The following is a 115,343-nucleotide window of genomic DNA, read 5'->3' as shown; positions in this document are numbered from 1 at the left end:
ACTGCTATAGGCCATGAATCGGTACGTGGAGAAACACCAAGAAATTTTGCTTTATCGCCTGATAATAAATTCTTATTAGTAGCTAATCAGAATTCTAATACGATTATTAGTTTTAAACGTAATACAGAAACGGGTCTACTAACTTTTGTGTCTGAAATAGCTGCTCCAAAACCTGTATGTATTTTATTTGAGTAATACTTTTTACACTATGGTTTATCAATACAAAAGCCATCATATTATGATGGCTTTTGTATTGATACTTAAAAGAAACTTCTTATTCTTTTTCGGAAGAAGCTTCTTCTTTTTCTTGACTTTTTGTAGCATCTTCTTCCGGTTCAGAAAAATCTACTTCATTATTTTCAACTAGTATATTATACCATTGAATTACTTTTTTAATATCACTAGCATAAACCCTATCTTCATCATAATTAGGTAAAACTTCAAAGAAATATTCTTCTAATTTTAATTTGTCATCTTTATGACTGATAGCGGTTTTTTTACCTTCTTCTTTTTCTTGGATCTTTAAAAAAACTTCTCTTAACGGTACTTCCTCTTCTAGAGTATATATAGCTATTTCAGAAAGCACACTAACATTACTTCTAAAATTAACTGTTATTTTTTTTCCATCAGCAAGTGCTTCAGCTACAAAACCTCCACGAGTTTGGGTTACTAAACGATATAAACCTGGTTTCCCTCCAATGGATAAAATTTTATCTAAACTCATCTTTTTCCTATTTTTTGGCAAATATTACACTTTTCTATTAATAAAAAAATCTATTTAACGCCCTTTTTTTACATCTGGAAAACGCATTCTATAATCAACTCGTATCTTTCCTTTAGAAATATTCCCTAATCTGCCTTTTAACAGTCGTTTTTTTAGAGAAGATAATTTATCTGTAAAAAGAATTCCTTCAATATGATCGTATTCATGCTGAATTACTCTAGCCAGAAGTCCGCCATAAGTCTCTGTTTGCTTTTTAAATTTTTCATCTAAATAGGAGATTTTTATCGTTTCTTTTCTAGAAACATCTTCACGTACATCAGGAATACTGAGGCAACCTTCATTAAAAGTCCATTCGTTTCCTGTTTCTTCTTCTATAATTGGGTTGATAAAAACCTTTTTAAAACCATCTAAAGCTTTTTGTTCTTCTTTAGTTAAACTGTCATCATCAGCAAATGGTGTGGTGTCAACTAAAAATAAACGAATTGGTAAGCCGATCTGTGGAGCAGCTAACCCTACACCGCTAGCATTATACATGGTTTCCCACATATTAACAACCAATGCATCTATTTTTGGGTAATTTTCATCGATATCATTGCATTTTTTTCTAAGAACTGGATCTCCGTATGCTGTAATTGGTAATATCATAAATTATTTAATTCTATTTAAATAAGACTGTAAAATTAATGTTGCACTAATTTCATCTACTAATGCTTTATTTTGTCTTTGCTTCTTTTTTAAACCTCCATCAATCATGCTTTGAAAAGCCATTTTAGAGGTGAAACGTTCATCTTCCCTTTCAATAGGAATAGCCGGGAAAGTTTTAGAAAGCTTAACTAAAAATGGAGTTATAAGGACCTCAGATTCTGATGCATTATAATTCATTTGTTTTGGCTCACCAACTACAATACGTTCTACAGACTCTGATTGCACATAATCTTTTAAAAAATGTAAAAGCTCTTTAGTGGCTATAGTAGTAAGCCCAGACGCAATGATTTGCAACTCGTCTGTTACTGCTATTCCAGTACGAACTTTACCATAATCTAACGCAATAACTCTAGCCATTTAAAGACATTTTTTGCAAAAATAAAGCATATTATGTTATAAGTATAAATTAGAACAATTAATTAACGTATACCTCTTATCTTTGTCAAAATTTTTTATTAAAATGACTGAGTTAAGAGAACAAATAGAAAAAGCTTGGGATAACCGAGATTTATTAAAAGAAGAAGAAACACAAACAGCCATACGTACTGTTATTGGTCTTATTGACGACGGAAAATTACGTTGTGCTGAGCCAAATGGTGACGATTGGCAAATAAATGAATGGGTAAAAAAAGCGGTAGTATTGTATTTCCCTATTCAAAAAATGGAAACTTTAGAAGCTGGTATTTTTGAGTATCATGATAAAATGCCTTTAAAAAGAGGATACAAAGAAAAGGGGATTCGTGTAGTGCCAAATGCTGTTGCAAGACATGGCGCTTATATCTCTCCTGGTACTATTTTAATGCCTAGTTATGTAAATATTGGTGCCTATGTAGATGAAGGCACTATGGTAGATACTTGGGCTACTGTGGGGAGTTGTGCACAAATAGGAAAAAATGTTCACCTTAGTGGTGGTGTAGGTATTGGTGGGGTTTTAGAACCCTTACAGGCATCTCCTGTAATTATAGAAGATGGTGCTTTTATAGGCTCTAGATGTATTGTAGTGGAAGGTGTTAGAGTTGGTAAAGAAGCAGTTTTAGGTGCTAATGTAGTCCTTACTATGAGTACTAAAATTATAGATGTTACTGGTGATACTCCTGTTGAACGTAAAGGTTATGTTCCACCACGTTCTGTAGTAATTCCAGGAAGCTATACTAAAAAATTTGCTGCAGGAGAATATAGCGTACCCTGCGCATTAATTATTGGAGTGCGTAAAGAAAGTACCAATAAGAAAACCTCATTAAATGATGCACTTAGAGAATATGATGTAGCGGTATAAATTTTCAAGAAAGAAAATACAAATACAAATACTTTATTTAAAAACAGTAATTTTGAAATTGAATTAAGTTTTTGTAAAGCACAAATGAAAATAGGTTTTGAGGCTAAAAGAGTTTACCATAACACTACCGGATTGGGAAATTATGGACGAGATCTAATCCGATCTCTAAGCTCCTTTTATCCTCAAAACTTTTATTTTTTATACCATCCTAAAAAACGTACCCCTGCCCTATTTACTTCTGATCAAGAAAATATTATAGAAAAATTACCCTCCACTAATTACTATAAAAAATTTAAAAATTATTGGCGACAAAAGGCTATCGTTAAAGATTTAGTTAAAGACAATATTAGCCTATACCATGGTTTATCTGGAGAGCTACCTTCTGGTCTAAAAAAACAACATATAAAAAGTGTTGTCACCATCCACGATCTCATATTTATGAGATACCCAAAACTATACTCCTTTTTTGATCGGAAAATACATTTTTTAAAGTTTAAAAAAGCAGCTCAAAATGCCGATGTTATTGTTGCCATAAGTGAACAGACCAAAACAGATATCATTCAGTTTTTAAATATTGAAGAAGGTAAAATAAAAGTAGTCTATCAAACATGTCATAGTGCTTTTAAAAAAAAATACACCTCAGAGGAAAAAAATGAAGTTAAAAACAAGTATAACTTACCTCATACTTTCCTCTTAAATGTAGGCACCCTAGAAGAAAGAAAAAATGCATTATCAATAGTAAAAGCTATAAAGGATATCGACACTACGCTTGTTTTAATAGGAAAAGAAACAGCATATAGCAAAACCATTAGAGCCTATATTAACAATCATCACTTAAACGAAAAAGTATTATTTTTAAATAATGTTTCCATCAAAGATTTAGCAATTGTATATCAATTAGCACATCTTTTTGTATATCCTTCTATTTTTGAAGGCTTTGGAATTCCTATTATTGAAGCTTTGTACTCTAAAACACCTGTTATTACTAGTAATAGTGGTGTGTTCCCTGAAGCTGGAGGTCCAGATTCTTTATATATTGACCCACATAATAGCCAAGAATTGAAAGAAAAAATTGAATTGCTTTTAGATGATACTAAATTATGTGCTAAAATGGCAAACAAAGGCGCTCTTTATGCCGAAAAATTCTCTGAACAACAACAGGCAGATGACATCATTAATATCTATAAATCGTTATTATAATGGCTACAATCTGTTTTTTTAATAGCATAAAATTTTGGGGTGGTGGTGAAAAATTACAATTAGAAAATGCTATTGAATTCAAAAGAAATAAACATGATACTATTATAGCATGTGACCGAAATTCTCCATTACAAGAAAAATCTGAAAAAGAAAACATACCTACTTTTCATATTTCTGCTGGAAATTTATCCTTTCTAAACCCCGTAAAAATATACAAACTCTATAAATTCTACACATCTCAAAAAATAGACACTGTAGTTTTTACTGCATCTCAAGATCTAAAATTAGGAAGCATCTCCGCAAAATTAGCCAAGGTAAAAAATATAGTGTATCAAAGAGGTCTCGCTGTACCTATAAAAGCAAGTCTAATTAATAAGTTCATTTTTAAATCTTGTTTAACACATATTATTGCCAATTCACAAGAAACAAAACGCAGTATTTTAAGGCATTTAAAGGCGACTATAAATGCCGATAAAATTAAAATTATATATCATGGGATTGATTTTAAAAATATAAATAACTCGCAGTCAACTTTAAATGAAATTAAGTCAAAAGGACATGGTATTATTTTAGGAAATGCTGGTAGGCTAACAGCACAGAAAGGGCAAAAATATTTAATTGATATTGCTTCAAAATTAAAAAAAGAAGGAATAGACTTTACATTATTTATTGCTGGAGATGGTGAAAAAAAGGAAGAATTAGAACAACTCATAAAAAATCATAAATTAGAAAACGATGTTATTTTGTTGGGTTTTGTAGCAAATGTTACCGCTTTTATGAACTCCATAGATATTTTCCTTCTCAGTTCTGTTTGGGAAGGTTTTGGATTTGTTATTGTGGAAGCGATGGCCAGTAAGAAACCAGTCATAGCATTCGATATTTCTAGTAATCCTGAAATCATAGAAGCTGGAAAAACTGGGTTTTTGGTAAATTATCCAGATACTGACATGTTTGTGGCTAAAACAAAGCAATTGATTCTTGACAGTGCATTACGGAATAAAATGGGCGAACAAGGTGCTAAAAGTGCATTAGAAAAATTTGAAATTAAAGATAGAATTTCCGAGTTTGAAAATTACCTTTTTAAAAAATAAGCATTTAATTACTTTTTAATGCATATAATTCATTTGTTTTTATACACTTTGTATAAGTATAAAATGCTGATAAATACGACCAGTGAAAACCAGCTTTTCCATTTAAAAAATTACCTTCTAAAATATACCGCTTAAAAAACTCAAATGTAGTTTTTAAAAGTATTTCAACAATGCTATAACGTTTATTTTTTAGTGCTTTACCTTCTGCATATAATTGTGTGTACTGATTAAATTTAGAAATATAGTTTTCCAAAGAATCATAACTATAATGAAGAAAATAATTCTTTAAATGATGTACAGTGCCTTTTACAACAACTCTTTCGTGTACTTTACTGGTATCAAAACCTCCTCTTTCTCTATTGAATAAACGTAAAATAGAATACCTACTTTCTTTTCCGTAATTGAAAATTTTATCTAAAAAAACATGCTTACGTTTTATAAAATAGCCATCGGCCGAAGGACTTTGTAAAACTGTTTTTATTTCTTCAATTAAAGCATCAGACAATATTTCGTCTGCATCTAAAGACAACACCCAATTATGAGAGGTTTGTTTTACTGCGTACTGTTTTTGTTCACCAAATCCGTCAAAATCTTTATGAAATATTTTAGCATTATTATACTTCTTACAGATTTCTAAAGTACGATCTGTACTACCAGAATCTACAATAACTATTTCATCTGCCCACGAAATTTTATGCAAGCATTTTGCTATAATTTTCTCTTCGTTAAAGGTGATGATAAAAACAGATAATTTTTCACTCATAATTGATTACAAGACATAGGATACTATTTAGAGGCAAATTACGGGATAATTCTATTCATTTATATATAATTTAAAGCACTTTGTAGCAAATAGCTGTAATAGAAGCATAAAAATGACTTAATTAAGCTATAGATTTTAAAAAATTGAAAAACTGGTTGAAAGAAAACCCATATTTTTGCAAACTGAATAATTAGACTTAAAAAGCATGCAAGAGGAAATTAAAAAATGTATTGAAATTCTTTCTAATGGCGGGCTTATTCTATATCCAACAGATACCGTTTGGGGTATTGGCTGCGATGCTACAAATGAGGAAGCTGTTAAAAAGGTGTATGCTTTAAAAAAAAGGGAGGATAGCAAAGCATTAATATGTATGGTTGCAAATGATTTTATGTTAGAAAAACATATCGAAAACGTTCCGGAAGTTGCTTTTGATATTATAGATTTAGCCACAAAACCAACTACAATAGTTTATGACAAACCTATTGGAGTTGCTAAAAACTTAATTGCTAATGATAACACTTTAGCCATACGTATTGCATCAGATAAATTTTGTCAATATCTAATTTCTAATTACAAAAAACCCATTGTTTCTACTTCAGCAAATATTGCGGGCCAACCAACTCCACAATCTTTTAAAGAAATTAGTGAAGCAATTTTAACAGGTGTTGACTATGTGGTAAATTTGAATCGTGAAAAACAAGGGGGTACACCTTCATCTATCATTAAACTTGGAAATGATGGAATTGTAAAAATTATCAGAACCTAGTATGACGCAACAGAACCATAAAAAAGCGCTATCAAATCCAATTTTTTCTAGTATTACAGAAGCATCTGAAATATTAAATATAGAATGTTATGTTATTGGTGGTTTTGTACGCGACTATTTATTACAACGGGGTGATGCAAAAGATATAGATATTGTAGCTGTTGGAAGTGGTATTGCTTTAGCTAAAAAAGTAGCCGAGTTACTTTCTGGAAAACCTGAGGTTTCCGTTTTTAAAAATTTTGGTACCGCAATGCTGAAGCATCATGGTATTGAAATAGAATTTGTTGGTGCAAGAAAAGAAAGCTACCATAGAAATAGCAGAAAACCTGTTGTTGAAGATGGTACATTAGATGATGACCAAAAGCGAAGAGATTTTACTATAAATGCGCTCGCTATTTCTTTAAACAAATCTAATTATGGAGACTTACTAGATCCTTTTAATGGCCTTAAAGATCTAGAAAACAGAATTATAAAAACACCTTTAGCGCCTGGTATTACGTATTCTGACGATCCATTACGAATGATGCGAGCTATCCGTTTTGCTACACAACTAAATTTTATCATACAAAAAGAATCTTTAGAAGCCATTACGCATCATAAGGATAGAATTAAAATAATTTCTAAAGAACGTATTGTAGATGAATTGCATAAAATATTAGCCAGTAAAAAACCTTCTTTAGGCTTTTCTTTATTACATAAAACACAGCTTTTAAATTATATACTTCCAGAGCTCACTGCCTTGCAAGGAATAGAAGAAAAAGAAGGTCAGAAACATAAAGATAACTTTTGGCACACTCTAGAAGTTGTAGACAATATCTCAGAACATACTGATAACGTTTGGCTACGATGGGCAGCATTATTGCACGATATTGGGAAAGCACCTACGAAACGTTTTGATAAAAAAATAGGTTGGACGTTTCATGCTCATGAATTTGTAGGCTCTAAAATGGTATATAAACTTTTTAAACGTTTGCGTATGCCATTAAATGATAAAATGAAATACGTGCAGAAAATGGTTTTGATGAGTTCTAGACCGCAGGTCTTGTCCGAGGAGTTTGCAACAGATTCAGCAGTAAGAAGACTTGTTTTTGACGCTGGTGAACATGTAGATGATTTAATGACTTTATGTGAAGCAGATATTACTACAAAAAATAACAGTAAACGGAAACGTTATATCAACAACTTCAAAAATGTTCGGCGAAAAATTGTAGAAGTAGAAGAAAGAGATCATGTCCGTAATTTTCAACCACCAGTTACAGGAGAAGAAATCATGGAAACTTTTAATCTAAAACCTTCTAGAGAAATTGGAATGATCAAAGATGCTATTAAAGAAGCTATTCTAGATGGTAAAATACCTAACGAATACGAAGCTGCTAAAAATTTTATGTTAGAGAAAGGCGCTTCTTTAGGGTTAAAAACAAACTAAATAATATCCAAAATTCTGACATTTAAACACACCAACTCAACTTTAAATCATTCTTTTTAGTGATAGAATAAAAAAACTATTATTTATAGATTCTTTATTAGCATTACAAATTAAGTTTCAGTGCCTAATACACTTACTTTTTCATAAAAGAATAGTAATTTTGTAAGGCAAAGAACCTCAGGACACGTCTACGAGGTATTTGTAAGGAAATAAAAAATATAGGGGTAAATCTCGATTATCGAGTAAAAAGACCACATGCAAAAACGCTTTAGGAGAGTAGCAAAAATAGCTTTATTTATTGTATATCTGGTTGTTATTGCTGGTGCAATAGTTCGGATGACTGGCAGTGGAATGGGCTGCCCGGACTGGCCTAAATGTTTTGGATATTATGTACCTCCTACAAACATAGATGCTTTGCTTTGGAAGCCGAATAAAGACTTTAAAAAAGGGCAAATTATTATTGTTAATGAAGCTTTAAAGGTAGCTACAGAAAATTTCACAACGGCGGATAAATTCAATCCTAAAAATTGGAAAGATTATACCAAACATGATTACGCGTTATTTAATCCAATTAGAACATGGATTGAATATATTAACCGGCTAGTAACAGTTATTTTAGGAATCCCTATTTTAATAATGCTTATCCTATCTTTTTTCTTAAGAAAAGAAAATAAAAAAATAACCATATTTTCTTGCCTCACGCTATTTGTAATTCTAATTCAGGCCGTTTTAGGGAAACTTGTGGTAGATACAAATTTAAAACCTGTAATGATCACTATTCATATGATGATCACTTTTATTATTATTGGGTTGTTGTTATACTTAATATTCATTTCTGCAGATAAAAAACAAAAAATAACTTTTGATAGCATTACAAAAAATGTACTTCTTATAGGGATAACATTAACATTTATTCAAGTTTTTATTGGAACTCAAGTACGCCAATTTGTAGACCTACAAGTAATAGCTCTGGGAGAAAATGCACATCATTTATGGTTAAAAGACCCCACAATACAATTCTATATTCATCGTTCATTTTCGATTTTAGTAGTCCTTTTAAATACATATTTAGCATTTCGCATTTATAAACTCAATTTGGGTTTAAAAAAAATAAATTGGGTTTTACTGCTTATTGCTGTTGAAATACTTTCTGGTATTGCTATGTATTATATTGATTTTCCATTTGGCACACAACCTTTACACTTAGTAATTGCCTCTCTCCTATTTGGCGCACAATTCTATTTGGTTTTAGAAGTATTAAAAGCTGCTAAAAATCACAAAACTTTGTAACTTTGCTTTCCCATAAAATCTAAATATTATGATTTATAAAATTAGAATCATCTTAGATGCAGAAGAAGATATCTTTAGAGATATAGAAATTGAGGCGGGTAATACTCTTGAAGACTTTCATAATGCAATAACACAAGCTTTTGGTTTTTTAGGCAATGAAATGGCTTCTTTTTATACTTGTGATGAAGAATGGAATCAGGATCAAGAGATAGCTTTATATGATATGAGTGAAAATGGTGCAGATATTCGTCTTATGAACGAAACTTTTTTAGAAGATACGCTCACAAAAAACAACCCTAAACTTATTTACGTTTACGATTTTTTAAGCATGTGGACTTTTTTTGTAGAACTTGCTGATATTGTTGAAAAAGAGGATGGAAGAGCCTACCCTAATATTTTGTTTAGTTTTGGAGAATTACCAGATGCGCCACCAGAGAAAAAATTTGAAGCAGAGCAAAACGCTCTAGATTTAGATGATTCTTTTGAAAGTTATGAAGATTTAGATTTTGATGAAAATTGGAATTAAAATTTATACGATATAAAAGCTTTTTTACCCATTAAAATAAACTATGATCAACCTATACGCTACCCAAATTGAGACTATTTCTATACATAGAGTTGGAAATAAAAATAAAGGCGAAGCCATTTTCTTATCAGAAGGTTCACATGCATTAAATGATGAAACAACTGGATTATTAAAAGAGTATTTCTTTAAACCATTTAGAGAAAAAGAAGAAAATTATTTTCGTTTTTCTAATGAAGTAGATGTTGAATTTAATGAACTATATAAAATAGCAACAGCTATTTTTTCAGATGCTGATAGTTTACATGCAAATTCTAAAAAAATAGCATCTCATTTATATGAACAATCAAATCATCCTCACATAAAAAGTGGAGAAGTTTATATTGCCTACTTAAGCAATGTATTGTTAGATAATAACAAAGTAAATGCTATTGGGATATTTAAGAGTGAGCTAAAGCACGATTTTATTCAGTTTGAAGAAAATGGAAGTAATTTAGATATTGTAATTCAACAAGGAATTAATATTAATAAACTAGACAAAGGTTGTATTATTTTTAATAGTGACAAAGAGGAAGGTTATAAAATATTATCGGTAGATAGCAACCGTTATGATACCAAATACTGGTTAGAAAACTTTTTAGATGTAAGCGTTTTATCTGATGATAATTTTAAAACGAAAAGTTACTTAAAGTTTTGTCAGGAATTTGCTAAAGATGTTGTTTTACCTGCTGAAGATAAACAACAAGAAGTATTATTTATGAACCGGGCCGTAAATCATTTTGCAAAGAATGATGCTTTTGAAGAAACCAACTTCTTAAACGAAGTAATGGAAAACCCAGAATTAATCCCAGAATTTAAGCATTATAAAGTAGAAAAAGGACCTAAATATAGTGTTGAGGATGTTTCTAATTTTGATATCGCAAACAAAGCTGTTTCTGAAGCAAGAAAAAAGATTAAGAATGTCATTAATCTAGATACAAACATCCAAATTAAAATGGATTTTATAAATCCTGAGTCTGCTGAAAAATTTGTAGAAAAAGGTTGGGATGAAGAAAAACAGATGTACTACTATCTGGTTTATTTTAATAAAGAGCAAAAGTCTTAGTTAGTTGTTAGTTGTTAGTTGTTAGTTGTTAGTTGTTAGTTGTTAGTTGTTAGTTGAAATTTATTTTTTCTAAACTATTAAACAACTAAACTTATAAACCAGCGCAGCGTATAAACTTATAAACTCTTACAGCAAATAAACTTTTTTCGTAAACATAGTAACACAATATCAGTATCTTATTCTGTGTAGATAAGACCAGTTCCTACATGATCATAATTACGCATCACAAAATCTAACGCTAAATTTAAAACTTCTCCCATAGTTTTCGATTTTTTGAATTTAGGGTCTAATGTTAATTCATAAATTTGATTCGCTAATAATGAGATGTTTTCTGGTGTTGAAATAGTATCTGTTAAAGAAACTTTTAATAATTTTTTAATTCTATTTCCCGAGCTTTTAATGCGCTTAGCAACAATAGAGCGTTCTTCTAACTTATACTGATCTACTGATTTTTTTTGCAATTTAGAGCGTACCAATTCTACCATTTGATAGTTTTCTTTAAAAAACTGCGGCCGATACACTTTTAATTTTCCTTCAAAACATTGCTGATCAAAATCTATAGGCCTTATTTTGTAAACAACATGATCAAAATCATGTGTTGGTACAATAACATAATTATAAGAACGCATATCGCCTAAAAGACGAATCATACATCGCTCATTAAACTTTACAAACTCTTTTGATAATTGCGCTTTTTCTGCTTCTGGGCACTTAGGCAATATTTCTTTAATAAATACATCTCCGGGGATACCGGCAATATGCTCCTCTATCAATGTATTTTTATACACCAAAAAGTTAAGATTATATGGAGAGAGCATATGTTCTAATTCTAAACCATAAATTCTAGAAGCATCTGTTTTTTTAACATAGAAATAGGTAAAATTATCATTTAGTATATTTCTAACTTTTATTCTAAAAGGCTTAGAGTTTCCAAAAGTGCAATAATCAACTGCATCAACACTCAAATACTGAAAAATATCACTACCACCATCAGAATGCAAAATAGAATATACTTTTTTAAGGCTAAAATCGATTTCTTTACGGTCATATTCTGAATAATATACTCTTACCCATAAACTATCCTCATCATTAGAATCATATACCACTACAGAACCAGAAAAACGCAATAAATCTTCATAAAAGATAGGAATTTCAATTAACCTATTATAATCTCTTAAGTAAGCATCTAACTGCTTATTTACGGGGTAAGCAGGTTTTTTTTTAGACATTAAGCGTTCCTCAGACATGAAATCTATAATTTACAGTTTTAAAGGTACAAATTCATTCTTGAGAATCTAAAGAAGAATTGAAGAGAAATTCAGGATTACTAAAAGTAATACTATATTTTGTAACAAAAGTAGTTCTGAATCGTCATACAAGAATACAACAATTTAAAAACCAATTCAATTTTGCAAACAATACTCACAGTAAACAATCTTACCAAAAAGTATGGCCCACTTGTAGCAGTAAGCGATCTGTCTTTTACTATAGAAAAAGGGAATGTATACGGCATTTTAGGACCTAATGGAAGCGGGAAATCTACAACGCTTGGCATTGTATTAAACGTAGTAAATAAAACGCTAGGAAACTTTAATTGGTTTGATGGTACTTCGTCAACTCATGAGGCATTAAAAAAAGTGGGCGCAATTATAGAGCGACCAAATTTTTACCCTTACATGACTGCAATACAAAATCTAAAATTAGTCTGTAAAATAAAAGAAGTTAGCGAAGCTAAAGTTGAGGAAAAATTAGAATTAGTAGGACTTTTAGATCGTAAACATAGTAAGTTTAGAACCTATTCCTTAGGGATGAAACAGCGTTTAGCCATAGCTTCTGCACTACTTAACGATCCTGAAATATTAATCTTAGATGAGCCTACTAATGGTTTAGACCCACAGGGAATTCATCAAATTCGAGAAATTATAAAAAAAATTGCAAGTCAAGGTACAACTATATTGTTAGCATCACATTTATTAGATGAAGTAGAAAAAGTATGTAGTCATGTGGTAATTCTTAGAAAAGGTAAAAAACTATACTCAGGTAGAGTAGATAACATGCTTGCTAGTCATGGTTTTTTTGAGCTTCGTGCAAAAAATGAAGACGCATTGGTGAATTATCTTAAAACGAATACAAGTTTTGGTGCAATTGAACAACAGGATGGTTTAGTAACAGCCTATTTAAAAGAAGATTTAAATGCTGAAGAACTCAATACAATCCTTTTTGAAAAAGGAATTGTATTATCACAACTTGTTAAAAGAAAAGAAAGTTTAGAAGAACAGTTCTTAACCTTAACCAAAAACGCTCAATAAAAAGCAATCAACAACCAAAAACATTAGTATGATACGTTTACTACATATAGAATTCATAAAACTTTGGAACAATAGAGCAAGTAAAGTTTTAATTATTGCCTACTTTGTGCTATTAACATTAATTGCTTTAATTGCTGCCATTAAGTTTGATATTGGTCCTATAAAATTTCATTTAGCAGAAATGGGCATTTTTAATTTCCCATATATCTGGCATTTTAACACCTTCATTTCTGCATTCTTTAAGTTATTCTTAGCCATTGTGATTGTTTCTATGATGGCTAATGAATACAGTAATAAAACCATAAAACAAAATTTAATAGATGGCTTATCTAAAAAAGAATTTATTTTATCTAAATTCTTAACAGTTGTATCTTTTGCCTTTATCTCTACATTATTTGTCTTTATAGTTTCGTTGATTTTAGGACTTGCATATTCTGATTATACTGATATTTCTATCATATTTTCTGATCTCGAATTTGTACTTGCTTTCTTTTTAAAATTAATAGGCTTTTTTGCTTTTTGTATGTTTTTAGGTATTTTAGTAAAACGCTCGGCATTTGCTTTAGGGTTTTTGATCTTATGGCAAGGTTTTGAAGGATTTATTAGAGGTATGATTAGGTGGAAGTTATTTGATGGTGAAACAACAGATGCTATTATGGGTTTCTTTCCTTTAAATTCTATGTGGAATCTTATTAAAGAGCCTTTTTCTAGACTAGGAGCAGTACAATCTGTTGCGAAACAAGTTGGAGAAAAAATAGCCTTAAACTACCATGTAAATTGGTATGAGCCTCTTATAGTATTATCTTGGACAGCTATTTTTGTCTATTTATCTTATGCATTATTAAAAAAGCGAGATTTGTAGTATATTGTAGCGTCTGAGAAACGCTATGAAAAAAATCAGTCTACTCATATTTTGTATAGGATTACTAACTCCTACCCTTATTTTTGGGCAAGGAGAAACCTCTAATTGGTATTTTGGGGAAAATGCGGGAATAAAATTTAATGATGATGGTACTGTTACCACATTAGATGATGGTAGAATTAGGACCGATGAAGGTTGTGCTACTATTTCTAATAGTATGGGAGATTTAATCTTGTACACAGATGGTAAAACCGTTTATGATCGTAACCATAATGTTATGGAAAACGGCACTGGCTTGTTTGGTGATTCTTCTAGTACACAATCTGCTATTATCATCCCAAAACCAGAAGATCCAAATATATTTTACATCTTTACTGTAGACACTTCCTATTTAGGTGATCCTGATAATGGATTTAATTATTCTGTAGTAGACATTTCCAAAAATAATGGTAATGGAGCCGTAATAGAAAAGAATAGTCCACTTTTAGAAAATTCAACAGAGAAAATAACGGCGGTAATTAAAGATTGTACCAATAAATCTGTATGGCTTATTACCTTTGCTGCTGAAGATGGTATCGCCGAAATTTATGATACCTTTTATGCCTATGAAATCAATGAAACAGGTTTAGTGAAAACTCCTGTTAAAAGTACTTTCTCAAATTCACCCATAGTAGATCAAAGAGGGTATTTAAAACTATCACCTGATGGCACTAAAATGGCATGTGCAAATTATACAAATGGTCTGTACTTATATGATTTTAGTACAGAAACTGGTAGGGTTACTAATGAACAAAGAATTGTAATCCAAAATGAAAATAAAGATGCTTATGGAATAGAATTTTCTCCTAACAATCAGTTTTTATATGTTCACGCAGCTAGTGAAACTACCATTGCTGAACAAGTTGATTTTTCTTCTTCTTTATTACAATATGATCTAACGAGTACTATTATTCAAGATTCGGAAGTAGTCATAGATACCCGCGATACTTACAGGGGTGCATTACAACTAGCCAGTAATGGAAAAATATATAAAACTACTTCTAAAAATTATCAGGAAGGGCTGCCATTTTTAGATGTTATTCATAATCCTAATGAGAAAGGTCTAGCGGCTACTTATGAAAATAATGCTATTTCACTTAATGGCAGAAACGCCAGACAAGGATTACCCCCGTTTATTCAATCTTTTTTCAATGTATTACCAATTATAAAGGATGATAAAGGAAATGAAAAACTTAGTGCTATAAGTATTTGTGAAGGAGATAAATTTGTATTAGAAGCAGAGTTTTTTTCAAATGCAGAATATGAATGGGAAAAAGATGGCAATCTAATAATTGGTCTTACTACTAATTATTTAACTGTAGATAATTCTAAATTAATTGATGCAGGTAGGTATACTGTTACTATAACACTTCCCGATGCTAAAGAATGTCCTATTATTGGAGAAGCTTCTATTGAAATTAATGAAATACCGCCAGCTCCTGAATTGTTCTTAACACAGTGTGATATTGATAGAAACAGTATGGATGGCTTAACAAAAATAAATCTTGAACAAAGTATTACAAATACAAATTTCACCTATACTTTTTATAAAAGTATGTACGATTTAGATAATAATATAGCAATAGTGAATCCTAGTAGTTTTACCAATACCCAACCTACAAATCAGACGATACTATATAGGGTAACAAATACTTTTGGCTGTGGAAGTACAGGAAAATTGAATTTAGATATCATCCCTATTGATCTTAGTGCAAATGCTAAAGAATATTTTTATACCTGTAATGAAAATACAGATAATACCATACTAAGTGGTACTTTTGATTTACAGCATATTGCTACAACACGTTTTCTTGGATCAGATGTGCATTATTACAGTGCTCTAGAAGATACTGGCTTAGAACAAAACGCTTTACCAGATATTTACAACATCACTACGGCATCAAAACTTATTTATGCAAGATTAGAAAATCAAAATCAGTGTGCCGATGTATTTAAAATAGAACTAAATGTAAATCCACTTCCAGAAGTATCATTAAAAGACAATTATATTGTTTGTACTGATAATCCTAATTTACAGATCATAGCCCCAGATGGTTTTGATTCGTATACTTGGTTCAAAAATGAAGGAAATACAATTCGAGAAGCTGGCATAGGTAAAGATATATCTATTCTAAGCGATGGCGACTACATTTTAAAAGTTGGTAAGATAAATAATCAAAATGGTATCCAAAGTATTTGTGAAAACGAAGTAGCCTTTAAAGTATTACCTTCTAACAAAGCTATTATACTATCGCCTACTATTAAAGATCTTTCAGATAACAATACAGTAACTGTAAATGTGTCTGGTGATGGTGATTACTTGTATGCGTTGGATAATTCTGAAGCACTTCAAGCTAGTAATTTTTTTGATAATGTTGCCCCTGGTTTTCATACGATATATGTAATAGATAAAAATGGTTGCGATCCAGCTTCAATGGAAATTTCTGTGATCGGGTACCCAAAATTCTTTACCCCTAATGGAGACGGAATACATGACACATGGCAAATTATAGGGGTAAATGATCAATTTCAACCCAACTCATTTATTACATTATTCAACCGTTTCGGTCAATTTGTTGCACAAATTACTCCAGAAGAAAAAGGCTGGGATGGTAATTATAACAATCAAGAACTTCCATCAGATGACTATTGGTTTAAACTTAATTTAGAGGATGGAAGGGAGTTTAAAGGTCATTTTTCTTTAAAGAGATAAGACTTTACCTCTTATCTGAAACTTCCTCATATACAAAACAATAGTCTTTTAAAATTAGCGTTTAATAGAATACCAAATCTATTAACCTAGTGAAGTATCTACCCATTATACTACTACTCTTTGTAGTAACATCTGAAATCTCAGGTGCTACTATAATTAAAGATACTTTTAGCATTATTCATCAACAAAAAACTGATAAGCAAACAAAAAAGCGAAACTTAAATGCGCAACAAGCGTTTATTAGCACTTGGAAAACAGATAATTTTGGAACATCAAATGATAACCAAATTACCATACCTACACATGGCGATGGCTATAACTATTCGGTAGATTGGGGTGATGGCTCTACAACTACTAACGAACAAGGTAATGCAACGCATAACTATGCTATACCAGGAACTTATCGTATTAGCATTACGGGAGAATTTCCAAGAATTGTATGCTATAATAGCGGAGAAGAAGAAAAAATTATTGCTATAGACCAATGGGGTGATATTGCTTGGAAAAGCATGGAAAATGCGTTTACTGGCTGTAAAAACCTTATCGGTAATTTCCATGATAGTCCAGATTTAAGCAAGGTAAAAAAACTCTCCAATATGTTTGCGGGTGCAGTAGATTTTAATCAAGATATAAGCAATTGGAATGTAAGCACTATTACAGATATGAATGCAATGTTTTTAAATGCATCAGATTTTAATCAAGACATAGGGAATTGGGATACTAGCAATGTGGAAGATATGGGGAGTATGTTTGCTGGTGCTACTTCATTTAATCAAGATATTAGCCGTTGGAATGTTGCCAAGGTTAAAAATATGTCTGCATTATTCTTAAGAGCTACAAAATTTAATACAAATATTAATAAATGGGATGTTAACAAAGTTGAAAATATGTCACAAATGTTCATGTTTGCTACAGCATTTAATCAAAATATTGACAATTGGGATGTTGGTCAAGTAAGCGATATGTCTATCATGTTTTCTGGGGCAACAACTTTTAATCAAAATATTAGTACTTGGAATGTAAGCCGTGTAAAAACCATGAATGGGATGTTTAGTAGGGCTTTTGCTTTTAATCAAGATATTAGTAACTGGCAGGTAGGAAATGTAACTGATATGAGAGGAATGTTTAGTGATGCTAAATCTTTTGATCAAAATTTAGGGCGTTGGGATGTGCGAAATGTAACTAATATGTCGTCCATGTTCAAAAATATTAAATTGTCGCTTAGTAATTATGATATGCTATTAATTGGCTGGAATGATCAGATTTTAAAGTTAAAAGTCCCTTTTGATGGTGGTTTAAGTGAGTATTGTGCAGGTAGTAGTGCCAGAGAAAATATGATTAAAAATGATACTTGGGTGATTAAAGATGGTGGCGCTTTAACAATGAAAATTGATACCATTACAAATCAAGAAACATATAACAGCTATAAACTACCAGAAATAACGGGTATACATTTAACGGGTAACGAAAAATACTATACCGAACCCAATGGTAGCGGAAAAGCATTTGAAGTTGGAGAAATTATTGAGTATTCGGATTTTAGTTCTTACCCAATCACATTATATGCGTATGATGCTACTGCAAATACTCCTAGTTGTTCTGTAGAACAACGCTTTAGCTTACATTTAATAAACCGCAACATAAATTTAAGCATAACAGCAACTGCTGATACCTTGTGTAGTAATCAACTAAGTGACATAAATATAACAGCGATGCCAAATCCTGCAAACGGAATAGGGAACTATTCGTATTCTTGGAATATTAGCGGTAATACTACTGTGATTGCCACTTCAAAATCCATTTCTGTTTCACCCACTGAAACTACTGTATATGAAGTTACTATTACAGATTCTGGATTACCAACAGGACAAAACATAAAAAAAGAAATAAAAACAATAACTGTAAGTCCTTCACCCATCATTAAATCTCAAAGTGATGTAAATGAATGTGCATTTTATATATTACCAGAAATTCAAGGAAGCAATTTATCTGGAGATCAATTTTATTATACCAATATAAATGGTGATGGCAAGTTTTATGCCCCTGGAGATGTTCTCAAAGCAGATGATTTTAAATCCTACCCAGTTACCATATACATCTATGATGAAACACAAACGACACCTATTTGTTCAGATGAAAAAAGTTTTCAATTAGTTTTAAATCCATCTTCCTGTAAAGCAGTAAATACACGCATACAATTTCCAAAATTCTTTACACCAAATGCCGACGGGATCAATGATACCTGGCAAGCCATCGTTATCGATGCTAGTGGATTAGCAGCAAATAGTAGTATTTCAATTTTTAACCGCTACGGTAAATTAATAACACAAATCCCCACTACAGACCGTATCGGGTGGGATGGCACCTATAATGGCAAACAACTCCATGCATCTGATTATTGGTATAAATTTAGCAATAATGAAGAACGTATCACAGGGCATTTTACTTTAAAACGTTAGCTTTTCACGGAAAACAGGGTTACAACACAAATACTATTCAATATAAATTTGCGTTAGTGTTAATACCTAAATCAATAATAATGGTAAAAAACCTACTTACCCTACTCACTATTCTCTGTATTCAAAGTTTATTTTCTTTTTCTAATTCTGTTGATGAAAAAAATGAAAAACTAGCAATGGGCACCATACCATTTATCACTAAATGGAAAACAGACAATCCTGGAACTGACGATAATAGAACTATAACCATAGAAACTTCATTCTTTGTTTCTGCTTATAATTATACTGTAAATTGGGGAGACGGCAGTACAAATACAAATGTTACAGGTAATATATCTCATACCTACGCAACGCCAAATACATACACAGTACGTATTACAGGCACATTCCCAGCCATTGAAAATACAATAAATCCTGAAAAACTGGTAAGCATAGACCAATGGGGTAATAACCAATGGGAAGACATGTCTGCTGCATTTTCTGGTTGTGTAAATCTAATAGGGAATTTTACAGACAGTCCAGATTTATCTAATGTAACAAGAATGAGCTTTATGTTTGAGAATTGTGCTCTCTTTAACAGCCCTATAAATAACTGGGATGTAAGCAATGTAACAAGAATGAACAATTTATTTAGTGGAGCAAGTTCATTTAATCAAGATATAGGAAATTGGAATACCTCTAGGGTAACTACCATGGTAAATATGTTTCAAGGAGCAACTCTTTTTAACAAAGATATTGGGAATTGGAATACTTCTAGTCTTATCACTATGGATAGAATGTTCTCTGGAACTGATAATTTTAATCAAAATATTAATTATAAACCTGGTGCAGGAATTCCGAATGGTGATGCATGGAATACTTCTAATGTGACTAGTATGCAAGGTGTTTTTTGGAATGCAGCAGCATTTGATGAACCTATTGGAAACTGGAACACAAGTATGGTTGAAAACATGTCTAGCATGTTTAATAATTCTCCAGTGTTTAATCAAGATATCAGTGGTTGGGATATGACAAGTGTACGTTATGCACATCAAATGTTTGCTGGTGCTAGCAAATTTAATCAAGATATTAGTGGTTGGATTATGAACGATGTTGAAACTATTTCCGTAATGTTCGCTGGCGCTACCGCTTTTAATCAAGATATAAGTGGTTGGACTATTGGTCCAAATGTTACTAGCATGAGTCAAATGTTTGCTAATGCTACAAGTTTTAACCAAGATATTAGTGGCTGGGATGTAAGTAATATTACTAATATGAGTTTTATGTTTTCCAATGCTACTTCATTTGATCAAGACTTAGGAGTTTGGAATGTGGCAATGCTTACAAATGCTATGGATATGTTCGATAGAATTACACTATCCACAGCCAATTATGATGCATTGTTAATAGGTTGGAATGCTCAAACTTTACAACCTAATCTAAACTTTGATGGTGGTAATAGTAAGTATTGTCTTGGGGCAGCTGCTTGGGCTAATATGACAGCTGCTACGGGAGATAATTGGACGATTACTGACGGCGGTACAGCAGGGCCAAATATTACTAATTTACCTCCTCAAAATGATGTAGCCACCTATACATTACCAGCAATTACTGGTACTGACCTTTCCGGAGCAGAAGCTTATTTTACTGGAATGAACGGGACGGGAACACGATATGATGTGGGGGATATGATCAGTTTTGCTGATTTTACTATGTATCCAGTTACCCTTTATATTTATGATGATGGTGGTGGTATGTGTCCAGATGAAAAAAGTTTTGAACTTACCATAACGACACCCCCACTTATTCCTGGTGCTTTTGTTACTACTTGGCAAACAGATAATCCTGGAGTTTCTGGACCAAACCAAATTACTGTTCCTGTTATAGGAACTAATTATACTATAGATTGGGGAGATAATACTACAGATAATAATACGCAAACACATACCTATGCAACTCCAGGAACGTATAGAGTTAGTATCACTGGCGATTTCTCAAGAATTCTTTTTCAAGGCGGTGGCGATAAAGATAAAATCTTAACCATAGAGCAATGGGGAAATAATATCTGGACTTCTATGGCTCAGGCTTTTGAGGGCTGTTCCAATTTACAAGGAACATTTATAGATAGCCCAAATTTATCTATGGTAACCAATATGAGCTCAATGTTTCAGGAGTGTTCTCTCTTTAATAGCCCTATGAATAACTGGGATGTAAGCAACGTTACAGACATGAATAGTTTGTTTAACGGGGCAACAACATTTAATCAAGATATTGGTAATTGGAATACCTCTAGCCTCGTCACAATGGATAGAATGTTTTTTGGGGCAAATAGTTTTAATCAAAATATAAATTATAAACCTGGTGCAGGAAATCCGAATGGTGATGCTTGGGATACCTCAAATGTAACTAGTATGCAGGGTGTTTTTTGGAATGCAACTCTATTTAACGAACCAATTGGGGAATGGAACACTGGTAATGTAATAAACATGACTAGTATGTTTCAACTAGCATTAGCCTTTAATCAGGACATAAGCGAATGGGATGTAAGCAAAGTACAATTTTTTAGTAATATGTTTACAATTGCACCTTCTTTTAACCAAGATATTAGTAGATGGATTACTAGTAGTGGTACTACTATGAGCCAAATGTTTAATGGTGCAGGAAATTTTAATCAAGATATAGGAGATTGGGATGTTAGTAATGTTACAGACATGTTTAATATGTTCTTAAGTGCTGTTTCTTTTGACCAGAATTTAGGAAGTTGGAATGTTGAAAAAGTAACAAATTTCATTTCTATGTTTAGTGGAGTTACACTATCTACAGCCAATTACGATGCATTACTCATAGGTTGGGATGCGCAAGATTTAATAGCTAATTTAGACTTTCATGGTGGTAATAGTCTTTATTGTGCAGGTGAAGCGGCTAGAAATAATATGATTGATGCTATGGGTGATAATTGGATGATTACTGATGGAGGCCGTGCAAATTCTCCTGTAATTGACAATTTAATAGTCCAAAATGGAGTAGGCTCTTATACTTTTCCACCAATTACAGGAACCAACCTTACAGGAGCAGAAGCTTATTATACAGCACCTAACGGAATGGGAACACAGTATAATGCAAATGATGTAATCAATTTTATAGATTTTGCTGCTTACCCAGTTACCCTTTATATCTATGATGGTGGTGGCACGTGTACAAATCAACAAAATTTTGACCTCACCATAACACAACCCCCACTCATTCCTGGTGCTTTTGTTACTACTTGGCAAACAGATAACCCCGGAGTTTCTGGGCCAAACCAAATTACAGTTCCTGTTTTAGGAACTAATTATACTATAGATTGGGGAGATGGTAGCACAACTACTAACATACAAACCCATACATATGCAAATCCAGGAACGTATAGAGTTAGTATCACTGGTGATTTCTCAAGAATTCTTTTTCAAGGTGGAGGTGATAAAGATAAAATCTTAACCATAGAGCAATGGGGAGATAATATGTGGACTTCAATGCTTCAAGCTTTTCAGGGATGTACCAATCTACAAGGTAATTTTACAGATCGTCCAAATTTATCTATGGTAACTAGTATGCGTGCTATGTTTAGTGATGCTACCAGCTTTAACTACCCCATAGGAGATTGGGTGGTCACTAGCGTTTTAGATATGCATAGCGTTTTTAGTAACGCTACTAATTTTAACCAAGACATTAGCATGTGGGATGTTAGTAACGTAGAAACTATGAACTCTATGTTTTTTAGAGCTACTGCATTTAACCAAGATATTGGTATTTGGGAAGTTGGTGCTGTTACTGATATGTCATTAATGTTCTTTGGTGCCGAATCGTTTAATCGAGATATTGGGAATTGGGATGTAAGTGGTGTTACAAATATGTCATCAATGTTTAGCAATGCTACTATGTTTAATGGAGATATTGAAAACTGGACTATCACTAGTGCTACAGATATTACTTTTATGTTTAGTGGTGCCACCGATTTTAATCAAGATATTAGTGCTTGGGATGTGAGCCGTATAACAGATATGACTGCTCTTTTTCGAGATGCTACTAGTTTTAATCAAGATATTAGCATGTGGGAGGTTGGTGCTGTAACTAATATGGCTTTTATGTTCAGTGGAGCTATAAGCTTTGATCAAAACTTAGGTGCTTGGGATGTAGAAGCACTCACTGATGCATCAGGAATGTTCAATAATGTAACTTTATCTACAGCTAATTATGATGCATTACTCATAGGTTGGAATGCACAAAACCTAAAACCTAACGTAACTTTTAGCGGTGGGAATAGTCAATACTGTGCAGGAGAAGCAGCCAAAAATAATATGTTAGCTTCAGATAACTGGTTCATTGATGACGATGGCCTTGCAAATTCTCCTATACTAGATGATTTAGTAGACCAAGATGAAATTGGCTCTTTTACATTACCCGCAATTACTGGAACTAACCTTACAGGAGCAGAAGCTTATTACACAGCACGTGACGGAATGGGAACACAGTATAATGCAAATGATGTAATCAATTTTGTAGATTTTGCTGTTTATCCAGTTACACTTTATATCTATGACGGTGGTGGTATGTGTACAAATCAACAAGATTTTGAGTTAACAATAATTGAACCTTTAATACCTGGTGCTTTTGTTACTACTTGGACAACTACAACAGCTAATGAAACCATTACCATCCCTACAAGTGCTGGGGAAACATATAATTATACCATTAATTGGGGAGATACTACTACAGACACTAATGTAACAGGTAATGCCTCGCACATGTACGCAACCCCGGGTACTTATAGAGTTAGTATAAGTGGCAATTTCCCTGCAGTGTATTTTAATATTACAGATACTAGTACTCCTGCGGAAATCCAAAATGCTGAAAAAATAAAATTTATTGAGCAATGGGGAACTATTCAGTGGACCTCAATGGAATCTTCATTTCGTGGTTGTACCAACTTACAGGGTAATTTTATGGATGCCCCAGATTTATCTAGAGTTGTAAGTATGGCTCAAATGTTTTTTGAAGCAACTAATTTTGATTACCCAATAGGGGATTGGGATGTAAGTAATGTTGAAAATATGTCTTTTATGTTTTTAAACGCACGTATGTTTAACCAAGAGATTAGAAATTGGGATGTATCTAATGTAACAAACATGTCATTTATGTTTTCAGATGCAATATTATTTAATAAAGATATTAGAAATTGGAATGTCAGCAAAGTTACCAATATGCGTAAAATGTTTTCTAATGCAGAATTGTTTAATCAAGATATAGGAAGTTGGAACGTAAGCAAGGTTACTAATATGGATGGTATGTTTGCTTTCACAAATTCTTTTAATCAAAATATAGGAAATTGGGATGTATCTAGTGTTACAAATATGGGTGGTATGTTTACTGCCGCAAAAATGTTTGACGGAAAGATAGGTAATTGGGATGTGAGTAAGGTAGAGACAATGCGTCTTATGTTTTCTGGTGCAACTGTATTTAATCAAGATATTGGTAACTGGAATGTATCTAATGTTACTGATATAGGGGCAATGTTTAGTAATGCTATAGCATTTAACCAAAATATCGGAAATTGGGATGTAGCTAATGTTACAAATATGCGAGGTGTATTCGCCCGGGCTAATTTATTTAACCAAAATATCGGAAATTGGGATGTATCTAATGTTACTGATATGAGTAATATGTTTCTGGAAGCCAGTAATTTTAATCAAGATATTAGTACCTGGAATGTTAGTAAGGTTACTAGCCTAAACAGTACTTTTGAAAGAACAGTTTTATTTGATCAAAATATAGGAAATTGGAATGTAGAAAAGCTAACAGATGCTGAAGAAATGTTTGAAGGGGTAACATTATCTATTGAAAATTATGATGCTTTACTCATAGGCTGGGATATGCAAAACCTACAAGCAAATGTTCTTTTTAGTGGAGGTAATAGTCAATATTGTGCAGGAGAGTTAGCAAAAACTAATATGATGAATATGGATAAATGGATTATTACAGATAGAGGTTTAGCCTCCCCTTCAGCAGATACCAGTGCAAACGTAAATGAATGTACTCGTTATATTTTACCCCAATTAAGTGCCGATAATTTTTATTACACAGAAGCTAATGCAGGTGGTTTATTATTAAGTGCAGGCGATGAAATTACAACCACGCAAACTGTATTCATTTTTACAGGAACCACATCTTGTTTTGATGAAACAATGTTTACCATTACCATAGAAAATTGTGAAGAACCAGAAATAGCAATAGGTTTACCCAAATTTTTCACTCCAAATGGAGATGGTATTAATGACACTTGGGATACTACAATATTAACAGCTCAAAATGTAGAATCTGTTTTTGTATTTGATCGATTTGGTAAAGTACTCACACAGATAGATGTTCGTCAGAGTTTAGGATGGGATGGTACAGTAAAAGGAAGAGTTTTACCTCCATCAGATTATTGGTATAAGTATATTGATGCTAACGGAAAATCAATTACCGGACATTTTAGCTTAAAACGCTAATTTTTTTATGTTCTAAACGAGAAAAAAATACCCCAAAAACAGGGATAAAAGTGAGATATTCTAAGAGTTATATTTGTTTTAAATTATAAAACAATAAACTTTTTATTAAAACTAAAAATCCTTAAAATGAAAAACACATTAACTATACTTGTATGCTTATCTTTTGTTATTAGTACACAAGCACAATTTGGAAAATTAGCAAAAAAAGGAAATCTAAATGCAGCTAAAAAAGTAGTAAAAGCAGCAACACTCTCAGATGAAGATATGGCTGTACTCTCCATACAATCCGTTCAGTGGATGGATGAAAATAACCCTATAGCTGAAGCTGGTGATCCTTATGCAGATAGGTTACAAAAATTAGTAGCTGGTTTTGAAAATGAAGACGGATTAAAACTTAATTTTAAAGTATATAAGGTATTGGATGTCAATGCATTTGCAACTCCAGACGGTAGCGTTCGTGTAATGGCTGGCTTAATGGACTTAATGACAGATGATGAGATACTAAGTGTGATAGGCCATGAAATTGGACATGTAAAACTGGGGCATTCTAAAAAGAGATACCAATCTGCTTACACCGTTTCTGCAGCAAAAGATGTAGCAGTTGCAAATACAGGAGCAGGAAAAGTATTAGCGGATGGAGAAATTGGAAATTTTGTAGAAAATGTTGCCAATGCTCAATTTTCACAGTCAAACGAATCTGCCTCAGATGAATATGGCTTTAAATTCTTAGTGAAAAAAGGTTTAAATTATCATGCGATGTCTGGCGCTTTTCAAAAATTAGCAAGTTTAAGTAGCGATGGCGGAAAAGGATCCCTTACCTCTTCACATCCTGGTGCTGCAAAAAGAGCAGAAAGAGCAAAGAAATGGGCAGAAAAACAAGATATTAAAAAGTAAACAACTACTTTAAAGTAGCTATTTAAAAAGTCTTTATATGCTAATCTAAATGTAAAGACTTTTATTTCTTTAATTCAAAAAATTACTGCTATGTAACAATTCTAAAACCTCTTAGTTTTGTAACTTTAGTGCATGAAATTTAAGGTAGTATCAGAATTTAAACCCACAGGAGATCAACCCAATGCTATAAAGCAATTGGTAAACGGACTCAACACAGGAGAAAGGTTCCAAACACTATTAGGTGTTACAGGTTCTGGGAAAACGTTTACGGTAGCGAATGTGATAGAAGAGGTACAAAAACCCACATTAGTTCTGGCACATAACAAGACTTTAGCTGCCCAATTGTATTCAGAATTTAAACAGTTTTTTCCTGAAAATGCTGTAGAATACTTCGTTTCTTATTATGATTATTATCAACCAGAAGCCTATATTCCTACCTCTGGTTTGTACATAGAAAAAGATCTTTCTATTAATGAAGATATTGAAAAGTTACGATTGAGTACTACTTCTTCCCTACTCTCAGGCAGAAGAGATGTTATTGTAGTTGCATCCGTTTCTTGCCTTTACGGGATTGGGAATCCTGTAGAATTCCAAAAAAATGTAATCTCTATTGAAAAAGGACAAATTATTTCAAGAACAAAATTTTTACATCAATTAGTACAAAGTTTATACTCTAGAACTACTGCAGATTTTACAAATGGAAATTTTAGGGTTAAAGGAGATGTTGTTGATGTATTTCCAAGTTATGCTGATCATGCTTTTAGATTTCATTTTTTTGGTGATGAGATTGAAGAAATAGAAGTTTTTGATCCATTAAAAAACAAATTAATAGAAAACTATGAAAGCATAAACATATACCCTGCTAATATGTTTGTGACTTCTCCTGATATTTTACAAAATGCCATACGCCATATTCAGGATGATTTGGTAAAACAAATAGATTATTTTAAAGAAATTGGAAAGCATTTAGAAGCAAAACGCTTGGAAGAACGTACCAATTTTGATTTAGAAATGATTCGAGAGTTGGGATATTGTTCTGGGATAGAAAACTATTCCAGGTATTTAGATGGTAGAGAAGCTGGTACTAGACCTTTCTGCTTATTAGACTATTTCCCTGATGATTATTTAATGGTTATTGATGAGAGTCATGTCACCATTTCTCAAGTACATGCCATGTACGGAGGCGACCGTTCTAGAAAAGAAAATTTAGTAGAATATGGCTTTAGACTCCCAGCGGCAATGGACAATAGGCCTTTAAAATTTGAAGAATTTGAAATGCTACAAAATCAAGCACTATTTGTAAGTGCAACACCTGCTGATTATGAGTTACAACTTTCTGATGGGGTATTTGTAGAACAAATTATACGCCCTACTGGACTTTTAGATCCTATTATAGAAGTGCGGCCTAGTTTAAATCAAATCGATGACTTGGTAGAAGAGATTCAACAGCGTACTGAAAAAGATGAGCGTACATTGGTAACGACCTTAACAAAAAGAATGGCAGAAGAATTAGCAAAATACCTAACACGGATTCAAGTAAGGTGCCGTTATATACACAGTGATGTAGATACACTAGAGCGTGTAGAGATCATGCAAGACCTTAGAAAAGGTATTTTTGATGTACTTATTGGAGTTAACTTACTTCGTGAAGGTCTAGATTTACCAGAAGTATCTTTAGTCGCTATTTTAGATGCTGATAAAGAAGGTTTTTTAAGAAGTAATAGATCACTAACGCAAACAGTAGGTAGAGCTGCAAGAAATTTAAATGGAAAAGCAATAATGTATGCTGATAAAATTACCAGAAGCATGCAAGAAACCATAGATGCAACTACATATCGTAGAGAAAAACAAATTGCTTATAATACAGAACATAACCTAGTTCCTAAGGCATTAAATAAAAGTTTAGATAGTGTACTTGCCAAAAATTCTGTTTCTACGTATCATTTTGAAAAAGAAGAAATGCGTGCAGCTGAGCCAGATTTAGAATACCTAACTAAGGAACAAATAGAAAAACTGATCCGAGAGAAAAGAAAGTCGATGGAAAAAGCAGCAAAAGATTTAGATTTTATGCAAGCTGCTAAATTACGTGATGAAATTAAAATATTACAAGAGCAAAAATAGATAAACGCTATTTTAAAAAACAAAAAATCCTGATTATACCAGGATTTTTTTTATTATTAAACTTAAAACTATTATGAATTCTGCGCCGTTATTCTAACAGGCATTGTATAAATTTTACCTTCAATTTTGTTCTGGAACGCCACATTTTTATAATTTAATTTATTCTTTACAAAATTAATCAATGATTGGTTCTGAGCTGCTACTGATAAAATTACAATTTCTCCAGCCTGATTGAATGTAAATCTTACATTTCCTATTAAATCTGTTGAAGAAGTAATATCATTATCTTGTAAAAGCGCAGTAATTTGTTTAGATAAAGCTATTTTATCTTTTACCGGAGTTACTGGGGTATTTGCCAATACATTAGTTACTGCCACAAGTGCAAACATTACGAATATTACATTTAATCTTTTCATTATTTTTTGTTTTTAAATTGTTTTGTTTTTAATCTAATTAATGTTCAAATTATTTGACACAAAGTAAGTACGCACTATTGGAATTTAATAACATGGAGAATTACATTTTTAACAGCAGTTTATGATGTTCATTTTTTTAAACATAATTCATTTTTAAGTTAAAAAATTTAAAAAAACTACACAATAATTATAATTAATGATTAATAATTGAGATATTATCAAATATCAAAAGAATACCATTAAAGATTTAATTGTTTATGAATAATTAAATTTGTTAAAAAATTATGAATTTTAATTAAAAAAGAATCGCAATAAATTTTTCTGATATTGAAAAATTAAACATTTAAAAAAGAATTTTTCTAAATTATATTTAATAAAGGAAAGTATACTAAAAAATTAAAGAAGCATATATCTAAAGTAGTTTTTGTAAAATAAAAAAGACCTCATAAAGAGGTCTTTTTTTGGTTGTAATACCTGTTATAAATTAAGCTAGTTTAGCTTTTCTCTCTTTAGTATAAAATGATAATTCTTTCTTAACTCTAGAATTCTTGTACATGTATAAACGCGCTACTTCTGTTTTAGTAGTCGTTTTTAAAACAACTGAAGTCTTTACTGTATCTACTTTCTTTACTTCTTTTTTAGCTTGTCCTTGCGCTGATAAAGAAATAAAAAGGATAAAGATAAATGTGATAATTGTTTTCATGACTGTTTCTTTGTTACACTACAAAGATACTAGCAACAACAAGTTTAAATAGATAAAAGTCGCTCAAAACACCCTGTTTTTCGGTATCTGTGCAATTCTCAGATAAAGCGTTTGGTTTAATCGATAAGGGTAGTTCATCGATCTTTCGCTCATCGAAACTATGTGCATTTCATAGATATTTTAGAAAAGGTGTATTAATTGTAAAGAAAAAAATGCAATTAGTTTAGCTTTTTATAGAAGTAGTAGATCATCTATTGGATACGTAAACAAGTTTTGATTCAGTACAAAAGTATAAAACATAAAAAAGACCTCATATAGAGGTCTTTCATGCAAGTGTAACATGCATTTTAATCAAGCAAATTTAGATTTATTCTTTTTTAAACCAAATAATAACTCTTTCCAAATCCTACATTTTTTATTTTTATATAAGCGGGTTACGCTATGTATACTATCAATTGATGCGTTCTTTATGACTACTGTTTTTTGAATGAGCTTTACTTTACTTTCTACTTTTTTATTTTGTGCTTGTATGGATACAGAAATAAATAGAATAATACTAAATGTGATTATTGTTTTCATAATTAATTTGCTTGTTACACTCCAAAGGTAGTCCTACATCCTAACTTTTTTAGGCAACAATCGGTCAATCCAAATTATCTTTCGGTGAAGCTAATTAAAACTTAGATAAAGCATAACATTTTATGAAATGAAATTTTACTAGAGATGTTAAAATAAAAAAGACCTCATATAGAGGCCTTTTTTGGTTGTAATCCTTATTAATAAATTAAGCTAGTTTAGCTTTTCTCTCTTTAGTATAAAATGATAATTCTTTCTTAACTCTAGAATTCTTGTACATGTATAAACGCGCTACTTCTATTTTTGTAGTCGTTTTTAAAACAACTGATGTCTTTACTGTATCTACTTTCTTTACTTCTTTTTTAGCTTGTGCTTGCGCTGATAAAGAAATAAAAAGGATAAAGATAAATGTGATAATTGTTTTCATGACTGTTTCTTTGTTACACTACAAAGATACTAGTAACAACAAGCTTAAATAGATAAAAGTCGCTCAAAACACCCTGTTTTTCGGTATCTGCGCAATTCTCAGATAAAGCGTTTGGTTTAATCGATAACGGTAATTCATCGATCTTTCACTTACCGAAACTATGTGCATTTCGTCTATCCTTTAAAAATTTAGGCTAGACTAAACAGTAAAAATATCATTCTAAAAAAACGTCTCATATATAAAACATGAGACGTTTTTAACCAACTAACTAAACCAATCAATATGAAAATCGTTTGTAAACGATCAACATAATACGATAATACATTACTTTAAAGAGATGACTCTTTTAGGTTTTGGTAATGCTTCTTCTTTTTTAGGAAGATTAAAACTTAAAATTCCATCTTCATAATTAGCTTTTATTTCTTCTATATGTACCGTTTCTGGTAAAGTAAAGACTCTTTTAAAAGCTTCAAAAGAAAATTCTTTTCTAGTATAATTCTCTTTTGTTTCTTCTGTTTCAGTTTTTGTTTCTGTAGAAATGGTTAACACATCATTATCTACTTCAATTTTAAAATCTTCTTTTTTTCTCCCAGGTACGATTAACTCTAAACTAAAATCTGTTTCACTTTCTCTGATATTAACAGCAGGTGTTTTTTTATTCAATACTTCTGATCCTCCAAACCAATCTGGCTTAAAAATTTCGTTCATTAATGCTGGAATTGATACTACATTTCTATTTACTGTGCTCATAATTATATTTTTAAAATTATTATTTGATTTCTGATATGTAATAGTCAAATCTTATACCAACAGCAATAAACTGTCCTTTTGTCACATTTTACAAATTTAAAGTGACAAAAAGACAGTTATTAATTAAAATCATCACATATTTGTCATTTTTAGCAAAACAACTAACACCTATCTTCTCAAAAATCTTAAAAAAAGAAATCATTGAAATATGCTACCTTGCACCCCAAAATATATTTTGAATGACGAATAATGACATTTTTAAAAAGTTACGGGTAGCTTTACAACTTAGAGATGATGAAATAGTGGAGATTTTAAAACTGGTAGATTTTAAAATTTCTAAAGCAGAAATAGGTGCATTTTTCAGAAAAGATGACCACCCAAAATATATGGAGTGTGGTGATCAAATTCTACGTAATTTCTTAAATGGTTTAGTCATTCATTTTAGAGGCACAAAAGAAACACCCAAAGACCCAAAACTAACCTTAGCACATCTTAAAAAGGCTAAAAAACCAAAAAATAGCTATAGTCCCGATTTTAAAGCTAAACAGGAAAAGAAAGTAGATAAGAATATTATCCACGGAAAATATAAGAATAAGAAGAAATAGTTCTTAATCTAATATCACAAAAAGAATATCAAGCAAATTCTAAAAATAGAAAAGGCGATGTTTTTAACATCGCCTTTTTATAATATAAATCGAAGTTAATTTCTTAACTTAATACTTCTTTTACTTTATCTGCAGCTTCTTGGAACTGTACTGCTGAATGTACGGCTAATCCAGAATTATCTATAATTTCTTTTGCAATTTCTGCATTGGTACCTTGTAAACGAACAATAATAGGAACTTTAATAGCATCTCCCATATTTTTATAGGCTTCTACAATACCATTCGCTACACGATCACAACGAACAATACCACCAAATATATTTACTAAAATTGCTTTAACACCATCATCTTTTAAAATAATGCGGAATGCTTCTTCTACTCTTTTTGCATCTGCTGTACCTCCAACATCTAAGAAGTTAGCAGGCTCACCACCCGCCATTTTAATTAAATCCATGGTTGCCATAGCAAGACCAGCTCCATTTACCATGCAACCAACATTACCATCTAAATCTACATAATTAAGACCAAGAGCGCCTGCTTCTACTTCAATAGCATTTTCTTCTCTTAAATCTCTCATTTCTGCATATTGCTTTCTTCTGTATAATGCATTATCATCAATAGATACTTTAGCATCTACAGCCATTATTTTATCATCAGAAGTTTTTAACACAGGGTTAATTTCAAACATACTAGAATCACTCTCCACATAGGCTTTATATAAAGAAGCAACAAACTTTGTCATCTCTTTAAATGCAGCACCAGACAAACCTAAATTAAAAGCTATTTTACGTGCTTGAAAAGGTAATAAACCAGTTGCTGGATCAATTTCTTCAGTATATATTAAATGTGGCGTTTTATCAGCTACTTCTTCTATATCCATTCCACCTTCCGTAGAATACATAATCATATTTCTTCCCGTTGCTCTATTCAATAACACAGACATGTAAAACTCACTTGTTTCACTATCGCCAGGATAATATACATCCTCAGCTATTAAAACTTGATGCACTTTTTTTCCTTCAGCAGAAGTTTGAGGCGTAATTAGGTTCATACCAATAATATTACCAGCTATTTCTTCTACTTCTTGTAAATTTTTTGCTAACTTAACTCCTCCACCTTTTCCACGACCACCTGCGTGAACTTGTGCTTTAATAACATGCCATCCTGTGCCAGTTTCAGCTGTTAATTGTTTTGCAGCATCTACTGCTTCTTTAGGATTGTGTGCAACAATTCCACGTTGGATGCGTACACCAAAACTTGCCAAAATTTCTTTTCCTTGATATTCGTGAAGATTCATAAGTAAATCGTGTCTTTATTATATTGATGACAAAAATAACAAACCCAATGTAATTACCCTAATGAAATAGTGATGCGATTTTAAATTTTAAAATCTTCGAAATCTAAAGGGTCAAAATTTTTAAAATGACCATTTAGTTTTATAACTTCTTTTGCTCTATCTACTTCTCTTAATACAGAAATAGTGACTTTTAAATGTTTATTGATAAATAGCAACCGATCACTTTCACTAACAATTTGTAATAATTCGTATTCTTGTATTTTAGATAAGCCTATTTTGTGTGCCAAAGTAAAGCTTAAATAATCAGCAACAGCAATATGTTGCAATGGCATCTGCATTAAAGCATACAACTCATTTATATTTTTAAGTACTTTCTTTTTTAAAGATAATACACCATCATCAATATTATTTAAAAAAGAAACTTCTCCGGCAGCATATAATTTACCAGTCATTAACTTTTGAAAGCTTTTCATTTTAAAAACCCTCTTGGCACTACAGATCACATCCATTTCTCCACCTGGATGCAACTTCACGATTTCTTCTAAGTTTACCTCTACCCCATAAGGCATCAGTTTCTCTAAATACACAGGAATTCCAAAAGAGATCGCTTCATCCCTACAATCTTCAATAAGTTGACAATATCTTTCTTCAAAAATATGAAGTGGTATTTTTTCTCCTGGAAAAAAAACAGATTGTAATGGAAACAGCGGTAGTAACATTTATTTTTTTCTAAAATTACAATTCATGTCAATTGAAAACAAACAATATAAGAAAACAATTAATGTTATATTTATAACAATTTGTTTTATTTATATATTATTGAGTGTTTTTAGTTGTAGACCTGAGATGAGTATAGTAAATTTGACAAAAATTAAGCTCATAATGAACACTACGGATTTACTGAATGTTGCAAAAAAATACGGAAACCCTGTTTATGTATATGATTCAGAAAAAATAATAGCACAATTTAATAGACTAACTAATGCTTTTAAAGGTGTTAAAAATTTAAAATTAAATTACGCCTGTAAAGCACTTTCTAATATTACTATTTTACGATTAATGAATAGTTTAGGGAGTGGCTTAGATACTGTTTCTATCCAAGAGGTAAAACTAGGAATTTTAGCAGGTTTTAAACCAAGTGACATTATATACACTCCAAATGGAGTTTCTTTAGAAGAAATTGAAGAAGCTACTGCATTAGGAGTACGTATTAATATTGATAACCTTTCTGTTTTAGAACAGTTTGGAAGTAAATATCCTACTGTTCCAGTTTGCATACGTATTAATCCGCATGTAATGGCTGGTGGCAATTCTAATATTTCTGTAGGGCATATTGATTCTAAATTTGGAATTAGTATTCACCAAATACCACATTTATTACGTATTGTAGAGCTTACTCAAATGAATATTAATGGTATTCATATGCATACAGGTAGTGATATTTTAGATATTGATGTTTTTCTTTATGCATCTGAAATTCTTTTTGAAACCGCTAAAAATTTCAAAAATTTAGATTTTATAGACTTTGGAAGTGGTTTTAAAGTACCTTATAAAGAAGGTGATATTGAAACAAATATTGAAGAATTAGGAAAAAAACTAAGCAAAAAGTTTAATGCTTTTTGTAAAGAATATGGTAAGGAATTAACATTAGCTTTTGAACCAGGTAAATTTTTGGTGAGTGAAGCTGGTCATTTTTTGGCTAAAGTAAATGTGGTAAAGCAAACTACTTCTACTGTTTTTGCTAGTATAGATTCTGGTTTTAATCATTTAATTAGACCCATGCTCTATGGATCATACCATAAAATAACAAACATCTCTAACCCAAGAGGTAAAGAACGTTATTATTCTGTAGTAGGTTATATATGTGAAACCGATACATTTGCTAGTAACCGTAGAATTAATGAAATTTCTGAAGGTGATATTATTAGTTTTTCTAATGCTGGTGCTTACTGTTTTACGATGGCAAGTAACTACAATAGTAGATTTAGACCGCCAGAAGTTTTATGGCATAATGGTAAGGCTATTTTAATTAGAGAACGAGAATCTTTTGAAGATTTGGTAAAAAATCAAGTAGATATCAAAACCTTATTTGTAAAAGAACCTGAAAAAGTTACTGCAGAATAAGTAAAAGTAAAAGCCACAATATAAAATATTGTGGCTTTCTTCTTATAGTTATTAATTTTCTATAAATTATCTTCTAAAGTCTTTTGCAATGCTTTTATTCTATCGTCTATTTGGTTTAAGTTGGTAGTTGGTTTATGATCTAAAGTCAAGGTTTTGTCTGCAAAACTCACCCATTTATGTGCGCTAGATATATCTGCTTCATTTTTAATAACCACTTTCTGTAATTCATCTGCAATTGCCTCTTTACCCATCTCATCAGCGCAAATAGCTTTTAATGCAGCTGTTAAAGGCTCAAAATACACTTGCGGCCAAGCTTTCTGATATAAATGACTCATACCATCTAAAGAAAGAGAATTCCAATCGACTTCTACGGTTACATCTTTACCAACTATTTCTTTAATTTCTGTTAAAACATTTGCAAATTCATTTTCTTGAAAATCTTTTGCGATTCTTCTTTCTGCTAATCCCATAATTTAGTTTTAAATATTAATTGTTTTTATAAATTTGATTCAATTTGTTCTTTTAATTTTATTTTAAAATCTTCGTCTATTTTGTGATTAGGATTGATTTGGATTGATAGTTTGTTGGACATTTTTTTGACAGATAGCTTATCCGCTGTCTTATCTAACATAATATTTGATAGGCCTTTTAAGCTTTCTTTACCTAAAGCATCCATTGCTATTTCTTGGATCACTTTTTCAAGAATTTCGAATACTTTTTTTAATTGATGTTTTTCTTTATCACCTATAGCTTTATGATCTAATAGTTGCGTTTCTATTAAAAAATCATACGATTCCATAAACTTCTCGGCGAGTATTTTTAATTCTCTATTTAATTCTAAACGAGAAGGAGCTTTTGTATTTGGTATTTCAAAATATGCATCAGTAGTCAAAATATCCGTTACATTAGTACTAAAGGGTATTTCTATATGTGCAATAATTCTATTTTCAATATAGCTAATAGTATTTTTGCTTAAACTATAAATAATACTTACTTCTGCTCCATATTTTATAGGAAAACCTTCTGTGACATGTCCAGCATTGGTGATGATATTTGCTAAGATTTTACTAGCATTTGGTACTCCTGTATTAGCATCACATAACCGTTTAAGAAGCTCTACAGGTTTTTTTATTTCTAAGAAGGGTGAAACTTCATTAATTTCCATAATCTAATTATATCTTTTATGCTATATAGAATCATGGCAAAATTAATAGCGGTTCCTAAATTTTAAATCCCTGAATTCAGGGATTTATAGATTATTAATGAAAAGTGTTTCTTAATATGAAATAAAATAGCTGAAAAATCGTTAGTTTTAAACAATAATTAGACTAATTTGATAAAAAAATTACGATGCTATTTACAAGATTAAATATGTTAAAATCAACATTTATAATTTTCTTAGGTTTAATGAGCTTAACAAGTTCTGCTCAAGAAGTTACTTGGCTAAGTTGGGATGAAGCTGCTACACTTGCAAAAACAGATAAAACCCCCAAGAAAATTTTCATAGATATTTATACCGATTGGTGCGGTTGGTGTAAAAAAATGGATAAAGACACTTTTCAAAATGCAGAAGTAGCTGCCTACATGGAAAAGAATTATTATATGGTGAAATTAGATGGAGAAGGAAAAGAGGATATCGAATATAAAGGAAAGACTTTTAAATTTGTCCCTTCTGGCAGAAATGGCTATCATGAATTTGCTGCCGCTTTGATGCAAGGAAAAATGAGTTATCCGACTACAATTTTTTTAGATGAAGAAATGAATATGCTTTCTCCAGTACCTGGTTATCAAAAGCCAGATGCATTTTTAAAAATAGCTAAATATTTTGGTGAGAATATCCATAAAGAGAAGAATTGGCAAGAATACTCAAAATCTAGCAAATAACCTTGATTAAGTTCCACGAGACATAAAAAGGAAAAATTTATATTAATTTCAACGCAAGCGTGGGAGTATTTTAAATCTCAATTATCGAGTAAATAAAAAACTACGCTTTATTCTTTACTTAAAAAAGAATATCCATTCTTTATTTAAATAGCTGTTTTTTGTAGTTACACCTCAGGAATGGTAACTTTACAAAATGGAAAAAGAAATACCCGGAAAAAAAACAGCCATTATTGCATATTTTACAATGGTCGGTGCACTTATTGCAACTAGTATGAATAATGAACCTAAACATGATTTTGCTCGTTTCCATACAAGGCAGGCCTTTGGAATACATTTACTTTTTATTGGTTGTGGTTTATTTTTAAGTCAGGCTTATAGTCCCTATGCTTGGTATGGTTTATACCTATTTTATGTAGTATTGTGGGGTTATGGATTTTCTGGCGCTATTACTGGAAAAAAACAAGAAATGCCATTAGTTGGTGCCTATTTTCAAAAATGGTTTACTTTTATTAAATAGGTTAATCCCTTCGACTCCGCTCAGGGCAAGGGTTGATCGTTGAAAGTAATTTTTAAATTAAAAAAGCAATTCCTATTTACTGAATACTTTTTTATAAACTAGCGCAGCGAATAAACTACTAAACAATTAAATTAAAACGCATAAACTCTTAAATTTATAAACCAGCAAAGCGAATAAACTACTAAAACGATTTAACAAATAAGCAATTTTCACAAACATATAAGCTTGCAAAGCGCAAAAACCCAGATTTATGCAAACTACACTTCCTCTATCTTTACATCATATTATAAGACCATCAACCATTACAGCTAGAAAACCTCCTGTACTTTTTATGTTTCATGGATATGGTAGTAATGAAGAAGATTTATATTCTTTTGCTACTGAATTATCAGAAGATTTTACCATCATTTCTGTAAGAGCACCTTATAATTTACAACCCTATGGCCATGCTTGGTACGCTATTAATTTTGACGCAGAACAAGGAAAATGGAGTGATGAAGAACAAGCTAAAACATCAAGAGATCAAATAGCAGGTTTTATAGACGAAGCATGTGAAGCATATGGCTTAGACAGTACTAATGTTAGCCTCTTAGGCTTTAGTCAAGGTACTATTCTAAGCTACGCAGTTGCATTATCATATCCAGAAAAAGTGAAAAATATAATTGCTTTAAGCGGTTATATTAATGAGAATATTTTAAAAGAAAATTATGCAGATCATAATTTCAATCATTTAGACATCTATACCTCACATGGTACTGTTGATCAAGTGATTCCCTTATCATGGGCAGCCAAAGCGCCAGCATTTTTAGATCATTTAGGGATTAAAAATACTTATGAAGAATACCCGGCAGGTCATGGAGTTGATCCTAGAAATTTTTATGCTTTTAAAAAATGGCTAGAAAGTAAGTATTAATTACTTCTTGTATAAAGTAAATTATCAGTAAGTGTAAAATCTACTCCTAAATCATCTTTAAGTTCATACTTAATAAGTAATTCTCCCCAGTATTGTCCATCAGAGAAATCTGCAACAATCCATTTATGATTTAGAATTTTAATTTTATTAATTTTAAAATCTCCTTCCATACCTTCATAAGGAATCAAAGGGTTATCACCTTTACTTTCATTTGTTTCTAATAATTTATCTATAATATAGTTTGAAGGGGAGTCTAAATTTAAATGCTCATAATACGCCAATGCATCATCATTATTCTCTAAAGAGAAGTATTGCATCTCTAATATCTTTAATTGCAAGTTTTGTATCGAATCTTGTTGTGCCTTTTTTTCTTTTTGATAAATATCAAATTTATCATTGGTAACATTAATCATTTTATTAGCACTAACAAATTGCCATAATGCTATTAAAGCAGTAAAAATAAATAAGTATAAAAATATGTTCTTTTTCATATTAAAGTTATAAGTCTATTGCTAAATTATCATACGCCAAAAATACATTTTCTGGCAATTGTTTTTCTACTTCGTCATGAAAACCTAAAAGAGCACTAATATGGGTAAAATATGCTTTCTCTGGTTTTACTTTAGCTACAAAAGCTAAAGCTTCTTCTAAATTAAAATGAGAATGATGTAATTCAGTCCTAAGCGCATTCACCACTAAAACTTTTACTCCAACAAGCTTCTCCAATTCAGTATCTTCTATTGTTTTAACATCTGTTAAATATGCAAAATCAAAAATTCGATATCCAAAAACTTGTATTCGATTATGCTGAGCATTAATAGGAACTGCTTTAGTATTCCCTACAGTAAAAGATTTATTATTCTCTACTAGATGGATGTCTACAGCTGGGGCGCCAGGATATTTATTTTCTTCCGTAAAAATATAATCAAATCGTCTTTGTAAAGACTCCACTACTCTCTTGTGCGCATAAATATTGATATCACCTTGTCTAAAGAAAAAAGGACGTATATCATCTATACCAGCAGTATGATCTGAGTGCTCGTGTGTAAATAAAATACCGTCTAATTTAGGAATAGGGTTGGTAAGCATTTGTTGTCTAAAATCTGGACCACAATCAATTACAAAGTTATAAGTTTCCCAAGAAATTAATACCGAAACACGTAAACGTTTATCTTTTGGATTTTCGCTTAGGCATACAGGATGATTACTACCAATCACTGGGATTCCTTGAGATGTACCTGTGCCCAAAAACGTTACCTTCAACTGTTTAACTATTTAATTCAAATTTATAACTTATTTGTTAAATAGATACCGCATTACTTATTAACTTTGTGATAAATAAATGAATATCATGGCTTCTGTTTTAAAGAAAAATACTGCATTTGAAAATATTCCTTCAATTAAATCTAAAACATTACGAATAAATTTAAATCCAGATATATACGGTACTTTTTCTGAGATTGGTGCGGGTCAAGAAACTTCTGCTCATTTTTTTAAATCCGGAGGAGCTTCGGGTACTATCGCAAAAGCAATGAGTGCCTATGACAAAGATTTTAGTGATGCTATTTATGGCATAGAAGAAGATGGCAGGTATGTAACGCAATCTCGTCTTAAAAAGATGTTAGATTATGAGGTTAAAAATATGGAAACACGTATTAATACGGAAAACCATCCAGAACGCCTTTTCTTTTCTTATGCTAATACAGTTGCTACTATAGATTTTTCTAAACGTTATAAAGGTCATGGTTGGGTAGGCATTAAATATCAGTTAGAGCCAGATCAAAAAGACTATAACGAAATTATTTTACATGTACGATTTAAGCAAAATGAAGCTCGTTTACAACAAGAAACTTTAGGAATTATTGGCGTAAATTTAATTTATGGTGCATTTTATAAATATGATAGACCTCGTAAAATTTTAAAATACTTATACGATCATATTGATAAAGATACCTTAGAGATTGATATGGTAAACTTTTCGGGTCCCAACTTTAAAGATGTAGATAATAGATTAATGAGTCTGCAACTGATCCGTAACGACATGACGGATGCCGTTATGTTTGGACCAGATGGGAATAACTTACTACCTGCAGCAATCTTATATAAGAAAAACATATTAGCTCTAAGAGGTAGTTTTAGACCTGTTACCAAGGTAAATATGGATATGTTTCAGAAATCGTATGACATTTTTATAAGAGAGCCAAGAGTTATTGAAGATAAGTCTATTGTAATTTTTGAAATTACGCTTTCTAATTTAAAAGCATCTGGAGAAATAGATGAACGAGATTTCTTAGATAGAGCAGAGTTACTATGTTCGTTAGGCCATACCGTGATGATCTCTAAATTTCAAGAATATTATAAATTGGTAGAATACTTTAATAATTATACCAAAGCAAAAATTGGATTAACTATGGGGGTTAATAACCTCGTAGACATTTTTGATGAGCAATATTATAGAGAACTCAGTGGTGGTATTCTAGAAGCCTTTGGTAAATTATTCTTTAAAGATTTAAAAGTGTATTTGTACCCAATGAAAAACGAGCAGACGGGTCAAATAATGACCAGTAATAACGTTAAAGTACATCCGCGAATGAAAGAATTGTATAAATTCTTTAAATACAATAGTAAAGTAATGGATATTATAGATTACGATCCTGAAATTTTACATGTATTTTCTAGAGATGTATTGAAAAAAATACAAAATGGAACCGAAGGCTGGGAAGATGTATTACCAGAAGGTATTGCAGAAATGATAAAAGACAAAAAGTTATTTACTAGAAAAGAAATTACAAACTTAAAAACGAGTAGTAGTTCATAAAATTAAAAAGCACTTTAGTAGTACTAAAGTGCTTTTTAATTTTTCACAAAACGAGTTTGATCCAAGTCTAGTTAGGTATAAATGCCTTATTCTAATAACTGTGCTGCGTGGTCTTTGGTCTTTACCTTATCAATAACTTTTTCTACTACGCCGCTGCCATCAACAATAAAGGTTTTTCTGTGAATCCCATCATATTCTTTTCCCATAAATTTTTTAAGTCCCCAAACACCAAAAGCATTAATTACCGTATGGTCTTCATCTGCTAATAACGGAAAAGGGAATTCGTATTTATTTTTAAAATTTGCTTGTCTTTTTTCAGAATCGGCGCTTACACCAAGCAATTCATAACCTGCAGCTTGTAATTCTTTATAGTTATCTCTTAGATTACATGCCTCAGCAGTACAACCTGGTGTACTTGCTTTAGGATAAAAAAACACCACTAGTTTTTTTCCTGCATAATCAGACAAATGAATTGTATTTCCATCTTGATCTTTTGCAGAAAATGATGGTACCTTATCCCCTATTTTTAATGTATTCATAGCTGTTTTTTAATTAAATTCGTTCTCGTTTATTTTTTACAAAAAATCGAGGCAAGCATTGCAGCGTTTAAATCTCGATTATCGAGTAAAAATACAACAGAACTCATTAGATATACAAGTCATTTAAAACAATTAGCATGACGAAAGCTGAAAAAATTAATTTCGCTATAGAAAAATTACAAGAATTATATCCAACAATTCCTGTTCCGCTAGAACATAAAGACCCCTATACCTTATTAGTTGCGGTATTATTATCAGCACAATGCACTGATGTAAGAGTAAATCAGATTACACCTTTGTTATTTGCAAAAGCAGATAATCCGTTTGATATGGTAAAAATGTCTGTAGAAGAAATTAAAGCAATTATTAGACCTTGCGGGCTTTCACCAATGAAATCTAAAGGAATTCATGGGCTTTCGCATATTTTAATTGATAAATATAATGGTGAAGTGCCTCAAAAAATTGAACTTTTAGAAGAACTGCCTGCAGTAGGACATAAAACAGCAAGTGTTGTTGTTTCTCAGGCATTTGGAATTCCTGCTTTTCCTGTAGATACCCATATACATAGATTGTTATATCGATGGGGGTTTACAAACGGAAAAAATGTAACACAAACAGAAAAAGATGCCAAACGTATTTTCCCTAAAGAATTGTGGAATGATTTACACTTACAAATTATTTGGTACGGAAGAGATTATTCACCGGCAAGAGGTTGGGATCTAGAAAAAGATATTATTACAAAAACCATAGGGAGAAAAACAGTGCTGAATGACTATTATAAAACTAAAAAGAGCCGCTAATTGCGACTCTTTTTTTGTGTTGTTTAATTCAGATTAGACTCAAACTGTAAGCCTTTGTGTTCTACAATATGTAGCGACTTTGAAAAATTCATCAGAAACGAAACTGTTTCTGGGCAAGCTTTAGCTAATCTGCATTTGTTTGGATTCTCAGAGTAAATTTTTTCCATAAGTATAATATTGTTATGTTAAGATAACGCCATTAAAATGGAAATATTGCCCTGTTCGTTCTACGACCTATTAATTCGTTAAAACGATATTATTCTTTTCTATTACTTTTCTAAGATTAATTAATGCATAACGCATTCTTCCTAAGGCTGTATTGATGCTAACACCTGTGTTTTCAGATATTTCTTTAAAACTCATATCCTTATAGATACGCATCATAAGTACTTCTTTCTGATCATCTGGTAATTCTTGAATCAATAAATTTAAATCAGAATCTATTTGATCTTTTATAATTTGCTTTTCAGCATTTAACTTATCATCACCAATTACAGAGAAGATATTAAAATCATCACTACCCTCAAACATTGGCATTCTTTTATTTTTTCTAAAATGATCTATAATCAAGTTGTGTGCTATACGCATCACCCAAGGTAAAAACTTACCTTCTTCACTATAAGATCCTTTACGTAAAGTTTTAATAACTTTAATAAAAGTGTCTTGAAAAATGTCTTCTGTAATGTCTCTATCCATTACTTTAGAATAGATAAAACTAGAAATACGTTGGTTGTGTCTGTTAATCAAAGTTTCAAGAGCACTCTCTTGTCCGTTGATATAATTTTTTACTAATACTGAATCATCAATCTGCAAATCCATACAAATTACTTTTTATGTGGTTAAAATTAGGGGTGCCCCATGTTATTTAAACATGAAAGGACTTTGATGTGTTATAATTTTAAAAAGTAATTTTGTTCCGTATAGGCTTTTTTTGTTTTTGATTACATTCCAAATATAGATAAAATAAAGGCTTATTAAAAAAACATTGTTGTGATTTGCTGTTTTTTAGATGTTAAACTGCTAATTCTAGTTATTAAAAAGAGCATATTGTATCTTTACCTTATTAATTACGAACATGAATAACATTTTAGACGTAAATCCTAAAAAAAATATCATCATAAAAGGTGCCAAACTGCACAATCTTAAGAATATTGATGTAATTATCCCTAGAAATAAGCTTGTAGTGATCACTGGACTCTCTGGATCTGGTAAGTCTAGCTTGGCTTTTGATACCCTATATGCAGAAGGGCAACGTAGGTATGTAGAAAGTTTATCTTCTTATGCTAGGCAATTTTTAGGAAAATTAGATAAACCTAAAGTAGATTATATAAAAGGTATAGCACCAGCAATAGCTATAGAGCAAAAAGTAAATTCTACCAATCCACGTTCTACTGTTGGCACTACTACAGAAATTTATGATTATCTTAAATTATTATATGCCAGAATTGGAAAAACGATTTCTCCTATTTCTGGTAAAGAAGTAAAAAAACATACCGTAACAGATGTTATTGACTATGTTTCTACTTATAAAGAAGGTACAAAGCTTCTTTTATTGGCACCTATAGTCATACCAAAAGATAGAGATGCGCTAAAATCATTACAAATATTTTCGCAACAAGGTTATGCCCGTATCAAATACAAAGGAGAAATACTTCGTATAGATGATAGTATTACGGAAATTGATAAAGAATTTAGCTTAGTAGTAGATCGTATTATTACAAAAGACGACGAGGATTTTAAAAACAGACTGGCAAATGCAATTGATACGGCATTCTTTGAAGGTAAGGGAGAATGTATTATAGAAGAATTAGAAACCAAAAAACAAATACCGTTCAGTAATAAGTTTGAACTGGATAACATGAAGTTCTTAGAACCTAATGTACATCTATTTAGTTTTAATAACCCATATGGGGCTTGCCCCAACTGTGAAGGTTATGGAGATGTAATTGGTATAGATGAAGATTTAGTGATTCCAAATACAGCATTATCGGTATATGAAAATGCTATTTTTCCTTGGAGAGGCGATAGTATGGGCTGGTATAGAGATCAACTTGTGAATAGTGCTTACAAATATGACTTTCCCATACATAAACCTTGGTTTGAACTTACTGAAGACCAAAAACAATTGGTTTGGGACGGAAATGCGCACTTTATAGGAATTCATAAGTTTTTTGAAACCTTAGAAGAAAAAAGTTATAAAATTCAGAACCGCGTAATGCTATCGCGTTACAGAGGAAAAACAAAATGTGTTAGTTGTAAAGGGAAACGCTTAAGAAAAGAAACGGATTATGTAAAAGTAGGCGGAAAATCAATTTCAGATTTAGTAGAACTCTCTATAGAAAACTTAATCACTTTTTTTGATGAAATGAAACTGAATGAGAATGATACTCAAATAGCTTCTCGCCTACTCATTGAAATTAAGAGTAGGTTAGGTTTCCTTAATAAGGTAGGTTTAACCTATTTAAATTTAAATAGAAAATCTAATACCCTATCAGGAGGAGAAAGTCAGCGTATCAATTTAGCCACCTCTTTAGGAAGTAGCTTAGTAGGTTCTATGTATATTTTAGATGAACCAAGCATAGGCTTACATCCAAAAGATACTGAAAACTTAATTGAAGTATTACTTTCCTTACGAGATTTAGGGAATACAGTAATTGTTGTAGAACATGATGAGGATATTATGAAAGCAGCAGATGAAGTTATAGATATAGGTCCTGAGGCAGGAACTTTAGGAGGTAATGTTGTGGCGCATGGTACTTTAACTGAAGTATTAAAATCTACATCCTTAACGGCAAGTTACCTAAATGGTGCACTAGAAATTAAAACTCCCAAGAAACGTAGAGCCTATCAAAATTATATAGATATAAAAGGAGCAAGAGAAAATAACTTAAAGAATATTGATATTACCTTTCCTTTAAATGTGCTAACAGTTGTTACTGGAGTTTCAGGTAGTGGAAAAAGTACTTTGGTTAAAAAACTACTCTATCCTATTATATTAAAAGAAGTTGGTGGTTATGGCGAAAAAGTAGGGCAATTTACAGCAGTATCAGGAAAATATGCTGATGTAAAACATATAGAATATGTAGATCAAAACCCTATTGGACGTTCATCGCGCTCTAATCCCGTTACCTATATTAAAGCCTATGATGACATTCGCAATCTATTTGCATCACAAAAACTAAGTAAACTAAGAGGCTATAAAGCCAAACATTTTTCATTTAATGTAGATGGTGGAAGATGTGAAAAATGCAAAGGAGAAGGTGAGATTACTGTAGAAATGCAATTTATGGCTGATGTTCATTTAGAATGTGATACTTGTAAAGGCAAACGTTTTAAAAAAGAAGTATTAGAGGTAAAGTTTCAAGATATTAATATTGATGACTTGCTTACTATGACCATTGATGAAGCCTTAGGCTTTTTTAAAGAACACAAGCAGCTAAAAATAAGTAACAAACTACAACCCTTACAAGATGTAGGTTTGGGCTATGTAACCTTAGGGCAATCTTCTTCTACCCTATCAGGTGGTGAAGCACAACGAATAAAACTGGCTTCATTTTTAATAAAAGGAGCCACAAAAGACAAAGCCTTATTCATTTTTGATGAACCCACTACTGGTTTACATTTTCATGATATTCAAAAATTATTAAAATCTTTTAATGCATTAATAGAAAAAGGACACTCTATAGTTGTCATAGAACATAATATAGATCTTATTAAATGTGCTGATTATATCATAGATTTAGGACTAGAAGGAGGAGATAAAGGTGGACAGTTAATAGCACAAGGCACACCGGAAGAAATTATAAAAAATAAGAAATCGCATACCGCAAAATATTTAAAAGAGAAACTCGTATAGTTTCGTTATTTTTTGATGTTCTAAATAGTCAGCATGTATTAGGAAAGCATATCTAAGCTACTGCTTTTTATACCTTAAATATCTTATTAAGTTTGATATGTGCTATTTTGTTTAACAATTTTGTATTTTTGTTAAACAATGAAGAAAAAGCAGCTTCCTCAAAAAATTTGTCGTACTTGTAATTTGCCCTTTTCTTGGAGAAAGAAATGGGCAAAGGTTTGGGATGAAGTAAAATATTGCAGTGAACGTTGTAGAAGGAATAAAATATCAAAGAAAATTATTTAACCTTAATCTATAAACTAGCAAAAGTTATATGAATGGACTTATTTGGTTTAGAAATGACTTACGTATACTAGACAATGAAGCTGTAGCCCAAGCCACAAAAAATTGTAGTACTGTAATAGGAGTGTATTGTTTTGATCCTAAACATTATGCACTAAATGAATATGGTTTTAAAAAAACAGAACAGTTTAGAGCAAAGTTTTTAATTGAGAGTATACAAGAACTCCGTGAGAATTTATCCAAATATGATATTCCTCTTTTTGTATATATAGATACTTCAGAAAATAGGATTCCGCATTTAATATCTACCTATAATATCACTCATCTCTTTAGCCAAAAAGAGTGGACTAGTGAAGAGCTAAATACCCAAAATAGTGTCCAGAAATTACTTTCAGCTGATATTATTTGGGAAACACATTACGATCAATTTTTATATCATCCAGAAGATATTCCTATTAAAATTGAAAGCATTCCACCAGTATTTACTGGATTTCGGAAAAAAGTAGAAAAATATGCTTCCGTCAGGCCTTTAGCAACCATAAACAAGCAATTTTATCAAGAAGCAATAGAAAACAAAACTAAAATTCCTTCTTTACAAGACTTAGGCTTTAAAGATTTTGAACAACCCACACATACTGCTTTCCCCTATAAAGGAGGTGAAAATTCAGGATTAAAAAGAGTACAGCAATACATTTGGGAGTCTCAAAAAATAGCTTTTTATAAAAAAACACGTAACGGACTTTTAGGAACCGACTACAGTTCTAAATTTTCTGCATGGCTAGCTAATGGTAGTATTTCTGCTAAAACTATTTATAATGAAATTAAAAAGTTTGAAAGAGAAATCACAAAAAACGATTCTACCTACTGGCTTATTTTTGAATTGATTTGGAGAGATTTTTTCAAATACATCTCCTTAAAACATCATAATGCCATTTTTAAAATTGACGGGATCTTAAATACTGATTACCAATGGTCTACTAATACAGATGACATAAACAAATGGATCAATGGGGAAACTGGAAAAGCTTTTGTAGATTCCAATATGATTGAATTACAGCAGACTGGTTGGATGAGTAATAGAGGAAGGCAAAATGTAGCTTCTTATTTTGCTAAAGAATTAGAAATAGATTGGCGCATTGGTGCGTCTTATTTTGAAGCTATGCTTATCGATTATGATGTACATAGTAATTATGGCAATTGGATGTATGTTTCTGGTGTTGGCAATGATCCTAGAAATCGGAAATTTAATGTGGATTTACAGGCAGAACGCTATGACCCACAGGGAAAATACCAACGCTTATGGCTACAGCCAAAATTGCTTTAATCAAATATTTAGTGTAAAGCTTAAATTAAAAACTACTGACAAATGAAATTACGATTAATTCTTGGTGATCAATTAAACCATAAACACTCTTGGTATACTGAAATAGAACCCAATACCATTTACTTTATGGCAGAAATGCGTCAGGAAACAGATTATGTAGTACATCATGTTCAAAAAGTAATTGCTTTTTTCTCAGCTATGAGAAGTTTTTCAGAAACTCTACAAGAAAAAGGACATCTAGTAATTTATTACACCTTAGATGATCCGCAAAACACACAATCTTTAACTGATAATCTTAACAAATTAATCGAAAAAAATCATATAACAACTTTTGAATATCAGTTACCAGATGAATACCGCTTAGACCAGCAATTAAAAGAATTTTGTACAACCATATCAATTAAACATCGGGTATTTGATACTGAACATTTTTTAACAAACAGAACTGATCTAAAGAAATTTTTTGAGGGTAAAAAGCAATACACCATGGAGTATTTTTATCGTTATATGCGGAAACGCTATGATATCATGATGGAAAATGATAAAAACCCAGAAGGAGGAAAATGGAATTTTGATCATAACAATAGAAACAAATGGAAAGGAGAACACCTTATTCCCTTAAAAAAAGATAGTATTAAAAATGTTGAAGAACTACTAAGCTTAATTAAAAATAAAGGTGTAAAAACAATAGGTACTATAGATCCGAAAAATTTTGACTGGCCTACTACAAGAACAGAATGCTTATCTGTATTAGCACACTTCTGTGAGCATTTACTCATCCATTTTGGCACCTACCAAGATGCCATGCATTCTAATGAATACTTTTTATTTCATAGTAACCTTTCTTTTGCAATGAACTCTAAATTACTTCATCCCTTAGAAGTGGTACAAGCTGTAATTTTACATTGGCGAGAAAATAAAAATGAAATAGATATTAGCCAAGTAGAAGGATTTGTAAGGCAAATTATTGGCTGGCGCGAATATATGCGTGGAATGTACTGGGCAAAAATGCCAAATTATAAAACTCTAAATACCCTAGAAAACACCAATCTTCTCCCCGACTTTTATTGGACAGGTAAAACAAAAATGAATTGTTTGCAGAAATGTATCACGCAAAGTTTAGAGACTGCTTATGCACACCATATTCAACGTTTAATGGTTACTGGTAATTATGCTTTGCTAACTCAAACTCATCCAGACCAAGTAGACCAATGGTATTTAGGCATTTATACAGACGCTTTAGAATGGGTACAACTCACTAATACCCGAGGTATGAGCCAATATGCGGATGGTGGCTTGGTAGCTACCAAACCCTATGTTTCTAGTGGTAGTTATATCAATAAAATGAGTGATTACTGTAAAGGTTGTCATTACAAAGTAGCAAAAAAATCAACAGAAGATGCATGCCCCTTTAATTCTTTATACTGGAATTTTTTAGATGATAAGCGTAAAATGCTACAAGGAAATCAGCGTATGAGTATGATGTATAGAATGCTAGACAAAATGGATAATGAACAACTTGTAGCACATAAAATAAGAGCCAAACATATTATAGAAAACCCAGATGCGTACTAAACCACCTATAAATATAGTATGGTTAAAACGCGATTTAAGGTTGTTAGACCATGAACCCTTATCTAAAGCTGTAGCAAATGGTTTACCAATACTCTTTTTATACTGTTTTGAACCTTCTTTACTAGCCGATCCGCATTATAGCAAACGTCATTGGGATTTTGTAAAAGAATCCATTCAAAATATAAATGAAGAGTTGGCAACAATCCAAACTAGAGTCTTTGCCATTAATGATGAAGTTATTTCTACACTAAGTCGTTTACAACAATACTATACCATTAAAAAGCTATACTCACATCAAGAAACGGGTATTAGAATCACCTATGATAGAGATAAAGCCGTATCGCAATTTTGTGCAAAAAATAATATAATATGGGATGAAAGTATAAATAATGGAATTGAGCGAGGTTTAAAAAATAGAAAAGATTGGAGTGAAAAATGGCTTCAATTTATGTATCAACCAAAATTTGATATCGATTTAAAAGCAACATATTTTATTTCGCTTTCTAAATTAGAAGAAATTTCACATCATTTTAAAATAAGTGATTTAAATACCTCAAAAGAAAGCTTATTCCAAAAAGGAGGTACAGATACGGGGATTCGATATTTACATTCATTCTTAAAAAATGGTAGATTCAAAAATTATAATGCACACATTTCTAAACCTTTATTAGCACGAAAAAGCTGTAGCAGACTATCTCCCTACATAGCATGGGGTTGTTTATCCGTGAGGCAGGTATGGCAACATACTAAAGGCTTTAGAATACATGCTTCTCATAAAAGATGTATCGATAGTTTTACATCTCGGTTGCGATGGCAAGCCCATTTTATTCAAAAGTTTGAAATGGAAGACCGCATGGAATTTGAAAGTATTAACAGAGGATTTCACAAACTACAAAAAAGTATTTCAGAAGAATATCACAATGCATGGGTACAAGGAAAAACAGGAGTTCCCATAGTAGACGCATGTATGCGTTGTTTACATGCTACTGGTTATTTAAATTTTAGAATGCGTGCTTTAGTCGTTTCATTTTATACACATAATTTATGGCAACCTTGGCAAAATGCGTCTCAGCATCTGGCACAACAATTCTTAGATTTTGAACCCGGTATTCATTTTCCACAATTACAAATGCAAGCAGGAGAAACAGGTATTAATTTATTACGAATCTATAATCCAATTAAAAATAGTAAAGAACATGACCCTGAGGGCGAATTTATAAAAAAATGGATTCCAGAATTAAAAAATATACCAAGTAGTTATATTCATCAACCACATGTAATGCCAGTTTTAGAACAACAATTTTTAGGGTTTCATCTAAACGAGAATTATCCAATACCAATAGTTGATGTAAACTTTACTCGTAAAAGGGCCAGTGATCTAATGTGGGGCTTTAAAGATGATCCAGAAGTTAATAATGAAGCTTGGAAAATAGTAAAAAAACACACCTTATCTGATAGAAATAATTTTGACTAAAACGAGTTATTACACAATTACACTAGTATTAATAATGACTCATAAATGTTTAAATTGTTGAAATTCAGTTATTTAATAATTTTATTAAATTCTTGGCACGCTGTTTGGTGTATACTAATCGAATGTAAATAGTTGCATTCGGAAATTCTTTAAAACCTTATATTATGAAGAATATTATACTACTTTTTACAGCAATACTTTTTAGTACATCAAGTATGTTAGCTGCTACGACAGAAGATAAGGTTGCAACACGCAATGCTTATAATTATGGAGACTCATTTATTTTTAATGAGAATGGCATTACGTTTTCAGTTTATCCGGATGGTGAGTTCGATTTTTATATTGACAATAGAGTTGGTGTAAATGCAAATGTAAATATTGGACGTACAAATATTACATTTAATTCTGGATACAATTACGATGCTTATGTACAGTATGATGATTATGGAGCAGTAATACAAGTAGAAAACGTTCCAGTATACTATGATAATTATGGTAGAGTTAACCATATTGGAGGTGTAGAAGTATATTACACAGGAAATAGAGTTTGTAGAGTTGGTGGTTTATATGTATACTATAATAATAGAGGGATATATAGTCATCACAGAGGATACATCAACAGATATAACAGACGTTTTGTATACAGACCTTATTATTCTTATTTCTCTAGACCAGCTTCAAATTTCTGTCTAGTTTATAACAGACCATACAGAAGATATTATAACCCTGTACGATATACCTTTTATAACCCATACAGATATAATACGAGAAGAACTTATGCTAGAATAGGGAGAGATCACAGATATAATAATGTACGTAATGATAGAAGAAATATCTATAGAAATGATAAAAGAGTAACCAGAAGAAATGATGGATATAGAAGTAATAGAAATACCTATAGATCTAATACCAATTACAGAGGTAATAGAAATACGTCAAGAGCAAATAATGGATACAGATATAATAATGATAGAATAGCCTCTAGAAGTAATACCAATAGATCTGCAAATATAAACAGAGGACAAAGAGGTAATGCTACCAGATCTAATGCAAACAGAGCTACATCTAGAAGTACTACGAATAGATCTGCAAATGTAAACAGAGGGCAAAGAGGTAATGCTACCAGATCTAATGCAAACAGAACTACATCTAGAAGTACTACGAATAGATCTGCAAATGTAAACAGAGGGCAAAGAGGTAATGCTACCAGATCTAATGCAAACAGAGTTACATCTAGAAGTACTGCTCCTAGAAATAATGCAAATAGAAGTAGTAGAAGTACTTCTTCTAATAGAAGAGCGGTAGCTAGTACAAACAGAAGCTCTAATAGAAGTAGCGCACAGACAAGAAGTAGAAGCAACAGAAGTTCATCTTCTAGAGCTACAACTTCAAGAAATACAAGAAGTTCATCTTCTACATACAGAAGTGGACGTAGAAGTAATTAAGATAGTTTTTAGATTAGTAAATTAGTTGTTGAACTCCGTAGTATATTTGTATACTGCGGAGTTTTTTACTCGATAATCGAGATTAAAAATGCTCCAACGCTTGCATCGAAATTAAAGTGATTTTTTTCTCTTAATACCTCTTGGGCTGCCCCGAGTTTATTTACTTTAACCATATTATTCTTGGGTTTTATTTTTTCTTAAACACCTTAGAAATTATATTAGAAACATCTTCAGAAATTTTAAAACGATACAAGCCCCATATATATAGAATTGTTAAAAAAATGCTTTTTATTATAATATTTACAATTGGATGAAAAGGCGTTTTTAAAATATAAAAAGCAATTCCTAATAGTAAAAGCAAAGCGAGAACTTGCAAAATCTCACTAGTAAAAGGTAAGATTCCAAATCGGATTTTCACGAATATAATTTTTATGGTATTGTATAAACTAATCGCTAAAAATGAAGCATATGCTGCGCCTTCTAAACCATATTTAGGAATCAACCAAATATTAAACAAAATAGTACAAACAGCTAAAATAACCCCCATGACTAACAACGCCTTATAATAGTCAGAATTGTATAAAATGGCATTACTATTCCCTAAAAGTGCATCGTAAACTTTTACCAAACCAATACAAAAAACAACAGTAAAGCCGTAACTATATTTTTCTGGTAGTAATACATACAAATCACTTAAATTTAAAATAATAAGTATATAAATAAGTCCTGACACTATAAATAGCGTTAATGCACTTTTTTGGTATAGTGCTTTCAACCCATTAATATCATTCTTATTCAATAATTCTGCAGTTAAGGGATAGGTAATTTGGTGCATCGCTCTAGAAGGAACAGATACCACAGTTGCAATAAATATAGCCACACTATAATAGGCAACATTATTAATTTTAATAAACTGATTGAGCATCACTTTATCTATTTCTAACAATACTGTAGCTATAGAACCACCTATAATAATTAATACACTATAATTTAGAATAGATTTTATATTTTTTGGAAAGTTAAACTGAAGTTTAGGTAATCTTAATGTATATGCATAAATTTTCATAATTAGAGTTCTTAAAAGATACACCCCAACCAATAATTTTAAAAAAAGCGCAACATCTATGATTTCTAAATAAATTAAAATTAAAAGGATCAATACACCTACCCTACTAAATACTTCTTTCATGAAATTCCCAAAAACAGATTTCATATGCACTTTAGACCAAGCATAGAATACCTCAAAATAGGCCATTGCCATTCCAATTAAAAAGATATACCAAACATAATCTTTTACCAAAGCATTTTCTTGAGCTAAAAAATTACCAATAAGATCATACGAAAAATAGGATAATAAAGCTATAGGCAGTATTAATAGTAAGGGTAATAACAACATCAGTGAAAAAAAACCATCAGCATCTTTACTCTTTTTAAAAGTAGCATAGTATTTAATAAGCGTATTAGGTACTCCAAAAGCTAAAATTGGCATTAATACAGCTGCTGCAGATAATATAACCCCAACTAAACCATAGTATTGGTCTGTTAAAAAACGTGTATATAAAAACAACGTATTTATAGCCCCAAATCCAAAACCGATATAGGTAATAATTGTATTGGCTAAAGATTGTTTTAATACAATGCCCATTAGAGTTCAGCTGCTAATTTTCTAGTAAGTTCTCTTCTACTATATTGTTCAATATGTTCAGAAGCTACCTTTAATTGTTGCTCTTGATATTGTTCAAACCAATTTAAAAGTACGTTTTTTAACTGGAAATGATTGGAATAATCAAATATAGCTCCAGTTTTTGTAGCAGCAACCATATCTGCAACCTCCCAACCTTCTGGACCTATGCCAATAATAGGACGTTTTGCTGCCATATATTCAAATAGTTTCCCGGGTATAATTCCTTTGGTTTCTTCAGCATCAATCTCCGCTAAAAGTAAAATCTGTGATTTTTGCTGATACTTAATAGCATCATTATGAGATACATAACCTAATAAATGAATATAGTCTTTTAAGCCACTTTCTTCTATCGATTGTAATACATCATCACTTAAAACACCAATAAATTGCATGGCTAAACTATTTTTAAAAGCAGTATTTTCGGCTATAAGCTCTGCTAAAACCTTCCATAAATTCTTTGGGTTTCTACCCGTTAACATAGACCCAATATGCGATATAGTAAACTTAGTATCTAAAGTATTATTTTCAGATAAAGCGGTATCATAACCATTCGTTATTACGGTTATGGGTTGTTTTGTAAGCTGTTTAAACTCGTTTTTAGTAGTTTGGCTTGTTACAATAACTTTATCAGCAGCATTTAATACCATATGCTCTAATTCTTTATGCTTATCTTTTGAAAGCGCTGTAAGTTTTAATTTTTTATGATAGCCAATTGAAGTCCATGGATCACGAAAATCAGCTATCCATTTTACATTTTTAAATTCTTTTAAGTAATAGCCAATAAGATGTACACTATGTGGAGGACCAGTAGTGATAATAGTAGTAATAGCTTCCTTTTCTAATATATCATATAAAAATTTAATAGAAGGTTTTACCCAATATTTACGTGCATCTGGAATAAAAAAATTACCTCTAACCCAAAGCATTGTTTTCTCTAAAAAAGATTGGTTTTTAGATGGGATGATTCCTGAACTAATCTGTTTGGTTTTTTTCCGAGATAAGACACTTGCTAAACGGTATGGCTCAAAAATACGGTGCTTATAGATCGTAATATCATCAGGAATTTCACTCACAAAAGTATCGTCAACTAAAGGGTACTGAGGGTTCTCTGGAATATAAACTACGGGTTCAATACCAAAATCGCTAAGGTATTTTACAAACTTAAGCCATCTTTGTACGCCTGGACCACCAGCTGGAGGCCAATAATACGTAATGATAAGCACTTTTTGCATTAGGCAATGTCCTTTTTCTTATCCTTTTTTCGTGAGCTCCAAAATTGGAAACCTAATCCTCCAAAAACTAAAAGAACTAAGCTAAGAGAACTAGCGATACTAATTTTACTCCCTTTTTCGATCACTTCTGGTTCAAACTTAAATTCTATTTGATGTTCCCCTTTTGGAATTTCTAAAGCGCGTAGAGCATAATTCACATTAAAATGTGCAGTTTCTTTACCATCAATATAAGCATTCCAGCCATTGGCATAATACATTTCGGAAAAAACAGCTAGTCCCGTTTTTTCAGTTGAAGAAGCATAGCTAATGTAATTTGGTAAATATTTAGTGACTGCTATAGTTGCTGTTGAATCTTTAGGATACACAAACCGTTCTATGTCAGTAAATTTATTGGTATTAACAATGGCGGTTTTTTTTGTATCTAAATCTACTAAGGCCTGTATTTCTTCATTCGCAGAAGAAACTTTATTTAATTTTTCTATAAACCAAGCATTCCCATTAGCATCTGGGTTTACAGCTATTGCCTTTTTACCTTCTTGATCTTGTTGTAATACATATTTAATATTTAACATATTAAATACCGAAAGATTATTGTTATACACATGAAACTCAAAAAGATCTTGAAGTTTTGCAGGCTTGGCGGCATGATAGCCTCCAACAGATTTATGGAAATAAGATGTTCTGGCCCCATTTAAACCCTCTGCGGTATCAAAAACTCTATAAATAGAAGTATCTTCTTTTAGTTGTTTATCATACGCCATTTCTTGAAAAGGTTGCAACATTTGGCGTTTGCGTACAAAATCTTCTTTTGTTACATATCTTAAATCTATGCCTACTAGATCTATGAGCAATAAAATTGCCATTGCTAAGGCAAAAATATTCTTATTAATTTTTTCTTTGATAAAGAACCATAAAGCAGCTGCGGCTAACAATACAAATAATAGCGATCGTAACGTATCACTAGTATACACAGCTTCTCTATCTAATTTAATTAGGGTTAATAATTCTTTACCATAGTATTTTTCTAAGGTTGCATCATTACCTCCCTCAAAATAAAACATCCCTTTTACTAACAATAAAAGAATACCTAAACCTGCAGTAATAAAAAAGCTATACTTTAAGGCGTTTAATTTTTGTACTTTAGAAATTTCATTCTTAAACAATACAGACAAGCCTAAAATAGCCAGAATTGGTGCACAGAGTTCTAAAATAACTTGAATGGAAGATACTGCCCTAAATTTATTATACATGGGGAAATAATCGATCATAAAATTAGTGAGCCCCTCAAAATTCTTACCCCAGGACAAAAGAAGCGACAAGATTACTCCTCCTAAAAGCCACCATTTTGCTTTTCCTTTCACCAGGAATAATCCTAAAATAAACAAGAAAAAGATTATCGCTCCTATATATGCTGGTGCTGCAACTCCTGGCTGATCTCCCCAATACAATTGCATACCACTACTAAATTCTAAAGCTTTAGATCTTGGAAGTCCTTTCTCTATTAAAAAATCATAAGTTTTAGAATTTTTCCCTAAATCTTCGCTATTCGATCCTCCAAAAAGTCTAGGAACAAATAAATTTAAAGACTCTGTAATTCCATAGCTATAATGCGTAATATATGCTTTATCCAGACCATTTGTACTTTCTTTTGGAGAACCATCTGGCTTTATGGTAAGTTCACTTTTACCTCTTGTACTCCAATCTGCATACTCTTTTGTGGCCAATAAGCTAGTAGCATTAGTTGCAACCCCTATAATTACTGCTACCAATAAAATGAGTATCGAGATAAAAAAGTGTTTTAATTGCTTTTTAAGTATCGCATCTACTAAATAAACAATTCCCAAAATTAGAACCAATAGCATAAAATAATAGGTCATTTGGTAATGGTTTGCTGCCACTTCTAGACCCATCGCAATTGCGGTTAAGAAAAAACCACCTAAATATTTTTTCCGAAATACAAGTACAATACCACCAAGTAGCATTGGTAAATAAGCTAAAGCATGCGCTTTTGCATTGTGTCCTACTCCCAAAATAATAATAAGATAAGTTGAAAATCCAAAAGCAAATGCGCCCAAAACGGCAAGTCTATAATCTACTTTAAGGCAGCATAATAAAATATAAAAACCCAAGAGGTATAAAAATAAATAATCGGCTGGTCTAGGTAAAAACCGAATTGCTAAATCTAACTGTTTAATGTAATTATGTGGATAACGTGCACCTAATTGATAGGTTGGCATACCTGCAAAAGCACTATTCGTCCAATAAGGTTCCTCTCCTGTTTTTTTCTTAAAATCGGCCTGTTCTTTAGACATACCTCTATATTGAGCAATATCTGATTGAAAGATAACTTTACCTTCTAATACAGGACTGAAATAAATTACAGCAGTTAAAACAAAAAGAGAAAGAACAAAAAAGTGTGTAAAAAAAGCTTTAGCAGTACTTTTCATTGTACGTATTTAGTAGTTTTTAAATGGTTGTCATCTAATAAAAGCCTAAGTTAATCTATTTCTTCAAAATCTATATACTCCCCTACTTTTTTAGAAGGATTACTTTTCTTAGTTGTATTTTTATAGATGGTACTACTCCCCTCTTTATGTGTCTGTTGCGATTGCGTTTGACCTGTAAAACCCTCAAATTTTTCTCTGAAATGCTTTTCTGCTTTTCTACCAGCATAATTTAGCAATTTTGGCATAAACAGTTTAATCAGTATTTTAAATAAATAATATACTAATATGATAAATAAAATCGTTTTAAGAAAAGTCATGGTTTAACTATTTAAATATCAAAAATACAATTATAAGCGTTTATCTATAAGGTAAAAATCTTAAAATTATAATAAAACCAGTGGTTTTATAGTATTTTTGGCAAATTTCTTATATGAAAAACGTTCTTAACATTGTACTACTGTTTTCCACAATTTATGTACATGCACAATATACAGATGTAATTAATTCTAATAGACCTGGATTAGCTGTAAGTGCTTTTGCTGTTGGTACAAATGTATTACAGGGAGAATTTGGGATTAGTTATGAGCAGCAAAAACACAATTTATTAAATACCGATGCCCAGCTATGGAATACAGATATTGTTTTACGGTATGGATTAGTTTTTGAAGAGTTAGAGCTTATTTATGAGGGCTCTTACCAAAAAGAAGAAATCACTTTTACTACTTCTGAAAATATGATCAACTTAAACGGTTTTTCTAGAAATAGAATAGGCGCAAAATACCTCATATTTGATCCATTTAAAAATCAGGAAAATAACGAGCCCAATGTTCGCAGTTGGAAAGCAAATCATTCATTTAAGTGGGAAGATTTAATTCCAGCTGTTTCGGTTTATGCTGGTGCTAATTTTAATTTAGGAAACAATCCTTTTTATCCAGAAGACCCAACTTTTTCGCCTAGAGTGATGCTTGCAACTCAAAGTAAAGTAACGCCTAGATCAGTATTTATTACCAATATTGCATATGATAGAGCGGGTACCGAAGATCCAGAGTTAAGTTATATAATATCTTATTCACAAGCATTAAAAAATCCTAAATGGAGTATTTTTATAGAGCATCAGGGTATACAAAGCGATCGGTATTCAGATATTCTTTTCAGAACAGGTATTGCGCATTTATTCACTAAAAAACTACAGGTAGATCTTAATTTTGGAGGGAGCACCAAAAATACACCTACGCGATTATTTGTTAGCTCTGGAATCTCCTATAGAATAGACCAACATCAGGTAGAATAATTTTCAAATTTCAAAAGTTAAAAACCTAAGAATAAATTAACCAAGTTAATTTTTCTACTTTCAAGAAACCTTATCTACAACGATTAGTTTTCTTTAAGTGGGTGATAACTTCAATTCAAACATAGGTTAGCTTCAGTTATCAACTTAAAATTAGCACATAAAATAGTAACTCGCTTTAGTCACTGTAACGAGCACTTTTTCTTTTAAAAATTATAAATAAAAAACAAGCTAAAACACTGTTTGTTAATTTATTAATCTGCTTTATTATACAACGAATTGCATAAAAATATGGGATGGTATTTAATACTATTTTTCCGCTTCAAAGCCAAATACTACAAATAATGTACGTTTTCGCCTTTATTTTAAGAAAATAGTATACTAAGAGCATGCATAAAATCGTTTAAAGTAAAGCCAAATTATATCAGTATCAAAAATAGAATTACAAGATTATAATCAATAGTGCAAAATCTAAAAATTATAATGAAATCTAGATTTCATTATTCCATTTGAAAATAATTAAATGAAAAATGTATTTTGTATTATTGTTTTATTGTGCACATGCCTAATGTCTGCACAATATACCGATGTTATAAACTCTAACAGACCCGGAGCGTCTGCTGGAGCATATGCTGTTGGTAAAAACGTTATACAAGGAGAATTTGCATTTGGTTATGAACAACAAGAGCATTCTTTATTATCTACAGCATCTAATATTTGGAATACGCAATTAGCATTACGTTATGGTTTTTTGTTCGAAGAATTAGAACTTATCTACGAAGCCTCTTACAAAACAGAAAATAGAGATTTTACACTTACACAAGAAAACATCAAATTAAAGAATTTCTCTAGAAATAGAATTGGAGCAAAATATTTAGTTTACGATCCATTTAAAAAAGAAGAAAATAATAAGCCAGATTTATATAGTTGGCGCGCCAATCACAGGTTTCATTTAAGAAACCTTCTTCCGGCGGTATCTGTTTACGCAGGTGCAAATTTTAATTTGGGTGATAACCCTTTCTTAGCAGGTGATCCAATTGTTTCTCCAAGAGTTATGGTAGCTACACAAAGTAAAATGTCTCCAAGAGTAGTTTTTATTTCTAATATTGCTTATGATAAAATTGGCACAGACAACCCAGAGTTAAGCTATATTATTTCCTTAACACATGCATTTAGAAATCCAAGATGGAGTGTATTTATAGAGCAGCAAAGTATAAAAAGTGACCGGTATTCAGATATACTTTATCGATCTGGTATCGCATATTTATTTACAAAAAAACTTCAGGTTGATGTTAATTTTGGCGGTAGTTTTAAAGATACCCCTTCTCGCTTATACGCAAACACAGGAATATCTTATCGAATAGATAAGCATAAAGATCAACTTATCGCTGTTGATAGCTTAGACGGTGGAAAAGTGAAGAAGGGAACAATGAAAAAGAAAGCTAAGGAAAATAGAAAAAAGAGAAAGAAGAATAAAAAATTAAAAGAAAATGAAGAAGAAGAAGAAGAAGAAGAAGAAGAAGAAGAAGAAGTTATCCAAAATGAATATGATTATGATCTAGAAGATACTTTAAAGAATGAGAAAGACAATGAGAATGATTTAGAAAACGAAACTAAAAATACTGATAAGAAGGCCACAGATAAAAAGAAAGAAAAAAATCTTAAAAAAGAGCTTAAAAAACAGCTCAGAAATAATAAACCGCAACGTAAAGTAGCTCGGAATATAAATGGTAAAAAGAAAAAAACAAAGAAAAACATACCTCAGAAAAACAGAAAAATAAATGCCAAATTGCTTAAGGCGAAAGAAAAGAATGCTAAAAAGAGAGAAACGAATAAGCAAAAAGCAGAAAAAAGAATCGTAAAGAAAAAAGCCACTAAGCTGAAAAAAGCTGAAAAAGTTAATACAAAAAATAGAAAGGCAGCACTTAAGGTTGATAAAAGAAAACAATCTAATAAAGCTAAAGCTGAGAAGAAAACACAAAAGAAACTAAAAGCTGCTCAGAAAAAAGTAGATCAAAAGAATAAGAGAAAAACAAAAATTCAAAAACGAAAAGAGAAAAGCGCAACAGCCAGTCAAAAGAAGTTTGTTAAAAAACAAAAGCAGCTAGAAAAAAATAAAAATAAGATAGCTAAAAGAAAAAATAAGTCAGCTTTACAAGTTGAAAAACGGATTGCTAAAAAGAAAAAGGCAACACAAAAAGCTGCTAATAAAATTGCTAAGAAAAAAGAAAAAGCAGCAAATCAAACAGAAAAAAGAAATGCAGCAAGAAATAGAAAAATAGAAAAAGTTAAAGCAAAGAAGCAAAAAAATAGTGATCGTTTAAACAAGAAAAAAGAAGTTAGGAAACAAAAAGCACGGAAAAAGAAAATAAAATTTGGCGAAAATAAAAACAAAAAAATAGCTAAAGCTAAACAGAAAAAGCAAAAAGCTGCAGAAAAAAAGATTAAAAAAGGAAATACATTAAAACAAAAGAATGAAAAAAGAAAAGTAAAGAATAGTACAGCAAAAAAGAGAAAAGCAGAAAAAAGAATTGCTAAAAGTAAAAATGCAAAGGAAAAGTTAGCTAAAAAGAAAGCTAACCGTAAAAACAAAAATCAAAATAAAAAGCTTAAAAGTATTGAGTCTAGTAAAAGAAAGGCCGAGAAAAATAGTGCTAAAAAGAAGCAACTTAAAAATAAGCTAAAAAACAAAAAAGAAAAGCAGGTACAAAAAAATAAAACTAAAAAAGAAAAAGAAAGCGCTACTAAAAAGAAGAAAAAGGAAAAAACAAAAGCGCAGAAAGCGAAAACAGTTGCTAAAAAAATCCAAAAGAAAACAACAGAAAAGCAAAAAAGGTTTGATAAAAAGAAAAAAGCAATTGAAAAAAGAATTCAAAAAAATGAAACACAAAAACAAAAGGATGATAACAGGAAAATAAAAAATAAAGAAGCTAAAAACCGTAAGAAAGAAAAAAGAATTGCTAAAAATAAGGCTACTAGAGAAAAGTTAGATAGAAAGAAAGCTGAACGTAAAAGAAAGAACGAAAATAAAAAGCTTAAGAATATTGAAGCTAGTAAGAGAAAATTAGCTAAAAACACAGCACGCAAAGTAAATACTAAAAACAAAACAGCTAAGAAAAAAGAAAGTCAAATTCAGAAAAATAAAAACAAAAAAGAAAAGGAAAAAAATGCGAAGCAAAAAAGAAAAGAAAAATTAAGAGATCAGAAAAAGAAAACTACTGATAAAAAACTTAAAAAGAAAGCAGCAGATAGCGAGAAGAAATATAATAGAATTCAAAAAAGTAAAGAAGCAAAACAGAAAAAAGCAGAAAAAATAAGAGCTCAAAAGAGAAAAGCTGCGGAAAAAAGAACACAAGAAAAAATAAAACAGAAAAAGAAAATTGCTGATAGAAAGCTAAAAAATTATAATGAAAGACAACGAAAAGCGAAAAAGAAAAAAAATTGATGGAAAAGTTTAATTGCTTCGCTAGTTCATGAGTTTATGAAAAAGTTTAATCGCTTCGCTAGTTTATGAGTTTATCAATTTATTTTAAGTATTGTCCCCTTGAGGGGACTTTAGGGGTGTAAAGGCTTAGTTCATTAGTTCATGCGACCAGCTGTTTATAATTTTATGGATAAAGCAAAATAAGTTATGAGTTTATCAATTTATTTTAGGTATTGTCCCCTTGGGGGGACTTTAGGGGTGTAAACGCTAAGCTTATTAGTTTATGCCACCAGCTGTTTATAATTTTATGGATAAAGCAAAATAAGTTATGAGTTTATCAGTTTATTTATAAGTATTGTCCCCTTGAGGGGACTTTAGGGGTGTAAACGCTAAGCTTATTAGTTTATGCCACCAGCTGTTTATGATTTTATGGATAAAGCAAAATAAGTTTACGAGTTTATCCGCTATGCGTTAGTTTAAACCTTTATTTAAACGTATTCTCCTCTTGATTGGACTTTAGAGGATAATACAAAATAAAAGTTTGTAGGCTCTCGTTACTCTATGGTTATAGGATTTCATGTAATAAAGGTAGTATCCAATAAACCATATAAACTTTTAAACCTATAAACTCATAAACTAGCGGAGCAGCTAAACTTATAAACCCTATAAACTTCTAAAAACAGTATCCAATAAACTTTTAAACTTTTGTTTTTATGTTTTGAATTAATATTACTACTATTGTTTAACAAAAACGCAATAGATGATTACGGTTAAAGAAGTTACTACTTCATCAGATTTTAAAAAATTCGTAAAATTTCCATTTTCACTGTATAAAGATTCTCCATATTGGGTTCCTCCTATCATAAATGATGAATTAGAAACTTTTAATAAAGATAAAAACCCCGCTTTTAAAAGTGCAAGTGCTTGGTTTTTTCTGGCTTATAAAAATAATACACTAGTGGGTAGGGTTGCTGCAATTGTAAATCATATTGAAGTAACACAGCAACAAGTTTCTAAAATGCGTTTTGGATGGTTTGATTTTATTGATGATGATGAAGTTTCTAAAGCTTTATTAGAAAAAGTTAAGGAAATTGGAGCAAAGCATGAGTTGAGCTATATGGAAGGACCTGTCGGGTTTTCTAATTTAGATAAAGTTGGAGTACTTATAGAAGGTTTTGATCATATCGGGACTATGATTACTTGGTACAACCACCCCTATTATGCAAATCATTATGAAAAGCATGGTTTTATAAAGGAGAAAGAATATATGGAGAATAAATTTCCATTTTCAAATGCGAAAACGGAGCATTTTGAAAGAATAAATGAATTGATCAAAAAAAGATACCAATTAAGGCCTTTAAATTTTACAAAAACTAAAGATGTAATGCCTTGGGTAGATCAAATGTTTGCTCTTTTTAATGCTTCCTATGCAAGTCTATCTTCTTTTGTTCCAATTACTGCTATTCAACAGGAATATTTTAAAAAGAAATACATTAGCTTTATAAACCCAGAATACATCAAATTTGTGGTAGATAAAGATGATAATTTAGTTGCTTTTTCTATTGTAATGCCATCCTTTTCTAAAGCTTTACAAAAAGCAAAAGGAAAATTATTACCCTTTGGTGCTTTCCATTTATTAAAAGCCAAAAAAAATAGTAAAGATGTGATTTTCTACCTCATAGGTGTTCATCCAGATTATCAAAACAAAGGAGTTACTGCTATTATTTTTAACGAATGTTACAAAACTTTTAAAGCTAAAGAAATAGAAACTTGTATTAGAACACCAGAATTAGAAGACAATATCGCTATAAAACAAATTTGGAAGCATTTTGGTCCTATTGTTCATAAAAGAAGGAGAACTTATAAGAAAAACATTTAAGAACTCTAGTATTCAAATAAAAAGTATTAAACCCAAATTTCTTTAAAAAGAAGAATGAGCTCAACTTATATTTTTGAGTACATGGTACAGACTGATCAACTTAAATTAGCATCAATTTCTACACCCCTAAAGTCCCCTCAAGGGGACATTACTTTTAAAAAAAGGTATAAACTTAATGACAAGTTCTGGATCCAATAAAAATTATCAGCCTAAGAATTTTTCCTTCAAGATCCCACCAAAAAAGTGAGATGAGTTCAACTAACTTTATACATGCTCTTTAATAATACTCGCCATCTTATCTGCTCTTTCTTGTACTTCTTCAACTGTCCAACTTAATTTAATTAAGCAAGATATCGTTCTAGACATAATAGCATCAGAAGCCGAAAAATTAGTGGTTTTATAGGTGCTTAATTGCTTTTGTATTGCTTCAGAATAAGGCGTTAAGCTTTTAGCTTCTTTTAAATGGTCCCATTTGCTATGGTAATGCCAATCGTTATCAAACCAATAAAAAGAAGCATCTACTCCATTTGCTAAAAAATCTGCGTGCACTTTTTTAGTGATTTCTTTAGTAGGTAAAAAGAAATTTAAAAAAGCATAACTCTGCTCCCCTCCTTCAGGTATTTTCCTGAAAATAACTTCAGGTATTTGTTGTAAAGCAGTTTCTAAAACAATATAGTGTTTCTTTTGTATCTCAAGGAAATGGTCTAAACGTTTTATCTGTGCTAGTCCAACCGCTGCATGCAATTCTGAAATTCTATAATTATATCCTAAAAAAGGATGCTTATCTGCACCTCTATTTGCACCTCCAGAATGGTCGTGCCCATGATCTGAATAATGGTCTGCATTTTTATAAAACTGAGGGTTATTGGTAATTAAACCACCGCCTTCACCACAGGTAATTGTTTTTACATAATCAAAAGAAAAACAACCGATAGCGCCTATACTACCCAATGGTTTTCCATGGTAAGTGCCCCCAATAGCTTGGCAGGCGTCTTCTACAATAAGAATATGATGTTTTACAGCAATACGATTTAAAGCATCTAAATCTGCCATAGCACCACACATATGCACGGGCATAATCACTTTTGTTTTAGGGGTAATCGCTTTTTCAACCGCATTTGGATCTAAGGCAAGTGTTTCGTCTATATCTACTAATACCGGGATCGCTCCAAGGGCTAAAATAGACTCAAAAGTAGCTACAAATGTAAAGGTTGGCATAATCACTTCATCACCAGCACCAACGCCAACACTAGCCAAAGCTACCGTTAAAGCTGCTGTACCACTACTTACCAATTGGGCGTGTTTTACCTGCATTCGTTCGGCCAATGCCTTTTCAAGTTCTACGGCTTTCCAATCGGTACGTGCCCCATCAAAACCATAGCGCATTAATACGCCTGAGTCTAAGACTTCATTTACTTCTTTTCTTTCTTGATCCCCAAACAATTCAAAACCAGGCATAAACCAATCGTATTTATTTTTACGTGAAATTAATTAAAAAACCACAATTTTAGCGCCATTAGGCCAACCATTACTATTAAAAATATTTTAATGTAGGCATCTCCTTTTTTTACGGCTATTCTACTGGAAAACCAGGCTCCAGATGCATTGCCGATAGCTAAGATGAGTCCTATTTTCCAATTTACTTTATCATTATAAACAAAAACAGCTAAGGCAGAAAGCATGTAAGCAAAAACTACAGCTACTTTAGTCACATTAGCTCTTAAAAAAGTCATATGATTAAAAAAGTGAAGGAATAATATCATAATAAAACCAAGACCCGCATTAATAAATCCGCCATAAATTCCAAAGAAGAAAAAAGCTAGCATTCCTATCCATAAATGCTTTCCTGTGGTTCTTTCTTTGATATAGGTTATTGTAGTTTTTGGCTGGAATAAAATGATTAGAATCACTGCTACCATTATTATAGCAAGGATTTTATTAAATACCGCTCCGTCTATATCCACAGCAATTCTGGCACCTAAAATAGCACCTAACAAAGCAGAAATTCCTAAGTAAAGACTAAATGGATAGGTAGAAACACCTTTACTTTTAAAACCCGCTATTGCCGTAGCCGTCTGGAATACAATAGCCACTCTATTGGTTCCATTGGCTACGCTGGGTGGCAGCCCTAAAAAGATGAGTATAGGCAATGATAGTAAGGAACCGCCACCAGCAATGGTATTGATAAAACCAACAGCAAAGCCTACACCTATTAAAAGTAGGTAATGATACCATTCTTCCATAGGGGCAAAAATAAGCCCAAAAAAGAATAAATAAATTAAGATTCTTTTAGAGAATATAAAAAAAGCTTATTATATTTGCACCCGCATTCAGGGAATACCTGATGAGGCACTCAGGAGAAATGGCAGTCCCGATAGCTATCGGGAGGTCAAAGCGGTAAAAACCGCACTCCACATTTTAAGGAGAAATGGCAGAGTGGTCGAATGCGGCAGTCTTGAAAACTGTTGAGGGTCACACCTCCGGGGGTTCGAATCCCTCTTTCTCCGCAAAAGAAACCCATAACGGAAACGTTATGGGTTTTGTGTTTTCAGTAGCGTCGAAAGTATACTTTCGTAAGTGACTGGAAATACAAAACCGACAAAGCATCGCTTTATTTGGGTTTTATGCTTGCCAAGGATTCCTCCTTTGGGATCATTACAAATAATCCCTCTTCTCCGCTTAGAGCAAAGCTCGATTTCTGAATAGAAATCGGGCTTTTTCTTTTTACGCACGTTACAAGCTCGCTTGTATAAGTATGTGAAAAGAAAAAGCAATGAGAATGGGATAGCAGACTCGGGCTTTATTGTAAGGTGTGGAGATGGTAGGGATCAACATAGTTCATCCCTCTTTCTCCGCGAAAAAAAAACCTTAACTATCTAATAATGATATTATTAAGTTTTTTTCTTTTTAAATACTGTACGATTACTGTACGATAAATAAATTTTATTTCTGTTATTTAAAATCTTGCTGCCTGTGTTATTTTAAAAATAACCTCAGGAACTTCATAATCTTTACACTTTATAGTTATTATACCATAATCCTTTAATAAATCTTTTTCTTGTCTTTCGTCAATATGCAGAGTCTTCCCGTGAAGCTCAGTTAATTGAATAGAAAAACCAAAAGGAGTGTCTCTCAAAAACTCATCTGGGGTATTATCTAGATACCATTTAGTTTTTAATTCTTCAATTTCAGGAGATAAATCTTTAACTAAAGTTTCATAAGAAGCTCCTACCGATAAAAAAGTTGACCTTGTTAGTAATGATTTTAACTTTTGCATTCTAATACCATCTCTTTCCCTTATATTTCCATTGAACTCTTTTTCAGTAAAAACAATAGTACTACTCTTTTTACCCATATTAGATTTAGGATGAGGAAGGTATCCGTGAATATGAAAGATTGAACAATCTTCATTCATATCCATTGCACTTTTATTAAATTCAGTATTGACGTTTAATCCTAATACATTTAAATACCAATTTAATAAATTATCAAAATTATAAGTTATTACTTGCTTTACACGCCCTTTATAATTTCCAATAAATAAAGAAGTTAAAGCTGTCATCATTGGGTGATGAACAGTTTCTAAATTTAAATCTAGTTTTGAATATAATTCACGTGCTACCTCCTCTAGATACTTGTTATTATCTAAACTAGATTTAAATCTTTCTGATATATATTTTAAATCAAGTTCATCCGCTTCTTTAACTAAATCATTAATCTCAGATTTGTTAGATGCTTTACACAAACCTGTAACCAAAGAATACCACGAAGGAAGTCCAAGAGCCATAGATACACCCGCTCCTGTAATTAAAGATAGTTTACCTTGTTTTAATAATTCCCCAGCAGCAGCTATACAAGAAGTTGTATTGTTCTTTAGATAACTGTAGTCATTTTTAAATATATTCGACATTCTCTAATACTTTAGACACTGACCTATTTTTAATTGTCAATGTGCTTATATTCTTTAAATAAAGAAACATTTCGTTTATTAAAGCAACTGATTTTTCATAATCAGTTTTTTGTAAATAATAGCGAAAATTTCCTTTTTGGTCAAAAGCCACTGTAAATTGCCCTTTATTTTTAGAATCTAATATTTCTAACCTTCCAGCCAAATGTTCTATTTCAAATAAATTAGTTTGAACTAAATGGTTATAAACATCAGAATCTAAAGGGTCAGTACCTTTTAGGTAAACATGAGAAGCTTTAGATATAGATTTTTCATCTTTCATACCTGTATCCCCAATATTTTTAAAAATCAATGCAGTATATTTTACTATATTTACTAAGAGGTCTGATTGAATATTTGCCTTACTATTATTATTTCTAATTCTCATATAATCAACGATTTTATGAAAGTCAATACCAATAGATGTTACATCTTCATTTCGTTGTAAATCACTTGTTAAGTACTGTAAAATTTTATAAGGATAACTTATGCTTAGTATATCTCTATCTTTAACTTTTATTATAGTTATAAAAAGAGAATAAGAGTAATAGCTTTTTCCTTTATGGTAAAACTCTTTCATTGCTGATTGTTCTCCAAATTTATTCTTTAATGATATTGGTAACAGGTAATTATAAGAATAATTATTTTTATGAGATATTTTTTTACAAAATTCTGGCTTAAACCAATCAAAAATTTCTGGTAAACTTTCAATGCCTTTAAGACGAATATCCTCATAATATTCCAAGTAGTAGTGGTGATTTAAAAATATATCCATTATATAGAACTTATGATTAATAACAGTCTCGAAGATAAATATTGCATATTATTTACCTTATCATAATTTAAAATTGCTTTATGAGTATTTTCCAAAATATAATAAAATTTTGAATCTATTTCTCCAAAAGGCCAATCGTTAATATCGGTATCATAGACAAATGGTGCCTCCTTATCATGAAAATTACCTATCTCATCCAAAACATTACCATCTCCATTTTTAATACCTTCAGTGTTTGGATATGTCAAAAATTGAAATGAATAATCCGATAAACAAAGACAATTACAAAAACGAAAATAAAATTGGTCTTCATTTTCTAAAATAGCTAAATCCTTTATGATTTGACTAAATATTGAAGACCTACTCTCCAATTCTTTAAATATCTTATTTAGCTCAAAAAATGCTTGAACCATCCTCTCATGAGGAGTTCCTCTTTTAGTTAATGAGATTATCAAAAGGCTTCTTAATATATACTGGCTTGAATCTTTTTTTACAACAGGTTGAGTTATCCAAGAAAGCCATATACTTCTTATATATAGATTAAAATTTGACTTATAAATATAAAAGAAGTCTAAAGAATGAACAAAAATTTCATTAATCTCCCAATATTGTAAATTTAAATGGCTATTCATTTCATAAGAAGAATATGAATTATACCCTTCATCCAACTCCGAAGTTAATTCAATTACTGATTGTCTACCTAAAGATCCTAATCGGTTTGTGGAATCAAGATAGTTAGTTATAGCTATTTGACCTAACTCTTTAACATTATAATTTTTTTTACCCAGCTCGTAAATATCTTCTTGAAGATTCATCCATTCGCTATGAACTTTGGCAAGGTCTATATTTTGAACAATGTGTTGTATTAAATATTTAACATGACCATGTATGATTTCATGGGTATAATTTACTAAACTCCATTCATTAGATGCAGCTGAGATAAGAACTTGTAGAGCGGAAGTCGCAAAATATCTATATTCTTTAAAACCTAATCTTGCGCTATAATAACCAATTCTAGTAAAAGCAGTTTCTTTATCTTCAATATTTCGAATCTCCATTTGATAATCTTCGAAATTTGCATCTTTTCTCCATTCATCTGGGTCATGATTGGAAGAATTAGAAAAAGATAAAGTGTTTTTACCATTAAACTTAATGGAAAGCAACGAAGGTGCATCAAGAGTTTCTAATCTAGTAGAAGTCAGAAAAATTTCAAGTTTATCCAACATAACAAATAAACTTCTTGTGGCACAACCTACACCTAAAAGTTTATATTCTGAAATTTGACTAGGATTTTTGAGAATAGGAGGGACACCACTAAAATATTGGCTTTTAATATAAACTAAAGAGGAGTTTATTTGAACAAGTAAGGCTATAGTATCAGATTTCACTTCATTCTTCTTTAAAACAAACTCATGTTTATTATACCCTTTCTTCTTATGTCTTTGATAAAGTGGCGAATCAGGATATAAATTATCATCATCCAAGATATAGTATAAGTCTTCTAAAACCTCTAAAGTAAAATGACTAGTTAATTTTGAAATTTTATCATGCGCATATGGAGAAAATTTTTCAGATGTTTCTAATAAATCATTTGATATATTTTGAAATTCTCGTATTAAAAATTTTATATCTTCTGGTATTGATTCAGGAATGGGTTTAAAAGTTAACAAAGACTCTACCCTCTCTTTAATATTTAGAAAGGAAAAATCCTCAATCTCTTGTTTTTTGTTTATGTACCATTGTTCTTTTACATAAACAAAATATTTTTCCAAAAAATCTTCTAGATTAAAGTCTTTATCACATAGCAATATTATTGAACTCAAGCCAATAGTAAAATATGAAGTGAGGGATTTATTGTTTTTTGATTTTAAATATTGAACAAGTTTTAAAGGATTGTCGGGAAAACAAAATGATAATAACTTATCTTCTAAATTATTGTCGTTTGTACCTGTTATTTTAAATAATGGTGAAGACAACAAAGATTGTCCTTGTTCCTTTTTTTCTTGCTCTTTGGTTATTAATACTGAGCAACCCCTGTAAATATCATTTTGATTAATTGGAGTAATTGCATTTAGATAGCAATTAATAGGAAAATTATAGTTGATTTTATTCTTCGACAATTTCTTTTCGTATTTCTTTGGTTGTCTCATCAAAGATAATACGATATTTTGAGTTGCCTGAACGCTTGTTATCAACACCCATACTACTAATTTTCCTATCTGAATGTTGTGGAGAGGTTAAACCGTAGCCCTCATGCGTCTCGTCATAAACAGGTCTAGGCGTACCAACGCCTCCGAATCTCTTGAGTTCGAATAGTCTAGACTGTAATATGTATTTAAATTGTGGCATTTTTAACGGGGTGCAAATATATACATTTATTTTAAAATAAACTAATATTAATAAAAACAAAAATAAACAGTTGTAAACATAAATGACTATTTAAAAATAGTCAATTTCTGAGGTAAAACGTCATTTTTCTTCGAAAAATTGTTTTTAGTATCATATATCTTACACTATTATATAATCTATAACTTACTCACAGTATTTTTCTCCTAATAATATCCCATAAAGATTATCCCTATTAGAGGATTACGATGAATTAACTTTCATAATCTTAACCCAGCTAGAAGTTGTTTTATAATATCTTAAAATTTGACACAAGTATCCTGCATAACCGTCTCTACGTGTACCATCATCAACTACGGTTACATATAATACATTGGCATCTGTAATAATCGCATCCTTAATCTTTGGCTCTTGTTTAATCTCTTCTAAAGCTTTTACATTGTTTATGTTATCAAGTGGCTTTTGTGTTTCTCCACAACTAGTTAATAAAACAATAAAAAAAGAAGTAAATATTATTTTAACTTGTTTCATATTGGTTATTTTATTGTTAGACCTATTTAATAAACTTTAGCACAAGCTTCTTTTAAAGAGTGTCAAACTATTAAGAATTAGCTAGAAGTTTCTTGTATTATTTTTTCAATCTTTTTAGCTATACTTAGTGATTGAACACTTCGTAAAGCAAAAATTGCTAAAGCAAATGGAATAAAGCTTAGAATTAATAAGGGAACAAACTCTTCTATATTATCCTTAAAAAGGATAGTTATTAAAAAAAGAGATACAAGCCATATAATAAATAGTATTAGGCTTATCTTACTAAAGATACTTTCAAATATTCTTTGAGCTTTGGTTAGTTTTACATTTAGTGTAGCTCCTTTTTTATCTAGATGAGGTCTTATTGTATTGATTTGATGCCAGTTGTAGTCCAAACCTAATTTGTTTTTTAAATCGATATACTTATTTATAGTTTTTACATTTGTTTTAATACCTGTTTGCACATAAAAATATGTCTCAGTTATATCAGGTAAGATAAAATCATCTTTAAACTCTGCTTTTTTATATTTATCAAAAAGTTCTAAAGCCTCCGAAGCATAAACTAATTTTCTGGTTTTTCTTAATTTGTAATATTTTATTAATTCAGTTAGAGGCTCTTTTAATAAAGCACCTAATACAAGTGTAACGATTGGGATGTAAATTTTTAAGTTTTCCATTATTAATATATTTAAAGTTATTTACGATAAAAGTAGTCTTATAACTTAAAATATATCTTGTTAAATAATTTATATATCACTACTCAAAACCAATCTTAGTCTCCTCCATTGTTAGCTCATTTTTATTCTCAGTCTTTTCAAAAAGACCAGATTTCATTACTATTATAACTTGATTAAAAAATACCAACGCAAGCACTATCGTATTGGTGTTGATAAATCTCCTATCGTGCATAGGGTACTAGAGTATTCAGAATAAATCTCATCCCTATACTCATACTATTTACCATTATTTTATTCTCTTGATTTCTTTTTGAATTGCTTTGATGATATGCTCATCGATCTCTAATTCCCTAGCGACCTCTTTCCATCTTGGAATCAAAGCCTGCACCTCTGCTACAATCCCTTTGGGGTTTTTAATAGCAAACTCTTCTGCAATAGCCAATACATTTTTTATTGTAATCGCTGTACGTTTTCCGTTTATAGACAAAGCTCTAGAAGTGGTTTTAAAGGTAAATAATGGATTAAGTGCATAGGTTAAATCGTATGCAGGGGCTAAATTCCATTTGTTTTCTTCTTTGTTATAGATAAAACTATGGTTTTTTAAATGGTCATCTACGTTTCTAAATACAACATTGAATACCATACGCTTAAAAAGCTGTTGCAAATCTTTATGTGGTACTTCTAGTCCTAATGCTACCTTGAAAACATTTTCATACGATGAATTTTCTGGTTGGCTTTTAAAATCCCAACCCGTTAAACCGGTTACGGTTAATACATGCTGTTTTTCTCCATGTTGTCTATCATAGCGAAGCGTAGCAAAATGCTTATTTTCAATCAGTTTAGAAGGCATCATGTCAATACCTGCCTCTTTCGCTAACAAATAATAAGCATATTCTACTTTTTCTTTGTTGTAGCCATCGTTATCATCAAGGTGTAGCTTGACTAGATAGTGGTTGTATTCGTTGCTAGTCTCTCTGTCTCCTGCTATAATTGCTCCTGTTTCCTTATGCTCTGAGATTAAAATTTTTGGCCTAGCGCCACCAGCTGAAGTTCCTATTTTAAAAACGTTCAGTAAAGACAATTCATCAAGAGTTGCTCCAGAGGTATTCTCTTTTAGCTTTAACACTTTTTCTAAGATCGTAATGACTTCATCGATATTAATAGCTGCTGTATTGGGTAGTTCTTTAATTGGTTTAAATTCCAAGGCTCCCATACCACGATCTGCTACATAGGCCAATTGTTCTAATGGTGTCACTTTTTGGATCCCTCTAGCTGTTAACCATTCTTGAAAAATAATATTCCCAAAAGTATCTGGCAGGGAATCGGCTATCATAGGTGGTAAACCTTGAAAGGTATCTTGTTGGTATTCTGTAAATACCTGTGCAGATTTGTTACGTTTAAAAATAAAGGGAAAGAACTTTGAATATTTTTCCGAGTCTAAGAATTCAGGATGGTATTGAAAAAAAGATTTACTCTGGTCTATATCATAACCTAATTTTCCAATTTCTTGGCCAAAAGCAAAAATCGCTATGATATTATCTTTAGCCATAAATTAATACAGTGAAATGTTGTTTTGATTACTAATGCCCTTATCTATTTCTTTGGTTATATCTGCCAATAATCCAAAATGATTGGCTACTTTTAAAACAGTATCGAGTGTAGCATTTTTTCCATTCTCTATATTTTGAATAGTGGTGCTTGAGACATCAAGCACCTCTGCAAGTTCATCTCTAGATAGCTTATTTGATTTACGAAGTGTTTTACACACTTCTCCAATTTTGATCTTTACCTCTTTTATTGTGGTTACCTCCAACATAAAATACCATTATAATGGTTAAATATATACATTTTAATTCATATTTACCATTATAATACTAAATATATTGTTTTATAGTAGCAGTATTCTGAGCAGTATACTTTGAAAATAAAGGGATTCAATTTTAGTAAATTTTCCAAAAAGCATCAATATTTAATACTTTTCTCGAAAGTTTACTATAATCTGCTCTTAAAATTTAATTTAGACTCATTTATATGAATTTGTACACTCAGCTTGGATGAACCACTTAAAAATACTTAAACTTTTGTCAAAAAAGAGGCAAATTCGGTGTCATTAAATTTTAAGAGTTATTTTAAGTCCTGTAAATACTGTAAAATTAAGAATTTAGATAATCCCTCTTTCTCCGCTCAGCGCAAAGCCAAATTTTTATTAAGAAATCGAGCTTTTTCTTTTGCTCAAATCTGTATCTTTATCAATATAAAACTACTACTATATTATGACAAAAGCCCTTTATGTTGCCACCTTAGAATCTCATAGTGGCAAGTCTTTAGTTGTGCTAGGTTTAATGCAACTTTTACTTGGTAAAATGGCAAAAGTAGGCTATTTCAGACCTGTGATAGATGATATTAAAGCTGGTGGAATAGACAATCATATCAATACTGTCATCTCACATTTTGGCTTAGACATCCCCGTAGATGATGCATATGCTTTAACCCAAAGTCAGGTGGTAGATATGTTTAACGATGGAAGACAGGGAGACATTCTAGATACTATTATTAGCAAGTACAAACAGCTAGAAGCGCAGTTTGATTTTATTCTAGTAGAAGGAAGCGACTTCTCTAGTGATGGAAGTATCATTGAATTTGATTTGAATATAGATATTGCTAAGAATCTTGGTATTCCTGTTATTTTAATAGACAATGGAAAAGGCAAAACTTTAGAGGAATTTTGTGGTAACCTGGAATCGGCTGTCAATACTTATCTTCAAAAAGATATCGAAATTATTGGTGTTGTAGCTAATAAAGTTCGTCCTGAAAATGTAGACCTAGTCAACAAAAGACTTGAAATAGAATTAAAAGATAAAACTGTTGCTTTTACGGTACCTAGAGTTAAGAATTTATCACATCCTACGCTCCATGAAATTTTAGAAACTCTTGATGGAAAAGTGCTTTTTGGTGAAGAAAACCTAGACAATCAGACCGGAAGCTTTGGTGTGGGTGCTATGCAATTGCATAATTATATAACTCATCTGCGTGAAAATAGTTTGGTGATAACTCCAGGAGATCGGTCCGATATTATTCTTGGTGCTTTACAGGCGAATCTTTCGGATAACTATCCAACAATTTCAGGTATTGTACTCACTGGAGGAATTCTCCCTGAGCCATCCATTTTAAAATTATTGGAAGGTTTTGAAACACATGTTCCTATCATTTCTGTACAACAAGGTACTTTTGATGCCACCAATGCTGTAGGTAATATTAAATCTAAGATTTATGCCAAGAGTAAGCAAAAGATTGCTACTTCTATAACACTTTTTAATGCTCATATTAATGGTGAATTGTTGTTAGAACGATTAAAAACTTATGATCCTAAGGGGATTACCCCCAGAATGTTTCAGTATAATCTATTGCAACGCGCTAAAGAAAGTAAAAAACATATCGTCTTACCAGAAGGGAAAGATCCCAGAATTATAGAAGCAGCAAGTGAGCTAAGTGCTTTAGGTATTGTTGATATTACACTGTTAGGAAATCAAGAACAGGTAGAAAAGAAAGCAATGCAGTTAGGTTTTGATATTTCTCACTTAAATATCATTAATCCTGCAACTGCTAAAAATTTTGAAAGTTATGCAAGCACTTTTTGTGAGTTAAGAAAGCATAAAGGCGTAAATATGGATGTCGCTAGAGATACCATGCTAGACGTTTCTTATTTTGGTACAATGATGGTCTATAAAGGTGATGCAGATGGAATGGTTTCTGGAGCAATACACACTACCCAACATACGATACGCCCTGCACTACAGTTTGTAAAAACCAAACCTGGTATAAGAGTAGTATCCTCTGTATTTTTTATGTGCTTAGAAAATAGAGTTTCTGTTTTTGGAGATTGTGCTATAAATCCTAACCCAACGGCTGAGCAGTTAGCAGAAATTGCTATCTCATCTGCAGTTTCTGCAGAAGGCTTTGGGATAAAAGCTAAAATTGCGATGCTCTCATATTCTTCTGGAAGTTCTGGAAAAGGGGAAGATGTAGATAAAGTGAGAAAAGCAACTGAAATTGTAAAAAATACACATCCTCATTTACAAATTGAAGGCCCAATACAATATGACGCGGCAGTTGACCCCTTAGTAGGCAAAAGTAAACTTCCCGATTCGGAAGTTGCTGGGCAGGCCTCTGTTTTGATATTTCCAGATCTTAACACTGGTAATAATACCTATAAGGCTGTACAAAGAGAAACGGGTGCGTTAGCTATAGGTCCAATGCTACAAGGACTCAACAAACCAGTAAACGATTTAAGTAGAGGCTGTACAGTTGAGGATGTTTTTAATACGGTAATCGTGACTGCTATACAAGCACAAGAAAGTTAAATCATTATGCAAATTCTTATTATTAATTCAGGAAGTTCTTCTATAAAATTTCAAGTGATTAAAATGCCTTCCGAAGAAGTTATTTGTAAAGGTTTAGTAGAACGCATAGGACTCAAAAACGCAGAAATACATTATGAATCTAAAGGAAAATCTCATTCGGAGGTACAATCATTATCCAATCATCAAGAAGGATTAGAGGCGATTACTGATGTATTGATGCACAATGAAATGGGCGTTTTAAAACACACAGATGAAATTGCTATTGTAGCCCATAGAGTTGTACATGGCGGAAACCGCTTTGACCAACCTACTAAAATAGATGAAACCGTTTTAGCAGAGATAGAACGTTTGACTTCTTTAGCGCCACTGCATAACCCTGCAAATGCAGCAGGAATAAAAGTAGCCACCAGTATTTTTAAAAATGCAAATCAAGTTGCTATTTTTGATACCGCCTTTCATCAAACACTTCCTGAAAAAGCGTATCGGTATGCCATGCCAAAAACGCTTGCAGATAAACATCATATTCGTGTATATGGCTTTCATGGTACAAGCCATAAATATGTTTCTGAACAAGCTACTGCATATCTAAAAAAACCATCAAGTAAAATCATTAGCATTCATTTAGGAAATGGTTGCAGCATTACGGCTGTAAAAGATGGTAAGAGCATAGATCATTCGCTTGGCTTTGGACCTTCAAACGGACTTATAATGGGCACTCGAAGCGGAGATATCGATCAGTCAGTAGTTTTTTATCTTATGGATAACTTAGGACTTTCTTCCCAAGAGGTAAATCAGTTATTACAAAAACAAAGTGGACTTTTGGGACTTACTGGGTATTCCGATCTACGTGAAATACAAAATGAAGCGGAAAAAGGAAATATAGATTGTCAACTAGCACTTTCTATGACTGCTTATCGTATCAAAAAATTTATAGGGAGTTATATTGCAGCTCTTAATGGTGTAGATACCATACTATTTACTGCTGGTATTGGCGAAAATTCAAGTATACTTCGTGCTATGGTTTGTGAAAATATGGAGGCATTAGGTATTCAAATTGATGTTAAAAAAAATATCCAAAAATCGTCTCATATTTTAGAGATTCAGCAAGAGGATTCCGAAATAAAAATCCTAGTCATCCCAACCAATGAAGAATTGGAAATCGCAAAACAAAGCTATAAATTAATGAAATAATAGCATCTATAAACTGGAGTCGTTTTCTTAGGGTAGCACTTAAAAAACAAGGATTTTCACATCAGATATTTTATATAGATTTCCACTTTTGTAACTATTCCAAATTAATATTTTTCATCCATAACTGTCACAAATACTATAAAAATGAGAATTTGGATGGTTACTCTTTTTTATTTTAGAAGTGTAGAGAATTATATTCACCCTTCAATTTTCCAATCCCCAACTTTTATTAGGTTCTGGGCCCATTTCAAAAACAAGCTCCCCTCCTGCCATTAGCGTATCATGATGAAGAGTACTAGAATTGTAGGGTTTTCCATTTAGTGTGGCAGATTGGATATAGCTGTTTTCTCTAGAATTATGATTTGCTATTATAGTAAACACTTTTCCGCCACCAACGTCTATAGCAGCTTTATCTAAAACAGGGCTACAAATCTGATAGGTGGGACTTCCGGGAAGCGCTGGATAAAAGCCCATAGCTCCAAAAACATACCAGGAAGAGACTTGTCCGCAGTCATCATTACCCGGTAAACCACCTACATCATCAAAATAATATTTAAATAAGATGTCTCTAACTACTTTTTGTGTTTTCCATGGCGCACCTATACTGTTATACATAAACGGAGCATGCATCGAAAATTCGTCTCCTACGTAGTACATATCTTTTTCAAAAAACTCATCTAAATAGGCTTCTAATTGAGTATTACCACCCATAAAACCTGCTAAACCAGGAATATCATGCGGTACTAAAAGGGTATGGTTTTTATAGTATAACTCGGTATCTAAATCTGTTCCTCTTGCCCAAACGCTAATGGTTTTATCATAAGGTGCTAGCCATTCTCCATTTAGTTTTTTACCTCTTACCAATCCAGTTTCTTTATCTAGCACATTGCTATAACGCTTGGAGCGTTGCATAAACTCGTCATATGTATCATTTTTACCTAAAGCTTTTGCCATTTGCGCAATACAGTAATCATCATATGAAAATTCTAATGTTCTAGCTACGGGTTCTCCATAAAAGCCATAAACATCTGCTGGGACATAGCCAATGCTATTAAACTCTTCTATACCAACACGACCAGAAAACCCACGATTTCCTTTTTCTGATGCATTTTTAAGCATGGCTTTAAAAGCCAAATCGGTATCAAAGCCTCTAATCCCTTTTATATACGCATCTGCAATTACGGCATCTGCATGCGTACCCATCATAATACTTCTATAATGCGGGTTAGGCCATTTAGGAAGCCAACCACCTTGTTGGTAGGCATTCAGCATTCCATTAATTACATTAGTCGTTTCTTCTGGTTTTATAATCACCCAAAGTGGATGTAAGGACCTAAAGGTATCCCAAATAGATAAATCGGTATACATCGCCGTTCCTTGGTGCACTTTATAATCAAATGGACTAAAATACCTACCATTTTCATTTAAGTTTCTTGGGTTTACAAAACATTTGGTTAAAGCCGTGTAAAAAATAGCTTTATCTGTTTCTGTGCCTTCTACTTGAATTTTATTTAGCTCATTCTCCCATATAGTAGCTCCTTTGGCTACTGCCCTGTCAAAATCAAAATAAGGAAACTCTTCTTCCATATTGGCTCTAGCTTGTGCGATATCTATCAAAGAAGTGCTTACTTTCATCTTTACTTTTTCTCCTGCGGTAGTAGGGAAAGTTACATAAACGGCATTTCCGTCAACTCCTTTAAGTGCCATTTGTTGGCCTAGTTTAGGATCTACCGCCACTGGTTCTGTGCATCTAAGATGCATCTCTGTAGTTGCCGAACCATCATAATATTCAATACGCAAATTGTAAGTTTCGCCTTTTGTAAGATGCGTGGTATATTTATTTGTACCTGTTGCCCTATACATCCATTTATCAATCACCATTTTATCATTAATGTACATTCTGGTGCCATCTTTGGTGGTTAATTCAAAGGTATGTTCACCAGTATGTCTTGGCACAACCGTAGCACGATACTCCACCGAAAAGAAATCTGCTTTAACACCTTCTGCTGGTTCTTTTAACCAATCGTAATTTAGTGCTTTATAGTTGACCAATACAGCTGGTTTTCCCTGTAGTTTATCATTATTATAGTATTTTGCTTTAAATCCATTAGGCACTAAATCTTCATCCATTACTTTGGGAAGCATATCTACATTATAAACTTCAAACTTTTTCTCAAATTTAGCGACAAAATGATTTTTAAAATGCCCTGCAATAACCGTATAGCCTTCAATCTCATTACGTTCTGGGATCACTTTATAATTTCCCGGTACAAAAACGCCATCAAAAACAACAGAAGATGCGTCTGACTCAGGGTAGGTAAATTGAAAAAAAGCAGTTTTAGCCGCGGCAGTAAATTCTGCTTTTATATTATAATCATCTAAATGAACGGCATAATAATGGGGTTTAGCAATTTCACTAGCATGCTTAAATTTGGAAGCACGTTTTTCTGCATCAATAACGACATCCCCAGTTAAAGGCATTACAGACATCGGACCCCAATCGCCAACTACAGCTCCGTTTGGGTATCTGGTGCCCCTAAAGCCTTGTATTTTTTCTTGGTCGTACCAATAGGGTACAGGAACTGTAATAACTCTATCCGTATATGTTGCCGTTTGCGGTGTCCAATGCGTTAATGCAGAAGGGTTCCCAACAATTGGTGACACATAACCTCTGGGTTCTTCTGCTTCAGTTACCGTTACATCTGCAATACTTGGTGAGGTCCCTACACGGGTATCTACATAACTCAAATATTCTTTTTGATCTGTATCACCTTTATCCTTACTACCTTCTTTACAGCCAATAAGTACTGCTAAAAATAAAATTATGCTACTGTATTTTAAGACAACGTTTATCATATTAGTTACTTTTTTCAATACTGATAATATTATCTGATTCAAATTTTTTAATTTCTTCGTTAGTATATCCTATCTCTGCAAGGATATCTGCACCATGCTGACCAATTAAAGGCGAAGGCATTCTAATTTTACCTGGAGTCTCACTCATGGTAAAAGGAATATTAGTCATTTTTAACTTGCCCGCTTTAGGATGTTCTACCTCAACAAAAGTATTGTTATGCTTTACTTGCGGATCATGCTCTACTTCTTCCTGATTGTTTACTTTTGCAACCCATAGGTCTAATGCCAGCATAATCTCTAGCCACTCCTCTGTTGTTTTTGTTAGCGTGATTTTTTCTATAATCCCATGGATTTTATCGCGTTCATCAAAAAGGACTTGGGGATCAGCATATTGCATTAGCGATTCATCTCCAAGTGCTTGTATCAATTTAGGCCAAGGGCTCATGGCAATAGTTAGGTATCCATCGCTTGTTTGATACATGCCAAAAGGCGCACCGTTTCCAGGATGACCAATTTTAGATTCTGGTCTTTCAAAACTAGTCCCTAAATTCTGAATGGTAAAATAATCTTGCATTTGAAATGCAATAGCTGAAGACAACAAGTTTGTCTTTATTTCCTGTCCCTTTCCTGTTTTCTCCCTGTAGTACAAGGCTGCTAAAATTGCATAAACTGAATTTAAGCCATTGACTTGATCACACAATGCAGTACCAATAGCTACAGGTCCATCAGATTTTTTACCGCTGGTCATTATTGCTCCGCTAACGCTTTGCACAAGTAAATCTTGCCCCGGCCTTGTTAAATATGGACCATCTTCTCCCCAGCCACTTGCAGAACAATAAATAATCCCAGGATTTATTTTTTTAATTTCATTATATCCGTAGCCTAGCCGTTCCATTACACCTGGGCGAAAATTTTCTACTAGAATATCTGCTTCTTTAGCTAGTTTGTAAATGATCTCTTTCCCTTTTTCGGACTTCATATCAATGGCCAATGAACGCTTATTTCTATTCCATGCCATAAAACAAGGTGACTCATCTCCCGCTATCCATTCATTAAAAAAAGTCATCCCACGGTAGATATCTCCACTTCCGTTTCGTTCTATTTTAATAACATCTGCTCCTAAATCACCTAGCATTTGAGTAGCAAAAGGTCCTTGTAACAGTTGCGAAAAATCTAATACTTTTACACCATCTAAAGCTTGATCCATAATTTCTATTTTATAAATATCTTGGTAGTGTACTAAGCCCACCATCTACTTTAATATCTTCTCCTGTTATAAATGTTGATTCGTCTGAGGCTAAAAAAACTGCCGTCATAGCTACTTCTTTAGATGTTCCCATACGACGCATCGCTGACTGATTTTCGCTCTTTCTTAAAAATACTAGCCCTTCCTCTTTAATTCTCCTTTCATTTAAAGGGGTAAGAATAGCTCCCGGAGAAATACTATTGCACCTAATATTATCTACCCCAAACTGACCCGCTACTTGAGTTGTCATAGAAAGCATTGCCCCTTTGGCACTAGCATAAGCAGTCCAATCATCCCAACTGCGATGTGCTTGTACTGAAGAAATATTTATAATACTCCCCGTTTGTTTTTGTTGCATATGCGGTATTGCATATTTTATGCCTATAAAAACGCTTTTTAAATTGGTCTGCATTACTGTATCCCAATCTTCCTCTGGCATTTTTGCGATGTTGCCACTAATAGCAACAGCCGCATTATTAACTAAAATATCTATTTTACTACATACTTTTATGGTGTAATCAATGGCACTTTTTATGTCTTTTGAAATGCTAACATCGCACTTATAACCATATACCGTAGCACCGCTTTCTTTAAGCTTATGTGCTTCTTCATTGCATTTATCAATATCAATATCACACATCACCACCATAGCACCTTCTCTAACAAAAGCCTCACTTGTTGCTAAGCCTATACCATTTGCTGCCCCAGTAATGATAGCTACTTTACCTTTTAATCTATTCATTTCTATTTTTTTTATTCGATAATCGAGAATTAAAATGCTTAGACGCTTGCGTCAAAATTCAATGTTAACTTTCCTTTTAATGCCTTGTGGCTTTCCACAGTTTATTTACTTAGCCAATAATTTTCTATTTCTTCTAATGTCTTTCCTTTGGTTTCTGGGAGAAATTTTCTTGCAATATAAAAGGTTGGCAAACAGAAAATAGCAAACAACCAAAAAACACCAGATTCCTTAATATTGGTTTGCAACCAAGGAAATACTTGAGCAACAACTGTATTAGCAATCCATAAAGCTAATACTGCAATAGACATTGCCCGTCCTCTAATTTTTGTAGGATATAATTCTGATAATAATACCCAAATTACGGGTCCGTAAGAGAATGCAAAACCAGCTACAAAAGTTAGAATAAAAAGCATTTTTAACTCCATCATTGCATCTATATAAAACATCAATCCAACTAAAAATAATGATATGATAAGGACTGTAACTCCAGAGTACAATAACTTTTTTCGCCCAATTTTATCGATGGTAAAAATGGCGATAAAAGTAAATAGCACATTGATGATACCTATTAATACTTGTCCTTTAAAGGCTAAATCTGCATTAGCACCTCCAGATTGTAAAATACTATTCCCATAGTACATAATGGCATTAATACCACTAGTTTGTGTTAAAATTGCCAGCGCCGCTCCAGCTATAATGGCGATACGAATTCCTTTATTTTTAAAGTAATTCTTTGCTTCACTATTTGGTGTGTCTGTATCTGTACTACCATCTGTTTTAATTCCGTACTGACTCATAATTTTATGCGCTTTATCTTCTTTCCCTTTAGATAGTAGCCACCGAGGCGATTGCGGAATAAAAAATAGTAATAATAGAAATATCAGTGCCGGAATGGTTTCTGCACCTAACATTCCACGCCATTGTTCCCCTATAAAAATTTTATTATACAGACCTATTTCAACTTCATTTGTATTGGCAAAATCTTGAATAAAAGCATTAGATAAAAAAGCCATAAGAATACCCATCGTAATAGCCAACTGATATAAAGAGGTAAGCATTCCTCGTTTTTCTTGTGGAGCAATTTCTGAAATATACATAGGCGATAACATTGATGCCACACCTACTCCAACCCCACCAAGCAAACGGGAGATTATCAATACCGTAAAATCACTTGCTATAGCACAGCCAATGGCAGATAAGCTAAATAGAATGGCACTTAAAATTAATGCACGTTTTCTCCCAAAGGTATCACTTATAAACCCAGCTGCAATTACTCCAAAAACACAACCTACTAAACCAGAACTTACATACCAACCTTGTAGCACATCGTCTAATCCGTATTGTACTTTTACTAGGTCTGTTGTACCAGAAATTACTGCAGTATCAAAACCAAATAGAAATCCTCCTAGAGCAGCTACAAAAGCTAAAAATGCAATATTGTTTTTCATGATTTCTTGGATTAATGCTTCTTTTTATTAAATTGAAATAGTGTCATTTTCATAGCTTCAACTTGTTTGAGTATAATTTAAAAAGGAAACACAAACGGGCGATAAAATTTCTTTTGTTCGGTACTGTTCCTCTAATGTTCCATCTTCCCGAATGGTATATACAACAATATCATGTGAATTTTGGTGACATGCAATTAACCATTCGCCATCTGGACTAATATTAAATTCTCTTATTTCTTTTCCTTTGGTGTATTCATAAGTGATTAATTCTAAACCATCTCCATCAATCTTAAAAATACTGATCAGGTCTGCTCCTCTATGTGCAGCATATAAAAACTGTCCGTTTGGGTGTATTCGTATGGCAGAAGCACTTGGTATTCCTTTATAATCTTGGGGTAAAGAAGCTATAGTTTGCAACTCTTTAAATACAGTATCTTCTTTCTTTAAGATGGAAATATTTCCCGATAATTCATTTAAAACGTACCCAACGTATCCTTCTACATTAAAAACCAAATGACGTGGCCCACCTCCTTTTGTTACTTTAATATCTTTTATTTGATTTGGGGTGAGTTCACCATTTTTAAATTGATAAGCTTTTATCATATCTATCCCTAAATCACATACATATATATCTTTTTGATTAGGGTGAATGACTATCTGATGTGCATGTGGTCCTTCTTGTCTCTCTGCATTGATACTCGTTCCTGTATGCTGATAATTTTTAAAAGCAGCTGTTAAATTTCCATCAGAATTTACTGGGTACTGTATTACATTACCTGATCCATAACAGGCTACTAAAACACTATTTTTATAGCTGTTGATATGACAGGGCAATCCTCCAGGTATCCCTTGCTGATTACAGAATTCTAATGAAAAGTCAGCTTTTATTTTATAACTTTTTACCTGTGGCGTTTTAGTTTCGTCTAGTTCTGTATGAGCATATAAAAATTTAGTATCATCACTCAGCACCAAATAACTAGGGTTGCGAATCATTTCTGTATGCAGCACTTTTAATTCACCCGTTTTCGTATTTAATTCTACGGTGTAAATTCCCCTGCCTATTCCTCCAAAACCAGGAACAATTTCTTCTGTATAACTACCAATAAAAAAAGTTAAGGTATTCATGTATTGTTTTTATCAATAAAATTTTGAATTGCTTTCTTTGCTTCTGGACTGTAAAAAAGATTGGTTACTGTTTCGCCTTCTACTGTAATTTTGTCTTTAAAAGGAATAGGTTTTAAACTTAACTGCACCAATTTTTTTAATTCTTTAATAGCGCCAGAAGGTCTTCTACTTAATTTTTGTGCAAAATTGGTAACAGACTCTTCAAATTCTTCTACAGGGTATACATAATTTACCACCCCCCAATCTTGCATTGTTTTTGCATTATATTGTCCGCCTGTAAACAAAAGTTCTTTTGCTCTATTCGCACCCATTTTCTGAATTAAACGTTGCGTACCACCTCCTCCAGGCACAAGATTTAAAAATACTTCTGGCAAACCCATTTTTGCTGTTTCAGACGCTAAGATCATATCACAAGATAGGGCAATTTCAAAGCCACCACCAAGTGCAAAACCGTTAATAGCCGCTATCCAAGGTTTTGGTGCGTGTTCCACTGCAGCGTATAATGCTATTCCTCTATCCTGAAAAGCTTTAAATTGTTCTGGAGTTTGGCTCCCATATTCTTTAATATCAGCACCCGCCATAAATGCCCTCCCTTTTCCTGTAATTATAGCGACATGAACTGCATCGTTTGCATTTAAACTATTAATACCGTCAATGATTTCATCCATCATTTCTCTGTTCATAGCATTGAGTTGGTCTGGTCTATTAAAAATAAGCCTTCCTATGGTACCTTTGATTTTTACTAGTATGTGCTTATAATGTGTCTTCATAGCGAACAATAGATTGATAGAATTCGTTTAAATTTTTCATTAAAATAGTAGGAGAAACATTTTTTACAAGTCCATTATGCAATAGGTCAGCTCCTTGTTCTTGAAAATGATTCCAACCCACAAATTGTTGCCGTACATAGGCATTTTTCAGTGTTTCTAATGTGTCTTTAAAAAAATTAGCACACAGTTTATTATTAAGCTCACTTTGCCAAGCTTTAAGATTTCCCGGTTGACCTCCATTTTGAGTAAAAACGCCTTCTTGTATTTTAGCACTTGCTGTAAATCTAACGTAATCTACCGCAACATCAACATGTTTGGTTTTTGAGGAAACAGCTAAACCTACACCTCCTAAAATGGTTGAAATAGCATGTTTAGGATTTTTTGGACTATTGGTAAAGTGTATGATGTTTTTTGCATACCCCACTCTTGAATAATTTGTATAACCAAATAAATAGGGTGCATAAACCATTTCGTCACTTTCCGCCATATGGTCTAAAACCTGAATAGGATTCATATGAAGTGAATCTGGATGTAGATACTCTAAATGTTGTTTTAATTCTTCTAAAACCTGAATTCCTATAGTTGTATTTATTACTCCTTTATTGATGAAATTTCTACCAGCATCCTGAGCACAAAGTGTTAAAAAGGAACACCATAGATCTGTAGGACATAGAGGCCAGGCTACTTTATATGCTTTAGGCAATTTTTTATAAAAATTGAATAAATCTGCTCTGGTTTTAGGTACATTTAATGCTAAATCTGTTATGATATCTTTTCGTAATGCAGCTACCAAAGCGGCAACATCTATTGGCAATGCAAATAACTTATTTTTATAAAAATAAGAACGGAAGCTTGGCCCAACCGACTCCTTTTCCAATTGATCCAACTCACTTTTTAAAATTTTATCTTCTAATGAAAGAAGTAAAGTATTTTCATGTGCCTGTCCCATATACGGATGATCTACGGTAATTAAATCATAAATATCTATTAAATTTTCAATGGGCATGTCACCAAAATCTTTTAAAGAACGAACATCCCAAGTTATACTTACCTCAGGGTGTATTTTTGCATATGCTTTTGAGGTAGCTTTTAGAGGTTCATAGCCTCTTGGATGATCCCAAGCAATACCTCGTAAAATGGTTTTGTTGGTCATCTTATAAAATTAATTTTGTTTTTTTAACTGTAAAGAACACATAATTATTTAAATATGAGCTATTTCTTGGGTATTCTATAAAAATATCAAGGATGGCTTTGCTGAGAAGTCACCCTTGATAAAAACTAACTCAATTATATTTTATTTATTCCATTTTACGCCTCTCAATTCGCCATTATAATTACCAGTTTCATCTGAGAAACTAATCCCATTCACACGATTGAGTGGGAAATAAATTTGTAAACCTGTTTCTGTGCCTGTAATCGGAGTATTGAATTCTGCAGGAGTACGAACAGCATCCCATAATCTAAAATTTCTAACCGAACCTGTGGTCATTTTAGTAAATGCATTCCCTAACCAAATTTCTGACCATCCAGAAACGTTAGGGCTTCCAATTTCAGTTTGTTGCCCTACCATTTCACCATCAATATAAATACTGGTTGTTTGTGCTGTATTATCATGCACAATGGCAACGTGTTGCCACATATTTGGAGTTATTGTTAAAGCTGGGAACATTGGTCCTTGGAAACCTCCTACATCAGTCCAGTTCCAACCTCCACCAGAATTCAACAGACTTTCTTCTGTTAATTCTTCATAACCATTTACTCGGAAACCAACAGCACCATTACCCATAACATCATTCTCTACTTTAGCCAAGTTTGCTAAATTTAACTCTAGCTCATAGGTATAGTCTCCTTGTGGGGTATAGTTTGGTGTTATTCTAAAACCAATAGCATTAGGATCCTCTATATCCGTGAAAAAGCCATTTGCATCACCTACTAAATTATCATTAACTAATGCAATACTTGCTCCTAATGATGTTGCTGTATCATCTAATGCAGTTTGGCGTAAATCGTTTGCTCTAGTCTCGGTAGCACTAGCAATTAAACCATCTACATAAGCAATTGTACCAAATGGGTAATCGCCATCTTGATCTCCTTCGACTATACCATCTCTAAAAGTTGTGATTTCCATAATAGCAGCATCAATTGCCGTATAATCTGGCATAAGTACAGGTACTGCAGCTTCCCATGTTACATTACTCAAAAGTGTAGCGGTATGCCTTCCTGTTACATCTGCAAAAGAATTACCTAAATTAGAACCAAATGGAAAATAGGCTTCTAAGCCAGCTTCAGTTCCTTCAACTGGTGTGCCAATATTTGCTAAGATAGTAGCTGCATCTAATGCACTATCCCAAACTTTAAATTCTCTAAATAGTACATTACTGGAACGATCATTAAATACTGGACTATTTCCTAAAATAAAAGGCACATCTGGACCATCAATAACTTGATCGTGACCTGCAATAAAGTTTCCATTAACATATACCTCTTGTCTTGTACCGGTATTTACCCATGCCACATTTATCCATTCATTAGCTATAAAAGTACCTGCTGGGATAGCAACTTCAGGCCATCCAGTACCAATACCTGTAACAATATGTCCTGATCCATCGCCAAAGTAACGTACCGTAAAACCACTGGCAGGATTATCTTCAATGGAGAATAAATTGTTAGAAAAACCATTTTGATTTAGGTCTACAATATATGCTTCTATTTCTATGGTTGCACCAGTGAATAAAGTAGACTTAATACTTTCAGAAATTTCTATTCCAGTTTCACTACCATGCTGGGTCCAAGGTATGGCCGTAGCTACAACACTTTCTATATAGGTCTGTATAGCGGCATCTAATTTAAGCCCTGCATCACTAATATCATCTTGTGATTTGGCACTTGCTAATATTCTTTGTATGGCAGCAATAACACTTTCTAAGGTAGCCTTAGAACCTGGTTGTTGGTCACCAGCCATAGTTCCTTCTTCTGTACTACTCAGCAAGTTTTGTGCTTGGTCTATCATTCCCTGTACTACTGTAACATCAAAGTTGCCACCACCTGCGTCATCATCATTATTACAAGAAATTGCAAGAGAGAGAAACAGTATTACAGCAAAGCAACTTGTTGCAATTTTTGTTATTCTATTTTTCATAATTATTTTTTTAAAAGTTACTACTCATTAAACCATCAGACTTTGTTTTTGTATCCGCTGTATCCCACCAAAGGCGTATATCCATTCTATTTGTGGGTATGGTATTTTGATTCGCTGGCATTAATTCAGATTCAAAATTATGAGCTGCGTCAGGATAACGTACACGTTTAACCCAAGTATCTGGAGCAACAGATGAACTTCCACTTACTCCATCTAAAGGAAGTGTAATGTCTGGATAATCTGTTCTTCTAAAATCTGCCCATGTTTCTGAACCATTAGGGAAATTTGCAATATATTTTTGTGTTATTAATTGCTTTAATTGTGCTTCATTAGATCCAGAAAGTGATGGTGCAGCAGCAATATAGGCTGTTGCTTCATCAGCAGGGACTCCTACGAAGTCCATAGATGCTTGTATCCCTTCTTGATATAATGAATTAGCATCTCCAGAAACCCAACCTCTTAAGGCTGCTTCTGCTTGTAAGAACAATACTTCTGGATAATTCATTACTGGCATATACAATCTTACGGAACCTCCATCACCAGCAAAGCCAGAAAATTCTCCGCCCAATTCTGCTGTTTTCATCGTAGCAAAGTTTACAGCATCCTCTGGAACGATATCAAAACCATTTGCGACTCCGGTAAACTGTCCACTATCAGCTAATTCAGAGCCTTCAGCATATGCTAACCATCTTCCAGCACGTGGATCCTCTCCACCTGATTGATTGTACAAATAATTTGTAAACGTTTCCGAAACTCTGATGTTTACAAAAATATTAGATATGATGTGCAAGTAATCATAATTTCCTTCACTCCAAAGCGGAATTCGTGTAACATCGTCATTAGATTGCATTACACCCAAACTTACGGCTGCAGCAGCTTCTTCTTGTGCTTTTGCGGGATCAATGTTAGACAATCGCATCGCTAAACGCAAGCGAAGTGAGTTTGCAAAACGTCTCCATTTTTCAACATCACCATTAAAAATGATATCATTTTCTCCAAAAGAAAATTGTGTGTTATCACTAGCATTCAATGCTGCTACTGCACTATCTAATCGTTCAAATAAATCGAAATAAATTTCTTGTTCTGAACTATATTGTACTCTTTCGCCTTCTCCAGCTCCAAAATAAGGCAAATCTCCATATATTTGAAGCATTCTAGCCCATTCAGAAACCATCCAAATGTCTACTTGAGCGAGAGCATTTACATAGGTAGGATCTTCTCCATATAATCTATTAATCGTGTTTGCTTCTGCTAATGTTTGGGTGTAAAATTCTCTCCACATATTTCCAATCCACCCATCAACATATTCGTATCTTGGCGATTCAAAGCCACTGACAATATTACCCCAATATTGCGCAAAAAAATCAGGGTATAAATTTATATTACGCTGATAATTTCGCAATGGATTTTGCAACATTGGATTAAACAATGCTCCTGCAGGAGGTAAAATTACAGCGGAAGGATCTGTATTTATTTCTTCAAAATCTTCGGTACAACTCAGTATAAAAGTAACCGGGATTAATATTACAAAAAAGATTATTTTTTTCATATCAAATAATTTTAAAAGTTTAGATTTAGTGCAAATCCTAAAGATCTTGTTAATGGAACTGGTGAGAAATCGAATGCTTGGGCACCGAAAGTAGAATTAAAAACCCCTGAATCTGGTACAGTTCCTGGAGTATTTCTATAAAGATAAAATAAATTACGACCAATTATAGATAGTCTTGCATTTTGAATTAGTCCATTACCAAGTCTATCTAAAACAGTAGAGGGTACTGTATAACTCAAAGAAAGTTCTGTTAATTTCATAAAAGAAGCATCATAGATGAACTCTTCTGTTATACCCGATACTCTTCCCCAATAGGCTTGTGGCGAAACAATTTGCAGATTAGAACTACCATCTGCTAATGTGCCGTCTACAAAGAAAGGTTCTCTACCTAAACTTAATGTTTTTAAAGCATTTCCACTAGCAGTAGCTGTAGCCTCTGTTAAAGAGTAGATATCACCGCCTTGTTGCATACCGAAAAGAGCACTAAGTGAAAAGTTTTTATAATTTGCATCTAAACCTATAGAACCCGTAAAATCTGCTTGAATATTCCCTAATCTTTCTATTTCTTGGGTTCTTACTGGTAAACCACTTTCATCTACAATAATACCTCCATTAGCATCTCTTTCATATGCAAATCCAAAAATATCACCCAGTTTTTCACCTTCGGTCCCTCTAACTTCTTCAGGTATTGTATTATTGTTAAAAAACAAGAAAAATTCGTCATCATCTTCTGGAGTAATTAATTCTTCAATTACACCATTATTTCTCGCAAAATTAAAAGTCAATCCTAAACTGAAATCTTCTATTTTAACTGGAATAACGGTAGCGATAAGTTCTATACCCTTATTAGAAATTAAACCTGTATTAGTCACTTGATTTAAGAAACCAGTAGATTCTCCTTGTGAAGGGTTTAAAAGAATTTGATTTCTAGTACGCTCATTGTAATAAGTTGCATCTAAACTAATACGACTATCTAATAAGCGAAGTTCTAAACCAATTTCGGTTGTCGTAGAAATTTCGGGTTGTAGATTAGGGTTTACATTCTCATCTGGAAGCCCTGAAGCTAACAAATTAAAATTAAATGTTGAAAACAGAAAAACAGGATTTGTTTGAAAAGGCAGGGTATCTTTACCTAATTGTGCCCATGATCCTCTTATTTTTAAGTAATTAACCCAATCTGGCATTTGTGTCATTTCCGAAATTAAACCACTTAAACCAACAGATGGGTAAAAATACGACACTTGATTTGACGTAAAAGAAGAAGCTAAAGCAGAAGACCAATCATTTCTAGCGGTTGCCGTGAAGAAAAGATAATCTTTATAAGAAACATCCAGATAGCTGTAAAGCGATTGTATTTCTCTATTAGAGAACTCTTCTCTTGAAGTAATATTAGTACCAGCATTTAAAAAGAAATCATTAGCTGTAGCCAATTGCCCCGATCTGGATCTTAAAAAGTTAAAGCCATTCTTCATTAAATTTCCACCAACACTTAATCCAAAACTAAAATCGTCATTTATCTCTTTTTTGTAATTTAACAGAAACTCCATATTTTCTTCTTTAAAAAACTGCTCACCTGTATTATAATTTGGTCTATTTGCAGGATCTACATTATCAGGAAATCTAAAGCCATCTACAAGTTGATATCTGTAAAAATCTAACCCATATTTAAGTCTTAAATTTAGATTTTTAGTGAATTTAATATTTGCAGCTAAGTATCCAAGCATCCTGTTACGTTCATCATTATTTACAAATTGTTCTTGTACAAAATAAGGATTACGGTTATTAGGGTTGGGATTAGCTGTTAAATCGGCATTAGGTCCAAATAAAATTTCAGTAGGCACACCATTCTGCAAGACAAAACCTGGGGCCAACTCTTGCGTTCTAATATTAGGAGGCGTACCGTTTAATTGTGAGATGTAACTGTAAAAACCTATTTCTGGTCTTTGCTGTCCTTGAGTTCTAAAGTAAGAAACTTTAGCATCAATATTTAACCAAGGATTAATATCATAAGCGCCACGTAAATCAAAATTTATTTTTCTGAGTTCATTATTTTCAAAAACACCTTGATTTTTATCTGATTGGATAGACGCTCTAAAATTACCTTTTTCATTGCTATTTGTAAAGGCTATAGCATGTCTGGTGTTTACCGCTGTCCTAGTAAAATCATCAATTAAATTATTCCCTCCTTGATACGGTAAATCTTCACCCGTCCAACCTAGTCTTGTAGATCCGTCTAATCTTGGTCCCCAAGCACCCCTTGATCCGGGATTAAAGACACCTTCTATACCCTGACCATATTCATCTTGTAAATCCAGGAAATAGGCAGCATCAGAAAATGTTGTTGATCCCGTATAACTTATTCCTAAGCCTGTGGAGTTAGTACCTGTTTTTGTGGTGATTAAAACTACACCATTAGCACCACGTGTACCATAAAGTGCCGCAGCTTGACCACCTTTTAAAACAGAAACTGTTTCTATATTATCTGGATTAATATCTAACAAACCACCACCATTAGAGATTCCTCCAAACAAGTCTGTAGGATCTGCAGTATTGTCTTGCGAAAATGGGACACCATCAATAACCCATAACACATTGTTGTTCCCTGTTAGTGAACTTGGACCCCTAAGTTCTATTCTAGCGTTACCACCAACACCACCAGAAGTAGTAATATTTACACCAGCCACCTTACCCTGTAGTCCTGTAAAGATATTACCATTGGCAGCACGAGATATTTCATCCGCATCAACTTCCTGTATCGCATAAGATAATGCCTTTTTTTCTCTTTTTATTCCAAGCGCTGTAACAACTACTTCATCCAAAGCTTGTAAATCTTCTGATAAAGTAACATTAATGACAGATTCTGCGCCAACAGCAATTTCTTGAGATACAAAACCAACATAAGAGAATACCAAAGTGGCTGAATCATTTACAGTAATGGAATAGTTGCCATCAAAATCAGTTACAGTTCCATTATTTGTTCCCTTTTCTAGAACAGTAACTCCTGATAATGGTACACCATCATCATCATCAACAGTACCTGTTACTGTCTTATTCTGTGCAATTATTACATTACTGGATAATAAAAACACAAAAACTAAAAAATTTAATAGTTTTTCACACATAAGTCTCAGATTTAATTAGTTAGAGTTAGTTCAAAATATAAACTAGTTATAAATGTTATGATAATGTTAAGTTATTTGAAAGTTTTTCGACCAATAACAATGCTGAAAAGCTAAATAGCTAAAAAAATGCAATGATGAAAAATTTTAAGGAATAGTATTCAATAAAACAGCTATGTTAGATCATAGACTTTGATTATTTTATAGTGTTTTATTTATCATAGCGGGGTAATAAACATCCTCAGAGTGCCCTATAAACAAAAAAAAGGAAACTAATAAAGTTGAGCATATTCAACTTAAGTCTTGCTAAAAAGCAGGCTTTGTGTTACTCACTATCTTGAGTACGTTTTACTAACTTCTCAAAATTCAGTTTCCCTACCATATTAATTGCCATTATGGCCTGTAAATTTAATCTCTTTGGCATTGGTTAGCCTTTTATGTGATATAAAATATCCACTATGTTTTTTATTATCTACAGTAATTTTCATTTGATGTGTAGCTACTGTCTTTGAAATGGTTAGTTTTGAATTTTGATAGTATTGTTTATCCAAATGGATGGTAATACGATCAAATACGGGAGAGAACAAAGTATATTTAGGTTCTGAAGGTGATGATGGATATATTCCCATCATAGAAAAAACGGCCCAAGCACTCATCGTGCCCGTATCATCATTACCAGGGATCCCATCTGAAGCATTTTTAAAATGCTTTTTTAATAATTCATTTACTTTTTGCCCAGTCCTATATTCTTGCCCTTTTATATGATTAAAAAGAAATGGGTAATTAATATCTGGCTCATTTGCCATATCAAATTGGTTTTTATCAAAAACATCTTGTAACCTGTTAACAAATGGTTTTTCTCCACCCATCAATTTTATGAGTCCTTTAGTATCATGGGCAACCATAAATGTATACTGCCATGCATTACCTTCTATAAAACCTAAATTTTTAATAAAATTTGCACCAGTTTCCGGGTTATAGGGCGTTAACCAACTTCCATCATCATTTTTTGGACGTAAAAGATTAAATTCTTTATTGAATAGTTTTCTGTAGGAAATAGCTCTTTTGGAAAATAGTTTATAGTCTTCTTTTTTTTCTAATATTTTTGCTAATTGTGCAATTGCAAAATCTGATGTATTATATTCTTGAGTTGTAGAAACCGAACCACTTTCTGTAGTTTTTGTAGTTAAATACCCTTTTTCTATATAATCTTTAAGTCCCGGTCGTAGCGGGTTGTTTTCTATTTGCAAAGCACTTTTTTTCATGGCCTCATATGCTTTGTTGATATCAAAATCTTTTATTCCTTTTTGGTAAGTGTCTGCGATAATTATTCCAGCAGGGTCACCAACCATAGTAGTGGTTTCTGTTGCGTTAAGTTCCCACTTTGGTAACCAACCAGACTCATCATAAATCTGCAACATACTCTTCACCATATTAGATTGTTGTTTGGGGTATATCAAACTCATCAATTGATGTAAATTTCTGTGGGTATCCCAAAGCGAAAAAGTAGTGTACCGTGTTCCCTCGGTTTTCATAGTTTGCCTTGTTTTCATTTTAGGATATTCTCCATTAAAATCGTTCAAGGTATTGGGGTGAATTAGAGTATGATACAATGCCGTATAAAAAATAGTTTTTTCATCTTCGGTTCCTCCTTCCAATTCTATTCTGGATAAATACTTGTTCCATTCTTTTTTTGATTCCCCTAAAACTTGATTAAAACGCTTACTAGAAGTTTCTTTTTCTAAATTTTCTCTTGCGTTTTCTATACTTACATAAGAAACCCCAATTTTCATTTCAACAACAGATGGTTTTTTAAAATTATAGCGCATGTATGCTCCTATACTATCCCCTACAATTTCTTTTGTATAACCTTCTTTAATTCTAGTTTCTCCATTCTTTAGAAACCATTCGGCTTCAGCACCTTTATACTTTTTGGGTTTTTCCCATACCCCAAATTCATCAGCTGATGTAGAAAAACGAGCTACAAAATAAACTGGATAGGCCTCTTCTGGTTTATAGTAACAGAAAGACCCAACAGTTCGCATCCCTTCAATTTCTGTAGGCGAAACCACTTTTACCATTGCTCCTTCTTCATTAGTTAGTCCTAAGCCCAAATTTAAAAGAATGTTAGATTTTCCTGCAGGGAAATGATATTTACTTAGCCCTACTCTTGTGGTAGCTGTAGCTTCAACTTTTACATTGTATTTATCAATTTTATTGGTGTAATACCCAACTGTTGCCTCTTCTTCTGAGTAGGTTGATCCGTATTTTAAATGATTGGTTACTAGTGCTCCTGTAGTGGGCATTGCAATAATAACTCCCAATTCTGGACACCCAACCCCACTTAAATTTATATGGCTAAATCCTGTTAAAAAAGGATTCTCTTTTATGTAAGGTGTAGACAACCATCTACTATCTTTTTCCAAGGGTAAATTTTGAGGTCCTGCAACATTAAAAGGGGAAACGTTAGCCATACCACGAACAGCAATTGGACCAGGGTTTGTAGTTCCAAAATTTGAAGTACCTATGAATGGATTTACATAATCTACTACTTCATTTTGAGCAGTAACATTAAAATAAATACAAAGAATTCCTAAAAATAATACTGTCCTCAATTCAATTTTCATAATCTTACTCCTTACCAAGTTAATTTTCCTAATCTAACTACATTTAGAAATTGGTCTTATAATCAAATTTATTTTAAACACTTTAGAACAAATAAATCTCCTTTATTTCTGATTGCTTAGCGAATAGGGCGCAGACTCTTTAGAAACTGCCCAATTTTTGTTTGGTTGTTCTCCCATAACAAAATTTAATCCTCCTCCTTTTTGGATGGTTTCTGTGGCAATCCAAGTCTGATTAAATGGCTTCCCATTTAAACTAGCATTCTGAATAAAATGATTTTGTTTCTTATTATCATCAGCTGTGATTGTAAATATATTTCCATTTTGTAAATGCAATTTTACTTCATCAAAAAGCGGACTTCCTATTACATATTGATTTGTTGCTGGAGCTACAGGATAGAAGCCTAAAGCACTAAAAACATACCAAGCAGAGGTTTGTCCGTTGTCTTCATCACCACAGTAACCATCTGGTGTTGGCTGATACAATTTAGTCATAATATCGCGAACTTTGGCTTGTGTTTTCCAGGATTGTTTTCCATAGTTATATAAGTACACCATGTGCTGTATAGGCTGGTTGCCATGTGCATAATTCCCCATATTTACAATTTGCATTTCTCTAATTTCATGAATGGTAAATCCATAATAAGAAGCATCAAAATCTGGTGGCATATTGAATACACCGTCTAAGGCATTTATAAATTTATCATCCCCGCCCATTAAATCTATTAAGCCTTGAACATCATGAAAAACACTCCAGGTGTAATGCAAACTATTCCCTTCTGTAAACGCATCTCCCCATTTTAAGGGATTAAATGGTATTTGAAAACTTCCATCTTTATTTTTACCACGCATTAAATTATTACTAGGGTCAAATAGATTCTTATAATTTAAAGATTTTTTATAATATTTTTCAGCAATAACATTTTTACCCATAGATTTTGCCATTTGTGCTATGGTAAAATCGGCATAAGCGTATTCTAATGTTCTGGCCGCATTTTCGTTAATCCCAACATCATAAGGAACATAACCCAAATCATTGTAGTAATCAATACCAGCTCGGCCAACACTATTTACAGGTCTATCATTTGCTACCGTAGCATTTTTTAGAACTGCTTCTAATAATAGTTCTTTATCAAAACCTGCTACTCCAGTTAAATGCGCATCTGCAATAATTGGTGCCGAGTTAGAACCTATCATACAATCTCTATGACCAGGACTTGCCCATTCTGGTAACCAACCCGATTCTTTGTAAGTGTTTGCTAGTCCTTTCATGATTTGACCATTTAACTCTGGGTACATCATATTAAAAAATGGAAAAACGGCTCTGAAAGTATCCCAAAAACCATTATCTGTAAACATATAGCCGGGAAGGATCTCACCATTGTATGGACTGTAATGCACTACTTTATTATCAGCATTATACTCATAGAATTTCCTTGGAAATAAAAGCACTCTATATAGGCAAGAATAGAAGGTTTTAAGCTGTTCTTTATTGGATGAAAAGGCTTCTATTCTGCCTAATTCTTTTTCCCAAGCTTGAGTTGCAGCTGCATTTGTTTCCTTAAAAGTTTTGTTTCCTATTTCCCTATCTAAATTTAGCTGTGCTTGTTCTGGGCTTATAAAAGAAGAAGCGACTTTTACATGAACTTGCTCGCCTCGTTTTGTTTTAAATCCGATAATAGCACCAACATGTTCTCCTTCATTATCAGTACTATTTTCTATTAATTTCCAATCATCTCCCCATGTGTGGTTTAGGTCAAAATTTTTATCGAACTCCGCTACAAAATAGTTATGAAAATTATCTGGAACACCTCCACTATTATTTCTGCAATAGCCTATAATTTTTCTTTCTTCTGGTATTATTTTTACCATTGAACCTTTTAAAAAAGCATCAAGAATGATATATGCTTGGTCCGTTTCTGGAAAAGTAAATCTAAAATGTGCTGCTCGTTCTGTAGGCGTTACTTCTGCAACAACATCATAATCTGCTAAATACACCTCATAATAATCTGGGCGTACTGTTTCGGCTTTATGCGAAAAATAAGATTCTCGCTCGTCTTCCTTATATTTTAAATCTCCTGTAATCGCCATTAATGAAAAAGCGGCATAATCATTAATCCAAGGGCTAGGTTGATGGGTTTGTTTGATGCCTCTAATCTTTTTGTCATGATATTTATAAGTCCATCCATCACCCATTTTAGCAGTCATTGGCGTCCAAAAATTCATTCCCCATGGAGTTGCAATGGCTGGATATGTATTTCCATTAGATAAACTAAAATCAGAATCTGTTCCCATTAATGGATTTACATAGTCTATTAAATTAACAGAAGTATGCGTTTCATTTTGTTTTTTATTTTCACCACATGAAAGCATTAGAATATAAACTACTACAAAGCATCTATCAATTTTCATCAGTTAAAGTTTATTGTATTTTAAAATCTGCATCCACCAACTCATTTTTAATTGTTTTGCTTGTAATTGCATAATTAAACCCTGGACGTAAGCAGTAAGAACCATATTCTCCTTTTTTGTTTAAAGCGATGAAGCCCACTTGCAACCATTCTAAATCTGGTTGCCCATTATAAATTTTATAAATCCGTTCTACCACTTCTTTACAAGCTTCATACGGAGATTTTCCATGGCGCATTAATTCTACCACCATAGCACTGCCCGCAGTTTTCATCATTGCTTCTCCTAATCCTGTAGCTGCTGCTGCACCAATTTCATTATCTAAAAATAAACCAGCTCCTATAATAGGAGAATCGCCAACACGCCCATGCATTTTCCATGAGGCTCCACTAGTAGTACATGCCCCAGAAAGGTTTCCTTTTTCATCTAAAGCTAACATACTAATGGTATCATGGTTTTCTATATTGATCACAGGCTTATAATCAGATTTTTGCAACCACTCTTCATAAGCCTGCTTTGATTTTTCGGTTAATAAATTCTCTTTTTCAAAACCTTGTTCTAATGCAAATTGTAAAGCACCTTCGCCTACTAACATAATATGTGGCGTTTCTTCCATCACTTTTCTTGCTACTGATATGGGATGTTTTATGTGTTGTAGAAATGCTACGGAACCACAGTTGTTATTATGATCCATAATACAGGCATCTAGTGTTACTTTACCATCTCTATCTGGAAAACCACCTAAACCTACTGTTTGTACATCTGGATTTGCCTCAGCTGTTCTAACACCTTTCTCAACAGCATCCAAGGCACTACCACCTTTACTCAAAATTGTCCAAGCTTCCTCATTTGCTACCAATCCATGATTCCAAGTAGAAATAACTATAGGCTTTATACTGTTATTCTTTACCTCTTTTTGAATTCCCTTATTGTCTTTGCACCCTATAAAAACCAATAGGATAATAGGAAGTATAAAAAACTTTACTAAATTTTTCATTATTGATATATTTTATTGGGTTCTGGCATTTTAGATGCTGTAAAAAGCGAATCATTAGGAGTGTCTGTCATAACAAATTCTAAAACACCACCACTCACAATTTCGTTATGAGTAATGTATAATCTATTTAATGGATTTCCATTTAAAGATACACTTTTGAAAAATGTATTCTTCTTTGAAAAATTTACGGTTTTTATCTCAAACGATTTTTCATTTTGCAATGCTATAGTGGTAGTTTCAAATAATGGCACTCCAAAATGATAAACACCTTGTGCTGGATTCACTGGATAAAAGCCTAATGCACTAAATACATACCAAGAAGACATTTGCCCGCAATCTTCATTTCCACAGTGTCCGTTTGGTTCATTTTTATATTGATTTTCTAAAATATTACGCACTAAGCCTTGCGTTTTAGAAGGCATTTTTAAATAATTGTATAAATAAGCAACATGATGGCTTGGTTCATTACCATGTGCGTATTGCCCAATCATACCCGTACTAAATAAAGGCAATTTGTCTGATGGTTCTGGGTAGTACGAAAACATAGAGTCTAATTTTTGTTCAAAACGTGCTTCGCCTCCTGTTTTTTCAATTAATCCATCTATATTTTGTGGTACAAACCAATAATATTGCCACGCATTACTTTCACAAAAATATGGGCTGTATTCTTTAGGCTTAAAGTTTGGCAAAAAAATATTGTTTTCATCTTTTGGTTGAAACCATGATGTTTTTTCGTTATACAAACGCTTCCAACTTTCAGAGCGTTTTAAAAAATATTGGTAGTCTTCTTCTTTACCCAAATCTTTGGCAAACATTGCAATACACCAATCGTCATAGGCATATTCCAAGGTTTTAGAAACGGACCAATTTTCGTGATGCTCATCTACAGGAATATATCCGTTTTCCATATACAGATCTATTTGTCTATCGTTCATCATAGCACTCGTTTTACATGCTTGGTACGCTAAACTAGCATCAAAATCAAAACTCTTAAAATAAGCATCAACAATTACTGGGACAGCATGATATCCTATCATCATATCGGTTTCACTACCTTGCATAGACCAAACTGGAAGTTCTCCTGTTTCTTGATAATGTGCTAAAAATGATTTAATGATATCTGGAACTCGCTTTGGGTGCAAAATAGTCTGTAAAGGATGTGCTGCCCTAAAAGTATCCCATAGCGAAAAGGTATCGTAACGATGAAAATCGTTTGCCATTGCTATAGTATCTGTCCCCTTTTTATAATTTCCATTTTGGTCATTAGCAGCTTTATAAGTACCATCAATATCACTAAACAATGTTGGTGCTAGCATGGATTGATACATCATGGTATAAAAAACCATCTTTTTATTTTCGTCTGACGTTTTTATTTTAATTTTTTGAAGTTGGTTTTCCCAAATTAAAGCCGCCGCCGCCTTATATGTATCAAAATTAAAACCAGTTGTCTCTTTTTTTATAGCTAAGGCTGCTGCTGCATAACTTGTGGAAGATAATCCTGTTTTAATAATAATTTGTTCGTTGTCATTGGTTTCGTATCGCAACACTATTTTGGTATTCCCTTCTACAGCATCTACTCTTAAGGTGTCATTTTTATAATATTGGTATGCTATAAACGGTTTAGAAAATTGCATTTGAAAATACACTTTTTGATTTCTTGCCCAACCTGTTGACATCCGATATCCTTGAATCGTAGAATCATTTACTTTTTCTATATAGGTACTTGTGGGTGTATCCCAATTTATTGAATATCCTAAATCTACGTGAATTTCACTAACATCATCTTTTGGAAAGGTATACCGATGTATACCTACCCTTTTAGTAGCTGTTACTTCTGCTTTAATGTCATAGTCTAATAAATCTACCGAATAATATCCTGGTGAGGCTTTTTCTTTATGATGACTATAGCTTGAAAAAGGTTTAAAGTTATTTTCTTTGATTCTTTTTTTAAACTTACTATTGGTTGGCATCACCAATATATCATATAAGTCTCCTGCACCTGTACCTGTTAAATGTGTATGGGAAAAGCCAGTTATAATAGAATCTTGATAATAGTAGCCCGCTATTCTATCCCAACCAGGAATACCGATATCTGGACTTAATTGTACCATCCCAAAAGGAACTGTTGCTCCGGGATAAGTATTACCAGGGCCATCTGTACCAATAAAAGGGTTTACACAATCTACCAGCATTTTTGGAGTACTGGAATTAGTTCCTTTTTCTTTTTGTTTACACGCTACAAAAAGGACAAAAACAAAAATATATATGAAACTATTATTCATCATAAATTTATTCTTTAGTAGCTTTAATTATTTGGTAATGTTTCTCCTTTATATCAAAAAAAGAAACACCTGCTGCGCCACTTTCTTTCACCACTTTTATCGCCTTAGCAAGTTCTTCAGGTGTCATTTCTGGGATGTATAAACCTGTATGCAATTCCGTTTTTTTATTTTTTAAATCTCTTATGCCTTGTTCTGATGCAAATTTTACCCAATCCAATCCTTCGTTATAAAAATTATTGTAAACCATGGGTAATACCACATCTATATTCCATTTATCCCAACGTTGGCGTACCATATGATCTGCCATTTCTGGATAAGGAAATACTGCTGCTGTTAGTTTTTTACCATGTTTGTGCGCTATTTTATAAGCACCATCTACCACTGCTTTTATTTCGTTTAATCTAAATTGTTTCCATTCAATATCTATGGCTGGTACTGCAATTTCTTTGATGTTTTTTCCATGTAATTTTTTAAATTTTTCTACTGCAGCATCAGAATAATCAAAATCATAATCTGGCAATTCTTCATTTTGAACTAAATTGTATTTAGGTAATAATCCAATAGGTAAATACACATCTGGATACCTAATGTAATCTAAATGAACACTTGTAATACCATCAACTTTAGCCAAATTTTCTACTAAACCCCAAATGTGTTGACGTGCTTCTGGATGGCTGGGTGATAACCACTGGTAATAATCCACATAGGGTCTATCATCAAAACAAGATTTACCACTTCTACTCACCATATACCAATCGGGATGTTGTAAAGCAACTTCATCGCCAGGCCTGTTCATTGTAAACATCCAGGCATGCACTTCTAAACCTTCTTTAATTGCAAAAGGTGCAATTTTAGCTAAATATTTTGCATCTGCTCTCGTATCAATTAGTACCGCATCTATTCCGTGTTTAGCGAATTTTTTAAATTGATTAATATGAATACTATCGGCCACATCTTGCCCTGCACCATACCAAGTCCAATATTTAAAAGCAGGTTTTAAGGTTTTATTTTCAGCACTAGTTTCTTTTTTAACATCAACACATGATACTATAAAAATTAAAAAAATAACGACTAAACCAATTGCTTTTTTCATTTTTTATGTACAATAATTTGACCTTGGTGATTTATAATAATTCTATCTTTAGTAAAAGGACTATGAATCCATATATTATAACCCGTTTCATGACTTTGGAATATAGGATGAATAGAATGATTTAAAATGGTTGTAGTATTTTCAACTTCTTTACCACTAATTTTTTTACTTTTTAAATTGTTATGTAAGTTAAATAGCAACCATTTGATATACTCGTCTTTTGGAATTTCAAAAGTATCTTTTTCACCAGGATCATGATCAGAAAAATATACATACCCCCAAGTTTCTGGTTGATGCATAGCGATAACCCCTTGTGGAGACCAAACCCAGTTATACTCTTTTTGATATTTTCCCTTTTTATCTTTTTTACGTTGATACTGGTTATTTTCTAACTGAAAATCCCAATGTACTCTAGAAAAATTAAGCCTCCAAAAATTTTCTTTGAGTTTAATTTTTTCAAAATATGATGTTTTAAAAACGGCTATAGGAATCGCTATTTCTATATTCCAACCTTTATCGATATCTGTAGGGTTATTTAAGGTGCCCTTAATATGTACTGCAGATTTTATCCCATTAGCATCCCAATCATTCAATACAAGTGCATTTTCTCTGTAAGGCTTTGTCAAAAACAAATCCCAAATTGTATTTAAGGCATTAAACTCAAATTCATAATAATTATGGGCATCTCCATCTGGATCTATAAAAATCTCAAAATCATTATTATAATATACAATAGTATCTCTTTGTTTTAAATTTCCCCAAACATGTGGTTCTTCTAAAGTAGCTAAAAAATAAAGATAATCGGTATCCCAAAGCATTTTCATTTGGGTATTATATTTCGGTTTTTTTATCCCTTCAATATCAATAAATAAATCAGAATACGCGGCGTTTATCCAAGATTTTTCTGTACCTAAACCATCAATTACTATGGATTCTTTTGTATGATTTGCTATGTATATCTTTGGAACAATAGTACTAATATTATCTTGAGCATTAGCAAATAATGATGTGAAAATATAAAATATGCCTATTGAAAATAGATACCTCATATCTCTAAAAATATGTAAGAAATCTATCTTTTCCATAGTTAAACGCTATTTTTTTTTGTGAAAGCTATAATTTCACTAATATAACCAAAAGCTATAGCCACAACAGTATCTGCTGCACCATAAAAGATCGTAACTTTATCTTCTGCTACATCTTGTAATGTAGCGCAAGGAAAAATTACATTTGGTACATCTCCAATTTGCTCATAAGGTTCTGACGGTGTTAATAAATAAGGTTGCGTTCTATAATTTACAATATGTGGATTTTCTTCATCTAATAGAGCTGACCCCATGGCATATCTAAATCCATTACAGGTGTTTATAACTCCATGATAAAACATCAACCAACCAGCTTTGGTTAAAAAAGGTACAGATCCTGCTCCTACTTTTGTACATTGCCAAGCACTATCTTTAAAAGCTGTAGGAGACATCATATGCCTATGTTCTCCCCAGTATTTCATATCTGGGCTATAACTCATATAAATATCTCCAAAAGGTGTATGGCCATTATCGCTTGGCCTACTCATCATAGCATACCTGCCTTTTATTTTTTGCGGGAGTAGTACACCATTTCTATTGAATGGTAAAAAAGCACTTTCACACTGAAAAAATTCAATAAAATCAAAAGTGTATCCTATACCTATCGTAGGTCCATTATGACCTTCGCACCACGTAATCCAATAGCGATCTTCTAAAAATACAACTCTTGGATCATATTTATAATCTCCAAGAACTTGCTCAAGATCATTAGCTATAAATGCTATGGGATTTTCATTAATTTTCCAATTGATTCCGTCATCACTAAAACCAGCAAAAATATTCATTTGTACCGCTTTATTATCACAACGAAAAACACCTGCAAAGCCTTCTTTATATGGTACTACAGCACTATTAAATATACTATTTGATGATGGAATGGCATCTCTTTTTATAATTGGATTGTTTGTGTATCTCCAAACTACATCAAGAGACTTTTTTGGCCTCTCTTGCCAAGGTATCTTCATCATTATCTTTTATTTTTTGTATAACAGCTAAATTAACTTTTTCTGCGCCTAATTTATCATACCAAGTTTTCTTTAAAATTATTGAAGTTATTATCATAACTCCCAAAGTAACAAACAAACTAGTATACTCTCTAATGATTAAGTACATCGGGATAAGCACAAAAGTCATTTGCCAAATTATACCAATAAGGCAATTAAACATATCTATTTTAAAAGATCTATTTGGAATAAATGTTTCATCTTCTTCTTGAATTTCTTTGATAATTGGTTTCCAAAACCCCCAAGGTTTTGTTGTTTTATAAAAGTGTTTCAAAACTTCTATATCATCAGGTTTTGTTGCATAAACACCAACAATACAACCTATAAATGAAATTAGTAAAATGTATGGAAATAGAAAAATAGAAGAAATTTCTGGAAATATTTCTGGCAATAGAGTTGCCCCAATAAGACCTGCCAACATACCTCCAAAATAACCATAAGAATTAAATCGCCACCAAATCCACTTCAATACATTTGCTGCTGCATAGCCACCATACAAACCAAAGGTTAACCATAGGGTTAATGCATTAATAGAAGAAGCAAAAAAGCCTCCCATAACACCAATAACAACCAGTGATATAGAAGCGATATAACTATATCTTATATATATTTTATTTGAGGCATTTGGATTGATATATTTTTTATAAATATCATTTACAATATAGGCTGGCGCAGAATTTACGAAAGCAGCAAAAGTTCCCATAAAGGCTGCCAATAAACCTGCTAAGAGTATTCCTTTTATCCCAATAGGAACAAAACGCTGTATTGCCTCTGGAAGTATGGTTTCAAAGTCAAAACCTGAACCCATTGCTTGTAGTTCTGGTCCCATATAAACTAGGCATAATACTGCAAAACCAGCTATCATTAAATACCTTGGTATAAGAAGTACTACTACAGTTAAAGCACTCATTTTAGAAGCATCAACTTCATTTTTAGAAGACAAAATACGTTGCATATCGTAGCCAGGAACTGGACCCGCTAGACTGGCAAATATGCCTTTAAAAATCATCATCATGAACAAAAAACCGAAAAGAGAGAATCCGTCTTTTTCTATTTTTGTATTTACGCTATCTATATATCCTGTCCAATCGATATCTAATTTTGTTCCAAAAGATAAATTCTTCCAATTTTCTGGTACCGCAGCGTCTATTGCATCAAAAGTAAGACCATTATAGGCTATGTAACCAATCACTAAACATGAAATCGTCATGATTACAAATTGCAACACTTCTGTTGCCACTACACTATACATACCCCCCTTAAGTGTATAAATAGTGGTTAGCCCAATAATGATCAAAGCATAGGATTGTTCCGATAAAACAGACAAACCGCCTATAGTAAAGGATAAATCCCATGGAAAAAAGATCACGATAAACTTCCCGATCCCCTCAAAAAAATAAGCCATAAAGCCTAAGGTGCTTATGATGGCAAATACAGTAACAATGATATGTGATAACTTAGCACCATAGCTTTTCCCAAAACGATAACTAATCCATTGTGCCCCTGTCATTACATTAGATTTTCTAATCCACGCCGCTAGAAAAACGAATACAAATACTTGGTTCCATACAGGCCAGGACCAAGGCAACCATGCACTTTTTACACCGTAAACGAACATTGCTGTAACCAACCACATGGTTCCAGATATATCAAACATACCAGATGCATTGGATAAACCTAAATAATACCATGGAATTTGGTTACTCCCAAGAAAATAAGATTCTAAATTTTTTGAAGCTTTTTTGGATACATAGAGTCCAAAAAGAACTGTAATTAGCAGATAAGCTAAAATAATAACAATATCTATTGTTGCTAAATTCATTAACTCTTATTTAAAGTAATATTACAAATTTGACTGCAATTTAAACAAAACATAAATACTTGATTATCAATTAATTATATTAAATTAATTTTTTAAAAAAGAGTTTACAGTGTATTTTTTTTCTATATTTGTTATACTAATTTTTTTACTGATTATAAATATTTATAAATTTAATGGTGATCGAAATATTTTTAGACCAACAACAATAATCGAAAGCTAAACGCCATAAAAAGCAAACAGTTTTATGTTCCAAAGAATAAAAGAAAGTATTCTAATTTCTGATGCTAATTTTAAAATTAGAATTCGACATCATATTATATTTTGGGCTATTTATTTTCTCTTTACCACCTTTAGATGGGGTAGTTATTTTAATGACTACGAATACGCTTTTAAAACAACACTTTTAGGATTTTCTATTCATATGACTTTGGCTTATTTTAACATCTATTTTTTAATGCCAAAATTTATTTATACTCGTAAATATGTGTTTTATGGCATAGCGCTTATTGCGTGTCTGTTTTTTATGGTGATCTTAAAATTTAATTTAACCTACTATTTAGTGAGTAACAATGTGTGGCCAGAAGGGCCACAGGCCACAACTACACTTACTTTAAATTATGCTATAGAAATGATGTTAGGTGAATTGTATGTTGTTGCATTTGCTTCAGCAATAAAAATAACTTTTGATTGGATTAGGGAACATAAAAGACTTATTGATATGGAAAAGCTGCAATTAGAAACCGAATTGCGCTTATTAAGAACACAAGTCTCTCCCCATTTTTTCTTTAACACCTTAAATAACATTTATTCGCTGACCATTGAAAAATCTGAGAAAGCGCCAAAAATCATTCTCAAATTATCAGAATTGATGCGCTATTTGTTATATGAAACAAAACAAAAAAGACAAAGTTTGACAAAAGAAATCATTTGTCTCCAAAATTATCTGGATTTAGAACGCATTAGATATGGAGATAAATTAAAAATAAATATGAATATTTCGGGAGATATAGAAGACAAAAATATTGCTCCAATGTTATTACTTTCTTTCATAGAAAACTCCTTTAAACACGGTGCTAATAAGAGTATTGGGGAGGTAACTATTAATGTTGATTTTAAGGTTATTAATGATTTTCTTCACTTTAGAGTTTCGAACCCCATTGCTACAGAAAAAAATAATAATGCTATAAAAACAACTCAAGGTGGTATTGGTATAGGAAATGTAAAAAAAAGACTAGCATTAGGGTATAGTGAAGATGAATATAATCTTAAGATTAATAATGATGGTAGGGAATATGTTGTAAACCTTAAAATTAAAGTATAATGAGTTTAAAATGTGTTATAGTAGATGATGAACCGTTAGCAATTAATGTAATTAAAAGCTATATAGAAGAAACCAAAGAATTAGAATTGTTAAATTCCTTTAGTAATGCGGTAGAAAGCATTGATTATATCAGAAATAACACCATAGACTTACTGTTTTTAGATATTAATATGCCTTTATTAGATGGTTTAAATCTTTTAAGAAGCTTAGATAAAAAACCCCTTACCATTATTACCACTGCACATGAAGAATTTGCTGTAGAAAGCTATGAATTAGAAGTTTTAGATTATTTAGTAAAGCCTATCCCTTTTCATCGGTTTATTATGGCGATAAATAAAGCCTTTAAAATGAGTAATCAAATAAAAGGTAAAGCCATTACGCATAACGAAAGAGCTTCTATATTTGTGAAAGTTGATAAAAAGAAAATGGCAAAAGTATATCTGGATGAAATTTTATTTATTGAAAGTTTAAAAGATTACATCAGAATTAATACGCATACCCATAAGCATATTGTACACCAAACACTGACTAGTTTTACAGACAATTTACCTTCTGATAAGTTTATTAGAATACACCGTTCTTATACCATAGCTATTGATAAAGTAGAAGTTGTTGAAGGCAATAGTATAGAAATTGCGGGGATCCGGTATACCATTGGCAGAAGTTATTTAAATACTGTAAAAAGCACCATTTTTAGCAATAGTACTTTAAAGGATTAATTTTTTAAGCTACAAACCAATACCCTTTAGTGTGATCTAGATTTTTATCCCGCTTCTACTTTACTTGCTTTATTACCATATAAGGCAATTAATATAAAGCATATGAATGGTAGTATAAAAGAGAAATTAACCTCAGATACACCTAATATTGTAGTGTCATTCACTTTTTTACCACCTATATCCATAATCATTCCTTGCCATTGGGGCATTAATGCGCCACCTACAATTGCCATAACCAATCCTGCAGCTCCTATTTTAGACTCTTCTCCTCCTAAACCATTTAATGCAATTCCATATATTGTTGGGAACATTAAAGACATAAAGAACGAAATAGCAACCAAACAATACAAACCTACCAATCCTTCTATAATAATAGTACCTGCTGCACTTAAAGCGGCTAAAACACAAAATAACATTAATAATTTACCCGAGTTAATGTATCGTAACAGCGCAGTACCAATCCACCTTCCTAATAAAAACAGAACAATTGCCATAATCTGATAATTCACAGCTATCTCACTCACCATACCAATACCTTCTGCGTACTGATAAATGTAAGTCCAACACATAATTTGCGCACCAACATACAAGGCTTGCGACAAAACACCAAACACATAATTGCTATTTTTAAACAGATTAGAAAATGTTTTTCCTAAACTAGGAATACTACCTTCATCTTTAAATTTCGGCATTTTTACTATTACTATTAAAACTATAAATACTAAAATAACGATCCCTAAAGTTACATACGGATTTCTAATGACAAGTAAGTCTGATGTTTTAATCAAGGCTTTTTTTGCCAAGTCTAATTTTGCGAAATTTTCAATATCATCTGATTCAAGTTTCTTTAACACAAAATATTTAGCCACCAACAAACCTGCTAGCAAACCTACTGGATTAAATGCTTGCGCTAAGTTTAATCTTTGTGTTGCTGTCTTTTTAGATCCCATAGCTAATATATAAGGATTAGCTGCAGTTTCTAAAAAGGCAAGACCAAATGTTAAGATATATAATGCTACACAAAATACCCAAAATTCTTCGTTTGTTGCGGCAGGAAAAAATAATAATGCACCACCAGAATATAAAGCAAGCCCAATTAATATGGCTGTTTTGTATGAGTATTTTCTAATAAATAATGCTGCTGGTAAAGCCATAGAAAAATACCCTCCGTAAAAGGCCATTTGTACCCATGAAGCTTGAGCATTAGACAACTCCAATACTTTTTTAAAAGCGGTTACCATAGGGTCTGTAACGGCATTTGCAAAACCCCAAAGTGCAAATAAAGAAGTTACTAAAATAAAAGGAATTAGTAACTTTTTAGGTACAATAACATTTTCATCAGTCATACTATTATCGTTATTTAATGGTTGATTATTTTCTTATCAATCTATTTTAATGGCTTTCTGTTTTTTAAAAATTATATTATAGCTAAAACCGATATGCTTGATTATTTATCTTAGTTATAAAATTGTTCTCGAGATCCCAATCAAGTTGAGGACATGCTGTTTTTTATATTTATTTTAGTACACCATAATTTCATCTACAAATAACCATACTTTTTGCCCAGAGGCTGCATGCCATTCCGGGGCAACACCAAAAGGATTTATTTTTACTTTTAAATACTTATAGCTTCCTTTTTTAATTGGAATGATATGACGATTTACTTCTTTAGGAAAACGAGTTGCTTTAGGGATGTTTATTTCTCCAATAAGTCCTAGATTTTCTGTTGTACCCCCTCCATAGATCTGAATGGACTTTGCAGGAAAAATCCAAGATGCAACATCTGTTAAAACCCCTACAGATACTTTTTGTATAGCTTGTTTTTGTCCTAAATTAATATCAACCTCAAACGCTTCTTTTAAGGCAGACCATTTACCATCACCATAGCTACTTGATCCAGTAATTTCATCAAAAAATAAACTTCCATCTTCTTTCCCGTAGTTGGGATCTGACCAATTATGCATTTTTATTTTAGGATAGCCCTCTTCTAATACCGGAAAAATACTTTTAAAAAGTGGTTTTTCGTATGTTTTACTCACATGTAAACCTTTTTTTACTGCAATTGCTTTTAACACACAGTTCTTTTTTATAGATATAGGATGTTGGTATTTAGCAGAGGCTATGCTTGGTGTAGAACCATCTGTAGTATAAAAAATTTCTGCTCCTTCAGTATTGGTTTGCAATGTAGCCCTATGTGCATTAGAGAAAAAGAAAGAGGGATTGGTATCATAAGGCGAAGCGGTTGCTTTTACCACTATTTCTGGTTTTTCTTTAGAAATTGCTCCTATAGAAGTACTTTCTTCAGCATTTCCCCAATGTGGATTAGGTGTATTTCCCATGGTAAATTTTAAAGTGCCTCCTTTTAGAATATCTGTATACGTAATATAAGTTTTATTGTACGATTTTCCATTCAGTTGAACATCTTGCACATAAAAATTATCATCTGATAAGTTATTCGCTTTTACAGTAAAAGTATTACCATTCTCTAAATTAATCGTTGCACTTTCAAAGTAGGGTGCACCTAATTGGTAGTTAAGACTTGCCGGGGCTACTGGGTAAAAACCTAGGGTACTAAAAACATACCAGGCAGACATTTGCCCTAAATCCTCATTATTAATTAATCCGTCTGGTTGATCCGAATACATCGTAGTGACTACTTCGTTAATTAACTTTTGCCCTTTCCAAGGTTCTCCAACATAATTATACAAGTAGGGCATTTGGTGTCCTGGCTCATCTCCATGACCATATTTACCAATAAACCCAGAAATATCAACATGTTGTGCTCCTCCTATGGCTACAGTATCCGAAAAAACCTTGTCTAACCAATCTGCATATTTTTCTTTTCCTCCATGCATCTGTATTACTCCAGCCATATCATGTGGTGTGTATGCAGAATAGGCCCAAATATTTCCGGAAACATAATTAGGAATTAGATCATCCCATTTTGTTACATCTAATGCACGTATGTTACCATTACTATACTTGGGATACAGAAAGCCATTATCGGTATTAAACAAAGCTCTGTAGCCTAAACTTCTTTGGTAAAATTCATCTGCTTCCTTAGTTTTTCCTAGTTTTTTAGCAACTTTAGAAATTACATAATCGTGATAATTGTATTCAGTTGTCTTAGATACCGAACTACCAGTTTCTGCTGTTACATAGCCGTAATTGATATAATCTTCTAATCCGCTAACATCATAAACCGCACTGTGTTTCGTTAAATCAAAGGCCGCATTGTACATGCTTTTAAAAGCAGTTTCGTGATCAATCCCTTCAATATTTTTTAACACCGCATCTCCTATTACTGAAGATGTGGTATAGCCAATCATACAGGCATTATCATAGCCTATGAGTTCCCATACAGGCTGTCCCACCTCCGCTTGGGTATCTCTAGAAATTAAACTATTTACCATTTCAGCCGTTTCTTTTTGGGTTACAATAGCTAATAAAGGGTGTAAAGCCCTATAGGTATCCCAAGTGGAATAGTTACTGTACTGTATGTCTTCTGAGGTATATGTTTTCCCTTCAACAGCATACCTGCCATCTACATCCGAAATGGTATTAGGTGAAATAAAAGAATGATACATGGCGGTATAAAAGGTTCTTTTTTTAGCCTCAGAACTCGCCTCACTAATTACTATTTTATTTAAAACCGTATTCCATGCTTGTGTTGCTTCTTCTAAAACAGCATCAAAGGATTTCCCCAGCGCTTCTGCCTTAAAATTTTTATAAACACCATCGTAATCTATAGCTGATAAGCTTACCGAAAGTTCAATTTGCTCACCCTCTTTTACATTGAAGCTTACATAGCATTTTGCTTTAGCTGCAGTTAAATGATCTGCTGCTATTGGGATATCTTTATCCGTAAGTGTAGCTGTTTCAAAAGGTTTTGAAAATTGAACACTAAAATACGCATAGCGACTCTTATCATCACCCATATCAACTCGCTTAAAACCTCTTATTTCAGTAGTAGAAATCACTTCTATTGCAGTTTCTGCAGCACGTTCCATAACGCCATGCGTTGGGTCTATCACAATATCGGCTACACCCGCCCTATTGAAGGTATATTTATGTAAACCAACTCTTTTGGTTGCAGTGAGTTCCACATCAATATCGTAATCCTCTAAAGTAACAGCATAATAGCCAGCTCTTGTTTTTTCGGTTTGATGCGAAAAACGAGAACGATAGCTAGCGTCTACCAATGCTTCAGAACCAGATTTTGTTGTTTTTTTACCTATGGTTGGTATCACAAGAACATCGCCTAAGCCTGAGAGCCCTGCACCACTAATATGATTATGTGCAAAACCCTTAATAATAGAATCTGAATAATGATAACCCGAGCACCAATCCCAAGATTTAAAATCGTTAGACGGACTTAACTGTACCATTCCAAATGGAGTTGTTGCACCAGGAAATGTATGACCATGGGCATCTGTTCCTATCATGGGGTCTACATAATCCGTTAAATGCACCAATTCTTTTTGCTGACAGGAAAAAAGAACCACTACTAAGCATATCAAAAAAATAAGTTTTTTCATAGCATACTATAACAATTTTAAAATTTACATATTTTAGTTGACATGCACACCTCTATAACCACCTAATGTATTTAAAATCTAAACTGAGAATAGAAATTTATCGACCAACAACAGCTCTTAAAAGACCAGTAGATGAACATTTAATTTGTTTTTGTGAAACTATTCAAAAAAGGATATCAACCTAAAATTCAACAAAACTAAAAAAGACTAATCAACAAAGGGGTCACTTTGAAAAATAAAACAAGATAAAGCTCATGAAGTTAAAAAGATTTAACTTTATGAGCCTTATTAAAATCTACTAAAAGTTAAGAATACCATATAAAATTCTTGTCATATTAGTAATGGAAAATAAGCTTTTTAGAGAGAAAATATATGTTGTATAATATTTATGGCTATCGTATTTATGGTTCTCTTTATTTTTGAATAAATAGCATAAAAATCATTATATGACAGCGTTTTATTCATTTGTCAATCCTATTCTATATCAAGTTTATGAATATTGAAAAATTAGTTTAATTTAATAAATTGAGGGTAGTCATTGTTCTTTACAGCAATAAAGAATCTAGCTCCATTAATC

Annotated in this window: 89 protein-coding genes and 1 tRNA gene (2 of these 90 only partly in view); 37 read left to right on the top strand and 53 right to left on the bottom strand. The window is 32.3% G+C overall.

Annotation, left to right across the window (positions count from 1 at the left end; all coding sequences use genetic code 11):
- Positions 1-195, top strand: the final stretch of a protein-coding gene (locus ACZ451_RS14525) for a lactonase family protein (RefSeq protein ID WP_464213640.1). It extends 942 nt beyond the left edge of the window; 195 of the gene's 1,137 nt are visible here — the last part of the coding sequence; its start codon lies off the left edge, out of view; its stop codon occupies positions 193-195.
- Between the two features lie 79 nt (positions 196-274).
- Here the strand turns inward: ACZ451_RS14525 and ACZ451_RS14520 are convergent, their stop codons facing one another.
- Genes ACZ451_RS14520 through ruvX form a run of 3 tightly spaced genes read right to left on the bottom strand, consistent with a single transcriptional unit; the run spans position 275 to position 1,786 of the window.
- Complete coding sequence (locus ACZ451_RS14520; protein WP_464213638.1) at positions 275-724, bottom strand: DUF5606 family protein; 450 nt, start codon at positions 722-724, stop codon at positions 275-277.
- A gap of 54 nt (positions 725-778) precedes the next feature.
- Complete coding sequence (gene def / locus ACZ451_RS14515) at positions 779-1,369, bottom strand: peptide deformylase (RefSeq protein ID WP_464213637.1); 591 nt, start codon at positions 1,367-1,369, stop codon at positions 779-781.
- 3 nt (positions 1,370-1,372) lie between these two features.
- Positions 1,373-1,786, bottom strand: coding sequence for a Holliday junction resolvase RuvX (ruvX, locus tag ACZ451_RS14510; RefSeq protein ID WP_464213635.1), 414 nt, complete (start codon positions 1,784-1,786; stop codon positions 1,373-1,375).
- A gap of 103 nt (positions 1,787-1,889) precedes the next feature.
- On the opposite strand from ruvX, the gene ACZ451_RS14505 reads away from it, so the two are divergent.
- The 3 genes from ACZ451_RS14505 to ACZ451_RS14495 all read left to right on the top strand — a co-directional run bounded on the left by ACZ451_RS14505 (position 1,890) and on the right by ACZ451_RS14495 (position 4,996).
- Positions 1,890-2,705: a 2,3,4,5-tetrahydropyridine-2,6-dicarboxylate N-succinyltransferase gene (locus ACZ451_RS14505; RefSeq protein ID WP_464213633.1), complete on the top strand. Its 816-nt coding sequence runs from the start codon at positions 1,890-1,892 to the stop codon at positions 2,703-2,705.
- An 84-nt stretch (positions 2,706-2,789) separates the two neighbouring features.
- Positions 2,790-3,905 carry a glycosyltransferase family 4 protein gene (locus tag ACZ451_RS14500; protein ID WP_464213631.1) on the top strand — a complete coding sequence of 372 codons (1,116 nt, stop codon included), beginning with the start codon at positions 2,790-2,792 and terminating at the stop codon, positions 3,903-3,905.
- A complete protein-coding gene (locus ACZ451_RS14495; RefSeq protein WP_464213629.1) occupies positions 3,905-4,996 on the top strand; it encodes a glycosyltransferase in 1,092 nt (363 codons plus the stop codon). Before ACZ451_RS14500 ends, ACZ451_RS14495 begins: the two co-directional genes overlap by 1 nt.
- 4 nt (positions 4,997-5,000) lie before the next feature.
- On the opposite strand, the gene ACZ451_RS14490 is transcribed toward ACZ451_RS14495, so the two are convergent.
- Positions 5,001-5,759 (bottom strand): glycosyltransferase family 2 protein, encoded by a 759-nt coding sequence (locus ACZ451_RS14490; protein ID WP_464213627.1) that lies wholly within the window; start codon positions 5,757-5,759, stop codon positions 5,001-5,003.
- A 205-nt stretch (positions 5,760-5,964) separates the two neighbouring features.
- On the opposite strand from ACZ451_RS14490, the gene ACZ451_RS14485 reads away from it, so the two are divergent.
- The 5 genes from ACZ451_RS14485 (at position 5,965) to ACZ451_RS14465 (ending at position 10,869) form a co-directional block, all read left to right on the top strand.
- Positions 5,965-6,525: an L-threonylcarbamoyladenylate synthase gene (locus tag ACZ451_RS14485; protein ID WP_464213625.1), complete on the top strand. Its 561-nt coding sequence runs from the start codon at positions 5,965-5,967 to the stop codon at positions 6,523-6,525.
- A gap of 1 nt (position 6,526) precedes the next feature.
- On the top strand, positions 6,527-7,951 hold the full coding sequence (locus ACZ451_RS14480) for a CCA tRNA nucleotidyltransferase (RefSeq protein WP_464213623.1): 1,425 nt from the start codon (positions 6,527-6,529) through the stop codon (positions 7,949-7,951).
- 255 nt (positions 7,952-8,206) lie between these two features.
- A complete protein-coding gene (locus ACZ451_RS14475) occupies positions 8,207-9,241 on the top strand; it encodes a COX15/CtaA family protein (protein ID WP_464213622.1) in 1,035 nt (344 codons plus the stop codon).
- A 28-nt stretch (positions 9,242-9,269) separates the two neighbouring features.
- A complete protein-coding gene (locus ACZ451_RS14470; protein WP_464213620.1) occupies positions 9,270-9,767 on the top strand; it encodes an IS1096 element passenger TnpR family protein in 498 nt (165 codons plus the stop codon).
- A 43-nt stretch (positions 9,768-9,810) separates the two neighbouring features.
- Entirely contained in the window at positions 9,811-10,869 is a 1,059-nt protein-coding gene (locus ACZ451_RS14465; RefSeq protein ID WP_464213618.1) for a nucleoid-associated protein, read from the top strand.
- Between the two features lie 176 nt (positions 10,870-11,045).
- On the opposite strand, the gene ACZ451_RS14460 is transcribed toward ACZ451_RS14465, so the two are convergent.
- A complete protein-coding gene (locus ACZ451_RS14460; RefSeq protein ID WP_464213616.1) occupies positions 11,046-12,116 on the bottom strand; it encodes a hypothetical protein in 1,071 nt (356 codons plus the stop codon).
- Between the two features lie 162 nt (positions 12,117-12,278).
- Between ACZ451_RS14460 and ACZ451_RS14455 the strand changes: the two genes are divergently transcribed.
- The 7 genes from ACZ451_RS14455 to uvrB all read left to right on the top strand — a co-directional run bounded on the left by ACZ451_RS14455 (position 12,279) and on the right by uvrB (position 28,772).
- Positions 12,279-13,178, top strand: coding sequence for an ABC transporter ATP-binding protein (locus ACZ451_RS14455; RefSeq protein WP_464213614.1), 900 nt, complete (start codon positions 12,279-12,281; stop codon positions 13,176-13,178).
- Between the two features lie 28 nt (positions 13,179-13,206).
- The gene (locus ACZ451_RS14450; protein ID WP_464213612.1) at positions 13,207-14,040 is read left to right on the top strand and encodes an ABC transporter permease; all 834 of its coding nucleotides are present in this window, start codon (positions 13,207-13,209) and stop codon (positions 14,038-14,040) included.
- A 25-nt stretch (positions 14,041-14,065) separates the two neighbouring features.
- Positions 14,066-16,792, top strand: a complete 2,727-nt coding sequence (locus tag ACZ451_RS14445) for a T9SS type B sorting domain-containing protein (RefSeq protein WP_464213610.1) — start codon at positions 14,066-14,068, stop codon at positions 16,790-16,792.
- Between the two features lie 89 nt (positions 16,793-16,881).
- Positions 16,882-19,251 (top strand): BspA family leucine-rich repeat surface protein, encoded by a 2,370-nt coding sequence (locus ACZ451_RS14440; protein ID WP_464213608.1) that lies wholly within the window; start codon positions 16,882-16,884, stop codon positions 19,249-19,251.
- 80 nt (positions 19,252-19,331) lie between these two features.
- On the top strand, positions 19,332-25,757 hold the full coding sequence (locus ACZ451_RS14435; protein WP_464213606.1) for a BspA family leucine-rich repeat surface protein: 6,426 nt from the start codon (positions 19,332-19,334) through the stop codon (positions 25,755-25,757).
- 126 nt (positions 25,758-25,883) lie between these two features.
- Positions 25,884-26,651 carry a M48 family metallopeptidase gene (locus ACZ451_RS14430; protein WP_464213604.1) on the top strand — a complete coding sequence of 256 codons (768 nt, stop codon included), beginning with the start codon at positions 25,884-25,886 and terminating at the stop codon, positions 26,649-26,651.
- Positions 26,652-26,783: 132 nt separating this feature from the next.
- Positions 26,784-28,772, top strand: a complete 1,989-nt coding sequence (gene uvrB / locus ACZ451_RS14425) for an excinuclease ABC subunit UvrB (protein ID WP_464213602.1) — start codon at positions 26,784-26,786, stop codon at positions 28,770-28,772.
- Positions 28,773-28,843: 71 nt separating this feature from the next.
- Here the strand turns inward: uvrB and ACZ451_RS14420 are convergent, their stop codons facing one another.
- From ACZ451_RS14420 to ACZ451_RS14400, 5 genes are all read right to left on the bottom strand, one after another.
- Entirely contained in the window at positions 28,844-29,188 is a 345-nt protein-coding gene (locus ACZ451_RS14420) for a hypothetical protein (protein WP_464213600.1), read from the bottom strand.
- A gap of 484 nt (positions 29,189-29,672) precedes the next feature.
- A complete protein-coding gene (locus ACZ451_RS14415; protein ID WP_464213598.1) occupies positions 29,673-29,891 on the bottom strand; it encodes a hypothetical protein in 219 nt (72 codons plus the stop codon).
- A 351-nt stretch (positions 29,892-30,242) separates the two neighbouring features.
- Complete coding sequence (locus ACZ451_RS14410) at positions 30,243-30,470, bottom strand: hypothetical protein (protein ID WP_464213596.1); 228 nt, start codon at positions 30,468-30,470, stop codon at positions 30,243-30,245.
- Positions 30,471-30,675: 205 nt separating this feature from the next.
- A complete protein-coding gene (locus ACZ451_RS14405) occupies positions 30,676-30,894 on the bottom strand; it encodes a hypothetical protein (protein WP_464213594.1) in 219 nt (72 codons plus the stop codon).
- Between the two features lie 324 nt (positions 30,895-31,218).
- Positions 31,219-31,644: an Hsp20/alpha crystallin family protein gene (locus ACZ451_RS14400; protein ID WP_464213592.1), complete on the bottom strand. Its 426-nt coding sequence runs from the start codon at positions 31,642-31,644 to the stop codon at positions 31,219-31,221.
- Between the two features lie 239 nt (positions 31,645-31,883).
- Here ACZ451_RS14400 and ACZ451_RS14395 point away from each other — a divergent pair, with 239 nt between their 5' ends.
- Positions 31,884-32,249, top strand: a complete 366-nt coding sequence (locus ACZ451_RS14395) for a DUF1456 family protein (protein WP_464213590.1) — start codon at positions 31,884-31,886, stop codon at positions 32,247-32,249.
- A 103-nt stretch (positions 32,250-32,352) separates the two neighbouring features.
- On the opposite strand, the gene sucC is transcribed toward ACZ451_RS14395, so the two are convergent.
- Both sucC and ACZ451_RS14385 read right to left on the bottom strand, forming a co-directional pair.
- The gene (sucC, locus tag ACZ451_RS14390; protein WP_464213588.1) at positions 32,353-33,546 is read right to left on the bottom strand and encodes an ADP-forming succinate--CoA ligase subunit beta; all 1,194 of its coding nucleotides are present in this window, start codon (positions 33,544-33,546) and stop codon (positions 32,353-32,355) included.
- Positions 33,547-33,626: 80 nt separating this feature from the next.
- Positions 33,627-34,265, bottom strand: a complete 639-nt coding sequence (locus ACZ451_RS14385) for an LON peptidase substrate-binding domain-containing protein (protein ID WP_464213586.1) — start codon at positions 34,263-34,265, stop codon at positions 33,627-33,629.
- Between the two features lie 127 nt (positions 34,266-34,392).
- Here ACZ451_RS14385 and lysA point away from each other — a divergent pair, with 127 nt between their 5' ends.
- Positions 34,393-35,670, top strand: coding sequence for a diaminopimelate decarboxylase (lysA, locus tag ACZ451_RS14380; RefSeq protein ID WP_464216931.1), 1,278 nt, complete (start codon positions 34,393-34,395; stop codon positions 35,668-35,670).
- 59 nt (positions 35,671-35,729) lie between these two features.
- On the opposite strand, the gene ACZ451_RS14375 is transcribed toward lysA, so the two are convergent.
- Entirely contained in the window at positions 35,730-36,140 is a 411-nt protein-coding gene (locus tag ACZ451_RS14375) for a hypothetical protein (protein WP_464213584.1), read from the bottom strand.
- A gap of 26 nt (positions 36,141-36,166) precedes the next feature.
- On the bottom strand, positions 36,167-36,835 hold the full coding sequence (locus ACZ451_RS14370) for a hypothetical protein (protein ID WP_464213582.1): 669 nt from the start codon (positions 36,833-36,835) through the stop codon (positions 36,167-36,169).
- A gap of 206 nt (positions 36,836-37,041) precedes the next feature.
- Between ACZ451_RS14370 and ACZ451_RS14365 the strand changes: the two genes are divergently transcribed.
- From ACZ451_RS14365 to ACZ451_RS14355, 3 genes are all read left to right on the top strand, one after another.
- Positions 37,042-37,554 carry a thioredoxin family protein gene (locus ACZ451_RS14365; RefSeq protein WP_464213580.1) on the top strand — a complete coding sequence of 171 codons (513 nt, stop codon included), beginning with the start codon at positions 37,042-37,044 and terminating at the stop codon, positions 37,552-37,554.
- 193 nt (positions 37,555-37,747) lie between these two features.
- Complete coding sequence (locus ACZ451_RS14360; RefSeq protein ID WP_464213578.1) at positions 37,748-38,071, top strand: hypothetical protein; 324 nt, start codon at positions 37,748-37,750, stop codon at positions 38,069-38,071.
- Positions 38,072-38,321: 250 nt separating this feature from the next.
- Positions 38,322-38,984 carry an alpha/beta hydrolase gene (locus ACZ451_RS14355; protein ID WP_464213576.1) on the top strand — a complete coding sequence of 221 codons (663 nt, stop codon included), beginning with the start codon at positions 38,322-38,324 and terminating at the stop codon, positions 38,982-38,984.
- Here the strand turns inward: ACZ451_RS14355 and ACZ451_RS14350 are convergent.
- Positions 38,981-39,475, bottom strand: coding sequence for a hydrolase (locus ACZ451_RS14350; protein WP_464213574.1), 495 nt, complete (start codon positions 39,473-39,475; stop codon positions 38,981-38,983). The two genes, ACZ451_RS14355 and ACZ451_RS14350, sit on opposite strands and share 4 nt — an antisense overlap.
- A gap of 7 nt (positions 39,476-39,482) precedes the next feature.
- Positions 39,483-40,247, bottom strand: coding sequence for an MBL fold metallo-hydrolase (locus ACZ451_RS14345; RefSeq protein WP_464213572.1), 765 nt, complete (start codon positions 40,245-40,247; stop codon positions 39,483-39,485).
- Positions 40,248-40,335: 88 nt separating this feature from the next.
- On the opposite strand from ACZ451_RS14345, the gene ACZ451_RS14340 reads away from it, so the two are divergent.
- Entirely contained in the window at positions 40,336-41,802 is a 1,467-nt protein-coding gene (locus tag ACZ451_RS14340) for a TonB-dependent receptor (RefSeq protein ID WP_464213570.1), read from the top strand.
- Positions 41,803-41,888: 86 nt separating this feature from the next.
- Here ACZ451_RS14340 and bcp read toward each other — a convergent pair whose 3' ends face one another.
- The gene (gene bcp, locus ACZ451_RS14335) at positions 41,889-42,341 is read right to left on the bottom strand and encodes a thioredoxin-dependent thiol peroxidase (protein WP_464213568.1); all 453 of its coding nucleotides are present in this window, start codon (positions 42,339-42,341) and stop codon (positions 41,889-41,891) included.
- A 137-nt stretch (positions 42,342-42,478) separates the two neighbouring features.
- Between bcp and ACZ451_RS14330 the strand changes: the two genes are divergently transcribed.
- Positions 42,479-43,141, top strand: coding sequence for an endonuclease III domain-containing protein (locus ACZ451_RS14330; RefSeq protein WP_464213566.1), 663 nt, complete (start codon positions 42,479-42,481; stop codon positions 43,139-43,141).
- A 23-nt stretch (positions 43,142-43,164) separates the two neighbouring features.
- Here ACZ451_RS14330 and ACZ451_RS14325 read toward each other — a convergent pair whose 3' ends face one another.
- Complete coding sequence (locus ACZ451_RS14325) at positions 43,165-43,308, bottom strand: hypothetical protein (protein ID WP_464213564.1); 144 nt, start codon at positions 43,306-43,308, stop codon at positions 43,165-43,167.
- A 70-nt stretch (positions 43,309-43,378) separates the two neighbouring features.
- Entirely contained in the window at positions 43,379-43,960 is a 582-nt protein-coding gene (locus ACZ451_RS14320; RefSeq protein WP_464213562.1) for an RNA polymerase sigma factor, read from the bottom strand.
- A 256-nt stretch (positions 43,961-44,216) separates the two neighbouring features.
- Here ACZ451_RS14320 and uvrA point away from each other — a divergent pair, with 256 nt between their 5' ends.
- From uvrA to ACZ451_RS14290, 6 genes are all read left to right on the top strand, one after another.
- Positions 44,217-46,997 carry an excinuclease ABC subunit UvrA gene (uvrA, locus tag ACZ451_RS14315; RefSeq protein WP_464213560.1) on the top strand — a complete coding sequence of 927 codons (2,781 nt, stop codon included), beginning with the start codon at positions 44,217-44,219 and terminating at the stop codon, positions 46,995-46,997.
- Between the two features lie 138 nt (positions 46,998-47,135).
- Positions 47,136-47,282, top strand: coding sequence for a DUF2256 domain-containing protein (locus ACZ451_RS14310; RefSeq protein WP_464213558.1), 147 nt, complete (start codon positions 47,136-47,138; stop codon positions 47,280-47,282).
- 28 nt (positions 47,283-47,310) lie between these two features.
- Complete coding sequence (locus tag ACZ451_RS14305; protein WP_464213556.1) at positions 47,311-48,603, top strand: DASH family cryptochrome; 1,293 nt, start codon at positions 47,311-47,313, stop codon at positions 48,601-48,603.
- Between the two features lie 42 nt (positions 48,604-48,645).
- Positions 48,646-50,178: a cryptochrome/photolyase family protein gene (locus ACZ451_RS14300; protein WP_464213554.1), complete on the top strand. Its 1,533-nt coding sequence runs from the start codon at positions 48,646-48,648 to the stop codon at positions 50,176-50,178.
- Entirely contained in the window at positions 50,168-51,652 is a 1,485-nt protein-coding gene (locus tag ACZ451_RS14295) for a cryptochrome/deoxyribodipyrimidine photo-lyase family protein (RefSeq protein ID WP_464213552.1), read from the top strand. The genes ACZ451_RS14300 and ACZ451_RS14295 overlap by 11 nt, the downstream gene beginning before the upstream one ends.
- Before the next feature lie 164 nt (positions 51,653-51,816).
- Positions 51,817-53,097, top strand: a complete 1,281-nt coding sequence (locus tag ACZ451_RS14290; protein ID WP_464213550.1) for a hypothetical protein — start codon at positions 51,817-51,819, stop codon at positions 53,095-53,097.
- A 187-nt stretch (positions 53,098-53,284) separates the two neighbouring features.
- Here ACZ451_RS14290 and ACZ451_RS14285 read toward each other — a convergent pair whose 3' ends face one another.
- Genes ACZ451_RS14285 through ACZ451_RS14270 form a run of 4 tightly spaced genes read right to left on the bottom strand, consistent with a single transcriptional unit; the run spans position 53,285 to position 58,777 of the window.
- Complete coding sequence (locus ACZ451_RS14285) at positions 53,285-54,742, bottom strand: oligosaccharide flippase family protein (protein WP_464213548.1); 1,458 nt, start codon at positions 54,740-54,742, stop codon at positions 53,285-53,287.
- Positions 54,742-56,013 (bottom strand): glycosyltransferase family 4 protein, encoded by a 1,272-nt coding sequence (locus tag ACZ451_RS14280; protein ID WP_464213546.1) that lies wholly within the window; start codon positions 56,011-56,013, stop codon positions 54,742-54,744. Before ACZ451_RS14280 ends, ACZ451_RS14285 begins: the two co-directional genes overlap by 1 nt.
- Complete coding sequence (locus tag ACZ451_RS14275) at positions 56,013-58,460, bottom strand: YfhO family protein (RefSeq protein WP_464213544.1); 2,448 nt, start codon at positions 58,458-58,460, stop codon at positions 56,013-56,015. The genes ACZ451_RS14280 and ACZ451_RS14275 overlap by 1 nt, the downstream gene beginning before the upstream one ends.
- A 50-nt stretch (positions 58,461-58,510) precedes the next feature.
- Positions 58,511-58,777 carry a DUF4834 family protein gene (locus ACZ451_RS14270; RefSeq protein ID WP_464213542.1) on the bottom strand — a complete coding sequence of 89 codons (267 nt, stop codon included), beginning with the start codon at positions 58,775-58,777 and terminating at the stop codon, positions 58,511-58,513.
- A 113-nt stretch (positions 58,778-58,890) separates the two neighbouring features.
- Between ACZ451_RS14270 and ACZ451_RS14265 the strand changes: the two genes are divergently transcribed.
- The 3 genes from ACZ451_RS14265 (at position 58,891) to ACZ451_RS14255 (ending at position 65,051) form a co-directional block, all read left to right on the top strand.
- A complete protein-coding gene (locus ACZ451_RS14265) occupies positions 58,891-59,751 on the top strand; it encodes a transporter (RefSeq protein WP_464213540.1) in 861 nt (286 codons plus the stop codon).
- Between the two features lie 520 nt (positions 59,752-60,271).
- Positions 60,272-63,193 (top strand): transporter, encoded by a 2,922-nt coding sequence (locus ACZ451_RS14260; RefSeq protein ID WP_464213538.1) that lies wholly within the window; start codon positions 60,272-60,274, stop codon positions 63,191-63,193.
- 739 nt (positions 63,194-63,932) lie between these two features.
- Entirely contained in the window at positions 63,933-65,051 is a 1,119-nt protein-coding gene (locus ACZ451_RS14255) for a GTP cyclohydrolase (RefSeq protein ID WP_464213536.1), read from the top strand.
- 264 nt (positions 65,052-65,315) lie between these two features.
- Here the strand turns inward: ACZ451_RS14255 and ACZ451_RS14250 are convergent, their stop codons facing one another.
- Both ACZ451_RS14250 and ACZ451_RS14245 read right to left on the bottom strand, forming a co-directional pair.
- The gene (locus ACZ451_RS14250; RefSeq protein ID WP_464213534.1) at positions 65,316-66,509 is read right to left on the bottom strand and encodes a DegT/DnrJ/EryC1/StrS family aminotransferase; all 1,194 of its coding nucleotides are present in this window, start codon (positions 66,507-66,509) and stop codon (positions 65,316-65,318) included.
- A 29-nt stretch (positions 66,510-66,538) separates the two neighbouring features.
- On the bottom strand, positions 66,539-67,294 hold the full coding sequence (locus ACZ451_RS14245; RefSeq protein WP_464213532.1) for a sulfite exporter TauE/SafE family protein: 756 nt from the start codon (positions 67,292-67,294) through the stop codon (positions 66,539-66,541).
- 179 nt (positions 67,295-67,473) lie between these two features.
- Between ACZ451_RS14245 and ACZ451_RS14240 the strand changes: the two genes are divergently transcribed.
- Positions 67,474-67,558 (top strand) — tRNA-Ser (locus ACZ451_RS14240).
- A 449-nt stretch (positions 67,559-68,007) separates the two neighbouring features.
- Here ACZ451_RS14240 and ACZ451_RS14235 read toward each other — a convergent pair.
- The 7 genes from ACZ451_RS14235 to ACZ451_RS14205 form a co-directional block, all read right to left on the bottom strand.
- A complete protein-coding gene (locus ACZ451_RS14235; RefSeq protein WP_464213530.1) occupies positions 68,008-68,961 on the bottom strand; it encodes an SIR2 family protein in 954 nt (317 codons plus the stop codon).
- Positions 68,945-69,772, bottom strand: a complete 828-nt coding sequence (locus ACZ451_RS14230; RefSeq protein ID WP_464213528.1) for a hypothetical protein — start codon at positions 69,770-69,772, stop codon at positions 68,945-68,947. Before ACZ451_RS14230 ends, ACZ451_RS14235 begins: the two co-directional genes overlap by 17 nt.
- Positions 69,772-71,922, bottom strand: a complete 2,151-nt coding sequence (locus ACZ451_RS14225; protein ID WP_464213526.1) for a hypothetical protein — start codon at positions 71,920-71,922, stop codon at positions 69,772-69,774. The genes ACZ451_RS14230 and ACZ451_RS14225 overlap by 1 nt, the downstream gene beginning before the upstream one ends.
- Positions 71,923-72,361: 439 nt before the next feature.
- Complete coding sequence (locus tag ACZ451_RS14220) at positions 72,362-72,649, bottom strand: hypothetical protein (RefSeq protein WP_464213524.1); 288 nt, start codon at positions 72,647-72,649, stop codon at positions 72,362-72,364.
- A gap of 77 nt (positions 72,650-72,726) precedes the next feature.
- Entirely contained in the window at positions 72,727-73,326 is a 600-nt protein-coding gene (locus ACZ451_RS14215; protein WP_464213522.1) for a hypothetical protein, read from the bottom strand.
- Positions 73,327-73,612: 286 nt separating this feature from the next.
- Positions 73,613-74,875 (bottom strand): type II toxin-antitoxin system HipA family toxin, encoded by a 1,263-nt coding sequence (locus ACZ451_RS14210; RefSeq protein ID WP_464213520.1) that lies wholly within the window; start codon positions 74,873-74,875, stop codon positions 73,613-73,615.
- A gap of 3 nt (positions 74,876-74,878) precedes the next feature.
- Positions 74,879-75,142, bottom strand: a complete 264-nt coding sequence (locus tag ACZ451_RS14205) for a helix-turn-helix domain-containing protein (RefSeq protein WP_464213518.1) — start codon at positions 75,140-75,142, stop codon at positions 74,879-74,881.
- A gap of 457 nt (positions 75,143-75,599) precedes the next feature.
- Between ACZ451_RS14205 and pta the strand changes: the two genes are divergently transcribed.
- Complete coding sequence (gene pta, locus ACZ451_RS14200) at positions 75,600-77,687, top strand: phosphate acetyltransferase (RefSeq protein WP_464213516.1); 2,088 nt, start codon at positions 75,600-75,602, stop codon at positions 77,685-77,687.
- A gap of 6 nt (positions 77,688-77,693) precedes the next feature.
- Positions 77,694-78,878 carry an acetate/propionate family kinase gene (locus tag ACZ451_RS14195; RefSeq protein WP_464213514.1) on the top strand — a complete coding sequence of 395 codons (1,185 nt, stop codon included), beginning with the start codon at positions 77,694-77,696 and terminating at the stop codon, positions 78,876-78,878.
- A 204-nt stretch (positions 78,879-79,082) separates the two neighbouring features.
- On the opposite strand, the gene ACZ451_RS14190 is transcribed toward ACZ451_RS14195, so the two are convergent.
- From ACZ451_RS14190 to ACZ451_RS14105, 18 genes are all read right to left on the bottom strand, one after another.
- Positions 79,083-81,734: a GH92 family glycosyl hydrolase gene (locus tag ACZ451_RS14190; RefSeq protein WP_464213512.1), complete on the bottom strand. Its 2,652-nt coding sequence runs from the start codon at positions 81,732-81,734 to the stop codon at positions 79,083-79,085.
- A gap of 1 nt (position 81,735) precedes the next feature.
- Positions 81,736-82,941, bottom strand: a complete 1,206-nt coding sequence (locus ACZ451_RS14185; protein ID WP_464213510.1) for a CaiB/BaiF CoA transferase family protein — start codon at positions 82,939-82,941, stop codon at positions 81,736-81,738.
- A 10-nt stretch (positions 82,942-82,951) separates the two neighbouring features.
- Complete coding sequence (locus ACZ451_RS14180; RefSeq protein WP_464213508.1) at positions 82,952-83,722, bottom strand: SDR family NAD(P)-dependent oxidoreductase; 771 nt, start codon at positions 83,720-83,722, stop codon at positions 82,952-82,954.
- Between the two features lie 101 nt (positions 83,723-83,823).
- Positions 83,824-85,170 carry a sugar porter family MFS transporter gene (locus ACZ451_RS14175; protein WP_464213506.1) on the bottom strand — a complete coding sequence of 449 codons (1,347 nt, stop codon included), beginning with the start codon at positions 85,168-85,170 and terminating at the stop codon, positions 83,824-83,826.
- A 57-nt stretch (positions 85,171-85,227) separates the two neighbouring features.
- Positions 85,228-86,295 carry a lactonase family protein gene (locus ACZ451_RS14170; protein WP_464213504.1) on the bottom strand — a complete coding sequence of 356 codons (1,068 nt, stop codon included), beginning with the start codon at positions 86,293-86,295 and terminating at the stop codon, positions 85,228-85,230.
- On the bottom strand, positions 86,292-87,065 hold the full coding sequence (locus ACZ451_RS14165) for an enoyl-CoA hydratase/isomerase family protein (RefSeq protein ID WP_464213502.1): 774 nt from the start codon (positions 87,063-87,065) through the stop codon (positions 86,292-86,294). Before ACZ451_RS14165 ends, ACZ451_RS14170 begins: the two co-directional genes overlap by 4 nt.
- Positions 87,049-88,218, bottom strand: a complete 1,170-nt coding sequence (locus ACZ451_RS14160; RefSeq protein ID WP_464213500.1) for an ABC transporter substrate-binding protein — start codon at positions 88,216-88,218, stop codon at positions 87,049-87,051. The genes ACZ451_RS14165 and ACZ451_RS14160 overlap by 17 nt, the downstream gene beginning before the upstream one ends.
- 141 nt (positions 88,219-88,359) lie before the next feature.
- The gene (locus ACZ451_RS14155; RefSeq protein ID WP_464213498.1) at positions 88,360-90,204 is read right to left on the bottom strand and encodes a LamG-like jellyroll fold domain-containing protein; all 1,845 of its coding nucleotides are present in this window, start codon (positions 90,202-90,204) and stop codon (positions 88,360-88,362) included.
- A 10-nt stretch (positions 90,205-90,214) separates the two neighbouring features.
- The gene (locus tag ACZ451_RS14150; protein WP_464213496.1) at positions 90,215-91,753 is read right to left on the bottom strand and encodes a SusD/RagB family nutrient-binding outer membrane lipoprotein; all 1,539 of its coding nucleotides are present in this window, start codon (positions 91,751-91,753) and stop codon (positions 90,215-90,217) included.
- Between the two features lie 11 nt (positions 91,754-91,764).
- Positions 91,765-94,875, bottom strand: a complete 3,111-nt coding sequence (locus ACZ451_RS14145) for a SusC/RagA family TonB-linked outer membrane protein (protein ID WP_464213494.1) — start codon at positions 94,873-94,875, stop codon at positions 91,765-91,767.
- 380 nt (positions 94,876-95,255) lie between these two features.
- Complete coding sequence (locus tag ACZ451_RS14140) at positions 95,256-97,499, bottom strand: GH92 family glycosyl hydrolase (RefSeq protein ID WP_464213492.1); 2,244 nt, start codon at positions 97,497-97,499, stop codon at positions 95,256-95,258.
- A gap of 102 nt (positions 97,500-97,601) precedes the next feature.
- Positions 97,602-99,908 (bottom strand): GH92 family glycosyl hydrolase, encoded by a 2,307-nt coding sequence (locus ACZ451_RS14135; RefSeq protein WP_464213490.1) that lies wholly within the window; start codon positions 99,906-99,908, stop codon positions 97,602-97,604.
- A gap of 10 nt (positions 99,909-99,918) precedes the next feature.
- Positions 99,919-100,902: an isoaspartyl peptidase/L-asparaginase family protein gene (locus ACZ451_RS14130; RefSeq protein ID WP_464213488.1), complete on the bottom strand. Its 984-nt coding sequence runs from the start codon at positions 100,900-100,902 to the stop codon at positions 99,919-99,921.
- Complete coding sequence (locus ACZ451_RS14125; protein ID WP_464213486.1) at positions 100,902-103,187, bottom strand: GH92 family glycosyl hydrolase; 2,286 nt, start codon at positions 103,185-103,187, stop codon at positions 100,902-100,904. The genes ACZ451_RS14130 and ACZ451_RS14125 overlap by 1 nt, the downstream gene beginning before the upstream one ends.
- Before the next feature lie 4 nt (positions 103,188-103,191).
- Positions 103,192-104,277: a family 10 glycosylhydrolase gene (locus ACZ451_RS14120; protein ID WP_464213484.1), complete on the bottom strand. Its 1,086-nt coding sequence runs from the start codon at positions 104,275-104,277 to the stop codon at positions 103,192-103,194.
- Complete coding sequence (locus tag ACZ451_RS14115; protein ID WP_464213482.1) at positions 104,274-105,362, bottom strand: carbohydrate-binding family 9-like protein; 1,089 nt, start codon at positions 105,360-105,362, stop codon at positions 104,274-104,276. The genes ACZ451_RS14120 and ACZ451_RS14115 overlap by 4 nt, the downstream gene beginning before the upstream one ends.
- A 2-nt stretch (positions 105,363-105,364) precedes the next feature.
- Positions 105,365-106,330 carry a glycoside hydrolase family 130 protein gene (locus ACZ451_RS14110; protein WP_464213480.1) on the bottom strand — a complete coding sequence of 322 codons (966 nt, stop codon included), beginning with the start codon at positions 106,328-106,330 and terminating at the stop codon, positions 105,365-105,367.
- Positions 106,287-108,188 (bottom strand): sodium:solute symporter family protein, encoded by a 1,902-nt coding sequence (locus ACZ451_RS14105; protein WP_464213478.1) that lies wholly within the window; start codon positions 108,186-108,188, stop codon positions 106,287-106,289. The genes ACZ451_RS14110 and ACZ451_RS14105 overlap by 44 nt, the downstream gene beginning before the upstream one ends.
- 244 nt (positions 108,189-108,432) lie before the next feature.
- On the opposite strand from ACZ451_RS14105, the gene ACZ451_RS14100 reads away from it, so the two are divergent.
- Positions 108,433-109,509, top strand: coding sequence for a sensor histidine kinase (locus tag ACZ451_RS14100; protein ID WP_464213476.1), 1,077 nt, complete (start codon positions 108,433-108,435; stop codon positions 109,507-109,509).
- Complete coding sequence (locus tag ACZ451_RS14095) at positions 109,509-110,228, top strand: LytR/AlgR family response regulator transcription factor (RefSeq protein WP_464213474.1); 720 nt, start codon at positions 109,509-109,511, stop codon at positions 110,226-110,228. The genes ACZ451_RS14100 and ACZ451_RS14095 overlap by 1 nt, the downstream gene beginning before the upstream one ends.
- Positions 110,229-110,272: 44 nt before the next feature.
- On the opposite strand, the gene fucP is transcribed toward ACZ451_RS14095, so the two are convergent.
- From fucP to ACZ451_RS14080, 3 genes are all read right to left on the bottom strand, one after another.
- Positions 110,273-111,574, bottom strand: a complete 1,302-nt coding sequence (fucP, locus tag ACZ451_RS14090; RefSeq protein ID WP_464213472.1) for an L-fucose:H+ symporter permease — start codon at positions 111,572-111,574, stop codon at positions 110,273-110,275.
- A 174-nt stretch (positions 111,575-111,748) separates the two neighbouring features.
- Entirely contained in the window at positions 111,749-114,766 is a 3,018-nt protein-coding gene (locus tag ACZ451_RS14085) for a GH92 family glycosyl hydrolase (protein ID WP_464213470.1), read from the bottom strand.
- A 507-nt stretch (positions 114,767-115,273) separates the two neighbouring features.
- Positions 115,274-115,343 carry the 3' portion of a VCBS repeat-containing protein gene (locus tag ACZ451_RS14080; protein WP_464213468.1) on the bottom strand. The gene runs 3,215 nt beyond the window's last position, so the window shows 70 of its 3,285 coding nt (coding positions 3,216-3,285); its start codon lies off the right edge, out of view; its stop codon occupies positions 115,274-115,276.

The organism is Allocellulophaga tsushimaensis (assembly GCF_055383085.1).
This window is presented reverse-complemented; position numbering and strand designations above follow the sequence as displayed.

Bases quoted from the DNA above. Each gene is read 5' to 3' on its own strand.
- ACZ451_RS14360 (WP_464213578.1), top strand. From the start codon at position 37,748: ATGGAAAAAGAAATACCCGGAAAAAAAACAGCCATTATTGCATATTTT.
- ACZ451_RS14275 (WP_464213544.1), bottom strand. From the start codon at position 58,460: ATGAAAAGTACTGCTAAAGCTTTTTTTACACACTTTTTTGTTCTTTCT.
- ACZ451_RS14460 (WP_464213616.1), bottom strand. From the start codon at position 12,116: ATGTCTGAGGAACGCTTAATGTCTAAAAAAAAACCTGCTTACCCCGTA.
- ACZ451_RS14500 (WP_464213631.1), top strand. From the start codon at position 2,790: ATGAAAATAGGTTTTGAGGCTAAAAGAGTTTACCATAACACTACCGGA.
- ACZ451_RS14295 (WP_464213552.1), top strand. From the start codon at position 50,168: ATGCGTACTAAACCACCTATAAATATAGTATGGTTAAAACGCGATTTA.
- ACZ451_RS14290 (WP_464213550.1), top strand. From the start codon at position 51,817: ATGAAGAATATTATACTACTTTTTACAGCAATACTTTTTAGTACATCA.
- ACZ451_RS14325 (WP_464213564.1), bottom strand. From the start codon at position 43,308: ATGGAAAAAATTTACTCTGAGAATCCAAACAAATGCAGATTAGCTAAA.
- ACZ451_RS14340 (WP_464213570.1), top strand. From the start codon at position 40,336: ATGGCTTCTGTTTTAAAGAAAAATACTGCATTTGAAAATATTCCTTCA.
- ACZ451_RS14115 (WP_464213482.1), bottom strand. From the start codon at position 105,362: ATGGAAAAGATAGATTTCTTACATATTTTTAGAGATATGAGGTATCTA.
- ACZ451_RS14105 (WP_464213478.1), bottom strand. From the start codon at position 108,188: ATGAATTTAGCAACAATAGATATTGTTATTATTTTAGCTTATCTGCTA.
- ACZ451_RS14400 (WP_464213592.1), bottom strand. From the start codon at position 31,644: ATGAGCACAGTAAATAGAAATGTAGTATCAATTCCAGCATTAATGAAC.
- ruvX (WP_464213635.1), bottom strand. From the start codon at position 1,786: ATGGCTAGAGTTATTGCGTTAGATTATGGTAAAGTTCGTACTGGAATA.
- ACZ451_RS14210 (WP_464213520.1), bottom strand. From the start codon at position 74,875: ATGGCTAAAGATAATATCATAGCGATTTTTGCTTTTGGCCAAGAAATT.
- ACZ451_RS14195 (WP_464213514.1), top strand. From the start codon at position 77,694: ATGCAAATTCTTATTATTAATTCAGGAAGTTCTTCTATAAAATTTCAA.
- ACZ451_RS14085 (WP_464213470.1), bottom strand. From the start codon at position 114,766: ATGAAAAAACTTATTTTTTTGATATGCTTAGTAGTGGTTCTTTTTTCC.
- ACZ451_RS14175 (WP_464213506.1), bottom strand. From the start codon at position 85,170: ATGAAAAACAATATTGCATTTTTAGCTTTTGTAGCTGCTCTAGGAGGA.
- ACZ451_RS14170 (WP_464213504.1), bottom strand. From the start codon at position 86,295: ATGAATACCTTAACTTTTTTTATTGGTAGTTATACAGAAGAAATTGTT.
- ACZ451_RS14280 (WP_464213546.1), bottom strand. From the start codon at position 56,013: ATGCAAAAAGTGCTTATCATTACGTATTATTGGCCTCCAGCTGGTGGT.
- ACZ451_RS14265 (WP_464213540.1), top strand. From the start codon at position 58,891: ATGAAAAACGTTCTTAACATTGTACTACTGTTTTCCACAATTTATGTA.
- ACZ451_RS14165 (WP_464213502.1), bottom strand. From the start codon at position 87,065: ATGAAGACACATTATAAGCACATACTAGTAAAAATCAAAGGTACCATA.
- ACZ451_RS14220 (WP_464213524.1), bottom strand. From the start codon at position 72,649: ATGAAACAAGTTAAAATAATATTTACTTCTTTTTTTATTGTTTTATTA.
- lysA (WP_464216931.1), top strand. From the start codon at position 34,393: ATGAGTATAGTAAATTTGACAAAAATTAAGCTCATAATGAACACTACG.
- ACZ451_RS14350 (WP_464213574.1), bottom strand. From the start codon at position 39,475: ATGAAAAAGAACATATTTTTATACTTATTTATTTTTACTGCTTTAATA.
- bcp (WP_464213568.1), bottom strand. From the start codon at position 42,341: ATGAATACATTAAAAATAGGGGATAAGGTACCATCATTTTCTGCAAAA.
- ACZ451_RS14470 (WP_464213620.1), top strand. From the start codon at position 9,270: ATGATTTATAAAATTAGAATCATCTTAGATGCAGAAGAAGATATCTTT.
- ACZ451_RS14095 (WP_464213474.1), top strand. From the start codon at position 109,509: ATGAGTTTAAAATGTGTTATAGTAGATGATGAACCGTTAGCAATTAAT.
- sucC (WP_464213588.1), bottom strand. From the start codon at position 33,546: ATGAATCTTCACGAATATCAAGGAAAAGAAATTTTGGCAAGTTTTGGT.
- ACZ451_RS14130 (WP_464213488.1), bottom strand. From the start codon at position 100,902: ATGAAAAATTTAGTAAAGTTTTTTATACTTCCTATTATCCTATTGGTT.
- ACZ451_RS14485 (WP_464213625.1), top strand. From the start codon at position 5,965: ATGCAAGAGGAAATTAAAAAATGTATTGAAATTCTTTCTAATGGCGGG.
- ACZ451_RS14385 (WP_464213586.1), bottom strand. From the start codon at position 34,265: ATGTTACTACCGCTGTTTCCATTACAATCTGTTTTTTTTCCAGGAGAA.
- ACZ451_RS14160 (WP_464213500.1), bottom strand. From the start codon at position 88,218: ATGACCAACAAAACCATTTTACGAGGTATTGCTTGGGATCATCCAAGA.
- ACZ451_RS14450 (WP_464213612.1), top strand. From the start codon at position 13,207: ATGATACGTTTACTACATATAGAATTCATAAAACTTTGGAACAATAGA.
- ACZ451_RS14250 (WP_464213534.1), bottom strand. From the start codon at position 66,509: ATGCCTGGTTTTGAATTGTTTGGGGATCAAGAAAGAAAAGAAGTAAAT.
- ACZ451_RS14415 (WP_464213598.1), bottom strand. From the start codon at position 29,891: ATGAAAACAATTATCACATTTATCTTTATCCTTTTTATTTCTTTATCA.
- ACZ451_RS14225 (WP_464213526.1), bottom strand. From the start codon at position 71,922: ATGAGACAACCAAAGAAATACGAAAAGAAATTGTCGAAGAATAAAATC.
- uvrA (WP_464213560.1), top strand. From the start codon at position 44,217: ATGAATAACATTTTAGACGTAAATCCTAAAAAAAATATCATCATAAAA.
- ACZ451_RS14270 (WP_464213542.1), bottom strand. From the start codon at position 58,777: ATGACTTTTCTTAAAACGATTTTATTTATCATATTAGTATATTATTTA.
- ACZ451_RS14505 (WP_464213633.1), top strand. From the start codon at position 1,890: ATGACTGAGTTAAGAGAACAAATAGAAAAAGCTTGGGATAACCGAGAT.
- ACZ451_RS14480 (WP_464213623.1), top strand. From the start codon at position 6,527: ATGACGCAACAGAACCATAAAAAAGCGCTATCAAATCCAATTTTTTCT.
- fucP (WP_464213472.1), bottom strand. From the start codon at position 111,574: ATGACTGATGAAAATGTTATTGTACCTAAAAAGTTACTAATTCCTTTT.
- ACZ451_RS14255 (WP_464213536.1), top strand. From the start codon at position 63,933: ATGATTACGGTTAAAGAAGTTACTACTTCATCAGATTTTAAAAAATTC.
- ACZ451_RS14370 (WP_464213582.1), bottom strand. From the start codon at position 36,835: ATGGAAATTAATGAAGTTTCACCCTTCTTAGAAATAAAAAAACCTGTA.
- ACZ451_RS14420 (WP_464213600.1), bottom strand. From the start codon at position 29,188: ATGAAAAGATTAAATGTAATATTCGTAATGTTTGCACTTGTGGCAGTA.
- ACZ451_RS14190 (WP_464213512.1), bottom strand. From the start codon at position 81,734: ATGATAAACGTTGTCTTAAAATACAGTAGCATAATTTTATTTTTAGCA.
- ACZ451_RS14140 (WP_464213492.1), bottom strand. From the start codon at position 97,499: ATGAAAATTGAATTGAGGACAGTATTATTTTTAGGAATTCTTTGTATT.
- ACZ451_RS14215 (WP_464213522.1), bottom strand. From the start codon at position 73,326: ATGGAAAACTTAAAAATTTACATCCCAATCGTTACACTTGTATTAGGT.
- ACZ451_RS14375 (WP_464213584.1), bottom strand. From the start codon at position 36,140: ATGGGATTAGCAGAAAGAAGAATCGCAAAAGATTTTCAAGAAAATGAA.
- ACZ451_RS14310 (WP_464213558.1), top strand. From the start codon at position 47,136: ATGAAGAAAAAGCAGCTTCCTCAAAAAATTTGTCGTACTTGTAATTTG.
- ACZ451_RS14320 (WP_464213562.1), bottom strand. From the start codon at position 43,960: ATGGATTTGCAGATTGATGATTCAGTATTAGTAAAAAATTATATCAAC.
- ACZ451_RS14205 (WP_464213518.1), bottom strand. From the start codon at position 75,142: ATGTTGGAGGTAACCACAATAAAAGAGGTAAAGATCAAAATTGGAGAA.
- ACZ451_RS14235 (WP_464213530.1), bottom strand. From the start codon at position 68,961: ATGTCGAATATATTTAAAAATGACTACAGTTATCTAAAGAACAATACA.
- ACZ451_RS14120 (WP_464213484.1), bottom strand. From the start codon at position 104,277: ATGAAAAAAGCAATTGGTTTAGTCGTTATTTTTTTAATTTTTATAGTA.
- ACZ451_RS14430 (WP_464213604.1), top strand. From the start codon at position 25,884: ATGAAAAACACATTAACTATACTTGTATGCTTATCTTTTGTTATTAGT.
- ACZ451_RS14125 (WP_464213486.1), bottom strand. From the start codon at position 103,187: ATGATGAATAATAGTTTCATATATATTTTTGTTTTTGTCCTTTTTGTA.
- ACZ451_RS14395 (WP_464213590.1), top strand. From the start codon at position 31,884: ATGACGAATAATGACATTTTTAAAAAGTTACGGGTAGCTTTACAACTT.
- ACZ451_RS14110 (WP_464213480.1), bottom strand. From the start codon at position 106,330: ATGATGAAGATACCTTGGCAAGAGAGGCCAAAAAAGTCTCTTGATGTA.
- ACZ451_RS14135 (WP_464213490.1), bottom strand. From the start codon at position 99,908: ATGAAAATTGATAGATGCTTTGTAGTAGTTTATATTCTAATGCTTTCA.
- ACZ451_RS14435 (WP_464213606.1), top strand. From the start codon at position 19,332: ATGGTAAAAAACCTACTTACCCTACTCACTATTCTCTGTATTCAAAGT.
- ACZ451_RS14100 (WP_464213476.1), top strand. From the start codon at position 108,433: ATGTTCCAAAGAATAAAAGAAAGTATTCTAATTTCTGATGCTAATTTT.
- uvrB (WP_464213602.1), top strand. From the start codon at position 26,784: ATGAAATTTAAGGTAGTATCAGAATTTAAACCCACAGGAGATCAACCC.
- ACZ451_RS14260 (WP_464213538.1), top strand. From the start codon at position 60,272: ATGAAAAATGTATTTTGTATTATTGTTTTATTGTGCACATGCCTAATG.
- ACZ451_RS14465 (WP_464213618.1), top strand. From the start codon at position 9,811: ATGATCAACCTATACGCTACCCAAATTGAGACTATTTCTATACATAGA.
- ACZ451_RS14520 (WP_464213638.1), bottom strand. From the start codon at position 724: ATGAGTTTAGATAAAATTTTATCCATTGGAGGGAAACCAGGTTTATAT.
- ACZ451_RS14185 (WP_464213510.1), bottom strand. From the start codon at position 82,941: ATGGATCAAGCTTTAGATGGTGTAAAAGTATTAGATTTTTCGCAACTG.
- ACZ451_RS14155 (WP_464213498.1), bottom strand. From the start codon at position 90,204: ATGAAAAATAGAATAACAAAAATTGCAACAAGTTGCTTTGCTGTAATA.
- ACZ451_RS14145 (WP_464213494.1), bottom strand. From the start codon at position 94,875: ATGTGTGAAAAACTATTAAATTTTTTAGTTTTTGTGTTTTTATTATCC.
- ACZ451_RS14245 (WP_464213532.1), bottom strand. From the start codon at position 67,294: ATGGAAGAATGGTATCATTACCTACTTTTAATAGGTGTAGGCTTTGCT.
- ACZ451_RS14180 (WP_464213508.1), bottom strand. From the start codon at position 83,722: ATGAATAGATTAAAAGGTAAAGTAGCTATCATTACTGGGGCAGCAAAT.
- ACZ451_RS14490 (WP_464213627.1), bottom strand. From the start codon at position 5,759: ATGAGTGAAAAATTATCTGTTTTTATCATCACCTTTAACGAAGAGAAA.
- ACZ451_RS14150 (WP_464213496.1), bottom strand. From the start codon at position 91,753: ATGAAAAAAATAATCTTTTTTGTAATATTAATCCCGGTTACTTTTATA.
- ACZ451_RS14445 (WP_464213610.1), top strand. From the start codon at position 14,066: ATGAAAAAAATCAGTCTACTCATATTTTGTATAGGATTACTAACTCCT.
- ACZ451_RS14405 (WP_464213594.1), bottom strand. From the start codon at position 30,894: ATGAAAACAATTATCACATTTATCTTTATCCTTTTTATTTCTTTATCA.
- ACZ451_RS14495 (WP_464213629.1), top strand. From the start codon at position 3,905: ATGGCTACAATCTGTTTTTTTAATAGCATAAAATTTTGGGGTGGTGGT.
- ACZ451_RS14305 (WP_464213556.1), top strand. From the start codon at position 47,311: ATGAATGGACTTATTTGGTTTAGAAATGACTTACGTATACTAGACAAT.
- ACZ451_RS14230 (WP_464213528.1), bottom strand. From the start codon at position 69,772: ATGGATATATTTTTAAATCACCACTACTACTTGGAATATTATGAGGAT.
- ACZ451_RS14410 (WP_464213596.1), bottom strand. From the start codon at position 30,470: ATGAAAACAATAATCACATTTAGTATTATTCTATTTATTTCTGTATCC.
- pta (WP_464213516.1), top strand. From the start codon at position 75,600: ATGACAAAAGCCCTTTATGTTGCCACCTTAGAATCTCATAGTGGCAAG.
- ACZ451_RS14285 (WP_464213548.1), bottom strand. From the start codon at position 54,742: ATGGGCATTGTATTAAAACAATCTTTAGCCAATACAATTATTACCTAT.
- ACZ451_RS14330 (WP_464213566.1), top strand. From the start codon at position 42,479: ATGACGAAAGCTGAAAAAATTAATTTCGCTATAGAAAAATTACAAGAA.
- def (WP_464213637.1), bottom strand. From the start codon at position 1,369: ATGATATTACCAATTACAGCATACGGAGATCCAGTTCTTAGAAAAAAA.
- ACZ451_RS14300 (WP_464213554.1), top strand. From the start codon at position 48,646: ATGAAATTACGATTAATTCTTGGTGATCAATTAAACCATAAACACTCT.
- ACZ451_RS14355 (WP_464213576.1), top strand. From the start codon at position 38,322: ATGCAAACTACACTTCCTCTATCTTTACATCATATTATAAGACCATCA.
- ACZ451_RS14365 (WP_464213580.1), top strand. From the start codon at position 37,042: ATGTTAAAATCAACATTTATAATTTTCTTAGGTTTAATGAGCTTAACA.
- ACZ451_RS14475 (WP_464213622.1), top strand. From the start codon at position 8,207: ATGCAAAAACGCTTTAGGAGAGTAGCAAAAATAGCTTTATTTATTGTA.